This window comes from Peptoniphilus ovalis (assembly GCF_018919265.1).
GTDB classification, from domain to species: domain Bacteria; phylum Bacillota; class Clostridia; order Tissierellales; family Peptoniphilaceae; genus Peptoniphilus_A; species Peptoniphilus_A ovalis.
On sequence record NZ_JAHLQO010000001.1, the window covers coordinates 230,686 to 346,028 of the forward strand.

A 115,343-nucleotide genomic window follows, 5' to 3' on the forward strand; every position below is an offset into this window, starting at 1 on the left:
TTTATATCTTCAAGCATTCTTGAGAATGCTTTTCTACTAGATTTAGTTTTTCCTGATGCAATATCGATATAAATATCTACAAGCTTCCAATTAGAATAATAAGATGTAAGTCTCGTTAATGCTTATATTTATGCAACAAGACTATTCAATTGATCTCTATCAGATGTGCTGACTCGTGCATAGGTTCCAACTCGTTGGATTTGAAGTTGTTTTTTTAGGAAGTATCGCATTTACTTTTTTACTCATATTGAACTCCCTAATTCATCCTATTTATTATATCATTTTATGTATATGATGAGCAGCCTCATGTTGTCCATCTTGTTCACTTTTCCTAAAATATCCATAGTGTCTACACACCCTGTAATAATCTTTAATTGACCTGTTTGCTCATATTGATTTTATAGCAAAAAATGGCTTTTAAGATTTCATTTAAAATCCTAAAAGCCACCCATTTCAACACTTTTATAGCCTGTTATCTCATTTTCTTGACATCAATACTACACACTCAACATGCATCGTCCTAGGAAATTGGTCAAGTCCGCATATTTTATCCACTTCATAACCTGCTTCTATAAATTCCTTTAAATCCTCCGCAAGACTTGCTGGGTTACAAGATATATACAAAAACTCTTCAGGTTTAAATTCCAAAATCTTTCCAATTGCCTTTGGATGGATACCCTCTCTTGGCGGGTCGAGGACAACTACATCTGCTTCAAAATCCAAATCTTCAACTTCTTTTAGCACATCTCCTGCGATAAATTTCACATTATCTATCCCATTTTCTTTGGCATTTTCAATTGCATCATTAACTGCATCTTCTACAATCTCAATTCCAAGTGCTGATTTTGCATTTTGTCCTAAGATTTGAGTTATCGTTCCCGTTCCAGAATACAAATCTAGAATATTTTTCCCCTCAATTTCGCCAAGATAATCTATTGCAATAGAATAAAGTGTTTCTGCTGAATAGGAGTTTGTTTGGAAAAAAGAAAATGGTCCAATTTTAAATTTCAATCCGTGAAGTTCCTCTACACAATAATCTCTACCGTATAAAATTTCCATGCCTTCATTTATAATCGCATCGGAAAGTGAATCGTTGAGAGTGTGCACTATCCCTACGATTTTTGCCTCTAAATCTAGTTCAAGAAGGCCTTTTACAAATCCTTCAAGCTCAAGATTATCTTCACTTACAGTAACAAGATTTATAAGAATTTCTCCATAATTTGTCCTTCTAATCATTAAATGACGAAGCACTCCAGTATGCCTCATCCTGTTGTAAAATTCACAGTCTTTGAAGTATTCTCTAGCAAAATATCTTATTTTATTCATGTCTTCGTGGACAATTCTGCAATGAGTTGTGTTTTCAATCTCGTAAAATCTATTTTTCTTGTGAAGACCTAGAGCAATTTCGGATCCCTTGTACTCATCTCCAAAAGTGTATTCCATCTTATTTCTGTAAGCTGTATAGTGAGAATTTCCAATTAAGTGAAAATCAAAGTCGTATCCATGGTCTTTAAACAACTTTTGAAGTAGTTTTTCTTTGTACTTTACCTCGTCTTCATAAGCCATGGAATCATAGGTGCAGCCGCCACATTCCCTATGAATGCATCCATCTATATTTTCAAGATTAGATTTATTTATAATATTTAAGAGCTTGGCCTTCTCTCTTCTAGTCTTTTTAATTTCAACCTCTTGACCGAGAATTCCGCCTTTTATCTTAAAATTTCCAGATTCAGTTTTAACAATATTTTTGTTTGGAAAATTTGCCTCAACAATTTCTCCCCTAAGTAATTTATTTTTCAATCTATCGCTCCTAACTTCCTTTATTTTAACATATGGAAGGTGTTTTATAGTCGATAATATATTTGTTTTTACTTTAATTTAACAAATTTTCATAAAAATAAATATAAAATATCTCATAATAATTTTGCAAGCTTATATATTATAATTAAATCTAAAAAATTCCATCACATACAAAAAAGCACAATAACATAAAATTGTTTGTGCTTTTAGCCTAAAATTATTTTATATGCAATTTATAGTTTTTGAAAATATCTTTAATATCAAATATTGAGTGTAAAAAATATTTAATTTTTCTTTTCTACACTCATTAAAAGAATTCTATTTAATAATAATTTTAAAATTTATTTTATCAAAATTAAAATTTTTCACCTTACCTCACAAGAAATGAAGTATTTAAGTATTTATGTAAAGAGAAAATACTATAAGTGGACCATTTTTCGATTAAAAATATGGACCATTTTTCAGTTGAAATTTTCAATAGATTTAAACACATCACATGTTGTTGGTCAAGAACATCAGTAGTAATTCCAGAAAGTGTCACTAGTATATTTAAATACATCTTATATTATTGGTCAAGTAGATATATTTTTAATAATGGCACTAAGGCAGAACTATTTAAATACATCTTATGTTATTGGTCAAGTTTAATAAAACAGAAGAATCAAAAAAAGCATCACTAATTTAAATACATCTTATGTTATTGGTCAAGGCTTTATTTTAGTGGAAATCTTAATAAGAAAAACTTATTTAAATACATCTTATGTTATTGGTCAAGAATGTAGCTTTCCTGTTTCTTTTGTCAAGTTTAACTATTTAAATACATCTTATGTTATTGGTCAAGAAAGTCTTCTTCATAATCTTTAATAGCATTTTTAAAATCTTGTTTTAATGCTTCTATGTTTTCCCCATAAATCCCAATTATAGGTTCAACTCCTAAGATTCTGCCGTGATATTCTTCATCTTCTTCAATCCATTCATACCAAGCTAAATAATCATTATATTTAATATACTTTTTCATCAAATCCTCCTTTCAATATAGCATCTCTAATGTCTTCTGCCCTACCTCTTCCCAGATTTAAATACATCTTATGTTATTGGTCAAGAGAATTAACTGATTGGCCTAGAATATTCACAGATGGATTTAAATACATCTTATGTTATTGGTCAAGAAACACTATAAAAGAAGAAACTGGTGTGGAGATAGATTTAAATACATCTTATGTTATTGGTCAAGTTTGTGGTTCATAATTCTCAAGAAAGCACACGTTACGATTTAAATACATCTTATGTTATTGGTCAAGTCTTAAGTTTAATGATGATTGTCTTATGTTTACTGAATTTAAATACATCTTATGTTATTGGTCAAGTTATCAATTCTCTCTAACAGTACTGACAACCTTTTGATTTAAATACATCTTATGTTATTGGTCAAGATGGCAAAATTGAAGGTACTGCGACTTTATTTAAGAATTTAAATACATCTTATGTTATTGGTCAAGTATATGCTTCCCATAAGGATTAGTAAAAATATAATATTTAAATACATCTTATGTTATTGGTCAAGGAACAGGAGCACAAAAGCTATTTAAAAAAATATGGCTATTTAAATACATCTTATGTTATTGGTCAAGTTTGAAGTATATTCCTAGATTTTATGATGGGCAATCATTTAAATACATCTTATGTTATTGGTCAAGTGTGAAATGAAATTTCCTACACTTGGGTGAGGATGATTTAAATACATCTTATGTTATTGGTCAAGTAATAAAATTTTTTTTTACGAGAGAAGGTGAGAAGAATTTAAATACATCTTATGTTATTGGTCAAGGGAGTAACGGCTGATGAAATAAGTGGTCAAGTCCTATTTAAATACATCTTATGTTATTGGTCAAGATAAAGAAAAACAAGAAAAATATAAACATTTTACCGTATTTAAATACATCTTATGTTATTGGTCAAGGTGGAGTACTAGCTTCATATAAATAAAAATATGTCATTTAAATACATCTTATGTTATTGGTCAAGTGTGAAATGAAATTTCCTACACTTGGGTGAGGATGATTTAAATACATCTTATGTTATTGGTCAAGTGTGAAATGAAATTTTTTTTACGAGAGAAGGTGAGAAGAATTTAAATACATCTTATGTTATTGGTCAAGAGAATTTGGTACAGATTTAAAAGATTTTGAAATGATATTTAAATACATCTTATGTTATTGGTCAAGGTTGTCCTTATCTGTCATTTTATTTTTGCAATACCAAATTTAAATACATCTTATGTTATTGGTCAAGAGCAGGGGCAGGAGTAAAACAAATGGAAGATAGCATATTTAAATACATCTTATGTTATTGGTCAAGGCAGTTAAGAGATAACAAACCTGATGCTATCTCCAATTTAAATACATCTTATGTTATTGGTCAAGCCGCAAATGGCACTTGTCGGAGAAGGCGGAGACCAATTTAAATACATCTTATGTTATTGGTCAAGCCCACATTTAGGACATCTTATATTCCATTCCTCTATTTAAATACATCTTATGTTATTGGTCAAGCAACTGCTGCAATGGAAATCTTTAACCCAAATTTATTTAAATACATCTTATGTTATTGGTCAAGAAGTGTTCATCTGTTTCTCTTTCAGCTCCACCAAAATTTAAATACATCTTATGTTATTGGTCAAGTTGGACCGACCAAATATAAAACATTATCTTCTCCAGCATTTAAATACATCTTATGTTATTGGTCAAGTTTTTATTGGATTTTTCTTACACAGACAATGACAAATTTAAATACATCTTATGTTATTGGTCAAGACTCCTTAAATAAATCTAAAATGCTTAGAACCATAAAATTTAAATACATCTTATGTTATTGGTCAAGTGCACAACCTTCTGCAATTGTAACAAACGTCTTATGATTTAAATACATCTTATGTTATTGGTCAAGAAATTGTGATTTCATACTTGAAAAAATAAAATCAGAATTTAAATACATCTTATGTTATTGGTCAAGATATAGGAAAAATTCTTGATACCAACCATTATATTTATTTAAATACATCTTATGTTATTGGTCAAGTGGAAAATTATGAAGGTATAAATAGAGACTACAATAGATTTAAATACATCTTATGTTATTGGTCAAGCAGTAAGGAGGAAATTATGAGCGTAGAATTTAATAAATTTAAATACATCTTATGTTATTGGTCAAGATTGACAAAAAGTATGAAATTGGAGACGACCTAAGGATATTTAAATACATCTTATGTTATTGGTCAAGCGTAGTTATGGATGAGAAAACAAACATAATCTTAGAATTTAAATACATCTTATGTTATTGGTCAAGACAACTCTTCAAGTTGCCCTTGTTGATAAGACAGCATTTAAATACATCTTATGTTATTGGTCAAGATTCTTACAATGCTATTTAGTGCTGGCTCTTTGATTATTTAAATACATCTTATGTTATTGGTCAAGTCTAAATTAAACAATTTAACATTTTCTTCGTTGTGATTTAAATACATCTTATGTTATTGGTCAAGGGAACTCTCTTGTTTACATAAGTTGTGAAGTTCTTTATTTAAATACATCTTATGTTATTGGTCAAGAAGCCACAAGGTAAGCCTACTCTAGTAGAAGAAAGATTTAAATACATCTTATGTTATTGGTCAAGTTTGAGAAATCAGATAAGTTTAAAAACTTCTATGAATTTAAATACATCTTATGTTATTGGTCAAGTAAGTGGTATCTGTGTATTTAGGATTGTTAGGTATATTTAAATACATCTTATGTTATTGGTCAAGACCCCTTCCCAGTTAATACCACGACTTAAGCATTCATTTAAATACATCTTATGTTATTGGTCAAGTTTATGATTTATTTGGTGGTGGAGGAGCTATAACGCTATTTAAATACATCTTATGTTATTGGTCAAGTATATCAGACCAGTTTAAAGAAATGTTTGAAAGTGTATTTAAATACATCTTATGTTATTGGTCAAGAATGTATTTATACAAATATCGCAAGACAGAGATAAATTTAAATACATCTTATGTTATTGGTCAAGTTTGTTCATAATTTAACTCCTTACCAGCTAGCTACTATTTAAATACATCTTATGTTATTGGTCAAGTTTCTTTTCTTCCTTGTTTTTCTTTTTGTTTTTCTCATTTAAATACATCTTATGTTATTGGTCAAGTATTCATAAAGTTCGTTACAAAAAACGAAAAGGTAAATTTAAATACATCTTATGTTATTGGTCAAGTATTAACAAAAATATGACTTATATAGAAGAAACAGAATTTAAATACATCTTATGTTATTGGTCAAGACAACAACAACTATATAGAGACGAGAAAAATTTAAAATTTAAATACATCTTATGTTATTGGTCAAGTGGATTTGGTCTAAATGGAATCCAAAAGGTTAAAGAATTTAAATACATCTTATGTTATTGGTCAAGAAGAAACCAACACAAATAAAAAGGAGATTGAGAAAAATTTAAATACATCTTATGTTATTGGTCAAGTTGCTTTAAAACAACTTGGTGCATTCCAGACTTTAAATTTAAATACATCTTATGTTATTGGTCAAGCCTTTATAATTTCTTTTATAAAAATTACGGCATCATATTTAAATACATCTTATGTTATTGGTCAAGAAGGCATAAAACCAGACGGAGAGGTGCCAAGCTGATTTAAATACATCTTATGTTATTGGTCAAGCTTTATTTAATAGGAATTTACTCAAAGGCACGAAGATTTAAATACATCTTATGTTATTGGTCAAGGAAACTTTATCAGGTGCGGGCATTGCTGGAGAAACATTTAAATACATCTTATGTTATTGGTCAAGAGACAAAACACTTTAGAACTTAAAAGAGCCTTTAAATTTAAATACATCTTATGTTATTGGTCAAGTCCCCTGCACAAGCACGTGCAAGGGACAAATGGAAATTTAAATACATCTTATGTTATTGGTCAAGCTTGGTAAAGTCTTATTTGCTCTTTTTACGCTTGCAAATTTAAATACATCTTATGTTATTGGTCAAGTATATCACAACTAAATTCTACTCATATATCAGCAGAATTTAAATACATCTTATGTTATTGGTCAAGACTGAATCAAATCCAATAAAGTTGTCAAAATCTCCAATTTAAATACATCTTATGTTATTGGTCAAGCTGGTCTTGGTGCTGCAATGGTTGCAATGGGTACATTTAAATACATCTTATGTTATTGGTCAAGATGACAGATTGGAACATGAAATAGAAAGGATTGGCTTAATTTAAATACATCTTATGTTATTGGTCAAGTAACGTAATTTAGCCCTTCTTCAAGTTTTATTTTTATAGATTTCTAGGTATTTTCTTATTTTCAAGGTTTTTTTACCAGCTAATCTCATTTTTTATAAATCTTGTATTTTTAGCTATTTTTGTTATTTTCATGGTACTATATTATGTCATTAATATCAATATCTATCTTGTGTGATCTTCCCATGCTTTCTTCTTCAAAGTTATTTCTGCTATACATTTTTATTATTGTTACAAAATCTTCATTTGGCTCTATTAAATTTTTTATTTCTCTTTTTAACGCCATAATTTTTGATGGTGTTATTTCTCCTCGAAATACTGACATTTGATGATGTGTTAGATATTTTTTGCATATTTTAAATATCTTTCCAACTCTTTTTTCTCCTACGTCATAAAACAGAAATACATAATTATAATTTTTTTCCATTAGTATTTTCTTCCTAAATTAAAAGGTTCAAATTTTTTATCTTCTAATATATATTTGATTAGTTTGTAGCAGTCTAGTTTTATCTGAGTTCTATAACTTACATGTCTTTTTAATTTTTCGTTTCTAATTTTGCTTTCTATTCTATCTTCAAATGCTTGAATAAATATTTTCTTTCCTTCTTCGTTTAATATGCAATAGTTTAATTCTCTTACAAAATGTTTTTCTACTTTTATCTTCTTATTATTGACTAATTCAAATATAGTTTTAAACACTATGATTGGTTTAAAAACTTCGCACATATCTAAAGATAAAGAAAATCTCGATTCGCTTGGTTCATGTAGATATGATATGCTCTGATTTAAATGTGTTTTATATATTGCTGCTATTGTCTTTGTGTAAAGGAGCGAGTTCCCAAATGATATTAATGCATTTATTGGATTGTCAGGCGGTCTTTTAACTCTTTTATTTATTATAAAATCTTCTTCTAAAAAATATCTAAAGTTATAATAAAGGCCTTGCCAAAGCTCTCCTTCATAGCTCAATAGTTCTTTTATATTTGTTGAGTTTTCGATTTTTATAGAGAGTTCATTTTTTATATAGTCAAGGTATGGCTTCACTTCTTTTTTGTCATGTTTATAGTAATGATAGAGTACTTCATGGATGTTTTCTAATATTCCCCTTACTATGGCTCTTGCTATTTCCATTCTTCTATATTTATATGCATCTACTTGTGCTATCAAAAGTCTTCCACTTATATATGCTTCTCTGGGATAATAGGATCCGCTGTAGTTTCCATAGTAATTGAAAAAATGAAGCACTATTTTATGTTGTGATAAAAAGTCCAATAATTTTGTGTTAATACTTGTTTCATTTAATAGATATATTTCATTTATGTTTTCAATTGGGATATAATTATTTTTCCCATCTTTTCTAAAGCAAAGTGAATTATCTTTTCTTTTTAATTCCCCATCTGATAAAATATATTTTGTTTTACCCATGTCTACACCCTACAATATTCATAGTATGCACATTTAGTACATCCCTTAATCTTTTTAAATTTTGGAATTTCATCACCCTCGATTAGTTTTTCTATTTCACTTATTAATTTTTCTAACTCTTGAGTTTTCTCTTCGGTGAGTTCTAATATTTCTATTTTCTTGCCCACATTATTTTCAACAAATTCTAGTTTTCCTCTTTTTTCAATTCCCTTACCTTTTAAAATGTATAAATAATAATATAGTTGCCATGATGCAGCTTCTTTATCTGCATCTGACTTTTTTATTTCTACTAAATAATCTTTTGTAATTTTATCGATTGCAATATTTTCTATTTTTATTTCTGCGTTTTTGCTACCCTCTTCTTTATTTTTATGGATTTCTCTTCCTATTGCCACAAGCTCGCTATTATCTTCAAAATTTAGCTTGTTTGCAAAAAGATAACATTGCCTCTTGCAATGAAAGTAATAATTTATTATTGTCCCATTCATAGTTTCTCTCAAATAAATAAATCATCAAATGTATCATCTTTTGATAATTTAATTCTTCCATTTTTTAAGTATTTTTCGCCATCATCTAAATAATATATATTACCTATAAAGTCATTGTAGTTTTTAATACAATCTTCAAACTTCACTTTGCTTATTTTGTACATAAAATTTGACATTATTACTTTTATTTTGGAAAGTTCTACAATTTTTCTACTATAATCCATTTTATAGTCTTGTAATAATTTTTTATAATCTTTCCAGACTTTTTCTCCTACAACTTCTTTGCCATCTAATTCAATTATTTGATTTGCAAAAATATTTACTTCTTCTATTTTATCAATTAATTTCATATGATTTGATATATCTAAAAACTTGTTTTCTGAAAGTGCTTTTTTATATTTTGAATAATTTAGGCTTTTTTGATCTTCTATAGCTTTTTCAATTTTTAAATTAAAATATTCTTCAAAATCTTTTTCTTCAAGGTTTTTTCTCCTGTTTTTATCTCTTAGTGTGAGTTCATTGTCAATATGTCCATAAATTACTGACTCATCTGCCATGTCGAAGAAATATGCTACAGAATTTGATTTTTTAGCAGATCTATTTATTCTTCCTAAAAACTGTTCTTCATTTTCAAGTTTTGATATGTCTTTATATCCTATGTCCATATCAATATCAACGCCGGCTTCTATTACTTGTGTTGCAATTAAGATTAATTTTTCCTTAGATGTTTTTATCTCTTCCACGACGTCTTTTTTCTTTCTAGAATTATCTGCTCCTGTGAGTATAAATACTTTATAATCCGCAAAAAACTTATCTTCACTTACCATGTCATAGAAATTTTCTGCATCGTCTTTTTTTATAAATTCTAGCAAAATCTTTTTATAATCTTTAATATTATCTTTTAAATGGTCTAAAATATCTACATATTCTACTTTTCCTCTGTCTAAAAGTTCATAATTTAATTTGACTCTATTTTTAAATAGGTCCTCATTAAAAATTTCTCTAGGATTATCAATTAGTTTTGCTACTTTATTTTTATTATTTTCGTCCAAAAGTTTTGACAAATCTGGAAGTGTTGCAGACATTATTATTATTTTCATATTAAGTATTTCTGCATATTCACTCAACATTTCAATTATTTCGTTCCAAATTTTTTCTTTGTATGCTTGTATTTCATCTAGAACTATTACTGAATTTGTAAGTTGATATAGTCCAAATATGCTGGACCTTTTACTTGAAAATATTATTTCAAATAAAGCTACATTTGATGTAAGAATAAATGGAGAATGCAAAAATTGTCTATCCTGTAATACTTTTATATAGTAATTTTTCTGCTCAATAGAACCTTCTTCTTCATTTAAATTATTACCAATCTCTGTTACTGAGTTAAGAACGCTAATTTGTCCTCCAACTTCACTATCTTTATAATATTCTCTTAAAGTCTCTCTATTTTGTTCGACAAGTGTATTAAAGGGATAGGCATAAATTATTTTATTCATATTTTCATCTAGTAGTTTATAGGATAAGTTTATGGCAATATTACTTTTGCCTGAGCCCGTTGGACTTTCTAAGAAATATATATTTTTATCTTTATTTTTTTCAAAATTTTCTTCTACTTCTAAAAATATTTTAGTTCTTAAATCATTTAGTTTTTCTTTTTTCTTATAAGATTTAGTTTCTTCCTGATTTCTAATTGATTTCATAAGATTTGAGTTGTTATAGATATCAATTAAAGATTCTTTATCAATTTCTTCTTTTTGCGATTTGTAAGAGTTCATAAATTCAGTAGTTGCATAGAAGTCAGATGCTACTAATAGTGAGTACATCAGTCTTTGGTAAATAAATAAGGTTTTAGATTTTTCTTTTTTAAATTTTCCGATTTTTGAAGAAGTTAATAAGTTGTAGTTAGTTTTAAAAAAATTTTTTATTTTTCCTTCAAAACCACTTGAAAAATCTTTTGTAAAAATTCCCGTTTCAGATATTATTTTAAAGATTTCTAAATCGTTATTATTAATAGAGAAGTAATCCCAAAAACTTTTACCACTATACTCAAAATTATCTAAATCAGAATGATGTTTAGAAATTATGTATGCATTCAAAAATAAAATGTATTGAATTTTTTGCAAGTCAGCTTTTATTAAACTCAAATTATCTAAATAATCTAAATAATAATATAGATATAAAGCTGCTGAAAGAATTGAGTGTTTACTGCTTATTCCTAAATCTATATCTTCAATTTTATTAAATAGTCTTTCTGATTGAAACTTTGAATTTATCTTGCCCCAATCATGTGCTGAAACCAAGGAGTCTGCAAGCTCTTTAAAAATTTCAAAGTATTCTGGGTTTATTTCAAGTTTTTCAAATATTCTCTTAAATACTTCATCAAGATTTTTCTCTTTTTTTAAATTTTTATAATAATCATCTACAAGTTCTATATGATTATCTAAAAGTTCCATTGTTTTATTTTTTTGATTTATGTGACCATAATATTTCTTATGGTCACATATTATTTCACTAATTTTCATAAATTCCATCCTCATTATAGAAAATTAAATTATCCTCTTCATGAGAAAATACAATATTATTCATATCTTCTTCAAATGTTATGTCGGCATTTGTGAAAATAAAATCTTCATATATATATCTTTCAGTTTCCTTTTCCAATTTAAAAGGTAACTTTTCTCTATATATATAACACATAAAAGATTCCATTTCCGAGATATTATTATTGATGAATAAAGAATTTATTCTAATTTCTCCAATACTTTGTTTATTTTTAAGTTCTACTATTTCTTGATCTTTAATATTTGCCAAATGGTCATTTGATCCTAAATAAGGTATAAATGTAGCTCTGTTATTTAATATTTTATCTGCAATTGATTCTGATATTTCGTCATCAATTATTATATAAATATCCCAAGATACATCTTCTAGCCAAACTTGTTTTACTATAAGATTTCCTCCAGCTTCATTAGATGCATGACCAGTGGAGTTATTAAATTTTTGAAGTTTTCTAGGAAAAGTTCCATCATTTGTTTTCGGCACAATTGAAATCTTAATATTTTTTAATTTTTCATAAAATTCTGGATATTCTTTTCTATTTTTATCTGCATATCCCTTATATCCCATAATTGCTCCAATTAGTCCTAAAAGTGCTACTCGATGTATTTGACCATAGGAGTAATAAAGATATGTGTTTACATCTGGCATTTTAAAGAAGGCTGTTTTCCCAGATAGATTAAATTTTAAAGCCTTCATTATTTTTCTCCTAGTTCTCTACCTGTGTAAATATTAAATAATTTTGCAGATGCAGGGAAATCAACTAATTCTAGGACTGCATCATTATAATAAATTTCAATATCTATAATTTCATCTCTATTTTCTAAAATTCCACTATCTTTAAAAATTATTTTGTGCTTAGAATTATCATCTTCTCTTTTTTCGAATTTAATTAACTCTGCAAGATTTGGAAGATATAAATCTAAATCTGTTTCTACAAAAAGTGAAAATTCATTTTCTGCTCCTTTTTTGGAGTTTGTATCAAATCCTGTGGCTGATTTAATTGCTGCATCTTTAAATTCTTTAAAGTCATCTTCAGTGTAGCCCTCAGTTACGCCAAGTTCTTCATATCCATTGTATGCAAGAGGATTAACTACAAAAGAATAAAAATAATGTGCCTCTTCAGAAACTATTTTAGTTCCAAGTGTTGAACTTTTAGCATCTTCTTCAGTTTTTGATTTTTCCTTTGCCTTAGGATCTCTAAAAGGAGAAAGAATTGGTTGATCATTTGCCACAGGGTCTTCAAACTTATTCATTCCTTGTGAGAATTGAACCGCTCCAGTTATTGCAATATTATTTCCAGCTTCTGCAAAAGTTGCTCCAAAGTTTTTGACATCAATTGCTGAGAATAAATTTTTAAGTACTTTTTCTGATTCGCCAGTCTTTTCATTTTTAAGCTCAGTGTCAAAGATTTGTTCATATCTTTCCTTTAATGTTCTTGGAATTAAATATCCATTATCAGATATGATATAGGATTTTAAATATAAAACTTTTTTGTCTTCTTCATCCCATTTCTTTTTCATTGTGTATTTTAAAGCTTTGTCAGATCCAAATATTTCTCCATTTGACAATGATTTTGGATTTCCTGAAAAGTCAGCGTTCCAATTTGCCATAATTGAAGAAATTCCTATAACTCCATATACTCTTTTATCTAGTTTATTCATTTTCTACTCCTTTAATTTCTTCCTTTTTCTTATTGTAGATATAACATTCATCTAAAAATCCTGCGATAATATATTTATCATCTATTTTATTTTTTTGAAATTCATAAAGTATTATATTAGTTATTAATTGATTTAAGTTAGAAGCTCTATAAGCTTTTATAATATGAGCATATCTCTCAACAATCTTTTCAAAATTTCTCATAAGTATTTTAGGGTTATTTCTTCCTAAATAATTTTTTACAAAGCTTAGATTCTTATCCTTCATATTATTTTGGTCTAGTATATATCTGAGAACTTGTCCAATTCCGAAAAGACATTCTTCATCACTTTCAAAATTATATTTTTCTTCGCTTCTAATTTTTTCTCTCATGTTGTCTTGAAAATTCACAAACTCACCTTCACTTTCCTTGTTTAAAAATTCTTTAATAGATAAATAATAATTAAATTGACCAACTGCTTTATTGAAATATTCTTTTGACAGTGAATATTTAATAGAATCAAGTATTAAATTTTCCATTAGGCTGTTGATATTCACATCGTCTTCGTATAGAAAATATCTCGATAAATTATCCCCATATTTAATTAAAATATTTTTTAAATCTCTGTCTCTAATGTTGAGGTCTTCAAGATTATCTCTATTTTTTAAATAATAATTATAAAAATAAACCCAATTAATATTTTTTAAGACTTCAAATCTATCATTAAGCTTTAAATATTTTGATTTTTGTTTAGTAATTTCTTCTTCACTTAAATCTCTTGATAGATTTTCTCTGATAAATTCCTTAAACTCTATATCAATAGATGGAACTGGTTTTGTATAATGTTTAAAATTTAGTATTGCAGCTTCATTTTTCTCAGGATATAGAAAAAGTTCATATCCAATAAATACATACTTTATATCTTTAAAACTAGTATAAATTTCTTTATTTTCAGTATTAAAATAAACTCTAGAAATTCCCTTTCTGGCTAAAGAATTCAAATAATCAAAGAAATCTTTTTGCTTTAAGGCCTCTTCACTAGTTATCATATATGGTTCTTTTACTTTCCTTACAAGATTAGCAAGATATGGTTTTTTATCATTTAGTCCCATATTGTCATTAGAAAGCCCATAACTTGTATTTCCAATTTTAATATTGTACTTATTTTTATTAAAACTATTGACCATTACATATCTATCTTGCTCTCTCTTATAATTTTTTATGTTTTTATCAAAAATTTCTTTTCGATTTTCACCATCATAAATAAAGAAAAACTTATAATAAACTTTGGAGTTTAAATCATATTCAAAATTATCTAGATTTTTAAGTAACCAATTTTCAATTTTCTCTAATTCTTCAATATTAACTTCTCCAAGTTTTTCCTCAACTTCTTTGTAAAGATTTTTTGATTCCTTGTCCTTATATTTTTTATATGGATCTTTTAAGATTTCAAAATATCTCTTAATTGCATCTCTGTTCATTTTTTCTGGATAATTGCTTTCCTTGAAAAATACAGAGTAGTAGTTGGAGCTTTGTATTATTTTCTTGTTATCCAATGGCTTGTTCATATCAAGCAAGTTAGAATAGTAATCTAAGTTTTTAATTAGATTATAATTTAGAGATTCTTCTCCTTTTAACTTATTATTTTTCTTGTCATATTCTAAAACTAGTGGTTCATCGCAAGTCCATTCTGCTTCATTCATTCTAACTAAGACATACTTTCCATCTTTTGGGACATAATTTTTAATTACAATATTTTGCCCATCTTCAATTTTATTTTCTTCAAAAATTTCAATACATTCTTTTAGCATCTATTCACCTCCTAACCTAAATATTTGTATCCACAGAATCCACTTCCGTAAGATATATTTTCACCTAAGCCAACGCCTAGAATTAAGTATGCAATATCTTGTGATAAATTATCTGGATTAATTTGAAGTTCTAATTTATCCCCTAAAAGAGTAATTCCTTTGCAATAAACTTTAACTGGTTTATTATTTAAGATTTTTAAATTACTATAAAAATCTTCTTCAGCAATTTCTTCTTCGACAAAATATTTATATTTTTTAAAAATATTGTCCTTGATTCTCTTTTCAAATTCATTCAAGCTAATTTCGTTGTTCCAATAACCATTAGCAGTTTTAATTACAACGGGACTTAAAGAGAATATCTTGTCTATTGAATGTTTTGGAATTATTCTTGCTCTTAATGTTAAATTTTTGAAATAGTCATTGCGAGCGTTTTCAAAATTCTTCAAAAAATAATTACACAAGTCCTGGTCTATTGTTCTTATTCTGAAATTATAGATATTTTCTTTTTCATATCCATTGTTAATAGGAAATAAATTATCAAAACAATAAGGTTTATACTTTTTAGACTTATGCAACTCTAAATATTTTTCATCTTTTGCAAGATATTCTGTTATGAACTTTGATAGTTGATATTGAGATTCTTCTACTGTTAGATTCCTTAGCAAATAAGTTTTTATTTGCAATTCATATATTTTCATTTTTCACCTCCAATTTATTAATACTTTAGACTGAATCTGATTTGATGTTAATATAAAAGGTTTAATTTGTCAATAGATAAATTAAACCTTTTTACATCTTATGTTGTTGGTCAAAAAATATTTACATTAATACTATAGACATTTAAATACATCCCATGTTATTTTTTAATAATATCATTTATTATTTCAATATTCAATCAAATAATTTTGTAACAAAAAAGGACTGATATTATCAGTCCCAAATCTATGCTATTAGTCAGCACTATATGGTATAAGTGCAATTTGTCTTGCTCTTTTTATAGCAGTTGTCATAGCTCTTTGATGTTTTGCATTTAGACCTGTGATTCTTCTTGGAAGAATTTTACCACGATCAGAAATGTAGTTCTTTAGCATTTCAACATCTTTATAGTCTATTTTTTTAGTCTTATCTTTTTCAAAAGGATCTACTTTTCTCCTTCTGCCAAATCTTCTTTGCATTTATTTTACCCTCCTTAAAACGGAATATCGTCATTGTCAATAGGGAAAAATCCAGCGTTGTCGTCGTCTGTGTTTGAAAAGTCATTGTCATTGTATGCTGAATTTACAGGTTGAGTATTTGAAAAACCTTGGTTAAATCCACCTTGGTTCATATTATTTCCCATATTTTGGTTAAAACCGCCTTGATTCATGTTTTGGCCAGCTCCTTGATTAGAGCTTGATGAACCTATAAATGTAAGATTGTTTACTATTACATCAGTAGTGTAAATTGTTCTTCCATCTTTTTCATAGCTTCCTGTTTGAATTCTTCCATCAATACCTATTTGGCTTCCCTTTTTATGATAATTGGCAATTAATTCTGCAACTTGATTAAAAGCTGTACAAGAAATAAAATCTGCTGTTGGTTGATTGTTTGCTTCAGCCTCAGCCTTTTTTTGCTTGTTCATTCTTCTATCAACAGCAACTGTAAATCTACAAACTGCCATACCATTTTGAGAATAACGAAGTTCCGGATCTCTTGCAAGTCTTCCTATTAAACTAACACAATTCATAAAATCTCCTTAGTCTTCTAACTTAATTACCATTTGTCTCATAACTGGGTCCATGATTCTTGCTAATCTGTTAACTTCAGCAATAACTTCTGGTTTTGTTTCGAATTCATATAAGATATAGTAAGCTTCCTTTTTGTATTCGATTTCGTAAGCTAACTTTCTCATTCCCCATTCATCAACGTTGTCGATTTTACCATCTTGTTCAATTACGTTTTTAATTCTTTCGAAAGAAGCATTTCTTTTTTCTTCTTCTACTTCAGGATAAAACATAATCACTGCTTCATATTTATTCATTTATTTCACCTCCTGGGCTTCGGCATAGTTTTTCTCTATGCAAGGATTTCAATCTTTGATATTATATATTAAGAAAGAAAATTAGTCAAGAAATTATTTTAGCTCATGCTCGTTAGAAAGGATAATTATGGAAACTAAACAAATCAAAATCCAAAAGAAAAAGACAATTGCACTTGTTGCTCATGACCATAAAAAGAGAGAACTCCTTGAATGGGTTCGTGAAAATGAAAAAAAGCTTTCACATCACGAATTAATAGGAACAGGCACAACTGCAACTCTTATTAGAAATAACACATCTCTTGATGTTAAGCGTCTTGCATCAGGTCCTCTTGGCGGCGACCAACAACTTGGTGCATTGATTTCAAAATCAAAAATAGATATTTTAATATTTTTCTGGGATCCTCTTGAAGCACTGCCACATGATCCAGATGTAAAGGCACTTCTTAGAATCTCAACACTTTACGATGTGGCTATGGCAACTTCAAAAATCACAGCCGATTATTTAATTACTTCAAATTTATTTGACGAAGAATATAATGTCTATGTTCCTAACACTGAAGATAATGTGGAGAATAGAATTTCTGATAATAAATTTTGATTAACTAATTAATATAAATTATAAATAAATACGAGGCTCAAAGACTCTTTTTTGTTTATAAATTTTTATTCCTGGGTAGCAAATAAAAAAGAGGCGATAAAAATGGATATTTTAAGAATAGTTTTGCCCTTTGCTTTATTAGCAATTGGAATCGCATGTTTAATCTTAAATATTTCTAATAAATCAAAAAATAATGAAGATAAATATAAAAAAAGTGAAAATAAAAATTTAGGTCTTGGTATTGGACTTGGATTATGCTTTGGAACAGCTTTTGCAATGATTCTTGGATTTGAAAATATAGGTGTTGGTGCAGGTGTAGGACTTGTAATAGGAATAATTATAGGTACAGTTTTAGATAAGAAGGAGTAAATAATGGATTACAGAAGATTTGGTAATAAAATTGTCGCAAGAATAGACAGAGGAGAAGAAGTTCAAGAAAAGTTAAAAGAGATTGCAGAAAAGGAAAATATAAAGCTTGCAAGCATCTCTGGACTTGGTGCAACTGATGATTTTACAATTGGAGTTTATAAAGTAAATGATAAAAGCTACACAGAAAAGAATTTCAAGGGAATTTATGAAATCTTATCAATTATTGGAAGTATTTCCACAAAAGATGGAGAGTATTATCCGCATCTACACATCTCTGCAGCTGATGATAAGGGAAATGGCTTTGGCGGACATTTAATAAAATCACATATTAGCGTAACTTGTGAGCTTACTATTGATGTAATAGACGGAGTTGTTGAGAGAGAAATAAATGAAGAAACTGGATTAAATGTTTATAAATTTATTTAATTATAATTTTTTAATTTAATTTATCTAATTTATAAATTTTTAAAACTATTTTATTATTTGGAGGGGCATTAGGACGTCTTGTAATGGACCTTTAATTGTAGTGAATCGAGTGACTGGTCACGAGATGAACGGTCTTCACAGTGAATCTGAACTAAGTGAAGATGAACTGATGAAGAACCTTATGCATGCGAATATAAAAAAGCGACTGAATAAAGAGCTTTTTTAGATGAGTCGCGGCCCCTCCAAGCCTCCCCAAAACACCTTGACGCTGCTGAAAGTTCAAAAAAATCGTCCATGCTAAATTTTCAAAACTCACTTCGTTCAAACAAGTTGAAAATTCTTAACGCTTAGACGATTTTTTTGTTAATTATATGCAAAATTGCAAACCTCATTTATTTGAACACTTTAAAATAGTAGATAAATTCTCAGTAAGATTTTAAAGCCTATTCACTAAAATTGATATTAAAAATATTTAATCAATAACAATCATGGCAAGTGCCATTGCTGATATTATAATCAGTGCAAAAATCAATATGCTTCCAGCGATAAAATTCATTTTAAAGTTTTGCAATTTTTCGTTGGAGTCTTCGTAGCTTTCACTTATAAATTTGTAATTTCCCCTGTATTCAAACCAAGCGTATAAAAATGTTGCAATTCCAAGTAGAACTAGCAGTATGCCAATTTTATTGGAGTATTCAAAGTTTTTGGAATTCTTAAGTACTTCTGATATAGTCACTCCTGCACCTGCTATTGCAAATCCAGTTCTTATCCAAGCTGCGAAGGTCCTCTCCGATGCAAGCAGTGATCTGTTTTGTGCAAGTGAAGTTCTTTTTTCTGCCAATTTATCTGAATCTGCTAAAATTTTTGTTTTTTCGCTCATAGTGACCTCACTAATCTAAATCCAATATTACAAGCCGAAGAATTTGCAGTTGTGGAGTTTCTTGAAGCAACTCTGTACCTTTTGCAATAATCTGGCGAGCAAAGAAAGGATCCGCCTCTTAGCGACTTTAGATTTCTCGTATAATTTTGATTTTCTTTTACAAATTCATCTCTATCTTTTTTAGTAAATTCATTAAGAGAAATTCCCCCATCATTTATGCACCATTCATAGACATTTCCACAAACTTGATAGAGACCAAAGTCATTGGGATAATAGGAATCAACTGGAGCAGTTGCAATATATCCATCTTCATCTGTGATGTAGTTTGGGAACTCACCTTGATAAGTATTTGCCATATGCTCTTTATTTTTTACTAGCTCATCTCCCCATGGAAATCTCGTAGTTGTGCCGGCTCTTGCGGCGTACTCCCACTCCGCTTCTGTTGGAAGTCTTAGACCCTTCCAGTTTGCATAGACCATGGCATCATTGTATGAAATATGCACCACAGGATGATTCATCTTATCTTCTATGCTTGAACCATCTCCAGTTGGCTTTCTCCAAGATGCGCCCTGGACTTCAACCCACGCACTTTCTGTGCTAATAGTTTCAATTGATTTCTTAGGGTCTAACAAATAGTGAAAGACAAAGGATGATCCATATCTTTCAGCTTCTGTTACATAGCCCGTCTCTAGGAAAAATTCTAAGAATTCTTCGTTAGTCACAGTGAATTTCATAATTTCAAAGGGCTCAATTTCTACCTCAACGCTGGGTCCTTCCATGTCTTTTTCAAAGCCTTCATTTAAATCGCATCCCATTTTAAATTTCCCACCAGGAAGAGCAATCATTTCATTTTTCATCTTCATGACCTCTGTTTAGCTCATCAACATATTCTTTGTAATTGTCCATCCAAGCAAGTTGTTCCCAGTCTCCAGTTGGCAAATCTCGTTGATTTTCTTGAGATTTTCCAGGAGTTGATCTTCCTCTTAATATATAATCTTTTAACTTTTCTTCAAGTTTTTTAGCAATTTCAGGATATTCATCAATTACATTGTTCTTCTCAGAAATATCTTCTTTTAAATTGTAAAGCTCTGTTGGTTTAAAGACTTCTTTAAAAGATTCTTCATTTCTATCGTAATTCATATCAAGTCCGCCGCCAGTTGTTAGGATTAATTTCCAAAATCCCTCTCTTATGGAAAGTCCACCATTGCCTGATGAATGCACAATGTCTTCTCTCACATCTTTGTCTTCGCCCTTCCAAAGAGATAGGTTTGATATACTGTCTTCTGCTGCATCATCTGAAATATCTGCCCCGAGAAGTTCTGCAATTGTGCTGTATAAATCTGAATGAGAAATCATGTGATTTGACACAGTTCCCTTTCTAATTATTTTTGGATAGGAGATTATCGTCGGCTCTCTGTGACCGCCTTCCCAAATATGCATCTTGTGACCTCTGAACTCCATGCTTGAATCGTGGCCCTTTTCCTTTAATTCATCAAGTCCCACAATTGAAGAAACACCATTATCTGATGTAAAAATAAATAAAGTGTCATCAAAAATTCCAGCTTCATCAAGCTTGTCTATTATCTCGCCCACATAGGAATCAAGCTGCAACACAAAATCTCCATAATCGCCAATTCCAGACTTTCCTCTAAACCTTTTTTGAGGAATTATCGGTCCGTGAACTAGGTGATTTGGATAGTACAAAAAGAATGTATCATCATTTTTTATATAATCATCTAAAATCTCCATCACCTTTTCTTGAAGCTGATCTGGAAGATTGTATGGGCTGTGTTCTGGTGCAGCAACTCCAAGCTCAATTGCCTTAGGGTTTGAGCTGTCAATCCTTGAAATATCGCCATTTCCCATTACATAAATTGGCTCTGAAAGTGGCATGTTATTTTCAACAAGCACATAGGGACCTTGATCTAAAGATGCATTAGTACCCAAGAAATAATCAAATCCATAATCATTAGGTCCGTAATTTATTGGCTTAGTATAGTCGATATCTGTACCTCTTACAAAGGGCTCACCTGTTGTGTTTCCAAAATAAGGTCTTCCCTTTTGATACTCTGGCTCTTTCTTTTCGATATATTCTCTGTCAAGACCGTATTTTTCATAGTCCTTATCATCTTTTAACGCCCAATCCATGCCGAGATGCCACTTGCCAATGGCAGCAGTCTTATATCCATTTTCCTTCAAGAGATGTGCCAAAGTCTTTCTATCCTTTTCTATTAAAGTTTGTGAATCTCCTGGAATTACACTTGATTTTAGTCTGGATCTAAAATTGTATCTTCCAGTTAAAAGCCCATATCTTGATGGAGTGCAAAGTGCAGAAGTTGCGTGAGAATCGGTAAACATCATACCTCTCTTAGCAAGTCTATCTATGTTTTTAGTATTAATTTTCGACCCTTTATTAAAGCAAGAAACATCGCCAATACCTAAGTCGTCGCAAAAAAATAAAATAATATTTGGTTTTCTCAAAATTTTCTCCTTTCTTTAATTAATTAATTTTATATATCCAATCAATAATATCCTTAACTTATAATTAAAGATTAATAAAAAAATGAGCTATAGCTCAATTTTAAAATCTTTTTTCTCTTATTAATGTAATAATGTATCCAATTATTTGAATCGCAAAAACTGCACATAAATGAATTCTAAACAAATTGTAACTTCTATAACCAATAAAGTAGAATATTAAAATTATTAATAACTCTAAAGATAAAAATATCAAATTAAAATTTGTCCAATTAATATAAGACTTTTTGTAAACGTCTTTATTTTCAACAGATTTTTTTGAATAGTATCCTGAAATTTTCCAGCCTTTTTTATAAAATTCTCTTAAATCATCGTAATCTGGAATGTATTTTCTCTTAAAATAATAAGCGATAATAAAATAAATAGAAACAATCACACAAAAATAAATTGCATTGTCATCATTCATTTTAGCTCCAAAGATATAGTCCTGGAATAAAATTAGAAAAATCGCCAAAATTAGTAAAAAAATCACATCAACAAGTATATAGTTTCTCTTTAAATATTTCATATTAAAATTATATCAAAAAAGGACCTCGAAAGGCCCCTCTATAAATTATAAACTAAAATCAATTTCTGGTCCTATTGGCACAATTTGATTTGGATTTATCATATCATGTGACATATAGTAATGAGTCTTGATGTGGTCAAGGTCCACTGTTTCGGCTATTCCATCCATGTTGTAGATTTCTCTTGTGTATCTCCAAATATTTTCATAGCTTGTAAGTGGTCTTAGGTTGCACTTAAAATGTCCAAAATAAACTGCATCAAATCTCACAAGAGTTGTAAAAAGTCTAATGTCAGCTTCTGTAAATCTATCTCCAACAAGATATTTATTCTTTGATAGAATTTCTTCGATTTTATCAAGAGCTTCAAATACATTTTTTGCCTCTTCTTGATAAACTTCTTGTTTTGTAGCAAATCCTGCCTTGTAAACTCCATTGTTTATTCTGTCATAAACATAGTCGTTTATCTCATCTATTTCATCTCGCAAATCTTCTGGATAATAATTTCCTTCCTTTGCTCCTAAATCATCAAAGGCTTCGTTAAAAATTCTAATAATATCAGCAGATTCGTTGTTTACAATTTTTTCTTCTTTCGTATCATATAAAACTGGTACTGTAACCCTTCCTGTGTAATCAGGTTTTACATGAGTGTAAAGTTCGTGAAGATACTTAAATCCGTGTACATTGTCTTTAGTTGCGCCTGGATAATCTTCAAAAGTCCAGCCCTTGTCAAACATTAGAGGACTTACTATTGAGAGACCAACTATATCTTCAAGGCCCTTTAATTTTCTAACCATTAAAGCTCTTGAAGCCCATGGACAAGCAAGTGAAACATATAGGTGATATCTGCCTTTTTCAGCAGGATATGCCTTTTTAGTATCATCATCAATAGTTCCATCTTTCGTTATCCAATCTCTAAAGGAAGAATCCTTTCTCACAAACTTTCCGCCAGTTGATTCAGTATCATACCACTGATCTTGCCATTTACCTTCTACTAATAATCCCATAGTCATCTCCTTTTATTTCTATAATTTTATATTTAAATTCCTATTATATATTCTACCCATTAATTTATAAATTAAAAAAGGACTATCCTAAGATAGCCCACCTTTAAATAATTTAGTTTTCTTCTGCAACATCTGCTTTATCAAAATTTGTATATTTTGAAAGTATTTCCATAAACTGTTTTCCAGTTATTGTTTCTTCTTCTAACAGGAATTCTGCAAGTTCTTTCATTGCGTCTTTATTGTCTCTTATTAGTTTTCTTGCATTTTCTTGGCAAGTTTTAATTGTTTTTACTATTAGGTTGTCGATTTCTTTTTGTGTATCTTCTGAACAATTCATGCTGCCTTGATCTCCCATATATCTTGAGCCAGAGTTTTGGAACTTAACCATTCCAAATTCATCTGCCATTCCATATTGAGTTATCATTGCTCTTGCCATATCTGTTGCTTTTTCTATATCATTTGATGCTCCAGTTGATACTTCGTTAAATATTACCTCTTCTGCAGCTCGTCCACCACATAATGTTGTGATGTGATTTATTAAATCGTCACGAGTGTATAGGTTTTTTTCATCTTCTGGAACTTGCATAGTGTAGCCCAAAGCTCCCGATGTTCTAGGTATTATTGTAATTTTTTCAACTGGTTCTGATCCTGTTTGAAGTGCTGCTACAAGTGCGTGACCAATTTCGTGATAAGATACTCTCTTCTTTTCTTCTGGAGATAGGATATCTTGTTTTCTTTGTGCACCTGCAATTACAACTTCAATGGATTCTTGTATATCTTCTGTTGTTACTACGCTGTGGCCCATTCTAACTGCACGTAGTGCTGCTTCGTTTAATATATTTGCAAGTTGTGCACCACTTGCCCCTGCAGTTGATCTTGCAATCAATGAATAGTCTATATTTTCATCCATTTTATAGCTTCTTGCGTGAACTTTTAATATTTCAATTCTGTCTTTTAATGTTGGAAGTTCAACTCTAATTTGTCTGTCAAATCTTCCAGGTCTTAATAGGGCAGGGTCAAGAGTTTCTGGTCTATTAGTTGCTGCAAGCATTACTATACCAATATTTCCGTCAAATCCGTCCATTTCTGTAAGAAGTTGATTAAGGGTTTGTTCTCTCTCATCATTTCCAGAAATTCCAGCAGAATCTCTCTTCTTACCAATTGTATCGATTTCGTCAATAAATATTATACAAGGTGCGTTTTTCTTTGCTTCGTCAAATAATTCTCTGACTTTAGCCGCTCCACGACCTACAAACATCTCAACGAATTCTGAACCTGCAATTGAATAAAATGGCACATGACTTTCCCCTGCAACTGCTCTTGCAAGAAGTGTCTTACCAGTTCCTGGAGGTCCTACAAGTAATGCTCCCTTAGGACATTTTGCTCCAATTGCTGTATATTTTTCAGGATGCTTTAAATAGTCCACTATTTCTACAAGGGATTCCTCAGCTTCCTCTTGACCTGCAACATCTTCAAAAGTCACAGTTTCTCCAGTTGGCACGTATTTTTCAATTTTTTTGCCACCAAAGATTCCGCTAGCTCCGCCGCTCATATTTCTCATTCTCTTAGTCATTGCTCTTTGTAGCAAGAAGAATAAGAATATTGGAACTCCCCAAGTCATTAGAAATGACAAGAAAATATTTGGTTTTTCAGGTATTTCTGATGCATAATCTACATTTTTTTCTTCAAGGTCGTGAACTATTTCAGGGTCATCCATTTTTCCTGTCTTATAAACCTTGTTTTCTTCACCTTTTAATGTGTATAAAATTTTGTCTTGTTGAAATTTAACTTTGTAGATATTATCGCTGGCAAGGCTTCCTCTAAAATCTGAATATGTAGCATTTTCTACACTATTTTGATTTAGCGTTGGAAGAATAAGCCAGTTTAGTGCAAATACTGCAAGTATTGCAATTAGATAATAACTAAGTAAATTATAACTGGGTCGATTGTTTTTGTTATCTTTATTATCTTCCATTCTTTCCTCCTATTATAAATTTAATAAATTTGTGTGATAGAAAAGAATTTTATTTGCGTTATATTTGTGAATTTATTTAAAAAAATAGCCGAATCATAATAATGACCCGGCTTTTAAAATATAATCAAAGGTCGTCTTCTATCACTGAAGATTTAGCATAGGCTGATGGCCTAGCCTCAAAGAAGTCTGTCTTTATCTTGTTTGGATCAGAGTATTCTGATACCCATTTCATTGATTCTGGTTCCTCAATATTTTCTTCGAATAAATTTCCAAAACCTAAATTTCTAGATCTCAAATTGCCAAGATACTTGATGTAATCTTCAATCATCTTAGAATTAAGACCTCTTATGTCATCTCCTATGACATATTTACCCCAAGATACTTCTTCTTCAACACCTTTTTTAAGCATTCCTTTATAAAATGAAATATCTTCATCTGTAAATACTTCTGGATTTTCCTTTTTAAGTTCAAGGATAATGCTTCTAAATAACCAAAGATGAGTGTTTTCATCTCTATTTATATATCTAATTTCAGAAACTGTACCAGGCATTTTGCCCATTCTTCCGAGGTTATAGAAGAATGAAAATCCTGAGTAGAAGTAAATTCCTTCTAAGATATAGTTGGCAATTAGAGCCTTCATAAAGTTTCTAAGGGTTTCTTCTTCGTAGAAGTCTTGATATTGATCTCCTATAAATTTATTTCTCTTTAATAAGAATTCATCGTCCTTGTATTGGTAAAGTATTTCATCTCTTTCTTCTGGAGAGCAGATTGTATCAAGGATATAGGAATAGGATTGTGAGTGAATGGACTCTTGATATCCCTGAATTGAAAGGCATAAATTTATCTCATTTGCTGTTACATAGGACTGCAGCTTTGGAATTTGTGCAGTTTGTAGTGAATCAAGATAGATTAAGAAAGATAAAATCTTATCATAAGCTGTCTTTTCATACTTATCAAGAAGTCTGTAATCCTTAATATCTTGCGATAAATTAATTTCTTCTGGTATCCAAAAGTTATTCATAGCTTGGCGGTACCAATCTGATGTCCACTTGTACTTTAAATTGTTGAAATCATTTAGATTTGTGGTATTCCCATCGACAACTCTTCTCTTTGAAGTTTCGATATCTCCATTTTCATTAAATAATCCTCTTTTTGAAAGTTTCATAATTCCTCCTACCTCTTATGATGCACAATAATCGCATTCTTCAACTTCAAGCGACTTACTTCTCACATAGTAAACTGATTTAATATTTTCTTTACAAGCTTTAATATATAGATTTAAAATCTGTCTCATTGTATATTCAGTAGTTATATAAAAGTTAATTGACTGAGATTGGTCAATATGTCTTTGACGGATTGATGCCGCTTCTATTACTACATTTTGGTCGATTTCATGGGCATTTTCGTATAGCCAGAATGTCTTTGGAGTTAGGTCTGGCGCTACTCTTGGAAGGATTGAGCCCTTCTTTTCTTCTAAGAAATATCTATTCATTACAGGGTCAACACCTGCTGTTGTTGCAGAAATAATTGAAGTAGATCCAGTTGGTGCAATCGCCATTATATAGCCATTTCTAAGTCCATTTTTGTGAACTTCTTCGCGTAGTTTACTCCATTTTTCGTCATTATAATCTCTTAAATCGAAATACTCTCCACTATCCCAATCTGAACCCTCAAAGAAATCATAGCTTCCCTTTTCCTTTGCAATTTCCATTGAAGCTTTAATTGCGTGGAAATTGATTCTTTCATATAAATCATCTGCCCAAGCTAGGTGCTCTTCAACATCTGTAAAGGCAAATCCTGCTTTTACAATGGCGTGGTGATATCCGCTTGTGCCAAGTCCAATGGAACGGTATTTTCTATTAGTTACCTTGGCATAAGGAATTGGATAGTAGTTTAGATCAATTACATTGTCTAGTGCTCTAACAGTAGTCTTTACAATGTCTTCTAGTTCCTTGTCATCTTCTACATTTATATTTCCAAGGACAAGTGATGCAAGATTACATACTACGAAATCTCCAGGTTTTGTAGTATTTACAATAACTTCATCTCCATCAACTGTTTCGATTTTAGTTTCTAGAGTTTCAATTGCACTCATATTTTGCATGATTTCTGTACATAGGTTTGATGAATAGATAATTCCCTTGTGCTTGTTTGGATTCATCTTATTTACATTGTCTCTATAGAATGCAAATGGAGTTCCAGTTTCTGTAAGTGATTTAATAATAAGTCTTACTAAGTCCTTTACAGAGATTTCACGTCTTGAAATTTCTGAGTCATTTACACATTCGTAGTATTTTTCTTCCCATTCTTTTCCATAGTAATCTTCAAGGGCAAATCCCTTTTTAGTTAAGATTTCATGGGGATCAAACATATACCAAGTTGCGTTTATGTCATTTTCTGCAAGTCTAAAAAATAGATTTGGATAAGAAACCGCAGGGAAGATGTCGTGTGCCTTCATTCTGTCGTCCCCATTATTTGTACGAAGTTGTAAAAATTCTGGAATGTCCTTGTGCCATACATCTAAATAACATGCAACAGAACCTTGGCGAACTCCCAGTTGGTCAACTGCTACAGCAGTGTCATTTGCAAGCTTTATCCATCTAATTACACCACCTGCAACTCCTTTAAATCCACGAATATCAGATCCAGTGGCTCTAACTTTTCCAAAATAAAGCCCCATTCCGCCGCCATGCTTTGAAATTTGTGCAAAGTTGTCTATGGAACGATAAATTCCTTTTAAAGTGTCTGGAACTGTGTCTATAAAGCATGAAGAAAGCTGATTGTATGGCTTTCTTGAATTGGACATAGTTGGAGTTGCGACAGTTACCTTTAAAGTAGAATATATGTCGTAGAATTTCTTTGCCCAGTGAACTCTATCTTTTTCTGGAATGGCAAGGTGCATTGCAATCCCCATAAACATCTCTTGCACAGACTCTACAAATTTGCCATCATGCGAGCGGATTACATATCTCTTAACAAGTAAGTCAAGACCAGAATAATTTAATAATTTATTTCTTTCATTATCAATATAACTTTCAAGTTCTGCTATTTCTTCTTCTGAATAATTTTCTAAAATATAGCTTCCGTATAAATCTTTTTCTGTTAAGAATTTAATCTTTTCATAAAAGTTATTGATATTGTATTCAGCTAAATTTTTTGCAATTTTATTTTCTAAATCATAATTTAAAAATAATGCAGCGATAAATTCCCATCTTGGAGAGTCCTTTGTAGTTAGCTCACTTGCAGCCTTAATTATTTCTGATAAATAAGACTCTTGTGACTGATCCTTTTTAACAAAGGATTCAAACTTTCCATACAAATCCTCAAGGGGATATCTCTCAGCATCGTAATCTTTTCTAATAGATTTTAAAATCTTGATAACATTGTTGTCTGTGATAAACTTTTCGAATTTAGAAATAATTTGTCTTTCTTCAGAATGTCTATTTCTGTAGAGAATATAAGCTTTAACAACTTCAATTTCCTTTTCATCGATTAGCTTTAACTCAACTAAATCTTGAATTTCTTCAACAGTTGGAGGGTTTTTCTCGTCGTAATTTTTCTCCAACTCATTTTGTATATCAATTGCATATGCCTTAGTCTTTTCAGAATCGTATTCTTTTCCCGTAGAATCAAAGGCCTTTTCAATGGCATTTTGAATCTTTGTATGATTGAAATCCACTTCTCTTCTATCTCTTTTTAATATTTTCATAAATCCCCCATATAGTAGATTTTTTAATAATTTTTAATAAATTTATACTATATGTTATCACAACTAATAATAAATAAATAGTCCTTACATCTCAAATTTTATAATTTAAGTATTGTATATATTTAATACAATAATGTAGCTTAAAGTTATTGATATAACATAATTTCAAGATTATAATATTATTAAGATTAATAAATAAAAAATTTTAATTAATCTTAATATTAAAAGAAATGAGGGAGAGAAACGAAAAAGAAGTATAATTTAGTCTTTCTAATATTAATGCTTTTGCTTTTTATAAATATTAACGTATTTGCAGAAGAAAGTAATTCAGGAAATTCAACAGATTCTTCTATAGTTTCATCTCCCACTGAAGTAGAAGGTACTTCAGAAAATGAGGTAGATAAAAATATAGTGGCAGAAACTGAAGAAACTAGCGGTGTTAATGAAACAGAATATGCTGCAGACTCACACCCTGATAACAATGAATCAGATTTACTAAAAGATTATGGCGAAAACCATGATGTCGTAGAAGTTAATTCTGAAAAACCTAAGTCAGAAGAAGTTCCTGCAACTACAGCCGAAGGTGAAGGCACAGAAACTTCAGTAGAAAATCCTGAAAATAAACCAGATGATAAAAATCCTGAGATTAACACTGTTTCAGAGACTGAAAATCCAAAAACTGAAGAAACTAAGAAAAACAAAAATCAAGTTGAAACTTCTGAAGATCTAAAAAAATTAGATGAAAAAATTAAAAATGAATCTGATGCTAATAAAAAGAAAGAACTTCAAAAAGAATATAATGAAAAATATCTATCTGAAGTGGAAGCATCAGGCAAAGAAAAACTTGATGAAAAAATCTTAGAGCGATTTACAGATGAAGAAAGAACAAAACAGTTCTACGAAATTCAAGCTAAGAAAAAAGAATTAGCTGAGAAAAAAGAAAAGGGTAATTTGACTCAAAAAGATATTGATGAGTACAACAAAATGCTTGGTGAGTTTGACCCACCACGTCTTCTAAATGAAAATGAAAAGACAGCTCTTGATAAATTTAATAAGAGTATTTATATTCCAGGTTTAGACAATGCAAGCGACGAATGGAATAAAAAGTTCGAAGCTTATGAAAAAGCTAAAAAAGATTTAGAAAATGCTCTTAATCCTGAAAATAAGTCTTTAGACCCTGAAGAACTTAAAAAATTAGAAGATGATTTTTATAAACTTCAAGATGCAATCCAAAAGGGAATAAAAAATGGCGATGTAAAAGCTAAATTTACTAAAGGAGAACCTGAAGTAAATGTTTTTCCACTGGACTTCATTGGCGGACTTGGAAATAAGATTGAAACAGAAAAAATTTATATTCCTGACAACACTCCTATTAATTTGCTAGTTCAAGTAAATAAGGATGAGGATAATAAAGAGTTTACTTTTACAATCACTCCAGACACTCCAGAAAAAATTGGAACAGAAGTTCCAGAAGCTGATGTTAAAAATTTAGTATTTTTAAACGGAAATCCAGCAAATCTAACTAAAAATAAAGATGGATCCTATTCCTTTACAACTAATGTAGAATTTGGAATCGCTCAACTTAGATTTAATATGCCTGGATTTAAGGGACCTTTCCACAGTGGCTTTAGATTAAAAATGAAAGCCGGCGAAACAGAAGCTTCTAAAGAATTTTTAATAACTAAGAAGGGTTATGAAGATGAAGCTAATATTGCTGGTCCTGGAAGTAAAGAAATCAAAAATGCACCAGAGATTGATGCAGGAAGTACTGAAAATTCTATAGTAAATTCTGACACAGAGAAGGTAATAGATTTCTTTGGTTATCTTAAAAAATCAAATACTTACATTGATAAGGTAACTTTTAATTCAGGTAATGGAGAGTCACTTCCACTATCATCTGTAGAAATTACTTTTACACTTCCAGAATTTAATGGTAATAAAGCTGAATTTATTAACAAATCTGGACTTAATTACTATAAAAACACTGATGGAACTTACACTTTAAAGCTTGATACTAAGACATTAGGTGGAAAGCTTACTAAAGATAAAGATGGAAAATTATTTTTAGATGGCAAAGAGCTTACTAAAGAAAATATCACTGATGTAATTCTTGAAAATGGAAATAAGAAAGTTTACATCGATGAAAAAGGTAATTCTCACAATGTAGAAGTAAATGAAGTTTTAGAAGGTGGAGATTATAAAGTTGAAGGTGGAAAGCTTGATAAAAATGCTAATGGTAACTACTCTGAAGTTGGAGAATTTGGAAAAGAAATTCAAGATGAAAACTTTGGAAAAGTTAGAAAGCTAGAAAAAGATGGCACAACTTATATCTTAAAGGGGAATAAATTAATTTCTTATACAAATGAATACAAGGTATTTGATGGTCATGTATCTAATAAAGATGATAAAGCTGACTCATCAGTTACATCAACAGTAGCAGGTAATCAAGTAACTATTGTTGACGGAGATAAAACTTCCTATGGTGGAACTATAATCGAAGATGGAATATATGACAGTAATAAAAAATATTTCAAAAAAGATGGTTATACTGGATTTGAATCTGCTTTAATTGACAATGGTAAGAGAGTTGATATTAATTACGACGAAAAAGATGTTGTAGTCGATGAAAAAACAAAAACTAAGACAGTTACAATAGATGGTAAAACTTATAAACTTGTTGAAAATGCAGTTTTTGATAAAAATGGATATATTATCTCTAATCTTGAATACAAACCAGGACCTACACTTGTAGATAAGTTTGGAAGACTTCAAAATGATATAACTGTTACAGGAAATGGTGAAACTTACAAATTTACAAAGACTACTAAGTACAAGGATTCTGAAGGTAATGAAAAAGTAGATACTCAAAAACAAACTTCAGGAGAAAACATTAAAGTTGATAGTAAGGCTAGACAAATCTTTGTAAATAATAAAAATTATGTAGTAGATCCTTCAACAGGCTATGAAGCTATTAAGGGTAAATACTATTACAATGGCACAAAATTTGTCCCTGCTGATGAAAAAAATATTAAAAAGGACAAATTCTTTGAAAATCTTAAAGAAACAACTCTTGAAAAAATAATTAAAGAGTTCTACAAAGATGGTGATAAAGAAGTTAACCTAGAAAACAAAACAACTTTAAAGGGCAACAAAGATGATTACTTCGTATCTGATGGCAAGACTTATGTTAAAAAATCAGATGCAAATGGTGAATATTATGTAAATGTAGATGACAATTTAGATGTTTTATCAGAAAAAGAAATTGTAAAAATAGTACAAACTCTTGGCAAAGACAAAAATGCAAAAACATTAATCACTGATGAAACAAGTATCTTTGATGCATTTAGAAATGCCAAGTTTGGTCTTAGATTCCCAGGATTTTTAGCTGGAAAGGACATTGTCTATAATCTAAAGGCAGATGTCAAAGCAAAATATCCTGCGCCAGTATTTAATACAGAAACTAAAAAATGGGAAATAAAAGAAATATCAATTTTTAAAGATGATAAAGGCAAAGCTGCAGAAACTAAAACTGTAAATAAGTACTTTACACTTAAAAATACTAAATCTACAAGTAGTATGTTTTTCAAAAATAAGCCAGAAGAACTTGGAAAAATTCCAGATATAAACTTCTTTAATATTTTCTATCGCGATGGAAGTGATAGAGATAGAGACGCTTATATTTTAAATCTTCTAAAAATAACTGAAGAAGAAAAGGCAAAAGAAGAAAATAAAAAGAAGGTAGAACTTCTTAATTTACTTCAAAAAGAACTTGGTAGACTTTACAATGGAGCTAAGTTTGAATTAAATAAAAATAAAGATGGTTTTGTTATTAAGAGAGATAATAAAACTATTAATATCGATCGTTCACTTCTTTGGGAAATAGGATTTACTAATAATGGTGGCGGAATATTCCCAGAAGATCCTGATTCAACAATTATAATTGAAGATCACAATATGGACAATCGTCTAATATATGATGAAATTATAATTAATGATACTAAGGATAAATGGGAAAAAGCTAAGAAAGAATTTGAAGATAAAGAAGAAAATAAGGATAAGAAATTCGGTAACGATGAGTATTTCTTCTTAGATCAAATTGACAATATTAGATTTGGCGTAAATCCAAATTATTTTGACAATCGCTTTGTACCACTTGGACAAGGTTTTGTCATTACTGTTGAAGATATAAAAACTGCACTTAATGGAAATGGTGAAATTGGAAAAGACGGAGATAAGTTTAAGATTAAGGTTACTCGCGATGCTGAAAAGGGACAAATTAGAATTAAAGTTCTAAATGCTTTTTATAAGAAATTAGAAAATAACAAATTCGAAAGTCCAGTTCAAAAGGCATATCAAGATAAAATTAATGATGCAATTAAAGCAGCTGATAATTTAAATGCTAACTCAAAGCAAGATTTAATAGATAGTTTTGCAACTGTTGTAGATAAAATTCACTCATCTACTACTACAACTTGCTACGGTAAGGTAACAGAAAAGTTTAATGAATTAATTTCTAAAATTAAAGATGATGATAAAGATAAAAGTAAAAAATTAACTTCAATTAAAGATTCTTTAATAAAAGAAATTGCAAAATTAAAACTTGGCTATCTTGACAATTCTAAAAAAGAATACAAAAACGATGATATGCGTTTTAACGCCATTAGAATTGAATTAAAACCAGGCACACAAATTGGTGGAGCAATGGATAATTCAAAGACTAAAAAGCTTGGCATCACTTCTGTATTAAATCCCATGATAGATATTCCATACACTGATGAATTTGGAAATATCCTTACAAATAAGGACAAGTATCTAAATGAAGAAATAGAAAATATTTTAAAGAATGGAATAGGCGAAGGAGAAAATAAAAAGTCTTATACTAAGGCGGACTTAAAAGTAGAAGAAAAATATAGAGAAATCTATGAAGAAGCTTATAAGAGAGTTAATGATAAAATTTCTAATGAAGAAATAGAAATCAAAGACCTTGCAGCAGATTCTAATGATAATTACAGAAAATATCAACCAGTTGCAGGCAGTAGCCTTGATTTTAAAGATTTATCAGTAAATGACAAAGCTATAAAAAATAATGCTGGTAAAGATATAAATGGTTTCTTTGATTCTAAAGGAAATAGTATAGAAAATAAGATTAAGGACAAAGACCTTAAAGAAACAAATGCATATAAAAACCTTTCAAATCAAGAGATTGACCTTTCTGCATATTATATGTCAAAAGATGGCTACAATAGAAAATTCTATGAAAACTTCGCAGCATATAAGCTTGCAAAAGAAGGACAAGGCCCTGGAATCTTTAAGGATGAAAGTAATTGGAAGAAGACTATTTGCTACGAAGGGCTTGGCAAATGTATAGAAATTGCAGGCAAAGATTCAAATGTTGATAAAACACCTGCACAAGATGCTGCTGAAAACAGTGGAGCAGCTAATTCTAAATTTGAATTAACTTATGAACCATCTACTGTTGGTCCAGAAGAAGAAAAACCAAAGGTTGACAAAGATTCTAATAAAAATAAAATTGATTTATCCAAAGAAGATGAAGATAAAAAAGTTGACTTCAAAATTGACATCACTGTAGATAAACTTACAAAGGATCAAAAGCAAATTGCTGAAGCAATGAAATCTGAAAATAATAAAGATAAACAAAAAGATTTATTAGAAGGATATAATGAAAATGGATTCTACGAATACAAAAACGGCTTAATTATTGACTTCTTGCCAGATGTTTTTGAATTAAAGAATGGCGAAACAACAATTACACTTAATGTTGATAAAGTTAAGTTGATGGCAAATGGAGCTAACGCATCTTTTAATGAAGAAGGAAAGTTTGAAGAGTTTGAAAAGAATATTAAATATTTATATGTAGAAGATATTAATGAATATTTAAAAACTCTTCCAAAGGATAAAGCTGAAGTTCTTAAAAAAGCCATTGATCAAGCAATAGCTGAAAAGAGAATTAAAGAAAATTCTAAACAACAAGCAGTACTTGCATGGCTTCCAACTTTTGAAGCACCACATGGATCTTCAAATCAATTTACTTTTAAACTTGAGAATTTAAATGTAAATATTAAAAAGTTTAAGGAATATGCTGATCCACGAAACCTTGGACAAATTTACAAAAACCATGCAGCCTTTGGAAATAGTGCTAGTTTCTTATTTGATGATAAACCAGTTCGAATTACTGATGGACACAAGGGAGATGTAAATAAATATCTACAACTTCTTGACGAAAAGGGTAATGTCCTAAATAAAGAAGAAGCAGATGGATGGTTTAAGGGAAGTGCTGAGATTAAATTTGGAGACAAATTTAATTATAAGATTAGCATAAGACGTGATAGTGGAATTGTCGACACAGGAATTGCTGATACAAGCTACAAAGAATGGTCTTTAGACGACTTATTCCCTTCAAAAAGAAATAATACTTTCAAGGGACTTAAATCTGTTCTTAGAGATTTTGTAATTGCTCCAGATGGATTTGAAGTTGAATATCTAATAAATGGAGAGTACAAAAAACAAAGTGAAATCACAAAAGATGATCTTGTAAAAGTAACAGGCATTAAGATGAAAGCTGGCAAGGCAGGATTTGCTGACAAGACTACTCAAGAATTTATCCTTCCAATGATGATTCCTGAGCTCGATGCTAAAATTGAAAATGGTAAAGTAATCTATATTGGAATTGACGGAGAAAAACACGAACTTGGAAATGCTGATGAATTCTTTAATTTAAAAGATTTAGTGAATAAAGATAAAGAACTATATGCTGAAAACAGCGTTAAAGATTCTAATACTGTTACTATTTATCTTGAAAAGGAAAGATTTATCAAACTTTACAAAGAATTCGTTGAAGCAGACGGAAAAGAAATTAAAAAAGACCGTCCAGAAGTTAAATTTGACATTTATCAAATTATAAAAATAAATGGCAAAGAAGAAAGAATTAAGTTAAAGGAACAATTGACTTTAAACGAAGCAAATAATTTTGTAGATAAAGTTAATCATCTTCCATTATTTAAAAAAGTTACAACTTTTGATGAAAATGGAAAAGCAAAAGTAGAGTTAATTGAATATTCTTATGAAGTTAGTGAAGTTCCAGTTGAAGGATACGAAGGTAAGGTATTTAAGTTTGATTCTAGTGATGAGTTGGGATTTGTATTAAAAGCACAAAATACAAAAAAACCAAATAATCCACCAGACACACCTGAAAACCCACCAGAAGAACCTAACACTCCTCCGGGAAATCCTCCTGAAGAGCCAAATACTCCTCCAGGAAATCCACCGGAAGAACCTAATACACCTCCAGATACTCCAGATGAACCTGGTAAACCAGAAGAACCTGTCACTCCAAATGTGCCAGAAAAACCTGAAAACCCAGATAAACCTGGTATTCCTAATAAACCAGATAATCCAAATGAAGTTCCAAAAACTGGAATAGAGGATAATTTTGGACTAATGTTATTAAGTGGAGCAGTATTAGTTTTACTAATTGCTTACAGAAAAAGATTTGCAAAATAATTTGTGAGAAGAGGTTAAAATGAAAAGACGTAAAATTTTATTAAATTTAATAATTTTTTTGGTGGCGATATTTTTCGCCTACCAAGTCTTTTCGTACATAAATAAGAAGACTGACGAGAAAAAATCTGTAGAAATTTATTCCCAAATTGAAGAAAAATCTACTACAGAAGATGAAAAAATTGATTTTAATTATTTAAAGAGCATAAATCCTGAGATTATCGCATGGATTAAGTCTAGCGAAGGAAGCATTGACTATCCAATAGTTAAATCAAGTAAGGACAATAGTTTTTATCTAAGACATGATGTAAGTGGAAATAAAAATATTTTTGCATCAATTTTTATGGATTACAGAAATAATGGAATTCATGATGATTTTGTGCTAATTTATGGTCACATGACTAAAAATAATTCAATGTTTGGCTCTTTAAATAAATTTAAAGAAAATCCTAACTATAAAGATTTTACTTTCTACACAGAAGATGGTGAGATTAAATCAAGAGCTGTCCTTGCAGGGATTATCCCTGGAGAAAGTTATATAAATCCAAAAGATTATAAAGACTTTAAGAAGAGAAAAGAATTTTATAATCTTGTAAAAGATAATGCTGTTTTCGATTCTTCTTATGAATTAAAAGAAGAAGATGAGATGATAAATTTAATAACATGCACCTATGAGAGAAAAAATTCAAGGCTCGTAGTTGTAACTATAAAAGAAAACCACTGAAGTTTATGGGGTCACCACAAAGTTCAGTGGTTTTTATAATTTATATATACTGCTATCTTTTTTAATATTACTGTAAAAATAAATTGAAAGCATAAATACTATGGCTTCTGATATTATTGCTCCGTAGAATAAATATTTTGTTCCCAAGATTTTCACGCAAAGGTAAAGTGCAAGGAATATGCAAACTGATCCTCTTAGCATATTTATTATTATTGAATATCTTGGTTTTCCTATGGCTGATGCCATAGATGCTATAAATAAATTATGTCCCGCTAAGAAAAACATAAGTGCATAAATTCTCATTGGTCTAATTGATGATTCAATCATTGATTTATTTTCCAAAAACATATTAAATAATGTCTCTGCTCCAAAAAAAGATATTGCATACATTATTAATGAAATTACAAATATTAATGCAAAGGACATATTTACGATTTTTCTACTTTTTTCCACTTCTCTTGATCCATGGTAGAAGGATAAAAGTGGGAGCGTGCCGTGACAAACTCCTTGAAATGTTGAGTTTGCAAATAAGGACATATAGTTTATAACTGCATAGGGTGATATGAAGTTCGAAGAAAGATATCTCATTATAAATGTGTTAAATATAAATACTATTGTAGCTGTGTTAAGCTCTGATATAAATTCTCCAAATCCATATGCTACTACTTTTTCAAGGTATTTTATACTTTCCTTTAGGCTCATCTTTATTTTTTCCACTCTAAGATAACCTTTATGTGATCTAAAGTGAATCCAAAATATTATTACCGACAAAAGCTGAGCAGTTCCTGTTGCGATAGCTGCTCCTCTTACTCCCATTTTAAATTTATCTATAAATATATAGTCTAAGATTATATTTGTGATACAAGCTGACAATGCTCCAATTATTGCAGTTCTTGGATAACCGTCGACTTTTACAAGCACTTCAAAGGCATAGGATATTATAAAAAATGGTGAGAATAAAATTATCACTGACAGATAATCTTTTGATAGATAAAATAAACTGGAGTCAGCTCCTAGAAAATAAATTATCTTATCTATAAAGATTAGTCCCAAAATTGCAAGTGTTGTTGAAAATAATATTATAAAGATGAGTATAAAGGTAAAAACTTTATTTGCCTCGTCTCGATTTTTCTTGCCAAGCTCCATGCCAATTATGGTCTGGGCTCCAACTCCTGTAATTATTGCGATTGCAAATAAAAAATTGACATATGGCACTACTATTGTAATCGCAGAAAGTTCCTTTTCTCCTGCAAAATTTGCAACGAAAAACCCATCTACAATTGTATATATTGAGAAAACCCACATGGCAATTATAGACGGTATTACAAACTTAAAAAATTGTCTTTTAAGACTCATGATACACCTCTATATAAGGATTATATATCAGCTGCAAATTTTTATCAATTGAAGCATACTTCACAGCCTTTAGTGGTATAAATAAATTATAAAACAATAAATAATGGAAGGATGATTATTTGAAGATGCCTACAATTTTCATAGGACATGGATCTCCTATGAATGCTATAGAGAATAATGTTTATACAGAAAAATGGAAAGAAATTGGAGAAAAAATAGAAAAGCCAAAGGCAATACTTTCTATTTCTGCTCATTGGTTTACTAAGGGGTCTTTTACAACAAATGAAGCAAATCCTCGCACAGTTTATGATATGTATGGATTTCCAAAAGAGCTTTACGATATAGTCTATGACGCACCTGGTGCTCCAGAACTTGCTGATGAAATTAGTAAAAAACTCAATATAGATATAGACAATTCATGGGGAATTGATCATGGAACTTGGTCTGTCTTACATCACATGTATCCAAATAGAGATATTCCAGTTTTTCAAATTTCTATTGATGCAACTAAGGATGCAAGATACCACTACGAGCTTGGAGAAAAATTAAAATATTTAAGAGATGAAAAAGTATTAATTCTTGGCAGTGGAAATGTCGTTCACAATTTAAGACTTGTCGATTACAATAAAAAAGGTGGATTTGACTTTGCAATAGAGTTTGATAGAAAAATTAAAGAAGATATATTAAATAAGAATCACGAAAATATTATAAATTATAAAAACTATGGTGAGATAGCTGATCTTTCTGTACCTTATATGGACCATTTTGCCCCTTTGTTGTACGTTTTGGGAGCAAGTAATAAAGATGCTAGCGTTCTATGCGAAGGTTTTGAATTAGGCTCACTTTCTATGACATCTTATATTTTTGATTGATATTTGTGTTTTAAAAAAATAAAATATAAGTATGAAGAAATGGGGGATTTTATGAAACCAATTATCGGTATTAGTCTTAATTCACTTAAAGATATATCGCAAAAAGATGTTGGAGAAATTGGAACAGAAGGACAAGACTGGCAACTGCTTGCAACTGACTACATTAGAGCAGTTGAAAGAAATGGAGCAGTGCCAATTATTATTCCAAACCTTAAAAATATTGAAGACTTGACTCAAATTATAGATAAACTTGACGGAATAATTCTATCAGGTGGTCATGATGTAAACCCGAGAACTTACGGCGAGAGAAATAGTGGAAAGGCTGGAAAGTTCGACAATTTAAGAGATGCTTGCGAGATTTTCATCACTCAATATGCTCTAGAAAAAGATATTCCTATTCTTGGAATTTGCAGAGGATTTCAAATTTTAAATATCACCCTTGGAGGAACTGTTCATCAAGATTTAAAGACTGCAGGTTATCCAGAGCATTCTCTATCAAATTCTAATAGAAACGAAGCATCTCATTCTATAAAAATAATAGAAAATTCTCCTCTATTTGAAATATTTAATAGGGAAGAAGCTTGGGTAAATTCCTATCATCATCAAGGGATAAATACACTTGGAAGAAATTTAAAAGTTGCTGCAACTTCAGAAGAAGGCTTAGTCGAAGCAGTTTTTCTTGAAAATAAAAAGTTTGTGCTTGCAGTTCAGTGGCATCCTGAAATGATGTATGACAACAAAGATATGAATAAGATTTTTGAAAAGTTTATAAATTCATGTAATTAATTATTAATTTGCAATTATTAAAACCCTCCAATAGGAGGGATTTTTACTTATTGTTTGGATTTTGTCTGAAGTCTTTTAAAAGTTTCATTCCGTCCATTATAAACGGTCTTGTTGTATTTTGATTGTACTCGACATCGTATTTTCCCATCAAATAATCTGAGAGTTCTCTTTCGTTCTTTACTACTACTGCTTGATAGGGCTCATTAAAAGAAAGTTTTTCTATAAACATTAATTTATTTTGATATGGCACAAGTATTCCAGTATGGCCTATAAATAAAATATTTCCGTCAATGTCGTTATTGTCGTGAAACCACACATTTATCATTCTCGCCTTGGAATCAGCAAAGGAAATTCCTCTTTCTTTAAAAGTTTCTTCGATTTTCTTTATTTGATCATCTTTATTTGCACTTTCAGCTGCAGGTACTGGTGCAAAAAGTGTCTGAAATTCGCTCTTTTTAGTTTCATCAAAATCATCACTAAACTCACTTTCAATTGAAGCTTTGTCAAAGGCAAGTATGCTTGAATTGTCTTCAAGTTTTCTATTTATTTTTATATTTTCTCTGTCTAGTAAATAGGTATTAATTCTGCAATTTGAGCCAATTCTATTTTCTTTTTTATAAAACTCATCGACTGTGTCATTGTAATCAACTTTAAAGTCTTTTACCTCAGTAAATCCATCTGCAAAGGGAAGTTTATGATTTACAAAAATATTGTAGTCAAAAACATTTTTTAAAAATTCTTCGATTATTTCTTCACTAATACCTGCATCTTTTAGATATAGCTTTACAATATCTCTGTCTTTACTTGTAGCAATATTTGAAATCTTTACTGATTCCAGTGCTTCTGTCCTATCTTTATTACATCCTGCAAATATAAATAAAGAAATTACTAATAAAATTAAAATCTTAAATCTTTTCATAATCTACCTCTTTTTTATATAATAATTATATTGAATTAAATTGACAAATAAAATATTCATTGTCAATTTTAAATTATCTAAAGTGATTTTATAAATTAAAGTGAGGACATTATGGGATTATTATTTAATGACGAAAAAGAAATAAAATATGCAGTACATGAAGAATTTAAAAATACAGACAATTATATGGTAGCTATTAAGCATGATAACATTGGTAAGAATCTCTTGAAATTAATGGTTTCTGACTTGTTTTATACCATTGATTCAACGAGAACTTTTGTCATAAATTTTAATGAAGATGGGATTTATGAAAAGGAAATTTCAAATTCAATGAAAAGAGATTTTCTATTAATGCCATGGAGCGAAGTAGAAGATTTTGAAGTAATTGAGAAAAATAACAAGGTCTTTATAAAATTTAAACATATTGGAAAGGGAACTGGCTATGAAATTCCCTTTAATGGCAAAATATTTAATGATAATAAAGTTAATTTTAAAAATTTAAAAGATAAAAATTTTTTTCAAATAATTTAATGCATTAAAAAACAGCTCTAGGGCTGTTTTTTATTTGCTAAATTTAATTTTTAATTCATTATTAAAGCTCTTAATTTTATAAGCTACATATATTGCAACTATTAACTCTGTTATTACCATTGTAAACCAAATTGAGTTTGGTCCAAATACAGTTGGAAGTATATAGATTAAAATTCCGCTTATAAGCGCGCCCCTTGCAACAGAAACTATAAAGGAAGTTCTCGGCTTCATAATCGCTTGAAAATAATATGTTGAGAAAATATTAAAGGGAAGAAGCAAGAAGGAGATTCCATAGCTTGATAAAATAGCGGGTGCTAATTTTAATATTTCTTCTGTTGGTTTCATAAATATATTTATAAATAAATTTGGGAATAACTCTATTACAAGAGTCCAAGCTATTCCAAAAAATGCCGCCGTTATTAAAGAATATTTTAAAGTTTCTCTTATTCTCTTTTCATTCTCAGCACCAAAATTTGCAGATATTATAGGCTGTGAAGCTTGGCCAATGCTGTATGCGCAACACTGAACAAAGGTTGATATATTTATAATAACTCCATAAATTGAAAGCTCACTTGTTCCAAGATATTTTAAAATCTGTCTGTTGAAAAATATTGTTAAAATTCCCATGGCTATATCTATGAAAAAAGTTGAAAATCCTGTCTCAGTTATTTCTTTTATCATTGTTAATAATTTCTCCGGCTTTTTAATTTCAAGAGAATTCTTTTCACTTCTAAAATGTCTTAACATCATTAAAAAAGAAAGGACTGATCCAATTGCAGTTGCAAGTCCAGCTCCCATTATTCCCATATCAAGTGTAAATACAAAGAAATAGTCTCCTATTACATTGAAAATTCCACCGAATAACACTGCTCTTGTTGCAAGAACAGGGTTTCCATCATTTCTTAAAAATGCTGCCAAAAATTGGTTAAATAAAAAGCATGGAACTACAAATTTTATTGGGAATAGATAACTTTTTGCAAGATGCAAAAGTTCATCATTAGAGCCAAAAAATTTTAAAAGTTCGCTGTCAAAAAATATAATTCCTATCCAAGACAAAATTGACAAAAATAAAACACCTATTAAAGATGCTGTAAAGTACTCATTTGACTTCTTGTGATATTCTTCGGACCTTCCTCTTAAAATGGAAAAGTAAACTGATCCTCCAATTCCCATGAGAAGTCCTAAACTGTAAATTATATTCCACACAGGGCTTACAATTGCAAGAGCAGCTGTACCATCTGGTCCTTGATATCTTCCAACCATTGCCATATCAACGATTCCATAGATTGAAGATATAAGTGCACTGCCAAAGGCAGCATAAAGATATTTTAAATACATTGGTTTAATTTTATCAGTAAGAAAATTCATAAATCCTCCTAAAAATATAAAATAAAATTAAAAAAGCTGGATAAGAAACAGATATCTCAATCTGTTGCCTTATCCAGCTAATTATTTCATAGAATAATTTGCCCTCCGAGCAAGCTTTACTATTATATATTAAATTAAAAATGAAAGTCAAGTTTTGAAAAGTTTATTTCTTTTGATTTTTATCTAAATCCCTATCCTTAGACACTCTTGAAGAGAATTTAAAAAACTCAATTGCCGATAAATGCCCAAGGTATTCAAATTGACATATATTTTTGTTTTCCTTACTTTCGATTTTTCTAAATACAAAATAGTGATCCTTAAAGTCTTTAGAATTTTTCGCATTTAATCTAAAGTACTCGTGATGTGTGGAAACCATGTGTTGAAGTAAATCATCGGCTAAAAATGTAAGTGGAATATTTATATTTGCAAATTTATAAAAATCCTCCTCAAATTTAGCATAATTCCTAGAGAAATAATCAAATTGAACACTATTTTTTTCTAATTCATTCATAGTTCCTCCATAAGTATTATTCTAATAATTTCACTAAATGAAATGTACTTGGGCTCATCTCCACTTAGATAAATATTTGTATCTATAATTTCTTCTATTTTGCCAATAAAGGGCTCTTGTCTAACATTTGTATAAATCATAATTTTAAGTTTGTTGATATAAACCTGAGTTATTAAGATGAGAATTTCTTCATCGCTCATTTGCTCCGATATATCTATTTCATCACCCATATGATTTAGTGCCGTTGTATGCTCTGAAATAAAAAATCCCATCCACTTTGCCATGCCTCTATCTACGTATTCTCTTGCAGATTTGTAGGGAAGATAATCTCTTTTAGCCATTATGTACCATCCATTCCACCGCAATGTCCGCCAATTAACTTACTTCTTTCGATTACACGAGACCCTTCTACAAGTGAAGTTGCCCTTTGAACAGAGGTAAATCCGAATCTATTTCTAATTTCATCAATGGCTCTATCAAGTTTTTCTTCTTTTTCGATTTTTGCAATGTCATCGAAAAAATTAAAGATTGTACGAGATTCGTCAACTAAATTATCATAACTAACACCGAGATTTCTAACAGATCCTCCATCGTATTTTTCGCGAAATAGTTTGATAACTTCGCTGCAAAGTACCTTAGTTGACTGACTTGGGTTAATTGTCCTTCTCGCATTAATTGAATTTTTATTCTCCCCATAGGAAAAGCCAACATAAATCGCCACAACTGATGCCTTTTTCTTAATTCTTCTAATTCTTATGGCAACTTGCTCTGCAATTTCTCTTAGCACAATTTCAATTTCATATTGGCTTTTATAATCTCTTGGAAGTACCTGTGAATTTCCAAGACCTTTAGACTTTGGCTTATATGGAATAGATGGCTTAGATTCATCAACTCCATTGGCATGAAACCAAAGCTGAAGTCCAATTACTCCAAGCTCATTTTTTAAAATATCTGGATTGTAATTTGCAAGGTCCTTTACGCTATAAATATAGAGATTATTTAACCTCTTTTTCATTCTTTTTCCAATTCCCCAAAAATCTGTAAGATCACCAATACTCCAAACCTTGTTTTCAACATCTTCGTAGGACCAATTTGCCCTCATAGTCCTTGTCTTTTTGGCTTCATTGTCAAGGGCAAGCTTTGCAAGAAGTGGATTTGCATTGCTCATTCCAACAGTTGAGTAGACTCCTGTCTTTTTCCAAATTTCGTGTTGAATTCTCTCAGAAATTAAATCAAGCTTTCTCCTTCTATCCATAGATTTATCCCTAATAAAATAATCGAGGCTCTTTGTAAGATCAATAAAGCCTTCATCAATAGAATAGGGATGGATATCTTCATTTGGTGCATAATTTTGAAAAACTTTTTGTATTTTTAAATTTTCTTCGATATATAGAACCATGCGAGGCGGTACAATTAATGTATTTTCTGCCCATTTTTGTACATGTTTTATATATTCCTTTGTGATTTCAATATTTTGACTCCTTGCATTTTCAAAGCTAAACTCTCTAGTGTCTATATCAAAGGGGAGATCTCTTGCTCTTCCAACATTATTTTTGCCAAATACTTTTTTAAAAGTAGGAGAGCTTGCAAGTATTAATCCATTGCTGTGCTCGCTCCTACTCATGACGCAAAGAGAAGTAGTTAGTGGATCTAGATTTCTCTTTACGCATTCAACACTGGCATAAAATGACTTAATATCAACAAAAGCAATATCAGATTTAGGCTCTAAAGAATAATCAATAATACCCATAACTTCCTCCTTAAACAAAAATTTAAAAATATATTTAAACTTAATATTTAAATATGAACAACAGTTTGTTTAACATTATTGTAGGTCAATTTCTATAAAAATGCAATGGAATTAATGAAAAATAAATATATTTTTAAAACTTTGTTCTTATTTCTGATTTATGTTTGATTTAAATTTGTAAAAAACCTTATTTTTTAATGAATGTTTAATATACTTAATATTGGTTATATATTGAATGAAAAGATTAAGGGGGAAGCGAAATGATTAATTTAATTGTAAAAATTATAGTAAGTGCTATTGCAATTCTAATCACATCAGCTTTATCAATTGGCGTGCAAGTCGATGGATTTATGACTGCAGCTTGGGTAGCTATCGTGATCGGAATACTTGATTGGGCGATTAATAAATTTACTGGTATAGATGCATCACCTTTTGGTAGAGGTGCTGTAGGATTTATAGTAGCAGCTATAATTCTTTATATTACAGGACGTTTTGTAGATGGATTTAATGTATCAGTTATTGGTGCAGTTATTGGTGCAGCAATTCTTGGTATTGTTGATTCTTTCTTACCAGCAGATAAAAAAGTTATGTAATGATAAAAGGCTCGAATAAATCGAGCCTTTTTTAATGCCATAAATTACTAAAAGTTATCCACAATTTTTGATATTTATTCACATTTGTGGACTATTTTTGATAATTTATGGCATTTTCATTATAAATATATTAAAATATTTTTGTTTTGTGGATAAATATTAAACTTCACCAACTTTATCCACATTATTTGAGATATGATTTTTGCTTATTTTATAAATTTATAACTAATAATTAGGTTTAATAAATTAAACTCTAGATTAGATACTTATAAAAAAAATTAATAATAAAAAAGGAAGATATTTCTATCTTCCAAAATCTTCTATTATATTTTCAATTATTCTCGAATTTCTTGAACTAATATTGTAATAAATATTATTAACTCTTAGGGTAAGTCCAGTTTTTACAAAGGAAATCTTGTTTCCACTTGTAAAATACACATTTATATAATTTGTAATCTCTGCATTTGTGTCTTTATTTGCCTGTTTTCCCCTCAATTTATTTAAATTTTTAACTATTTTTTCTACACTTCTTTTGTCATTTATTGTCTTCATATTTCCAGTTTTAAAACCAATTATTTCTACATAATCCACATCTTTTGGATTGATATCTACGATTTTATTGCGCGATGAGATTAAATTTACGCCAAGAAATAGAAGCACTATAAAAAATAGAATTATAACAATTCTTGATTTATTACCTCTCTTTTTTCTTCTCATTATAAATAAAGTACTCCATTCATAAATACGTAAGCTCTTCCACCGACTCTAACGAGCTTATCATTATCTTTTATATTTGCCACAACCTTAGATGTCCTACCTATATAATTTCCCTGAGTTGAAAAAATCTCTTTTTCGTCTGTGACATTATTAGAATGTAGATAGTGCATTGTCGCAGCTGTAGATGTTCCGCTTCCAAATTCTTCATCAACTCCAATAATAGGAGAGAAAGTTCTCTGTTTTACATTTTTACCATCACTTGTTGTGAATACATGAAGTGAGATTATATCTTCTTCTTTGCAAAGCTTAAGAGCTTTTTCTCTATTGATATTTATAGAAGACAGAACTTTTTCATTTTTCACAGGTACTAATATATCACAAGTTCCAGTTGAAATTTTTTCAATATTGCAAGTTCCACAAATTTCAAATCCTAAATCTTCTTCTTTTATTCCTAAAATTTCAAGAACTCGATTTTTGTCTTCAAAATCCTCTTTTAATTTGATTTCTAGATTCATATAGATGTTTTGTGTCTTGTGATTTGAATATTCCAATTCTACTGGTATTTTGCCAATATTTGTGTGTTGGATAATTTTTTTAATTCCAGAATCTAGTGGCTTTATATATTCATTTTCTGCAAGTGCATAAAATGTTGCAATAGTTGCATGGCCACATAATTTTATTTCTTCATTAGGTGTGAAAAACCTTGTAGAGTATCTATCTCTGTCAAGCTCTGTCACAAATACTACTACAGATTGATTGATGTCCTTTGCAATATTTTGCATTTCTTCATCAGTTAAATTTGTGTCATCTATAATTACACCAGTGGAGTTTCCCATAAATGCTCTGTCAGAAAAAGCTGAAACTAAATAACATGTATAAAATCTCTTCATCTAATCACTGCCTCTCCAATAATAAGTCTATAATTCTTGAAAGATCTTCTTCACCATAATATTCTATCTCGATTTTTCCAACTTTACCCTTCTTTTTAAAATCTACTTTAGTACCAAATTTACGAGATATTTCAGTCTTTATGTCTTCTAGATAGATATCTTTTACTACACTTCTAGATTTTTTCTTAGTAGATTTCTTTTCATTGTCATTAACTGGAAGGGCGTGTTTTACAATCTTTTGAGCTTCCTTATACTGTTCATCTCCATCTTTAATAGAAAGGAGATTCTTTCCATGTGATGGAGAGATTTGTCCTTCTTCTAATAATTTTAAAACTCTGGGATCGAGCTTTAAAAGCCTAATAGTATTTCCTACATATTGTCTACTTTTTCCAATTTCTGAAGCAAGTTCTTGTTGTGTTAAGTCTTGTGAATCTAATAAATGTCTATAACTCATGGCTTCTTCAACTGGGTTTAAGTCTTTTCTTTGGATATTTTCTATAATTGCAATTCTATCAGATATATCTTCAGATACATCTCTAATTATTGCAGGAACTGTATCAAGCTTTGCAATAATTGCAGCTCTATATCTTCTTTCTCCTGCTATAATTTCGTATTTGTCATCTTTTTTCTTTAAAAGAAGTGGTTGAATAATTCCGTATTTTTCAATAGATTTAGCAAGCTCTTTAATTTCTGCTTCATCAAATCTCTTTCTAGGTTGATTGACATTGGGACTTATTTTATCAATATCAATTTCAAGTAGAGATGAATTATCTGAATCTATAACTTCTTTTAATTTTTCACTTGATGTCAAAAAATTTCCTATTCCTCTTCCAAGTCCTTTACTTCTTGTCATCTAATTCACCTATGATTTCCTTTGCAAGCTTCTTATATGCCCACGCACCCCTTGAGAATTTATCATATTCTAAAATACTTTTGCCAAAACTTGGTGCCTCTGCAAGTCTAACATTTCTTGGTATTTTTGTCTTAAATACTTTATCTTTAAAAAAGTTATTTACCTCATCAACTACAGAATTAGAAAGATTATTTCTAGAGTCAAACATGCAAATTAAAACTCCCAATATATTTAAATTTGGATTAAAGTTTTCTCTAACTAATGTAATTGTGTCGATTAACTGACTTACTCCTTCTAATGCATAGTATTCAGATTGTACTGGTATTAAGATTTTATCACTTGCTACAAGAGACATTATTGAAAGTACTCCAAGAGATGGAGGCGAGTCTATTATAATGATGTCATAATCTTCTTTTACTTCATCTAATACCTTCTTTAATCTAAATTGCCAGTTTTCAAGCTGTGAAAGTTCAAGCTCAACACCAGCAAATTCCCTATTTGAAGGAATTATATTTAAGTTTTTAGTATTAGTTTTATAAATTGTTTCCTTATTTTCATCAATTATAAAATCATAAATCATATTGTCAAATTCATAAAGTCCAAGTCCTGAAGTAGAGTTACCCTGTGGGTCCATGTCTACTACTAGAACTTTTTTGCCTTTTTGAGCAAGGGCAGCTCCTGTATTTACAACGGTTGTAGTCTTTCCAACACCGCCTTTTTGATTAAAAACTGTAATTACAACAGACATATCTTACCTCATTTCTATAAGAAATATAATAACATGTTTAGAAAAACTTTTAAATACAAATAGAGAAAATAAAAAAATTAATGCTCTATGTAGAGCATTTAAGTTAACATAAAAAAATGCTCCACGTGGAGCATTTTACTTTTAAATATTTTGCTCTACGTAGAGCTTTTTATTATAATGGCTGTTTTCTAGGTTTCCCTCCGCCTCTTGGGTATTTCTTTGGAGTTGGTTTAATTTTTTTTATCACTATTAAATAATGGTCTATCTCATCTGGAAGATTGACTTTTATAATATCAGAAATCTCAGCACCCATAGTCTTGATTGCATTCTCTGCTTCTTTTATTTCTTCTTTATATTCTGGACCCTTTTGAGAAATAAAATATCCGCCTACTTTTACAAAGCCCAAAGTATATTCGGATAAAGTTGCTAGGTTTGCAACAGCTCTCGAAAGTGCTATGTCATATTTTTCTCTGTACTTTTCGTTTCTTGCCGCTTCTTCAGCTCTTTCGTGAACTGCAATAATATTATCTAGTTTTAACTTTTCAATTACTCCATTAAGAAAATCAATTCTCTTTCTTAAAGAATCAAGAAGAGTTATCTCTAAATTCTCGTTGTATATCTTAACAGGCATCCCAGGAAATCCAGCTCCAGTTCCTATATCGATTATTTTAAGGCCTTCTTTAATTACTCCTGATTTTAATATTGAAAGTGAATCTAGGAAGTGCTTTACATTAAATTCATCTTCTTCAGTTATTCTTGTGAGATTAGTATGCTCATTGTATTCTAAAATTAATCTTTTATACTCCTCAAATTTATCAATATTTTTCGTATCTAAATCATAATCTTTAAAATAGTCAATTAGCTTCATTTTTTCTCCTCATTTGTTCAAGATATATAAGAAGTACATTTATATCAGCAGGGGAAACTCCAGTAATTCTAGAAGCTTGACCAATTGATTCTGGCCTAATATCAGATAGCTTTTCTCTTGCTTCAATTCTTAGTCCATCAATTGATTTATAATCCAAATCTTGGGATAATTTTTTGTTTTCAAGCTTTTTAAACTGTTTAATTTTTATCTCTTGCTTTTCAATATATCCTTCATATTTTATCTCGATTTCAATATTTCTTATAATATCAGGTCTCACATCAGGTCTTTCTGGGTCAAAAACTCGTAATTTATTGTAATCAAGTTCTGGTCTTTTAATCATTTCATATAGAGTAAAGGAATTTTGAGTTTCCGTTGATCCAAGAGATTTTAAAATTTCATTATTTTCTCTTGTAGGATTAATTTTAATCTTTTTAATTCTTTCAATCTCTTTATTAATTTCTTCTTTTCTATATATATAACCTTCATATCTTTCATCACTTACAAGTCCAATTTCACGACCCTTTTCTGTAAGCCTTAAATCAGCATTGTCTTGTCTTAAGGTTAATCTATATTCAGCTCTTGAAGTCATCATTCTATATGGCTCGCGAGTTCCCTTAGTTACTAAATCATCAATTAAAACTCCAATGTAAGCTTCAGATCTGTCTAATACAAATTCATCTTCGCCCTTAACTTTTCTCGCAGCGTTAATTCCTGCTATAATCCCTTGAGCACCTGCTTCTTCGTATCCACTTGAGCCATTGATTTGTCCTGCAAAGAAAAGTCCTTCAAAGTCCATATGCTCTAAGCTTCTCTTTAGAAGTGTTGCATCAATTGCATCATATTCTATTGCATAGGCAGGTCTTAAAATTTTACAGTTTTCAAGACCTATAATTTCTTTATAAAATTGTTGTTGCACTTCAACTGGTAGGGAAGAAGAAACACCTTGAATATACATTTCATCAGTAGTTAGTCCTTCTGGTTCAATAAAAACTTGATGTGAGTCTCTGTCGGAAAATCTCATTACTTTATCTTCAATAGAAGGACAATATCTAGGTCCTTTTCCTTCAATATCTCCAAGTGCCAATGCAGATCTTTCTATATTATCTCTAATAATTTCATGGCATTTAGGAGTAGTGTATGTTAAGTGACAAAGTTCTTGCTCTTTATCTAAGTTTTTATCAATATTTAAAAATGAAAATGGAATTATTTCTTCATCTCCAGGTTGCTCAACCATTACTGAAAAATCTATTGATTTTCTTAAAACTCTCGCTGGAGTTCCAGTCTTCATTCTCTGAAGTTTCATTCCAAAATCTTCAATTAAGCTTTGAGAAAGATGATTTGCTGGTCCAAATCCACTTGGTCCTGATGAATAATTTACTTCACCCATAAAGATTCTAGCTTTAAGATAAGTTCCAGTACAAACTACAACTGTCTTAGTGTTGTATTTACAGCCATTTCTTGTGAGAACTCCAGTGATTTTATTGCCATCTCTTAAAATTCTAACAGCTTCATCTTCTACAAGGTATAGATTTTCTTCATTTTCTAAGACTCTTTTCATCTCTTCATGATACTTTCTCTTGTCAGCTTGTACTCTAAGTGAGTGAACGGCTGGACCTTTAGAGCTATTTAACATCTTTGATTGAATAAAGGTCTTGTCTATATTTATTGCCATTTCTCCGCCCAATGCATCAATTTCACGAACAAGATGTCCCTTTCCAGTTCCACCTATATTCGGATTACAACTCATTTGGGCGATTGAATCTAAATTTATACATAAAAGTAAGGTTTTTGCTCCAAGCCTTGCACTTGCAAGAGCTGCCTCACTTCCAGCATGGCCGGCTCCAATTACAATAGTGTCGAAGTCTCCAGCTTCAAAATATTTAATATCTGCCATTAATACCTACTTTCCAATACAAAATTCTGAAAATACTCTGTCTAAAATATCCTCTGTAGTTATAGTTCCAGTAATTTCAGAAATATGGCCAATTACATTTTCAATATCAACTTCAATTAAGTCTAAGAATTCCTTTCTGTCAATGCCATTTCTAACCTCAATTAGGTCTTCTTTTGCATCTTTTAGGGCATTTACATGTCTTAGATTAGATAGTGTTGCATCAGAAGAAATGACTATTTCTCCGTCAAAGAATAAATCTATAATTAGCTTTTCGATTTTTTTAATAGACTCATTTTCCATGACAGAAAGTCTCAAATAATCATCTCCAAAATGATTTTTTATTTCTTCATCAGTAATCTTTTGTTCTAAATCATCCTTATTTAGGATAACTATATATTTTTTATTTTCAATTAAGTTTAAAATTTCTTCATCATCTGAATCAAATTCGCGAGATAAGTCAAAAATTGCAATTACAAGATCTGCTTCTTTTAACTTTTCTCTTGCAATATTTACACCAATTTTTTCAACTTGGTCATCAGTTTCTCTAATTCCTGCAGTGTCAGTGATTTTTAAGAGGACTCCATCAAGATTTATATAATCTTCAATTACATCTCTTGTAGTTCCTGCAATATCAGTTACAATGGCTCTGTCGTATTTTAAAAGTCCATTTAAAAGTGAACTTTTTCCAACATTTGGTTTGCCCAATATAACTGTATTTATTCCATCCCTTAAAAGTCTTGAATTTTTAGAATTATCTAAAAGATTATCAATTTTATCTAAAATCTTTTGCGATCTTTCATCTAGACTGTCATAAGTTGCATTTTCAATATCATCTTCAGGGAAGTCAATATTTGCAACGACTAGAGCCTGCATTGAAATAAGCTCATCAATCATATTATTTAAAACTCTACTTAGCTCTCCATTTAACTGATTAAGCCCCATATCAAAGGAAGTTTCAGTCTTGGATTTAATCATATCTATTATACCTTCAGCTTGAGCAAGGTCAATACGACCATTTAAAAAACCTCTCTTGGTGAACTCGCCCCTTTCAGCAAGTCTTGCTCCCTTAGATAATAGAAGATTTAAAATTCTTTTAACTGCTACAACACCGCCGTGGCAGTGAACCTCTACAATATCTTCTGCAGTATAAGAGTGAGGTCCTTTCATCTTTACAACTAAAACCTCATCTATAATTTTATCTCCATCATAAATATGACCATAGGCAAATTTTCTGTTTTCAAATTCTGCCATGCTCTTTTGGCTAACACCTTTAAATACCTTATCTATTATTTCAATTGAATCGTCGCCACTCATTCTCACTATAGCAATTCCTGCTTCTCCAATTGCAGTTGAGATAGCGGCAATAGTATCCTTTAAATTTTCCATTGAATCAGTCCTTTTAATCATAATACTACAATTAGCCTAAATAAAAAAGAAGGCTTTTAATTTATAAAAGCCTTAAAAATTAATATTCTCTTTCTTTTTGAATTACTACTTTTCTAAAAGGATCTCTTCCTTCAGAATGAGTAAGCACACCATCAAAATCTTGAAGTTTAGTGTGAATTATCTTTCTTTCATAAGAATTCATAGGTTCAAGCTTTATAGGTCTTCCAGATTTAACAACTTTTCTAGCCATTTTTTCAGCTAACTCTTCAAGAGTGTGTTTTCTCTTTTCCCTATAACCGCTGGAATCTAAGCTAACTCTTATATATCTTGAAGATTTCTTATTTACTAAAAGATTTAAAATGTATTGAATGGAATCTAATGTAACGCCTCTTTTACCAATTAAAATACCAAGTCTACTTTCGTCTCCATTGATATTTACATTTAAAGTATCAGAAACAAGTTCCATTTCAACAATATTTTCAAGTTCTAAAGTCTCTAGAAGTTTAGAAATAAATTCTCTTGCAGTTTCAAGAATTACTTCATCTTCGTCATAATCTTTTTCACTATCTTCAGATGTAATTTCTTCTGATTTGTAGTTTTCATAATTTTCTTCTGCATCAATTTTATTTACTTCGACAATTTCTTCTGTTTCTAAATTATTAGTAAAATCATCTTCATTATTTATAGAAATATCATTGTTTTCGATTTTAAGTTCATCATTTTGAACTGCTTGTTGGCTCTCCTCTGATTCTATATTTTCACTAAATATTTCGTTTAATATGCTTTCTGTTTCATCTTTAGTAGAAGTAACTTTAACAGTAGCATCTTTAGAACCAATTAGTCCTAAAAATCCTTTTTGACCTTCGTCTAGGATTTCTATTTTAGCATCTTCTCTTGAAATATTTAATTCTTTAAGAGCCTGACTTACTGCTTCATCTACGGACTTTGCCGTTTTTATTACATAACTCATTTTTTATCCATAACCTCTTCAACTTCTTCTTCTACAATCCTGTTTGTTATAAATTGTTGAACAATTGAAAATAAATTTGAAACTGTCCAATAGATAACAAGTCCTGCTGCGTATCTTCTAGCCATTGAAAAAATTAAAATTGGCATAACTATCATCATAGTGCTCATCATTGATTTAGCTTGATCTGCTCCTGCACCTTGAGTAGCAGGGTTTTTCATAGAAATAAAACTTACTAAAAATGTAGTAAATGCAGATACAATTGGCATAATCAATGTAGGATCTGGATTATCTATATTCGGAATATAGAAAAAGTTTTTACTAATAGACTCATATAAGCCTGGTTCTTTAAAAATAAAGGTTTGTGGACTTAAGAAAACTCTATAAAACGCGATTAAAACTACCATAGTGATAATCATTGGAAGGCATCCACCAGCCAAATTATAATCAGCATCTTTATAAAGTTTTTGTTGTTTTGCAGCTAGAGTTTGTGGGTCATTTTTATATTTCTTTTGTAACTTTTGCATCTCCGGTTGAAGTTTTGCCATTTTCTTTTGATTTCTCATTTGAGAAATATTAAGTGGCAAAATTAAAAGTTTAATAATAATTGTAGCAATTATTATTGAAAGAGCAAAAAATGAAATACTAGCTGGTTCACTAGGCATAATATTTGCAAGCATATCATAAATTAACTTTACAAATGAGCCTAAAATTGAACTAATTGCACTCATTAAAATTTTCCCCCAATATTAAATGAGAGGATCGTAACCACCTTCGTGAAAGGGATGGCATTTAAGGATTCTTCTAATAGTTAAATAAGTTCCCTTAAAAAAACCATATTTTTCATAGGCTTCATAACTGTATTGTGAACATGTAGGTGTGAATCTACAGTGTCTGCCAGGTAAAAGATATCTAGAAATGACATTTTGATAAAATCTAATCAAAATCATGCAAACTCTCTTCATCTTTTCACCTTCTTTTGCCTTTTTAAAACAGAGAAAAAAGAATTTTTAAAATCTTTAAAGTCTGCCTCAGGGGCATCTTTTTTCACCACAAATACATAATCCATTCCATTGGATAATTTGTCAGAATTTTCTCTTATAATATGTTTTAATCTTCTCTTCACAAAATTTCTCTTAACAGCATTTCCTATTTTTTTAGTAGTAGTAATACCACATCTAGGATAGTTAAAAGAATTTTTTGCAGTAAAAAGTGTAATATATCTCGATCCAGATATATTTTTCTTGGCATAAACTCTTTGAAATTCACTGTTCTTTTTTAAATAACAATCCTTCATTTTAAACCTTAAGCTGAAAGTCTCTTTCTACCTTTTCTTCTTCTTGCCTTTAGAACTGCTCTTCCTGCTCTAGTTCTCATTCTAGCACGGAAACCATGTTCTCTTTTTCTTTGTTTGTTCTTTGGTTGATAAGTTCTCTTCACATTTCTCACCTCTTTCCATTCTTAATATTTTATTTACAAATGCTTCTAATGTCAAGTAAAATAAGGGTTTTTTCATATTTTTATACAGATAAAATCCTAAAATCTAAAAGTCATATAAAGTTCAAGTTGTTGATAAGTCATCTCCAATTTGTTAAAATGTATGTGGATAAATTTTATATGTATGTAGATAGAAATAAAATTGTTTATAAGTAAAGTTATTCACAATCTGTTAATAACTTGTTGATAATTTTATTTTTATTTTTCTGTTTTTTGTAAAATATGAGATTTTTTTAATAATTTATTCACATTTTCTAAATAAAAGCCTTGTTTATAAGTTAATTATCCACATTTTTATTAACTTTGTAGATAAAATTATACATAAGAATTTATCAACAATTTTTTAATTGTTAATAATATAAATATAAGGAGGAAATATGGATAGAGAACTTTCCATGATGTGGGAATCTTTCTTAAAAGAGCTTGAAAAAAGATCCATGTCCCAAGTTACATACTCAACTTGGTTTTCTAGAATGCTTCCTAAGAAAATCGACTATGACAGTAAAAGTATTGTAATTACAGTTCCTTCACCATTTATAAGAGATTATCTTGCAAATAATAAAAGACATTTTGACCTTGTTTTTGAAGCTTTAAAAGAAATCACAGGGATAGATTTTGACATAAATATTATTTCAGAAGATGAAGCAGATAATGTAGAGCCAACAGGGCTTGCAAATACAAAGTTTTTAAACGCTTCTAGATTAAATCCAAAATATGTATTTGATACATTTGTCGTAGGCAAAAGTAACGAATTTGCTCATGCAGCTGCTCTTGCAGTTTCAGAAAATTACGACAATCCTCAAAATGCTTTCTCAAATCCCTTATTTATCTATGGTGGAGTAGGTCTTGGAAAAACCCACTTAATGCATGCCATTGGTCATTTCGTATTGGATCAAGACCCAACTAAGAAAATTTTATATGTCACTAGTGAACAATTTACTAATGAGCTTATTAATTCCATTCAGACAAATAAAAATGAAGAATTTAGAAATAAGTACAGAAAAGTTGATCTACTCTTAATTGATGATATTCAGTTCATAGCTGATAAAGACAGGACTCAAGAGGAATTTTTCCACACATTTAACGAACTTCACGAGCAAAATAAGCAAATAGTTCTCACATCAGATAAACCTCCAAAGGATATAAAAAGTCTTGAGGAAAGGTTGATTTCAAGATTTGCTTGGGGTCTTGTAGTAGATATTGGACCTCCTGATTTAGAAACAAGAATAGCAATCTTGAGAAATAAGGCTGATTCTGAAGGTTTTGAAATTGATGGAGAAGTGCTTACATTTATTGCAGAAAATATTAGAAGTAATATTAGAGAATTAGAAGGTGCATTATCACGAGTTATGGCCTATTCTAAGCTAACTTCAGGTAAAATTTCAGTTGAATCTGCAGCAATTGTTTTAAGAGATATTTACGAAACTACTAATAAGAAGAAAATCACTGGAGAATATATTAAATCTGAAGTTGCTAAAAAATACGGACTTACAGTAGATGATTTAAATTCAAGGAAGAGAACAAAACAAATAGCCTATCCAAGACAAATTGCAATGTATATAACAAGAGAGCTTACAGATTTAAGCTTGCCTAAGATTGGCGATGTCTTTGGAGGACGCGATCACTCAACTGTAATTCATGCCTATGATAAAATTAGTGCTGACTTAGAAAGTGATCCGATTTTTAAAATAGAAATAACAAACTTAATAAAAGAAATAAAATCATAATGTGGATAAATCTCAATAACCCAGAAAGTTATCCACAAGATATCAATATTTAATTCTTTGAAAGATTATTAATTATAGGGACTTATCCACAAATTCACAGCCCCTACTACTATTACTATTTAATATACTATTTTCTAGGAGGAAAAAATGCTAATAAAGGTTAATAGAAAAGAACTTGCTAAGCATATACAAATAGTGCAGAAAGCAATTTCTCAAAGAACAACTATGCAAATACTTGAAGGCATAAAAATATCAGCAAAAGAAAATACTTTAATATTAACTGCAACTGATACTGAAATAAGCATAGAAACAAGACTTTCTGCAATAGTTGAAAGAGAAGGAGATTTTGTAATTAACTCTAGACTATTTGGAGATATTGTTAGAAAACTTGAAAATGACATTATAGATATAAATATAGAAAATTATAATATGAATTTAAAATGTGGAGATTCAATATTTAACTTATCCACACAAAAGGCCGATGAATATCCAGATCTTCCAAGAGTAGAAGAAAATACTGAGATTAAAATTTCTGCAAAAGATATTAAAAATATAGTAAAGAAAACTACTTTTGCAGTTTCTACAGATGAATCAAGAATTGTATTTACTGGTGTATTTATGGATATAAGAAGAGATTATATTAATTTCGTTGCACTAGATGGATTTAGAATGGCAATTCAAAAATTAGAAAAGCAAACTGGAATTGAAGAATCAATAATTATTCCTGCAAGATCACTTAATGAACTTGTAAAAATTATTGAAGATGATGAAGATATAAGCATAAATATTTCAAGAAATAATATTGTATTTAAGTTTGGAGATACTGTATTTTATTCAACACTTTTAAGTGGAGAATTCTTTAGCTATACTGCTCTTCTTCGAGATGAACACAGCATCTCAACATCTGTATCGAGAAAGGAATTTCAACTTGCAGTTGAAAGAGCATCACTTCTTGCAAGAGAAGATAGAGCAAATCTTATCAAATTAAATGTAGAAAATTCTCACATTGATATTAAGAGTAATTCTGAAATTGGAGATGTATTTGAAAAAGTTAAGTCATCAGAACACGACAACACTTTAGATATTGCATTTAACTCAAGATATATCTTAGATGGAGTTAAGATTTTAGAAGCAGAAGAAATTAATCTAAACTTTACAGATTCTGTAAATCCACTAATTATTACAGAAACTGATGATGCTTCTTATATATATCTAGTGCTACCAGTTAGACTTGCGGGGTAAAAATGGAAATTATAAAAATTGAAAGTGAATTTATAAAACTTGATTCCTTCTTAAAATTAGCGGGAATTTGTCAAACTGGTGGAGAAGCCAAAAACCTTATATTAGATGAATATGTAAGTGTCAATGGAGAAATTGAAACTAGAAGAGGCAAAAAGTTATATCCTGGAGATATTATAAGTTTTGATGGAAATGAATTTAAAATTGGTGAAAGATGAAACTCAAATATCTAAGACTTTTTAATTTTAGAAATTACAAAAGTTTAGATTTCATTCCTTATGATAAAATAAATATACTTCATGGTTTAAATGCTTCAGGAAAGACTAATTTAATTGAATCAATTTATATGTCTGTTAAAGGAAATTCTTTTAGAAATTCAAAAGACAGAGAACTCATAAATGTAGATGAATTTAGCTCGAGTATAATCTCAAAATATGAAAGTGGATCCTATGAAGATGATTACAGAGTTGAGATTTCAAATTTTGACAACAAAAAATTATTCATAAATGATGAAAAGGTAAATGCAAAGGAATATAGAAAATCAAGATTTGCGGTTCTATTTGATCCAAGCGACTTAAATATGATTAAATATTCTCCAAGCAATAGGAGAAGTTTTTTAGATGATTTAATGAGCAATATTGACCTAAATTATGATTTTTACATGAGTAGATATAGGAAGCTTCTATTTGAAAGAAATAAGCTTTTAAAAATCAGTATGGATAAAAATCTCTTAGATGTGTATGACAGAGAGATTGCAAAAACTGGTACTAAGATTATTATCATGAGGCTTAGAGCAATTAAAAAGCTTAATGAATTTGCAAAAATTCATTATAAAAATATGTCAAATGATGAGCTAAACATCACTTATCTTTCAACTGTACCAGTGGTTTTAGATGAAAAGGAACTTATGAATAATTATCTAAATCTCATAAAATCTTCAATTAAAAGGGATATGGAGAAGAGATATACAACAATTGGTCCTCACAGAGATGATTTAGATTTTAAGATAAATAAACTTTCTTCAAAATCTTTTGGATCTCAAGGTGAGCAAAGAAGTGTAGTATTAAGTCTTAAACTTTCTGAAGCTGATATTATAAAAACTAGTTACGGAATAAAGCCTTTGCTTTTATTAGACGATGTTTTTTCAGAAATTGATAGAGCTAGAAGCAAATATTTTTTAGATTCACTAAAGGATTTACAGACATTTATAACAACTACAGAATTAGATGAAAATTTAAAAAAAATTGATGCCAAATTTTATAAGATTAATAAGGGCGAAATCATATTTTAAGAATAGGAGAAAAAATGGCAAATAATGATAGACATTATGACGCATCGGACATACAGGTCTTAGAAGGGCTTGATCCCGTAAGAAAAAGACCTGGGATGTATATTGGTTCCACAGGTCCTAGAGGTCTACATCACTTAGTTTATGAAATTGTAGATAACTCAATTGACGAGGCACTTGCTGGAATTTGCGATCACATAATTATAAGAATAAATAAAGATGGCAGTGTGGAGGTTGAAGATAATGGTTCAGGTATTCCTGTTGACAAGCATCCACAAACTGGCAAATCAACTGTTGAAACAGTACTTACAATACTTCACGCCGGCGGTAAGTTTGATAACTCTGCATACAAGGTATCAGGGGGTCTACACGGTGTAGGTGTATCTGTTGTAAACGCACTTTCCAATAAACTCATAGCAACTATTAAAAGAGATGGAAAAGTTTATAGACAGGAATTTTCTAGAGGAAAAACTGTAACTGAACTTGAAGTTGTTGGAGAGGTTAAAAAAGACGACACTGGTACAACAATTTATTTTGAACCAGATGATACAATTTTTGAAACTGTTGAATTTTCTTTTGAAACTCTTTCAAAGAGATTTAGAGAAATGGCATTTCTTAATAAGGGAATAAAAATTGAATTTATAGATGATAGAGATGATTTAAGAGAAGTTTATCACTATGAAGGTGGAATTAAATCCTTTGTTGAATACATCAATAAAAAGAAAAAGCCAATCCACGATGAAATAATTTATATAGATGAAGTAAAAGAAGAAACAGCAGTAGAAATTGCAATTCAATACACTGATTCATATTCAGAAGTAGTTTTATCTTTTGCAAATAATATAAATACTGAAGAAGGTGGAACTCATTTATCAGGATTTAGATCTGCTCTTACTAGAACTTTAAATGATTATGGTAGAAAAAATAATATTATAAAGGAAAAAGAAGAAAATCTATCTGGTGAAGATGTTAGAGAAGGAATTTCTGCAGTAATTTCTGTAAAACTTCCAGATCCACAATTCGAAGGACAAACTAAGGGAAAACTTGGCAACTCCGAAACAAGAGGAGTTGTGGATTCAGTCCTATCAGAAGATTTAGCAATATTCTTAGAAGAAAATCCAAGAGTTGGAAAACAAATACTAGATAAGGCACTTTCAGCAAGACGTGCAAGAGAAGCAGCTAGAAAAGCTCGTGACTTAACTAGAAAGAAAAACAACTTAGAGACAATGACTCTTCCAGGAAAACTTGCAGATTGTCAAAATGATGAACCTGAGAGAAATGAAATATTCCTAGTCGAAGGTAATTCTGCCGGAGGTTCTGCAAAGGACGGAAGAAATTCAGAATTCCAAGCAATACTTCCACTTAGAGGTAAGATTATGAATGTTGAAAAGGCAAGACTTGATAAAATGCTTAACTCATCTGAAATTAGAGCAATGATTACTGCCTTTGGAACAGGAATTGGAGAAGAATTTGACATATCAAAACTTCGTTATGACAAAATCATAATCATGACCGATGCCGACGTCGATGGTGCTCACATTATGACACTTCTTCTCACATTCTTCTTTAGATATATGAGACCTTTAATTGAAGAAGGCCATGTATATGTAGCTCAAGCTCCACTTTATGGTATTGAAAAGGGAACTAAAATCCTTAGATATTGCCACAATGAAAAGGAACTCAGACTTGCAGTTAAGGAATACGAAAAGGACAATGTTAAATTCAATATTAGAAGATACAAGGGTCTTGGAGAAATGAACTCAGAACAACTTTGGGAAACTACAATGAATCCAGACAACAGACTTCTTCTAAAAGTTAATATTGAAGATTTGTCAGAAGCAGATGATACTTTCTCAATCTTAATGGGAACAGAAGTTGAACCGAGAAGAGAATTTATCACAGAAAATGCAGTTTATGCAGATTATATAGATGCCTAGGAGGAAGAGATGACTGAAAATAATTTTATAGAATCAGGAATTATTGATGTAGATATTGATAAAAAGATGAGATCATCTTATCTTGACTATTCTATGTCAGTAATTGTAGCGAGAGCTCTTCCAGATGTTAGAGATGGATTAAAACCTGTTCACAGAAGAATAATTTACGGAATGCAAGAACTAAATCTTGCATCAAATGGACCATACAGAAAGTCTGCAAGACTTGTTGGGGATGTAATGGGTAAGTTTCACCCTCATGGTGACTCTTCAATTTATGACGCAACAGTTAGACTTGCACAAGATTTTAGTACAAGATATCCACTTGTAGATGGACAAGGAAACTTTGGTAACATCGACGGTGACGGTGCTGCGGCTATGCGTTATACCGAAGTTAAGATGACTAAGCTTGCAGAAGAAATGCTTAGAGACATTAAAAAGGACACAGTTGATTTTGTACCTAACTTTGATGAAAGTGAAACTGAACCAACAATTCTTCCTTCAAGATTTCCAAATTTAATTGTCAATGGATCAAGTGGTATTGCCGTAGGTATGGCTACAAATATGGCTCCACACAATATGAATGAAGCAATTGATGGAGTTATTGCTTATATTGATAACGACAATATTTCAATAGATGAATTAAATGAAATAATTAAAGGACCTGACTTTCCAACTGGTGCTCAAATTATGGGAACAGATGGAATTAAAAAGGCCTACAAAACTGGTAGAGGAAAAATTACTGTAAGGGCAATTGCAGAAATTAAAACTGTAAAGAAAAGAGAACAAATTGTAATTACAGAACTTCCATATCAAGTGAATAAATCAACTCTTGTTATGAAGATTGCAGATCTTGCAAAAAATAAAGAGATTGAAGGAATTTCAAATATTACAGATGCATCTAATAAAAAGGGAATCAACATTATAATTGATTTAAAAAGAGATGCAAATGCAGAAGTTGTATTAAATAAACTTTATAAAAATACACAAATGCAAACAACTTTTGGAATTATAAATCTTGCACTTGTAAATGGAAAACCAGAAATACTTAATCTTAAAGATTTAATAAGACATTATGTAGATCATCAAGTTGAAGTTGTAACTAGAAGAACTGTATTTGACTTAAATAAAGCTGAAGCTAGAGCTCATATTATCGAAGGACTTTTTATCGCTCTTGATAATATTGACAGAATTATAAAAATTGTTAGAGGATCTAAAGACGACAAGGAAGCAAAGGAAAAATTCCACGAAGAATTTAACTTAACTGATGCTCAATCTCAAGCAATTTTAGATATGAGAATTAGAAGACTTACTGGACTTGAAAGAGAAAGACTTCAAGATGAGTACGATAAGCTTCAAGCTGATATTAAATGGTTTAAAGAAATACTTGAAAACAACGAAGTTCTTATGAATTTAATAAAAGAAGAACTTACTGAAATCAAAGAAAAATATGGTGATTTAAGAAGAACTATAATATCACATGATGATACTGATATAGAAATCGAAGACATAATCAAAAAAGAAGATGTTGTAATTACACTTACTCAATTTGGATATATAAAGAGAATGAGTGAGGGAACTTACAAGCCACAAAAAAGAGGTGGCAGAGGTGTATCTTCAGGCAATATGAGAGAAGATGACTTTGTAAAAGAATTATTTGTAACATCAACTCATGATATGATTTTATTCTTTACATCTCTTGGAAATGTCTTTAAACTAAAAGCATACGAAATACCACAAGATTCTAGAACATCAAGGGGAACTGCAATTGTAAATCTTCTTGATCTAGAAGAAGATGAAAAGATAAGCTCAATTATTCCAGTTAAGGAATACGACCCAGAACTTAATTTCTTAATGGTAACTGAAAATGGTATAATTAAGAGAACATCATTTAAAGAATATAAAAATATTAGAAAATCTGGCATAATCGCTATTAAACTTAATGAAGGTGACAAGCTAATCAATGTTCATTTAACTAAAAACGATGAAAATGTAATTTTAGTAACTAAGAAGGGACAATCCATTAGATTTGATGAAGAACAAGTTAGAAAATCTGGAAGAAATTCAATAGGTGTTAAATCAATTGAACTTGCAGAAGGAGACAAAGTTGTATCATCAGATATTGCAGATGACAATAAGTATTTACTTGTAGTTTCTGAAAATGGATATGGAAAACTTACACAATTATCAAATTACAAGGTACAAAACAGAGGCGGTAAGGGAATCTTAACTTATAAGATTACTAATAAGACTGGCGATGTAGCAAGTGCTAGTGTAGTTGATAAAGAAGATGACATCATGATAATAGCAGATTCTGGAATTATTATAAGAATTTTAACAGATGATATTTCTGTACAAGGAAGAAATACATCTGGTGTTAAGCTAATGAATTTAAAAGATGCAAAAGTTGTGGCAGTGGCAAGATATATTGGTGACTAGGAGGACCTTATGGACTTTAAACTAGAAAAAGAATTAACAGACGAATTTCTAATTTTGTACCCAAAGGGAGAACTTGATGTATACAATACAAAAAAGTTCAAGGAAAAATCATTAAAATTTTATGAAAAAGAACCAAAAGATATTTTATATGACTTCAGTGAATTAAAATATCTTGATTCAACAGGACTTGGATCACTTATTTATGTTCTAAAAGAAGTTGAAAAAAACAATCATAAAATAGTTATAGAAAATATTAACAATTCAATACTAAAACTTTTTAAAATAACAAAACTCGATGAAATGTTTGAAATTAGGAGATAATATGGATACTTTAAAATATCAACTACCAAATGATGCTAAGTATTTTTCAACAGTAAGACTAATGCTTACAGCTCTTTTAAATATATTAAATAGAGACATTGAAGAAATTGAAGATTTAAAAATGGCTGTTACAGAAACACTTAACATTGCTCATGATTTAAAAACTAAGGAAATAATAGATTTAGTATTTGAAATAGAAGAAAATAAAATAAAAATTTATGTAAATGAAATCGATCAAGAAAAACTAGATTCCTGTGAAGAACTTTCCCTTGCAAAAACTGTTATAGATTATCTAGTAGATGATTGTGTCTTTAAAGAAAAGACTATGATTTTAACTAAAGAATTTTAGGAAATATTATGAATTTAAAAGAATACAACGAACTTGACAGAAGGCTCACAAAAGAGGAGAGAAAAGAACTTTTCAAAGAATATTATGAAACTAATGATCAAGAAATTAGAGATATATTAATTGAAGAACATCTCTATATAGCTGAAATTCTGTCAAAAAAATACACAGGAAAGGGAATAGATTATGATGACATATTTCAGGTCGCATCTATTGGACTGATATATGCCATTCAAAGATATGACCCTAGCAAGGGATTTGAATTTTCATCATTTGCTACGCCTACAATAATAGGAGAGATAAAAAAATATTTTAGAGATAATGGTTGGACAATTAGAGTTCCAAGAAGAATACAAGAACTTTCTAAGAAGATTACAAATGCAACAGTTACACTTTCTCAAAAATATCAAAAAAATCCAACAATAGATGAAATTGCTGAATTTTTAAACTCAACACCTGAAGAAGTTATGGAAGCTATGGAAGCATCCAAGGTCTACACACCACAATCTTTAGATGTGACTTATAAATCAGGTGATGAAAATGAAATAAATCTTTCGGATTTAATTGGAGTGGATGAAGAATATTTCGATAAGATTGAGTCCAATGACTTTTTCAACAAATCAATGGAAAACTTAGATGAAGTTGAGAGAAAAATATTAATAGACAGATTTTTTAATAAAAAAACTCAAGTAGTAATAGCTAAAGATCTCAATATATCACAAATGACAGTATCTAGAATTGAAAAGAAAGTTCTGGAAAAGATGAGAAAAGAATTAACTAAGACTATGGAGGTATAATGAATAGAAATAAATACCTAGTAAACCTACTAAAGATTGTAAATGCTTTTGAAATAATAGTTTCAATACTTTTAATTATAGGAGTTGTTATTTCAGTACCAGATATTTTAAAATATTACATTAAAATACTCACTAATAATGCAACATTATCCTATGAAATATTTCAACATTTTCTATCACATGTACTTTTATTAGTAATAGCCATAGAATTTGTGGTTCTAATGATTGCACATACTGACACAAATATTATACATCTTATACTTCTTGTAATTTCTAGAAAAATGCTTGTATATTCAGAAACTATGCCAGACTTATTAATTGCAACAATAGCAATAGCAATATTATTTGCAATTAAAAAATACTTAATAACTGGAGTTAACTTTGATGGATTAGATACAGCTGAAAATGAATATTCAGCATCTATTCCTATTACGAGACTTAATTCAAAGTATGGATTTGATATTGAAAAGGGTAAATCTGAAACTCTTGGAGGATATGTTTCACTACTTCTCGAAGAAAATGCAGAGGAGCCTGAAGTTGGTGTAATAGTAAGTGATAAAAAGCACATTTTCCAAATTGTAAAGATGGCATCAGGCGGAGTAATTGAAACAATATCTGTCGAAAATATTGACGAAGTAAAAGAAATAAATGACAATAAAAAGTAAAATTTTAAGATTTTATGATATAATACCTAAGAAGATCTTGAGACCGATTTTTCGGTCTCTTTTATTTTGTAACAAATTATAGGAGAATATATTGAATTTTAAAGAACTAAATTTATCAAGAGAAGTTTTAAATGCACTAGATGATATGGGTTTTAATGAGCCTTCTAAGGTGCAAGAAGAAAGCATTCCATATGCATTAGAGGGTCGTGACATTTTAGTTGAAGCCCAAACTGGTACAGGAAAGACTGCTTCTTTTGGTATTCCAATGATAGAAAAATTAGAAAAAAGTGACCATATAAAGGGACTTGTACTTGTTCCTACAAGAGAACTTGCAAGACAAGTTTCTGATGAATTAAAGAAAATCGCAAAGTACAAAAAGTTTATAAAAATCCTTCCAATTTATGGTGGAGCTGACATGGGCAGACAGTTTAGAGAACTTAGAAATGGAGTAGACATTGTCGTAGGTACTCCTGGAAGAGTAATGGATCACATGAGAAGAAAGACAATTCTTCTTGATAATCTTGAAATTCTTGTCCTTGATGAAGCTGATGAAATGTTTGATATGGGCTTTCGAGATGACATGAAGACAATTATTGAAAAGACAAATCCAAATAGAATAACTTCATTTTATTCAGCAACTTTAGGAAATGATATAAAACAGTTTTCAAAACTTTATCAGAATAATCCTGAAAAAATTGTAATTGAAAAGAAGGAGCTAACTCAAGAGAGAATCAATCAGTATTATTTAGAAATGAATAATAATATGAAAAGTGAGATTTTAAACAGACTAATTATGATTTATAAGCCAAAGAAATCCATAATTTTTTGCAACACTAAGAGAATGGTTGAAAAACTTGAAACAGAGCTTGCAAAAAAGGGCTACAAAGTTGATTCACTTCATGGAGATATGCGTCAAGGCTCAAGAGATAGCGTAATGAAAAAGTTTAGAGAAAACTCCATAGATATTTTAATTGCAACTGATATTGCTGCACGTGGTCTTGATGTTGATGATATAGATGTTGTATTTAATTACGATTTTCCGCAACAAAATGAATACTATGTCCATAGAATTGGAAGAACTGCAAGAGCTGGTAAAAATGGAATTTCCTTTACATTTTTAACAAGTAAAGACTTCCACAAATTAGCTGAAATTGAAAAATATACTAATGCAAATATGGAAAAAATTTCTCTTCCAACTCTTGATGATGTAAAAGATTCTAATGAAGAGCATTTATTTGAAATGATTAAGGAAAATATCTCAAAGGAAAATAGTGAGCAATATGTAAATTTATTAAACAGACTTCTTGCAGAGGGAAATAGCCTATATGATATAGCGGCATCACTTATTGAACTTTTAGACAATGCAAATATTAGCGAAAACTTCTCAGAACTTAAAAACGTTGATTATGGCAAAAAACTTAGCATCAAGAAAAATAATTCTAAAAAAAGAGAAGAAAGACGCGAAAAGAAAAGAGATAAGAAAGAAAAGAAAAGAAATTATCCTGAAATCTTTATAAACAAGGGAAAAAGAGATGGTCTAGATAACAACGAAATCATAAGACTTATTAGAAAGTACACAAATCTTTCTGCAAAGGATATTGGAAAGATTTCTCTAATGCCAAGCTTTACCTTTGTTGAAATTCCAGAAAATAAAATTGTAGATGCAGCTGGAGATCTTGATGGCAGAAAAGTTAAGGGCAAGACTATTAAAGTTGAATTAGCTTCAAAATAAAGAAATCTCCCAGATTAAACTGGGAGATTTTTTTAAATTTGTTCAATTTTTTTGACAATTGGCTCTATATATTTACTAAATTTCTTTACAAAAAATCCAACGAATATGGCAGATATAATTGTTCCTTCTCTTATTCCTTCAATTTTTCCAAGGAAAATCAAAGAAATAATAATTGCAAGACTTACCATAGTTATGTCAAATACCATTTTTATGTCTCCAAAGGTTTTATCTTTAAAATACTTTTTATTAACTGCTTGGATAAACCCTTCAACTGGCATATTTATAAGATTAACTGATAGATAAAAATTAAATCCAATTGCTGTTAATAATACAGACATAAGTATCATTAGAAGACTTCCAAAATAAGTTGGAATTTTAAAATCTCCCACGAAAAATTCTGCATAGTCTATAAAAAATCCAAATAATGTCGAGAATAACAGCTGAGATAGATTATAAATTTTAAATTCATTTTTTAAAATTATAATTTGTAAAATCAACATAATTATAAATAAAACTATGACCATTTTCCCAAGGCTTACATTTATAACTTTACTTACAGTGTATGGAAAGGAATTTATAGGAGTGATTCCAAGCCCTGAATTTAAGGAGATTCTAACTCCAATTGCCATTATAAATAGTCCTAAAATGTATATCAGTGATTTAATAATTATTGTTTTTGCTTTCATCTTTCTTCCCCTAAAATTTTATTTTAAAGATTATACCATATTTTATTAAAAAATTTTACATATATAAAAAAACTCTCTAGAAATTGAGAGTTAATTATTATAGACTTTCTAATTTTTCTTCAAATGGAATTATAATTTTTGAGAATATCTTTACAAAAAATCCTACAAATATAGCACTTAATACTGTTCCTTCTCTTATTCCTTCAAGTCTTCCTAAAAACACAAAGGAAAGAATTATTGCAATTATAACCATTGATACATCGATAACAATTTTAATGTCTCCAAAACTTTTTTGTGGAAGATATTTGTATTTTATAGCTTCTACAAATCCCTCAATGGGCATATTGATAAGTTTTGTTGAAACATAAGTAGTTAGTCCAAGTGCAATTAAAATTATACTTATAAGAAGTAAAATTAAACTTCCAAAGTATGATGGTATTGTAAAATCTCCAATTAAATTTTTTGTAAAATCTGTGAAAAATCCAAATAAATACGAAAAAATAATTTGGCTTAAATTATAAATTTTAAATTCACTTCTTAAAATTAATATTTGCAAAACTAAGATTAAACCAAATATAAAAGTAATCATGTGCCCTAAGTCAAATCCAAAGGAAAGATTTAAAACATAGGGTATGGAATTTATTGGAGAAATACCAAGGCCTGAATTAATTGAAAAACTAACTCCCAAAGCCATTACAAATAAACCCACGATATAAACTATAGATTTAATTAATAATTTCTTTAAATTCAAATAATCATCTCTTTTCTATATATATTATATCACAAAAAATCCCCTGAATTCAGGGGATTAGTTATAATCTATAGGATCTTCGTGTTTCATAAACATGCATCTTATTGCATTTAATGCTGCTATAATCGTTACACCTACATCTGCAAAAATTGCAGCCCACATTGATGCAAATCCTAATGCTCCAAGTATTAACACAATTACTTTAACTCCAATAGAGAAGTAAATATTTTGTTTTACTATTCTAAGACATTTCTTAGAAAGCTTTATTGCAGTTGAAATTTTAAATGGGTCGTCATCCATTAAGATTACATCTGCAGCTTCAATTGCAGCATCAGAACCCATAGCGCCCATGGCAATACCAATATCTGCACGAGTTAGAACTGGTGCATCATTTATTCCGTCTCCAACGAAGGCAACTTTTTTGTTTTCATCATTATTGTTATCAAGAATTTCTTCAAGCTTAGTTACCTTATCTTGAGGAAGAAGTTCTGCATAGTATTTATCTAGACCTAATTCATTTGCCACATCTTCTGCAACTACTTTACTGTCACCAGTAAGCATAATTGTTTCTGAAATTTTATTTTTCTTAAGTGCCTTAATGGCTTGTCTTGAATTTTTCTTTATAGTGTCTGAAATTACAATATGACCTTCGTATTCTCCATTAATTGCAACATGGATAATAGTCCCTGTTTTTTCACAATTGTGCCATTTGATGTCAAATTTCTCCATCATTTTGACATTTCCAACATATACAAGATTTCCATTTACCATGGCAGAAATTCCGTGACCTGCAATTTCTTTTATATCTTCAACTTTGCAATCATCAGCTTCATTTGGGTATGCCTTTCTAAGTGAGTCGGCAATAGGGTGAGTTGAGTATCTCTCAACATGAGCAGCAATGTGAAGAAGTTCTTCAGGAGATTTATCCTCTGGATGAATTGCAGTAACTTCAAATGAACCTTCTGTAAGAGTTCCAGTCTTGTCAAAAATCACCTTGTCAGTTTTTGAAAGAACTTCCATAAAGTTAGAGCCCTTTACAAGGATTCCTTCCTTACTTGCTCCGCCAATTCCAGCAAAAAATGATAAAGGAATTGAAATCACAAGAGCACATGGACATGAAATTATAAGAAAAGTTAATGCTCTATAAATCCATGTAGAAAAATTTGCATCTCCTCTTGTTAAAATTCCAAAAACTGAAGGAAGAATTGCAAGAGCAAGTGCAAGATATACAACTACTGGAGTGTAAATTCTTGCAAATTTCGTAATAAAGTTTTCTGTCTTAGACTTTCTACTTGATGCCTCTTCAATAAGTTCAAGAACCTTTGTAGCAGTTGACTCGCCAAATTCTTTTGTAGTCTTAACTCTAATTACACCTGATAAATTTATTGAACCAGAAAATACTTTACTTCCCACTTCAACATCTCTTGGAAGAGATTCACCAGTTAGGGCTGCAGTATCAAGAGTTGAATGACCTTCAACAACATCACCATCTAGTGGAATTTTTTCACCAGGTTTAATAATTATAATTGATCCAATTTCAACATCATCTGGGTCAACTTCTATTAATTCTCCATTTTCATCTTCAATATTTGCATAATCAGGAGCAATATCCATTAAATCAGAAATTGACTCTCTGCTCTTTCCAACAGCATAGGATTGAAAAAATTCTCCAATTTGATAGAAAAGCATAACGGCAATTGCTTCTACATAGTCGCCGCTTCCGCTATAAATTGCAAGAATTATAGCACCTATTGTGGCAATACTCATAAGTAGTGATTCATCAAAGGGCTGTTTATTTTTTATACCGTGAAGTGCATTTAATAAAATATCATATCCTATTATTAAATATGGAATAAGGTATGCGATAAATCTTGGAAATCCCTCTAAGGGAATAAAGTGAAGAATAACAAGTAGAAGTGCCGAAATAATTATTCTAGTTAAATTTTTCTTTTGCTTCTTATTCATCTTTTTACCTTAAATATAAATTTCACAGTCTCTTTCAACTTTTTTGCAATTCTTTACAACTTCTTGCATAACTTCGTCTTTATCAACGCCATCTTCAAATTCGACTTTCATCTTAAGAAGCATAAAGTTAATATTGCAATCTTTAACTCCTTCTACTTTTTTAGCTTCAAGTTCCATTTTGTCAGCGCAAGCTGCACAATCTACATCAATTTTGTAAGTTTTTTTCATAATATTTTTCTCCTTTTTTATATTTATCAAACGATTAAGCATATATTTAATTGTTTCTAAAATTATAATACACTTTATATTTATAAATGTCAAACGATTAAGCATATATTTAATGAAAAATTTTAAAAAATTTGATAAAATATAAATATAGAGGTGAAGAAAGTGAATTTACCACATAATCATGGCGATAATTTAAATAATTTTAAAAAAATAGAAGATAAAAAAGCAGTTGAGATTTCAGATGCTATGAAACAACTTGGAGACCCGTCAAGACTTCAAATATTTTGGCTACTTTGCCACAGAGAAGAATGCGTAATAAATATAGCAGCCTTTATGGATATGTCATCTCCTGCAGTAAGCCATCATTTGAGAGTATTAAAAATAGCAAATCTTATAGAATCAAGACGTGAAGGAAAAGAAATGTTTTATCACGCAAAGGATAATGAACTTACTCACGCACTTTTAAATGCAACAATAGAATTATCTAAGATTTAAATTTATAAAATAATAATTTTAAATTAAATAATATTTATAGAACTTTTCATTAGAATGAAAAAGTAGCAATTATGTATAAAATAAGCAAAAAAATTGGTCATGCGTAAAAAATTTTCAACTTGTTTGAGCGAGCGAAGCGAGTGAGTTTTGAAAATTTAGCATGACCGATTTTTTTGGACTTACCAGTGCGTCGTGGGGTGTTTTGGGGTGGCTTGGAGGGGCCGCGATTCATGTAAAAAAGCTCTTTATTCAGTCGCTTTTTTACATTCGCATGCATAAGGTTCTTCATCAGTTCATCTTCACTTCGTTCAGATTCACTGTGAAGACCGCTCATCTCGTGACCAGTCACTCGATTCACTACCATTAAAGGTCGATTACAAGACGCCACTAATGCCCCTCCAAATACAATTAATTAACTTATTAAATTTGAAATTTCAAAATTTAAGAAAAATAAAAAATAAAATTTTATTTTAAGCTTTATTATAAAACTTAATAAACAACCCACCTAATACTAACCACACAAAGAAAATAATAAGTGCAGTGTTACCCATATAAGATGGTGCAAATGGTATAAATGTTGATATTACAATAATAGCTGAAATTAATATTGCAAGATAAATTGTAAATTTTCCTCCAGGTGTGACAAAAGATGTATAATAATCCTTGTCTTTTTTTATTATTACAATTAATGATGTACAAGTTAAAAACCAACCAATTACAAAGGCAACAGAGCCAAGATTTGTAAGTGGGTCTATAAATTTAATTCCAACAAAAGGTCCAATTGCTGCAAATATTAAACAAAATAATAGAGCAGTAACTGGAGTGTTATACTCTGCATGTTCGTGTGAAAACATAGAAGGAATCAAATTACTTTTACTCATTGACTGAATTAATTTTGCAGAAGCCATAAACATTCCATTCCATGTGGAGAAAAGTCCTGCAACTGTACCTATTACAATGAGTTTATCTAGTACATATCCAAAAGTTCCACCATAGGCAGCTTCAAGCATTACACCCATTGCAGGCGGTGCTGCAAGTGAATACTCCTTCCAATTTCCAACAGATCCTGTTGAAATAATTACAAGAGAATAAAATATTCCTGCTGCTACAATTGAAAGCACCATGGATATTGCTACGTTTTTAAATTTTTTATTCTCTGCAGTTTCTTCAACAGATTGAGCAATTGTGTCAAATCCTGACATAAAAAATGGTACTACTACAATTATCCCAATCATTCCACCGAAGAATCCGCTGTGAGTTCCCACACCTACATTTTCATAAACTGGCTTTAAGTTTTCAACATCCCCTGCAATAAATGAGAAAATAATTACTAAAACACCAGTTATTATAATAAGTATTGATAAAAATGACTGGAGCTTTGAAGCAAATGTTGAGCCCTTAAAATTAATAAAAAATAAAGCGGCTGCAAGTATAAGTCCCAAAACTATTGATGAAAGTGTGATTGCTTCGCCACCTACATAATATAAAACTCTAGAATCTGATAGTGCTGGAAAAATATCTGTAATTATAGTGTTGATATAAATTGCTTCCCAAGGGAGAATTGTAAGATATGCCAATGCCAAAAACCACGAAGACATAAAAGATAATTTATTTCCAAAGGCTTTTTCAGTGTAGACCATTACTCCTCCACCCTTTGGAAGAGTCGCCAAAAGTTCGCCATGGCATAGTCCAATAGGCACCAGTAAAAGTGTGGCGAGAAGAAAACCAATAAAAGCAGGAATTGGTCCTCCAGCTTGTGCAATCCAGTGATTAGATGACACTGCCCATCCAACTCCAACCATGGAGCCAAAGCCAAGCATGAAAAAATCTAAATATCCCATGTCGCCCTGTTTTCTGTTCTGTCTAATTTTTAGAATGTTTTTAATATTGGGGAAGTTTTTCTTATTCCCTCTTTTTGCTTTTCCCATAGGTTCACCTCATTTGTATGGGTTTTATTATAATTATCTTATACCCAAAATATAAAAATACCCCAAGGTTTTCCCTGGGGTAATAATTATTTTAAAGTTTTTCCAAATTCATCAGCTTTTTTAACAGCTTCAATAAATTTATCTTCAGATAATTTATCTTTAGAAACTTGCCATTCTTGAGTAGCAACTACCTTTGGCATCATAATATCTAAATCTTCAATCTTTAGACCAATATCAGAAAGAGTAACTGGAAGAGAAAGTTTTTTATTAAACTTTGCAAATTTTTCAAGACCTTTAGAGTCCTCATCATATGCTTTTAACACTAGAGTACCAAAGGAAACAACTTGACCGTGAAGATAAGTTCCTTCTCTTTTAACAGAAGTTGAAGCATTGTAGAATGCATGAGCAAGAGAAGAATTGTAATAATAATCTTCTTGATCAGTTAAATTAGAAGTATAACCTGTATTTATGCAAATATCGATTACAATTTCTGTAACAGCTCTAGTAATTTTATTATTTTTAAAATCTTCTAAAGCCTTCTCGCCGTATTCAAAAAATGGATAGTCACAAGACTTTGCAATACTAATTCCCATTTTAGCAATGTAGTCTAGGTCTTCGCCCCTTGAAGAAAATAGCACTTCAGATTGTTTACTAAGACCATCGCCAATACCTGCCCAAAAATATTCATAAGGAGCATTTACAATAGTTTCGATTTCAATAAAGTTGTGAACTGGAGCTTCAACAGTTTCATATCTCTTTAAGCTGCCATCTTCGTTATAAACAACTGCAACAGATGTGGAAGACGAACAGTTTGAACAAATTGTAGGAAAAGAAATGCAAGGCTTATTCAAAAACTTTGCAAGAGCTTTACAAGTATCAATGGATTTTCCACCACCAATGGCAAAAATAACATCGGCATTTTTGATTTCATCTTTTTCCATTAATTTTTCAATATTTTCATCAGTACATTCCTTGCCGTAGATGAATTCACCATTAATATTAATGTCAGAATTTTCTAACTCTTTTCTAATTTTTGAAGAAACAGCATTTAAAGCCCTTTTTCCACCAACAAGAACCACGCTATCATACTTGTAGCCCTTTAAAATTTCGGTAAGACCATCGTATCCACTTTCACTTAAACTGTAATTAGTAAGTTTCATTGTTCTCATAATTATCACTCTTCTTCCCTTAAATAAATTTTTTATCATTATAACACTTTTTTTAAAAAATTTCTTTGGAGACATATAGATTCTTTAAGAATACTAATATTTAAACATTAATATTTCAAAAATGTAATTAAATATGTTAACTTTGCAATTTTGTATAAAATAAGCAAAAATAATTCCCTTGCGTTAAAAATTTTCAACTTGTTTGAGCGAAGCGAGTTTTGAAAATTTAGCAAGGGTATTATTTTTGGACTTTCAGTGCGTGTGGGGTGTTTTGGGGTGGCTTGGAGGGGCCGCGACTCATCTAAAAAAGCTCTTTATTCAGTCGCTTTTTTACATTCGCATGCATAAGGTTCTTCATCAGTTAATCTTCACTTAGTTCAGATTCACTGTGAAGACCGTTCATCTCGAGACCAGTCACTCGATTCACTACCATTAAAGGGGCATTACAAGACGCCCCTAATGCCCCTCCAAATAAAAATAAAATTTCAATTTTTAAAATAATTTTCAATTTAATAAAATTAACTAAATTTACTTTGCCCAATTTTTTGAATATTCTATAGCTTCATGCCATCTCTTCATTTTTTTATTTCTTGTTTCTTCATCCATTTCTGAAATAAAAACTCTATCTACATCTGTTTTTTCTCTAAGTTCTTCTTTATCTTTCCAAAATCCAACAGAAAGTCCTGCCATATAGCATGCACCCAAAGCTGTAAGTTCTACAAGTTTTGGTCTTTTGACCTCAACATCAACTATATCTGATAAAAAAGACATCAAGAAATTATTTTTGCTCACGCCGCCATCTGCTTTTAATGATTTTAATTTTGTGTTTGAATCTTCTTCCATTGCATTGATTACATCTGCTGAAAGATAGGCAAGAGACTCAAGTGCTGCCCTAACTATGTGGTATTTGCTAACAGATGCAGTCAGTCCAATTATTGCTCCTCTTGCGTATTGATCCCAATATGGTGCACCAAGTCCTGTAAATGCTGGTATAAAGTAGACATCTTCAGTATCATTTACCTTGCTTGCCATGTATTCTGAATCATCAGCCTGGTCGATTATTCTGAGATTATCTCTTAGAAAATCTATTGCAGATCCTGCTTCAAATATTGATCCTTCAAGTGCGTAGGTTATCTTTCCGTCAATTGCCCATGCAATTGTAGAAACAAGTCCATTTTTTGATTGCACAAGTTCCTTTCCAGTATTCATCAAAATAAATGCGCCAGTTCCATAAGTTGCCTTTGCAAGTCCTCTCTCAAAGGAAGCAGTTCCAAAAAGTGAAGATTGCTGGTCGCCTATTGCAGATGAAATTGGAATTTCGCATCCCAAATATTTTGATTTACTGTGTCCATAAACTTCACTTGAATTTCTAATTTCAGGAAGCATTGACTTAGGGATTTTAAAAAGTTCTAGGAGTTCATCATCCCATTTATTTTCGTTAATATTAAAAAGCATAGTTCTTGAAGCGTTGGTGTAGTCTGTGATGTGGACTTCGCCATCTGTTAATTTATAAATCAAATAACTTTCAACTGTGCCAAATAATAGCTCACCCTTTTCTGCCTTTTCTCTTGCACCTTCAACATTTTCAAGTATCCATCTGATTTTTGTAGCAGAAAAATATGGGTCGATTACAAGTCCAGTTTTATCTTCAATCATTTTGCCATAGCCTTTATTTTTTAGCTCCTCGCAATAATCAGCAGTTCTCTTACATTGCCAGACAATTGCGTTATAAATCGGGTCCCCTGTATTTTTGTCCCACACAATTGTAGTTTCTCTTTGGTTGGAGATTCCAATTGCAGCAATTTCCTTTGGGTCAATATCTTTTTTAATCATCGCTTCTACTGCAGTACCAATTTGCTTTGACCATAAATCTTCTGGCTCTTCCTCAACATAGCCAGGCTTTGGAAAGTGCTTGATTAAGTCCCTTTGTGCCATAGAGACGATATCTGCGTTTTTATCAAAAATTATAGTTCTAGCAGAAGTAGTTCCTGCATCAAATGCCATTATGTATTTTTTCATATTATCACCATTTCAATTATACCAAATATAAAGATTAAAAAAGCTGACTTCATTATAAAAGTCAGCTAAAGATTATTTTTTCTTTTTTGATTTTTTTGTATTTTTTGCCTTTATTTCTTTTTTCTCTGCATCTTTTTCAGCAGTCACATTTTCATTTTCTTTAAGCATTACAAAAGATCCAAAGAATGCGAAAATATAAACTCCAAAGAATGCAAGTTGTTTCAAAAGACTACTCTTGATTTGTGAAATTTCTGCTGCAGTTGCTCCTGTTATATTTGTGTATCTGTAATAAGAGATTCCTGCAAAGATTATTGCAAATATTATTATTGCAGAGAGCGATAATTTCGTGTCCTTATATCTCTTTTCGCTTACAAATAGTACAACAATAAGTGCAAATAATATTACCATTACAAGAAGTATTGCAGTTGTTTTAAAATTAAATACTTCTACGAAATTTAGCTTATCAAGTCTATAGTATTTTACAATTAAGTATAGCACTGCTAAGGCTGAGGCAGCCAATGTATATAAGAGAAAGGTTTTTCTTTCTTTTGTCATTTTTCCTCCTAATTATCCAGTTCTTGCAAATTATATTTCTCAATTACAGAAATTATCTTGTTGGCATATTTTGGGTCAGTTGCATAGCCTGCTTTCATTATTGAATGGGCTGCTTCTGTGTAGTTTGTTGCTTTTTTTACTTCTTTATATCTATCAGCTTTAGTTAAAAGTTTTGCATAATGCTCGAAGGATTCCTGTTTGGAACTGTATTTTTTAAAGCTTTCAAGGTATCTTCCGCTTTCGCCATCTACATACTCTTCTGTTTCATAAACTACGCCTTCGCCCTTTTTAATTTCCTTTATGCCAAAGTAATTATTGTACTTCTTTGAAAGTTCAGATCTTCCCCAATTGCTTTCAAGCACTGATTGAGCAAGCATCACAGAAGGAAAAAGTCCATATCTCTTGGCAGTTTTTGTTGCAACTTCCTTTGTGCTTTCCAGATATTCTTCTCTGTAATTAAGGTTTTTAAGTCCCTCATTATCCCTTGTTTTTAAAATATTTACAAATATTGATATTGCAAAAAGTGCAATGAAAAATAAAGCAATAATTGAGATACATCCACAGCCTGTTTTAAATGCTTTCATTTTTTAACTTCTTCATATAATTTGCTAATTTTTTTATTTAAAATTGGATGATAGTAAGTTGGAATTAGCTCATTTAGTGATTCTAAGACAAATTCTCTCTCCTCGATAAATGGATGAGGTACTATTAATTCATCGGTGTAAATTATTTCTCTATCAACAAATAATACGTCTAGGTCAATTGTCCTAGGTCCCCACTTTTTAATTCTAACTCTATCAAGATCGATTTCGATTTTTTGTAAGATGTGAAGCACATCAATTGGGTCTTCGAAACTTTCAACTTTTACAACTCTGTTTAAAAAATCTGCTTGGTCTTCAACTCCCCAGGCCTTTGTTTCTATTACGCTAGATTTATCTAAGATTTTAAGACCAGCCTTTTCCATTTCTTCAAGGGCTTTTTCAAGATATTCTTCTCTATTTCCCATATTTGTGCCCATTCCAATATAGAAATGTCTTTTCTTTTTAAATAGTCTAACAGAGGCTGTGTCTAGTGGAAGATTAATTGGAGCCCAAGGTTTTTTAATTTCAACCTCAACTGTCTTAGCAATTTCATAATTGTCAAAAATATGTTTTACAAGTTTATATACAAGTGTCTCAATTAAATCCTCTGTCTTTTCTGTAAAAACTTCCTTTAATTCATGAGATAATTTTCCATAATCAATAGACTTATCTAAATCATGAGAAATTGCACAATCTCTAAAGTTTAATCCAATTTCTGCACTTATTAAAAATTTTTGGCCTAGTTTTTTTTCTTCTTCAAATAGGCCATGATTTGCGTAAACTTCTAAATCTTTTACTTTTATAAAATCCATATTGCTCCCATCAGTATTTAATGAAGTGGTTTTTCTTTTCATAACTCCAGTTGCACTCATCATAGGCAGGGCATCTAAAGCAAGCTCTAGATAATTTGTCCGCCCTATAGAAAATGTTGAAAAATTCATCTTCAGAAGGCTCTTTTGTCCTGTGGTAAGATATACATTCTAAGATTCTATTTTTTTCATCTTCTGTAAAGTCTGTTAGTTCTAAGATTTCTCTTGCAATAGGAACTGAAGCTATGGCGTGATTTATCCCTTCTTTGATTTCTGTAACTCTTCCAAGGTCGTGTAAAAGTCCTGTTGAATAAACCATGTCTTTAGAAACATCCACATCTTCTTCAAGTTTTAAAATATAACAAATTCTTGCAACTGAAATAAAGTGCTCGTAATTATGTCTGCAGAAAAATCTGTCCCTTTCTAGATACTCCAGTTCGTTTAAATATTTATTATAAATTTCACTTAATACAATTTTATTTGTTTCTTTTAAATCAAAATCATTTATCAAAATTCAATCAACCTATATGCTTCGGCTCTTTTATTTTCATCAGTTTCTAGAACTCCTCTGTAAACAGAAGTTACAGTTTTAGAGCCAGGTTTTTTAACTCCACGCATATTCATGCACATATGCTCAGCTTCTACAACAACTAAAACTCCCTTAGCATTAAGATATTTCATCATTGCATCAGCAATTTCAATATTAAGTCTTTCTTGGAGTTGAGGTTTTCTTGCATAAGTTTCAACAGTTCTAGCAAGTTTAGAAAGACCTGCAACTCTATTATTAGGAATATAAGCTATGTGAGCCTTGCCAAAAAATGGTAGGAAGTGGTGTTCGCACATTGAAAAGAATTCAATATCCTTTACAACTACCATATTGTCTTCAACTATTTCAAAGGTCTTTGAAAGATGTTCTTCTGCAGTTTTGCCAAGACCAGAGAAAATTTCTTCATACATTCTGGCAACTCTATCAGGAGTTTCTACAAGGCCTTCTCTTGTTTTGTCTTCGCCGACAGCTTCAATTATCATTTCTACAGCTTTTTTAATTTTTTCTTTATCCATTAAATAAAATCTCCTCATTTTTACATTTTTACATTGTAAAATTATATTCATTATTATAGCATATAAAGCTAACAAAGATAACAATTTCCCCAAATCACATAGGTTTTTAGCATTATATGTTTTTATACCCATAATTTACAATTAAAACATAATTTGATACAATAAATTTCGAGGTGTATAATGAAAAAATTACTCATTTACTTATTTGCGTTAACCTTACTCCTTCCAAACTTTATTTTTGCAGAAGAAGAAAATTCAGATGCAAATGCAGATAATAAGGTAGAGCAAGTATTAGAAGTAGACCCAAATCTAGTAAGAGATAAAGGCATATTGGTGCCAACGGACAAGGGAATACAACAGGCAAATCAAGTAGAGCTAAATAAAATAAATGAACTTTCAAAACTTCCCTTGGAAAGTTTGACAAAGTCCTACCTACTGGGAGATTATAAATCAGGAAAAATTTTAGAAGGATATAATATAGACGAAGTGCGCGCAATGGCCTCAACATCTAAGCTTGTCTCAATATTTGTAGTCTTTGACAAAATTAAAGACGGCACAATAAAGCTTGAAGATGAAGTTACAATTGACCACGAAGTAGCAAGCCTTACAGGATCTTCTTATAAATTAAAAGAAGGCGATAAGACAACTGTAAGAAACCTAATAGAAGCGGCAATGGTAGTATCAGGAAATGATGCAATAACTGCACTTGCAAAGCATGTGGCAGGAACTACAGATAACTTTGTAAAAATGATGAATGATAAGTGCGCTGACTTAGGACTAAAAAATGCTCACATGGTAAATCCAACAGGACTTACAAATTATGAGATAGAAGACTATAACAAGATGACTACAAGAGAAATGTTTGTACTTGCATCAGAACTTTTGAAATTTTATCCAGAAATACTAGAATATACAAAAATTGAAAAAATCGAAGACCCTGCTAGAAATTATATAGACTACAATACCAATCCAATCCTTGGAATAGTGCCAGAGATAGATGGACTTAAAACAGGATATACAAATGCATCGGGAAGATGTGTAATCGCAACTGGAGAAAAAAAAGCAGTAGATGAAAAAACAAAGGACATGAGACTTATTGGAATCACAATGGGATCAAGGGGAAACTTTGAAAGATTTGTGGCATCAAAAAGACTTATGCAAGATGGATTTGAAAACTACTCCTATAGAGCAATTGGAAATACCAATGAGCCACTAAGAACAATAGAAATCAAAAATTCTCAAGATGATGAAATACCTATTTATCAAAAAGAACTTGGATATGCACTTCTAGAAAATGATGAAAAACTAAAAGAAATCGTAGAGATAGATGAAAACTTAGTAGCGCCAATAGAAGCAGGAACATCAATTGGTAAAATTTCCTATTACAAAAATGACAACTTAATTTACAGTTCAGATATAATAGTTAAGGACAAAGTTTTTGAAAAGGGGATAATAAATAAATTTAAAAGAGTATTTGAAGAAATATTTATAAATATAGAAAAAGCAGCTTAAGTAATCAAGCTTAAGCTATATGTCTGCGTAGCTCAGCTGGATAGAGCGTTCGCCTCCTAAGCGAAAGGCCGTGGGTTCGACTCCCGCCGCGGACGCCACACTCACCTAGAAATAGGTGAGTTTTTTTAATTTAAATTAAAAAATAGAGCACAAAGCCCTTTATAAAAACTAAAACAAAAATGTTTTTTTAAATTTTATCTATATTTTTAACTTTAAGGCATGGGTCCCTTGTTTTTAACTAAAAAATTTAAAAAAGGAGGACACGAACCATGAATCTTGATAAGTTAGATGAAAAACAAATAGAATTTTTAAAAATAAAGAAGCTTGAAGGACTTGCAAAAACAACACTAGATGGGTATTACAAGATATTTTTAAATGTAAATACTTTTGCAAGACTTGAATATGAAAAACCATTAAAATTAAAATTTCAGTTACTTGACTATTTTACAAACATAAGCAATAACAAAAACACAACATTTAATGCCAAAAGAAAAGGTTTAAATACATTTTTTAATTATCTAATTACACAAAATGTAGTTAGCACCAATCCAATTAAAGAACTTCAAATTAAGAAGAGAAAAGAAAACACCTACCCACGCCCTTGCTCAAGTGAAGAATTAAAAGAGTTTTTAAAGGTAATTGATATTAACACATACGCAGGTTTAAGGGATTATACATTCACTATTCTAATTGCTGATACTGGCGTAAGACCAGCAGAAGCAACGAGATTGAGAGAAAAACACATAAATATAGCAAATTCTTTGTTAGAGCTAGACGAAAGCATAACAAAGACATCAAAACCACGCATATTGCCTTTGTCAAAACTAGTTTTAGATAATCTATTAAAATTATTAGAACTGAACCAAGATTTTTGGAACAGTGATTCACTTTTCTTAACAAGCGATGGGAGAGAAATGACAACAGTAAATTTTCAGCGAAGATTTGTAAAACATAGTAAGGCATCTGGGGTTAAAATAACACCCTATCAACTTCGTCATTTCTTTGGAACAGAGTACCTTAAAAATCCTAGTGGTAATCTAATATATTTGCAAAACCTAATGGGTCATTCTGATATTAGTATGACTAAAAAATACATCGGAATAGATAAAAAAGCTTTAGAAAACAATCACAAAATAGCAACACCCTTAAATCTGATACTTGAGAGAAACACAAGAGTAAGAAAATTATTTAAAAATAAGTAAAAATAATTACAAATAATACTAACAAATAACCCTCACATTTTTAAAAATAAAATATCTTTATGCAGAGAGCATTTTAACTCAAAAAATATATAAACTAGTATAAAAATATGCAAAAGTTAGGAATAATATTTTTAATTAACCCTCACAATTTAATAAAAAATTAGAAAGTTAGTATTAATATTTTTTCCTATCCCTAACAATTTAAAAAAGTTAGGATTAAAAAAATTAAATAACACTAACTTTTAAAAATAAGGATTAAAAATATTCATTAACCCTAACAAAAATTAACTTCCAAAAAGGTAGATGCTAAGAGTAAAAAGAAAACTAAAGGGTTTAAAACATAAATGTAAAGCAAAAATATTAAACAAACAAAAATTTTAAAAATTTTTTTACTAGATATAATCTACATTTACACAAAAATCGGCTAAAAAAAACATCAAAAAAGAAGGACATTTTTAAAAAAGAGGTAGTATAGTTAGGTGATAAAATTATATAAATTTAAACAAAGATAAAAATAAAAGAATTGGCAGACATAGACAGGGATAAAGTGCGTAATAAATAAAGAAATAATATAAAGATTAAATAGAGAAAAATAGAGACTGCATAAAGAATTAAGAGACAAAAATAAAAAATAAAAACGAGCCACATAACTCACCTTATAAAAATATTAAACAAATTCTAACTAAAACATACTTTTGCAAGATTTCCCTAATGTTCAGCTGTTTTACTTAATCTTCAGTAGGATTTTAAATAAATTTAAGATATAATCAAAATATACATAATTTATAAAAGAAAGGAAAATAAAAATGAATAAAAAAATATTAACAAGTATAGTTCTTGCATCTGCTCTACTTGCACCACAAACAATACTAGCAAAAGGATTTAAAGACGTGCCAAAAAACGCTTGGTACCACAACACAATAACAGAACTCTCTGACAAAGGCATAATAACAGGTTACGAAGATAACACATTCAAACCAAACAAAAAAGTAACATACGCAGAATTTCTAACACTCTTAAACAACAAAATAGGACAAAAACAAGCCCAAAACACAGACCCGAACAAACTATGGTACAAAGACACATTTGACTATTTAAAACAAAATGGAGTAATAGAAAAAATAGAAAACCCAAATGCAGAAATACCAAGAAAAGAAATGGCAAAATACCTAGCGAAAGGGTTAGAAAAGTTGCAAAACGAAAAACAAAACACAAAAGCCCCAGAAAAAATAAAAGACTTCAATACAATCGAAGAAGCATACAAACCATACGTAGCAACAGGGGTAAACCTAGGAATCCTAACAGGAGATGAAAACGGAAACTTCCACGCAGAAGACTCATTAACAAGAGCAGAAGCAGCAACAATAATAAAGAACCTAGACAAATACAAAGCACAAAAACAAGAACCACAAAAACCACAACCACAAACAAATGACGGAACATATGGAGGAATAGCAATAAAAGGGGTAGACACATTCTTTGGAAAACCATACGAAATCCCAAAATGGATAATGGATAAATACCCACAAAACAGACAAATAGTCCATGACCCACAAGTAAACCTAACAGAAGAAGATTACAAAGATGAAAAAGAATGGAAAATAATCGACAAGGAACTTCTACAAAAATATGGAATGAGTTATATAGAAGAAGTAGAAAAGAAAATAAACAATCCAGAATCAGATGGTGGAAATAGTTATGAAAGATTTTCAGGAAGAGTAGTAAATGATGCAATAGCAACACATTTAGATAATATGGAAACAACAAAAAAATTCCTAGAAGAAAACCCAGGTTACAGTACGTTCGACTAATCAAACGAGCCACACGAACACAAAATTAATCATAATTATTCACAATTAATCACACTTAACTCAAAAACACTCTAAAAGCATCTATGAGTACCAGTTTTAGAAGTATGTTATTTAGAAAAAAAGCACAAATAATCATTTAATTATTTGTGCTTTTTAAATGCTCATAATACAAAACGATACACACGAAACCAACATAACTCAAAACAATAAAAATAAATAAAATAATATACAAAAAAGTATACAATCTGATATAATAAAAACAAAAGGAGGTATGAAAAATGCAAACATATAGTTACAGAGATGTATCAGATTGGTTTTTATCAAAAGAGTCAATGTCACCAAAAAAACTACAAAAACTCACATATTATAGTGAAGCATGGTCAAATGCATTATTCAAAGAATCATTAATAAACGATACAAGCTTCGAAGCATGGGTACATGGACCAGTATCTCCAGAATTATACAAAGATTACAAAGAATATGGTTGGAATGAAATACCACAAAAACCAGATAACAGTAAAAGATTTATAGATAAAGTAATCGAATTATTAGAATCAGTATGGGAAACATATGGGGATAAATCAGCGAACGAATTAGAAGCACTAACACATCAGGAATACCCATGGATAAAAGCAAGAGAAGGTTATAAAGAACTTGAAAACTCAAATGCAAAAATAGAACCAGAAGTAATGGGAGAATACTATAGAAGCATATATATAGGTGGCTAATGCGTAGACTTACAAATAAAAACAAAACAGATAAAAAAGGAACACAATTAACCAATAGAAAAACTAAACCATTTAGAATAGCAATATGTGGTAGCCTAGAAAATAAGTTTGATTTTAAAGAATTAGATAATAGAGCAATAAAGCAATTTCATAAATTCATAGAAGAAACGATAGGAAAAAATCTAACAATAACCGAAGTAGATAAACAATATTTAAGAACAAAAGGTACTATAAAAGAAGAAAAATTTGTACATGGCGAAAAAAGAGACATAATGCATTATGGAAAAGATGAGAAGCCTTTTAGAATATTTGGTTACTATAATACAGATAGCTATTTCACAATAACAAGGTTAGACTCAAAACACAAAACACATAAAGAATAAACGAGCCACACGATACAAAATGAACCAAAACCCAAAGCACAAATAATTATTTAATTATTTGTGCTTTTTAAATGCTCATTATCCAAAACGATACACACGAAACCAAACCCACATAAAAACAAACTAAACCAAAAATAGAAATAAAAACCAAAATAAACTATAATAAAAAATAAGCTAAGAAATTAACATAAAAATAAAAGAGGAGGAATTTAATTGGAAGGAAAAAGTAGAAAAACAAGAATACTCACATTCCTACTAGCAGTCTTAATGCTAATAACAAGTATGCCTTTATACCTATTAGCAGCAGAAGACTCATCAGGTGTGGGTGGATATAGCAGTCCAGGTTTTAAACCAACAGTACAAAAACCTTGGATAAAAATAAGTGAAAATGATTCATACAGATTAACACTATATAGAGCAGATACCAAAAAAGATATGAATAAAGGTAAAGCAACAAAAATAGGTAAATCAGTATTATACCCAGCAAAAGGAAAAACAGTACCAACAGATGCAGCAACAAGTGGAAAAAGTGTGTTCGAGTATCATGGTGGAGAAAAACAACCTACAAAATTACTAAAAATAAAAAACAACTTAGCATATAGAATACCACTAGACGCAGAAACAAAAGCACAAGAATTATTTATGCAAGGTTTCAAAGACGAAGAAGGTAAAAGTGAGTACATAAAATCAAAAATGCTAACATTTGAAAATGCAACAGGATGGACAGATGAATACATAGCAGGAATATTTGGAGAAAAAGCAAAATATAAAGGTTTAATTGAACTAGCAGGAGATGCAGGAAACGCATCAGCAGTAGTAAATGAAGATGGAACAATAAAAAAAGGATTCTTCAAAGTATATATAGAACCAGTAATGGCATTTAAAGACGGAACAATATCAACATACAAAGACTTAACATCAAAACAAGAATTTGATGCTTGGAAAGGTAATAAGAAACTCGCAATGTCAATGAAAGACTTAATCTATTGGCAAGCTTCCCTATATTCAGCATATAACGATTTAAACGCAGCAACAGTACCAGGGTTATTATCTTGGGCAGTATCAGGAACAGCAAACGCAATACACTTATCAAAACCACAAAAAGAAATAAACATGGTAGCTCATACAGGTGGTTTAATAAGCAATACAGACCCATTAAAAATAAAACAACTAATGCAACCATATTCCAAAGGTGCAAAAATACCAGCATCAGAAAGAGCATTTGACTCAATGGGTGTAGGTATATATGAAATAAAACAAGATGAAGGAAAACCAATAGAAGACAGACCAAACCAATTCGACATATACTATTACGAAGAAAAACTAGAAAAAGACAAAAAGAATCAATGTGATGGTGGTTGGGATAAAGAAAAACAAATATGGAACATATGTGAACCAGAAGATGAAGGTTATACATACGTAGAATATTGTGTAACAGAATCAGACAACCCATTAGGAAAATCACCACAAGACTTAAAAACACCACATCCAGACTGTAAAACAGTACCAAGAAAAGATAGACCACCGGTACCATTAAAACCAAATGAAAATATAATAGTGAAATGGAAAAAAGACAAACCAAAAAAAGAAGAACAAGAAACAAGAAACTACAAATTCACAGTGCCTGAATGGAGATTAAATAGGTATGTTAAGGATATGGATATAGCTTAATAGCTTTTATTTTTTTGTCTAAAAATAGTTAAAGTTTTTGATGGATTAAATTGGTTTGGACCAATCTGTCGCCTTCAAAATTACCCCAAATTTAAGTTTTAAATATTTTGCTATGGAATTATACCTCTTTGTATTTAAAAAGGTTTAAAATTGATTCAAGAGAAATTGCTGAAAACCTCATAAATTAGCGGTTTTTGATGATTTATCGAATGTAGTGGAGATGCTAAAAGAGAAATTTAATGTTTTTATATTAGAAAAGGGTTAATCAATGTGGCTCGTTTGGGTTTTGATATATTTTAACTAGTTTTAATTAAAATTTATCTTGAAACTACAAATCTTGCAAAATTACATTTAATTAGCATCAATTAAAGCATTTTTTAAAATAAAAGTCGCTCAATCTCCTTATATTATCTACATAAATTAAGATTATTGAATTTTAAAAATCCTACTTTTCTTAATTCTTATCTGCTTTATCTCCTAATTTTTATTTAAAAAATGGTTGAAATAACAATAAAGATAAATAAACTAAGCTATTTTTAAAATTTAAAATAGAGTTTTTAGTAGACTATATTTAGAATTTAAAATGCTTTTTAATAAAATAATTAGATTTTTATTAGATTATAATTAATAAATTAAGCGTTTTAAATAAAATTAATCAGAAAATACAATTCTTACAAAATTCTTAATCTACTAGCATTAATTAAAGTGGTTTTTTATATAAAAACTTGCTCAATCCTCTTTTATTATCTATTTAATTTAGCATTTTTATATTTTAAAAATCCTATTTTTATAAATTCTTATCTGCTTTATTCTCTACTTTTTATTTAAAAAATAGCAAAAATAACAATAAACATAAACAAATAAAGCTATTTTAAAAAATTTAAAATAGCAATTTTAGTAGATTATATTTAACTTTTAAATGGGTTTTTAATAAAATAATTAGGTTTTTATTAGATTATTATTAATAAATTAAGCGTTTTAAATAAAAATAATTTAGAATAACAAATCTTGCGAAATTCTTAATCTACTAGCAATAATTAAAGTGTTTTTAATTTTAAAAGTTGCTCTATTATCTTTTGTCATCTACTTATTTTAGTGTTTTTTGAAATAATTATCTTTGTATTTATAGTCTACAATTTATTATTTTAGGCTTTTTTAAATTAGAAAAGGGTTAAAATCGTGTGGCTCGTTTAGTTTTATTAGATTTTAACTAAAATAAATAAAACTACAAATCTTGCAAAAACAAATCCACAACAAACTTTATCAGCAATTTTTTAAAATAAAACCATAAATTTCCTTTTTATAATCAAACTTTTAATAGTTGTAACGGTTTTTGTAACAAATTTAAAAATACCTAATTTCCTATTTCCCATTTGCTTTTTCCCTTGGTTTTTAACTATGTTTGTAATGCTTTGTATCGTTTTTGTAACGCCTTTTAATCTCTGTAAGCATTGTAAATACTAGATGTAACATTTTTTGTAAGAAATTTAATAAAGATAGAAATTTTAATTAATTGATATTTTTTATTTAAATCATACAAAATTTAATTAATAGACTTTTTAATTAAAAAACGTTACAAAATTAAGAAAAAGCAGATGAGAAAAGAGAAAAGACGCATTTAAAAAGAATTACAAAATGTTACAAAAAGCGTTACAAGTTAGAAAAGTAAGATAATATAAGGATTTAGAAGAATCAAAAAACGTTACAAAATATTACAAAAACCACCAATTTTAAAAAATGGTGGTTAATTTTGGTTTAATGTAGATTTTGCAAGATTTGTAAATATTAATTAAGTTATAAGCTATAAAGAAAATGTAGAAATTGTTGAATCTATTATATCATCTGTAATTCCAATGTATTTGAGCGTTATTGATGGAGCACTGTGATTGAAAATCTGCTGTAAAACAGCAACATCTTTAAAAGTCTGGTAGTGATGATAACCAAAGGTTTTTCTAAGGGTATGTGTTCCAATATTTTGTATTCCAAGTTCATTTCCAACAGATTTAAGAATATTATATGCTTGAATCCTGCTAATTGCCTTTTTATTCCCATTACTATCTTTCTTGTTACTAGTAATTAAAAAATCATCTTCTGTTAATTTTTCTTTGCTAATATATGTTTTTAACTCATTTTTTAGGTTGGTATTAATCAAAAATCTTTTGTACTTCCCAGTTTTCTGTTCTTTAATGCTTATATGTGTATCTATTACATCTAAAACTTTAAGCTTTAGTATATCCCCTATTCGCAACCCTGTATTCAGTCCAATCACGCACATTATGTAGTATTTATCCCCTCTTTCCTTTAATTTATTTTTAAAATCTTCCAGTAGTCTCTTATTTCTAATCGGCTGCACTATATTCATAAAATTTCTCCCCCTTTTCACTACAGGTATACCATCATAAAAATTTAATTTCTACTTTGTTATGTAAAATTTTTGAGCATATTTTAACAACACAAATCAAATAAAAATCAAAATTTTAATTCTAGTAAGCATTTACAAGGGTTACAGAAGCTAACACTTTGTATATTTTGTTAAATTTTCAAATGATTTAATGAAAAATATATTTTTTATCACAAAATTATCACAAATTCTTAGAAGTAGTTTAGCAAATACTGCAATTCTCATACGTAGAGCGGAAATTCACTATTAAAATATATATTTTTTAAAAAAAATTTTTTAAATAGCCTCAATTTCCTTTCTACAAAAGAGATTTGATTAACTTTAGTCAAACATTGCAAAACTATAATATATAGTGTCAATTCCCGCACTACAAAAGGGAATTGGAGGTATTTCAAAACGCTATTTTCCCTTGAAATTTCAATGTTTAAACGGATTGATTAGTGGAAATAAATTTGGTAACATTATGATACAAAAAGTTAAAGAAATATAAAAGCGGTGAAAAAGGAAATTAAAAAAATAATTACTATTTGTAAATTGAGGTGGTAAATATGTAGATTTAAAAATAATAAGAAAAGAAATAATGCTAAAAATTAAGAAAGGAGAAAAAACATTATGCAAGAACAAAACAAAAAAGATTTTTTAGAAATAAAAGATATAGAAAGAATTTATAGACTTAAGAGGAGAGCAATAAATAAGATTTTAAAAACAGAAGATATAAGAATAATTACAGGCGGAAAAGGTATGAAATATAGGATAAATAAAAAGGATTTTGAAGATTTTATGGAGGGGAAATTACGAAATGAATAAGAGAAATTTGAAAGGTATAGACGAGATATTAATTTATGATGTTGAAGTATTTAAATTCAATACAATAATTGTATTTAAGCAGTATAACAAACCAGGATATTGTGTTTTTGAAGATGATTTTAGAGATTTGAAAGATTTGATAAAAAATAAAGTTCTAGTTGGTTTTAATAATTACAGATACGATGACTATATTTTATCTGCAATATTAGAAGGTAAAACGCAAGAATATATAAAGCAACTAAATGATTATATTATTTCTGGTGGAGATATGAGAGACTTAGAGGTTGGAAACACATTCTATAAATTAAACACACTGGACACGATGCAAGAATTAAACAATAGAATATCTCTTAAAGAATTTCAAGCAAACAAAGGGCTTAGTATAGAGGAAAGCCCGATTGATTTTAATTTAAATAGACCTTTGAACGATAGAGAGAAAGAACTAGTAAAAAGTTATTGTATACACGATGTTTATTCTACAGAAATTTTATTTGAAGAAAGAATAGATTCATATTTTAGACCGAAACTAGAATTAGTTAAAATGACAAATAAAAGTTGTAATAAATGGAATACTACAACTATTGCCGCAGAAATTTTAACTAACGGACATAAATTATTTAATTGGGAATATCTAAGAGTTGATAAAAAATATTTGGAACTTGTACCAGAAGAAGTTTTAGATTATTGGATAAACAATGCTAAATATGTTGTAAATAATAATAAAGTTGAAAGTTTTAAATATTTAGAAGATGGTTATGAACTTGTATTTGGTTTTGGTGGATTACACTTTGGGAATAAAACAATAGCACAAAATGTGGTTTTACTTGATGTAAGCAGTATGTATCCGAACATAATAATTAATAACGATTTCTTAGGTTTTGAAACATTAGCGTATAGAAAAATATTAGCAGAAAGAATGATAGCAAAAAATGAAAATGATTTAAATCGAAGTAATGCTTTAAAACTAATTTTAAATAGTGTTTATGGTAATTTTAAAAACAAATATAGTAATTTATATAATCCGCACGCGGGTGTAAGTACTTGTATAACTGGACAAATAGCAATTTATGATTTATTCAGAAGATTAAAGAAATATGGGGAAATAATAAATATAAATACTGATGGTATTGCATTTGTCCCAAAAAACAATTTATGGAAGAAAGCATCTATGGACTGGACGCTATATTGGCATTTAGAATTAATAGAAAAGCACTACTCAAAATGGATACAGAAAGACGTTAATAATTATATTGCACAAGAAGTTAATGGAAAAATTGTAACAAAAGGAACAGATGTAAATAATTTTGAATACAATCCTTTGGGAAAAGTTAAACACAATATAGTAGATTTATGCTTAGTAAATTATTTTTTGCAAGATATAACCATTGCAGAAACAATAAAAAATAACTTAAATGACCCTAAATTATTCCAAATAATTTTAAAAACTTCTAACAAATTTGCTGCAACGGTAGATGAGAACAAAGTTATAAGAAATAAAGTAAATAGAGTTTTTGCTTCTAAAATTGGAACACATTGTTTAAAAAGATTAAGAAATGATGGAAATTTTTCTAAATTTCCAGATGCTCCAAATAAGATGTTAGTTTTTAATGATTCTTTAGACAATTTAGATATAAATAAATTTAAAGAAATCTTAGATACAGAATATTATTTAGAATTAGCAAATAAAAAGTTAAAAAATTGGCCAGTTAAAAATGTTATAAAGCTTAAAGATAATACTTCAAAACTAAGAGAAATAGAAAGGATGATTATATAAAAATGAAAACTTTTAGTATCAATGAACCTGTTAAATTAGAAGATTTAAATAATCTAGAAAATAATAGATATGTAGAATATTTTAAAGGAAAAAAATATGGAGAATATGGACTGCCTAGACTAGATGAAGAAGGTTTAAAATTTGTATCAGATGCTGGATATATTTTAAAATATGATGAAGTTGTGATAGATATAGATTGCTTAAATTATAATCAGTTAAAAGCATTGTTAGATAATTTCCCAGAAGAATTAAACACAGAAATGAGAAGAACAGATAGAGGAATACACATTTATTATAAAAAACCAAATAATTGGCATAAAAATTGGCCTAAAAATAGTGTATGTAGCCTTGGATTTCCAATTGAGTATTTATCTTGTAAAACAAATCCAAACGGGGTTGTGATAAAAAGATTTGGGAAAGAAAGAAAAGTTATGAATAAAGGAAAAAGAAAGGTACTTCCCTATATTTTCGATTTATGCAGTAGAGGAACATACAGAAATTGTCTAGGCTTTGTGGAAGGCGATGGTAGAAATAATAACCTGTTTATGATGAGGCAAAGATTAGCCAATTATCCAAACTACAAAAAGAATTTAGAATTTATAAACACTTATATTTTCACAGAGCCATTAGACAAAAAAGAATTAAGTGTTTTACTAGAAAGACCCATTTATTAATTAATTAGAGGTTAGGAAAATGGAAGTATTAAAAAGAGATTTCAAAGAAAAAACAGAAGAATCTGAGGATTTTGGTTTGGTAGATTTAATAGCATATCCTACAAAAGAAATGACAGATGATGTAATAGAAAGTATTTTAGATATAAAAAAAATTGAGTTCACTCCACAAGCCAATGAAGAAAACTCAAACACAAATAATTTAATAGCATTATACCAAGACACAAAATTAATTGCAACAACTAGAAAGCAATTGACAGATTTATTAATTATCAAGAGAGAACAATTAGAAGAAAAGAAAGTGATTAAAAACGTAACAGAAGGACAATTCGCGATGGCACTTTGTAATTATTTAAATATAGTAAATTTTCAGGGCAAATTATATGGATTAACAGGGAATTGGGAAGAACTTGAAACTTCCCACTCTGGTAATTTGATTAAATATTTATTAAATCTAGCTGGAGATAGAAAAACAAGTTATATAAAAGAAGTTATTTCCCAGATATATATTTTTGCAAGAAATTGTAGATATTATGATAACTTACCAATTCTTCTAAAAAATGGATATTTGGAAGATGGAGAATTTAATGTATACGATGAAACGAAAATTAAACCATTTTCACCATATCAGCTTAATATAACTTATCATCCAAAATGTAAAAAAGTGGAAATAATCGATGAATATTTAAATAATTTTAGCACGGGCGAAAAAGAATTTAGAAATATTCTTGAAGAAATTTTAGGATACACCTTAATGACAAACTTTGAAAGAAAAGGCTCTCTAGCTAAGTTTTTCTTTATTGTTGGAGATGGTGGTAATGGAAAAGGGACTTTTCTAAAAGTTATATCCAATTTTTTAGGTATAGAAAATTGTTCCTTAGTATCATCTGAGCAAATTGCAGATGAGCGTTATAACAACAATTTAAAAGGAAAATTAGCAAATCTTGGAGATGATGTTCCAAATAAACCATTAAAAGACAATACAATAAAGATTCTCAAAAACATTTCGTCCTGCGATGAAATATCTTTGAGAAATTTGTTTAATGATGCACATAATTACAGATTAACAGCTACTCTAATATTTACAAGTAACCACATTTTAAAAAGCTGGGAAAAAGATTATGCCTTTAAAAGACGTATTATTTGGATTCCTATGTACTTTAAGCCAGAAAAAGTGGACCCTAATTTTTTAAGCAAATTAACCACTAAAGAAGCTTTGGAATATTGGTTATTTTTAGCAATAGAAGGTTATAAAAGATTATATAAGAATTGCAAATTTACAGATTCCAATATAATCGCAGAATTTAATAAAAAGTATCACCAAGAAAATAACAACGTAGAAATGTATCTAGAATATAAAACAAAAGATGATTTTGTAGATAGAAAGCCACTAGATGTTTATGTCGAATATGAAAACTGGTGTGAAGATGAAGGTTTAGAACCACTTGCTAAGAACACCTTAAAGAATACTATTTGTGCAACTTATAATTTAGTAGTTGGAAGTAAAAGAATACTAATTTCCGATGATTTATTTAACACAAACACACAACTAAAGCAAAAGGTACAAAGAGTTTACAAGAAAATAAATGACACAAATTGCCCGCAATAGAGCCGCAAAATCACCGCAAAATTAAAATATAATCTAACCAAACAAAAAACAAGGACACCAACCTTAAAAACTAATTTTTAAGAGCAGCACCCATTAAAATTAAAAAAGAATAGATAAAATTAAATCCTTTTGCAAGATTTGGTGAGATTATTAAGTTCTGAAGAATATTTTATAGTGATGAAAAAGGCTAATTCAAAGCATTTGCTAATGATTCAAAAAACTATATTAAATTTTATATATATTTAGTTTTTTGATGCGTTATATTCCTATATATTAGGCAATATTTTCGACTCCCGCCGCGGACGCCACACTCACCTAGAAATAGGTGAGTTTTTTTAATTTAAATTAAAAAATAGATCACAAAGCCCTATTTTTCAAAAATTAATGTATCAATTATTTCAGGATTATTGATAAATATATTAAGTAAACGCTGCGAACTACCGCTAGGTTTATTAGTTCCTCTTTCCCAGGATTCAACAGTTTTATTAGAAACATTCATAAGATTTGCGAAACTTTTTTGCGTTAATTTTAGACTGTTTCTTAAATTTTTTATCTCATCTGCTTCCAAAGGTTTTGCATCTTGAATTTCTATTTCCTTTACCTTTGCTTTTGATTTATTCCCTTTATGATAATCAATGGCCTCATTTAATCCTTTTCTTAAATCTTCATAGAAAGACATAATTAAACCTCCTTATAAAAACTTTTTAATTCAGCAACTAATTTTGAGATTTCTTGCTCTTCACTTTTGCTTAAGTTTTCTTTTTTATTTTTTGCATAAACTAAAATAAAAATACTCGTGTCGTTTAAAGGTATGTCAAGATAACATACTCTTACTCCTCCACTTTTTCCTTTATTATTTGCAGAAAATCTCATTTTTCTTAGTCCATTTGTGTTGGGAATGACATTTCATCTATCAGGTTTATCAATAATTAAATTTTCTAATTCTCTTAAATTTTCATCATTTAAACCCAGATTTTTCCATTCCTTCAAGAAAAAATCTACTGCTATAAAAGTTCTTTTCATTTATTACCTCTAAGAAAATAATACCCTATTTAATAGGGTGCTTAAACATTAAAGACGAAGTAAATTTACTTAGTCTTTACTTTTCCATAACTTCTAAAAACTTCTCAGGTTTTTGAAATATAAAGTTCACATGCGTGCAACCTGTAATTTTTAAAATTTTAGAGTTTGGATAATTTTTCTTTATTCTATTTATATTTTTAAGGTTTGGATCTCTTTCTCCAAATATAAATTTTATGTCTTCTTCATTTGGCACTGGTGGCATTATAAAGTTAAGAGATTCATTTACTATATTTTCTATAGATTTATCATCTAAGTTCCCTATTATATCTTTAAATATTTCATACATTCCAGGAAATCTGTCGTAGATTTTTTCTATATTGACATTGCCTTTTAAAAAGTCTTTTCTATAGGATTTTAATTTAACTGAAAGGGCCTTTCTTATTAATTTGTTGAATTTAAATGTTATAAGCCCATCAAGTGTTATATTTTTAAATTTAATCTTTTTAAAAGATATTAAGTTTAAGAAAATATTTGATCCGTAGGAAAATCCTATTCCATATTCGATTTCATTTATTCCCATTGATAAAAGATAATCCTGTATTTTTATTGCATCTAATTTAAAGGATTTAAATTTCCTATCTCTATTTACAAAGTCGGGCATTATTATATAATAATCAGAAAATAATTCTATTATGTCTTTAAAGTTTTCATCATTTGAAAATATTGGTGACAAAACCAGAAGTTTTTTATTTTTTTTATTTCCGTAAAAATTAAAGTTCATCTTTCACCTACTTTTATAGCTTTAATGATATAATAAAATTTGGAGGGATACAACTTGAAATTAAGTAAAAACACTATAGGGCTAATTATAGCCGCAATTATACCCCTTGGACTTGAATTTATTTTTGGGAAAAATCTTTTGGGAGAAAGCTCAATTATGTATTCAATTCTTTGGTTGCTTGTAAATTATTTATTCTTAATGACTTCTTATGAGTTTATTAAAGGCTTTATAAAGATCAATAGTCTAGAAAATGTTAAGCTAAGTAAATCTCCTTATATTTTAAATATTATTATTTATGTGGGATTTTTAGTTTTTGTAAATATTTATTTCTTACAACAGATGTATGTAAGAGATGTTGAAATTATTAATTTTCTAGCTAATCCACTTTTTATAGTGATATTATTTGTTTTATTCTTATTTAATTTACAAAATGGAAAGTTTCCAAATGTCGATGACAAAGAGACTACAATTTATTCTATTGCAAAAAATAGCGGATTTAGAGATGGTAAAGACAGATTTAATACTGTAATTGGATCTTATGAAGATGGTCTTATTGCAGGTAATCAATACTTCCCATTTGAGAATATGAAATCAGTTTCAAAGACAAAGGAAAATGAAATTGTTGTTAAAGGCAAAGAAGAAGACAAAAATTATATTTTAAATATTGGCTCTGAAAATTCAGTTAAAGCAGCAAGAGAAGTATTTTTAAATGCAGCTAATGATAACAAAATTGAAAAGGGAAAAGTCAATATAAAATAATCTTAGGAAAACATTTGACAAAATTAAATGATTGTATTATACTATAGTTAAGCTAGCGAAGATGAAAATAATTGAATTGGTTTTTACATAAGAAAAGGTGATTCCAATGACAAGTTTTATTTTACCCGAAGGGGTTGAGGTAGCAAAGTATCTAGTATAGAGTAGCGCAAGTGCTAAAGGTTTAATGCTTAATTTAAAGGATACTTAAGGCTATAGTTACATAACAATTTAAGATTTAATTAAAAGACCTAAATTTATAGGTCTTTTTTTATTGACATACATCATTAACGTATATATAATGTATATACAGAGAGAAAATATATTTGATAAATAGAATTTACGAAAATGTAATGTTTTTGTAATTGCAATGGATTTCTTGATGTAGTATTATGAAATTACAATACATAAGGAGGTAATTATGAAAAAGAAAATTTACGCAATTGTAATGCTTCTAGTTGCAGCTATTACTCTTGGTGCTTGTAGTGCTAATATGACTTCATATATGGATGCTACAACTAAGATGGCAAGCTGGAAGGGTGCAAAGGTTTCTGGAAATCTTGAGTACAATATTGAAGTTAAGGATCCTCAAACTGAAGAACAAGTTAAGATTAATTTCCCTATTAAAGTTACTGGTGAGCAAATGGGTCAAGACAAAGCTCATATTGTAATGAATATGGACCTAAAGTCTATTAAAGATTTATTAAAGACTGAAGAAGAAAAAGAAGAAGCTAAAAAACTACCTGAAACTATGGATATTGAAATGTTCGTAAATGAAGGTGAAGTTATATTTGCTAAAAACTTCTTCGAACTTGCTGGTGGAGAAAAAGTTAAAGACATTAAAGAAGATTATATTTCTATAGCTACAGATGAAGGAGCAAATGGTCTTTCTGCAAAAGCTATGAAATATCTATCATCAGAAGAATTTAAATCTGATATATTAAAACTTTACGAAAATTCATTAAAAGATGTTAAACCAAGTGTAGATTACAAAGTAGAAGGAAACACTTATACACTTAATGCAAGTGTAGATGAAATTGTTGATGATTTCATTAAGGGTTCAGACAGCGTTATGAAAAACTGGAAAGATGTTTCTGAAGGTATCTTAAAGATAGCTGACAAAATGGAACTTCCTATTGATAACGAAGACAAAAAAGAATTCAAAGAACTTGACAAAAAAATCAAATCTGAAGATTTAAAACAAGCAGCTTCTGGAATTAAAGAAATGCTTAAAGGATCAAAAATCTCAGAAAAGACAACTTTTGAAGATGATAAATGCACACAAGAACTTGATGTAACAGTAAATGTTGCAGGTTTTGTAAAAGTACAAGTTAAAGGTAATGTAGAAACAGTTAAAGATGAAACTGTAAAAATTAACTTCCCAACATCTGTAAAGAAAATTTCTTATGAAGAATATATTAAACTTATTATGCCAGAAATGAATGGCAACTTCTTAACAGTAAGACTTAATGCAGAAGATATCACATTTGATGATTTCGAAGCACTTCCTAAGATTATAAATGACAGAACAATGATTTCAGCATCAAACTTCTATGAAAAGATTGGCGCTAAAGTTGAATGGAATGAAGAAGATAAAACAGCTACAATTACTAAGGGAGAAGACAAAGTTGTTCTTACAATTGGTAAAGATGTAGCTACAGTTAATGGAAAAGAAGTAAAACTTGATTCTCCAGCAACTATAATAAATGACAAGACTTATATTCCTGCAAGATTTGTATCTGAAGCCTTTGGATTTAAAGTTAAATACGATGCAAATGATGGAATGCCAATAGTTGATATTTACAATATTTCTGATGAAGAACTTGCAAAAAAAGTTGAAGAATTAGTAAAAGAAGAAAACTATAGAATCATCGCATCTATGAAATCTGAAATGAAAGACGAAGAAATTGAAAAAACTTTAAAGACAGTTTATGAAGGAAAAGACCTTGAAAAACTTCTTGAAGCTAAAAAGGAATTAGACAAAAATCCTGAACTTCTTAAAAAGTATCAAGATGAATTAGAATCAATTTCTGACAAAGCACTAGATGCTAAAGAAGAAGTTGTAGAAGAAAAAGTTGAAGCAGCAGAAGAAAAGGCTGAATCAAAAGAAGAAAAAGACATTAAAGAAAAAGTTGAACAAAAAGTTGGAACAGAAGCAGCAAAAACTGCTAAAATCCTTTCATCAGTTCTAATTAAATAAAAATAAAAATCCCCTCTTGTCAGGGGATTTTTTAATGCATAAATTTATTTTGCAACTTCAATGATTATGCCTTCTCTCAACTTTTTGTCCATTTCTTTGTATAATTTAGTCTTTTTAGGATTATTAAAATCATATGTTACATCTCTTGGTCCTTGAATTGCTGTTACAATGTTTCCATTTTTTTGATAAATTTTGTCTACAAAATCATATACATCAAAATCTGCAAAATCTTTTTCGTTGTACTGAATTACGCTTAATACCCAACCTTCAAGATTATTATCTTTGTGGTTTGATGCTTCATAGAACTCTATTCTATCAGGAAAATTTTTTATAATAAGATTATTTACGATTTCATTTGGAACCTTTACATTTACCTTTGGATTTCCAAAAGTATATATATTGTAATCACCTTGAGTTTTCACATTCTTATTTTTTGTGTTAGCAACCTTATTTTCTTTAAATTTATCTAGCGAAAATTCTTTAAAATGATTTTCAGATGGAACTATAATAAAGTCTTTAAAAGCATCTCTTGCTTTTGTATATTTAACTAATTCATTACCTTTGTATGATACAAGTGATGAACTATGGTCCATTAAGATCAAATTTTTTCCATTTTCATAATAAATATTTACATCTTTAGTATCTGTTGATGGTTTATTAAAAAGGTATACTGTAGATATTATTCCACTTCCGTTTTTTTGGTGAAGTGACTTTTCGAAGAAATCAATGCCACCAGGTATTATACTTTCAAAACTTGCTTCGATTAATTGGTCGTATTTTTCATCAACGTATAAATAAAATCCATATTTCGAAAAATCAAGTTTTTTATATTTTGATAAATCTTGGTTTTTATAATTTATTCCTTTTCCAATATGGCAAGTTTTATTTGCACTATCCCATTTTACTTCTCGATTAAAAGCTTCTCCAATATATCTAACAGGCACATAAGTTCTGTCATTGTAAAGAATTGGATTAACATCCATTGATTTTTTACTACCGTTTACTGTAAAATCCTTGCTATTTACGTTCATCTTGACATTGGTACTAATTCCATCAGATATATTAATATCTTTGGAGCTAGGGTCATAATTAACATCACATTTTAAAGATTCACCAATAAGCCTAAGGGGAACAAAAGTCCTATCACTACTAATAAAACCAACATCTCTTGAAAAGTTAACTTGGCCATTTTCTTCTCCCATTAAAAGAACTTTTCCATCAGCAACAACATGAACATCAAAGGTATGAGCAAATGTAGTCGTGCTTAAGATTATAAAGAAAATTAAAACAGCAAATAATTTTTTGAAATTTTTCATAATAACCTCCTATTAATTAACCATATATTACCACAGTAAAACAAAAAAGTTTAGATGTTTTCTATTAACTATTATTCTAGAAAATAATCGATTATTGTTTTTTGTGTTATGCCAGTCTTTTCATGGTATTCAATGCCTTCGCAGTGTGGCCAATTCTTTTTACCTACTTGTGATTTTGATCTTTCATAATCTTCTTTTTTTACTACATCAATTGTATCTTCTCTATTTCTATGACCTCCTCTTAGATAGATTACATTATCTTCATATCCTGGAATATCTTCAAGTTTGTGTGTAAAGTTTTTAAGTCCCTTATCTTCTGCTGCTTTCTTTAAAGTTTCCATCATTTTGTCATTCATGCTAGTATCGACAGTTGCAAGAGATAAAGAATCTGCTAAATTCTCATCTCCTCTAGCCATCTTTAGAATTGATGGAAAATAATTTTCGCCATCTTGTGCCTGGATAATTTCCATTAATTCATATTTTCCATCTCTTTCAATATAATCAAGCTCCATAGGGATAACATAGCCTGATTCATTATTAAATATACCATCTTTAAATGAATATTCCATAAATGCAACTTCTGCCAAGATTATTGTCTTTCTATCTTCTTCAAATTCTTTTAAATGATCAATGGTATAAATCATAAAATTTTCAGGACTTCTAGGATATATCTTGTCGTATTCTCTAATATCTTCTATAATCCTCTCTTCATTTAATTCACCGATACTTTTATTTTCTGTATCATCTGAACTTTTAGCACAAGATGTAAGTAGAGCTAAGATTAAAATTATTAATATGTATTTAAGATTTCTCATCACATCACCTCGTTAAATTAATTTTACTACTTAATAATATTTACTTCAACTTAGTTATTAGAGCTAATTTTATAGCCCTAATTATGGTATAATAAATTTAATTTTGCAAAAGGGGGCTAATATGAAAGCTGTAATTACTGTAATTGGTAGCGATAAAATAGGTATCGTATATGAAGTTGTTAAAAAAATGGTGGAGTTTGACCTTAATATTGTAGACATCACTCAAACTATCTTAGATGACACTTTTACAATGATTGTAATTGTTGATTTAGAAAAGATGAATGTTGAATTTTCTGAAGTTGTTAAAGCCTATGAAGAACTTGGCGAAAAGCTAAATCTATCTATTAGAGTTCAACATAGAGGAATTTTTGACAAGATGCACAGCATTTAAGGAGGCACTCGTGGATAAAAATCAAATTTTAGAAACAGTTAGAATGCTAGATTCTGAAAATCTAGACATTAGAACTGTAACTTTAGGCATTTCACTTCTCGATTGTATTGATGAAGATGGCGAAAAATCTAGAGAAAAAATTTACAACAAAATAATTAAATATGGAAAAAATCTAGTTGAATATGCAAATGAGATAGGAAGAAAATATGGAGTTGAAATTGTAAACAAAAGAATTTCAGTAACTCCTATTGCACTTATTGCAGGCGCGACAGATGAAAAAGATTACTTAGAATTTGCAAAGACTCTTGACAGAGCTGCAAAGGAAATTGGTGTAGACTTTATTGGCGGATTCTCAGCACTTGTGCATGGCGACATGACTCCAGCTGATGAAAAATTAATCCGTTCAATCCCAGAAGTTTTAAAAAAGACAGAAAAAGTCTGCTCATCAATAAATGTTGGAACTACAAAAAATGGACTTAATATGGATGCAGTTAAGCTACTTGGTGAAGTTATTGTAAAAACTGCAGAAAATACAAAGGACCAAGACTCCATAGGATGTGCAAAACTTGTAGTATTTGCAAATGCCGTTGAAGACAATCCATTTATGGCGGGGGCATTTCACGGAGTTGGAATGGGCGATGTAGTGCTTCATGTTGGAGTATCTGGTCCCGGAGTAGTTAAATACGCACTAGAAAAAGTTCGTGGCGAAAGCTTTAACATAGTTTCTGAAACAATTAAGAAAACTGCATTTAAGATTACAAGACTTGGAGAATTAATTGGTAAAGAAGTTGCTGATAAAATTGGCGTACCTTTTGGCACAATTGATTTATCCCTTGCACCAACTCCTGCAATTGGAGATTCTGTTGCAAGAATTTTAGAAGAAATTGGTATCGAATTTGCAGGTGGACATGGAACAACTGCTGCTCTTGCAATGCTTAATGATGCCGTTAAAAAGGGTGGAATCATGGCAAGTGATCATGTAGGTGGACTTAGTGGAGCATTTATTCCTGTATCTGAAGATGAAGGGATGATTGCAGCTGCAAGAGATGGACACATTGGACTTGACAAACTTGAAGCCATGACTTGCGTGTGTTCAGTAGGTCTTGATATGATTGCAATTCCAGGAGATACAAGGCCTTCAACAATTTCTGCAATAATTGCAGATGAGGCAATGATTGGTATAATAAATCAAAAGACAACTGCAGTAAGACTTATACCAGTAATTGGAAAGGGAGTTGGCGAAGAAGCAGTCTTTGGAGGACTTTTAGGTTCTGCACCGATTATACCAGTGCATCAAGGATCATGTGAAGACTTTGCAAATAGAGGTGGCTATATACCAGCACCTGTACACAGTTTTAAAAATTAGTTAAAGAAGGTTTTATGCCTTCTTTTTTTATAGGAGGAATAATGAGTTTTGAATTAAAGGGAATTGAAAATTTAGATAATCTTGGAAGACTTAAGTATATGCTTGATTTTTCTAAGGCTACAATAGATACTGAAAATGATTTTATTGCAATGATGGCAAATATTTCTTCAATAATCATGGCGACTGTAGAGGATTTAAACTGGGCGGGATTTTATATCGTAAGGGGAGATGAGCTAGTTCTTGGACCTTTTCAAGGACTTCCAGCTTGCACAAGACTTAAAGATGAAGGAGTTTGCGTGGCTTCGTGGAAGAGCAAAAAGCCTGTGAGAGTTGAAAATGTGCATGAATTTGATGGACATGTGGCATGCGATTCTGCTTCTAATTCTGAGCTTGTTCTGCCTCTTCTTTTAAACAATGAAGTGGTGGCAGTTTTGGATTTAGATTCTCCATTAATTGGACGATTTTCTGAAGTTGAAGAGGAGTATTTTGTGGAGCTTGTCAAGGAAATGGAAAAGGATCTTTCTAAAAATTTATAAATTTATTTAGAGGATTGTACCTTTGAATTAAAAAAAGCACGCGAATAAAAAATAATATGTGTTTTTTAGTTGGGACAGTCCCCATTTAAACCTGCCAGGGACAGTCCCATAAACAAAAGGCAGTCATGGGACTAGACCTTTTAACGCAATAGAGCTGAAAGGCAGCCGGCTAACACTATTTACGAAAGTCCCATAAATATGAAAAAAAGGCAGCACAGCCGCCTTAATCTTACTTGTTCTTTGAAAATTCTTCTGCTTTTGCGATAAATGATTTATATAAATTTAACGCATTTTCATCATTATCAGCTACAATTTGATCTTCTGGATGGTATTGAACTCCCAAGAAATAAGTCTTGTCAGTTCTTTCAATTGCCTCAATTGTTCCATCATCAGCCTTTGCAATAACCTTTAGATTATCGCCAAGATCTTTAATTGTTTGGTGATGCCAAGAGTTTACTTCAATTACACCATCTTTACCTATTGCATCTGCAAGTAAATTATCTTTATCTACAGTTATATTGTGTTTTACATATACTTCAAGATTTGGATCTCTGTGCACTATATCAGTTGGGTTTTGAACAATTATATCTTGATATAATGTTCCACCAGATAAAATATTTGTAAGTTGCATTCCTCTACAAGTTGCAATTGTCGGTTTGTCTTCTTCTAAAAGTGCCTGAACTAAGAAAAGGTCTGAACTGTCTCTTCTTTCATCAATTTCTTCTAGAGTTTCAATTGGCTCTTCATTGTAAAGTGCAGGGTTTAAGTCTGCTCCACCAGTTACAATTACACCACTTACATTTGAGATTTCTTTCTTAGCTTGCTCAAGAGATTTAATTTCATTTAAGAAAACAACCTCAGCACCTGCTTTTCTAAGTGCGTCTGCAAAAACTTGAGTATCTTCGTCTACCTTGTCTTTTGAATCCTCGTGTGCATCGTCTGTAGACCAAGAAAGTCCGATTTTAGGGGCTTCAGTTTTTTGAGAGCAACCTGTCAATACTAAAATTGCAAGAATTAAAATAGCTAGTACTTTTAAATTTCTTTTCATTTTTTTCTCCTTATAATAAAATTAACCTTTTTAATTATAAATGGTGTAAGATAAAAATACTAGCTTTTTTTATTAAATTTAACAAAAACTTTAAAATATTAAATTATTCTATGATTTTAAAAATTGCATCTGAAGATTTTCTCTTCTTTTCTCGAAGTTTGTCGTTTTTTGCATAGCCAATTGCTATTACAAGTCTTACTCTTGATTTAATGCCAAGTAAATCTTGAAGCTTCTTTTCGTCAAACCAACCTAATATGCAAGTTGAAAGCCCAAGAGTTGTCGCCTGTGCAGTAAAATATGCGACAGAAATTCCAATATCAACTGATTTAAAATCTTGATCCTTTACAGATGAGCCAATTTTTGCAGTTAAGTTGTAATTTTCTTCAGTTATAACGGCAAAGGTGTTTACATCTTTTGCAAAGGAGTTCATTGCTCCAAGAGTTAAATATTTTGAAAGAGATTTTGCCTTATCTCCCTTGACTATGTGATAAAAATATGGCTGTGCATTGCAAGCTGATGGTGATAATTTCATAGATTCAAGGCATGATAAAATCTTATCGTCTTCTACTTCTCTATCCTTATCATAATCTCTAACAGATTGCCTGATTTTTGCAATTTCAATAAATTCATTAAATTCCATAAAATCATCCCTTTAAAAATTCATCTAAACTTCCATCAAAAAAGAAATAATCATCATCTCTTTTAAGAACTGGAACTCCAACTTTATTTTCTTCTACAATTTCATCAAATTCTTCAGAGAAATCTCTTTCTTTTAGAAATCTCTTTAAATTAGCCATGGACTCAGTAATATCCACAATCTCTACATTTAGATTTTTATCATTAATCTCTTTAATAGCTGGTGGACAGTCTGGGCAAAGGCTTGAAACAAAAAGTGTCATCATATTTATCTCCTCCAAAAATTCATTAAGTACTTTATAAAAATTCATATCATCTTCTTTTTTTCTCTTAGAGATATGAGTGTAAATTTTTTGCTCTCTCAACTTTCTATTTATATGTCTTTTGCTAAGCTCACTTAAAATATTGTCATCATCAATAAACTTACCCTGAAAGTCTAAGATAATTGCGGACTTAGAAAGAGCAAGAGAAGAAAGTCCTCTGTCATTTGTTATAACAAGGTCTCCTTTATTTGCATGATTTGCAATATATAGATCAGCCTCTTCCTTGTTTACATCCACATCTATAATCTTACCATAACTCGTCTCAAAGACTTGGGTGAAATTTTTGACCAAAAGAAGCTTCGCACCGTATTTCTTTGAAAGATTAATTACAATATCTCTAATAGGAGCTCCGTCAGCATCTAGTAAAATTTTCATAGACCCTCCTTTGTAATTTTTTACCCATTTTGTGAAATTTTATCCTTATAGAGTATTAATAAAAGCAAAAACTATTGAAAATTAGATGAATTTTTAATAGACTAAGATAAGGAGGATTTCCGATGAAATATATTTACAGAATTTTTATATTCTTGACAGTTGTCCTGCTCCTAGGGGCACTTGGGCTTACATTTATGTTTATGCCAAGGGGCGAAAAGTTATCAGAAAATGAAAATACAAAACGAGAAGAAACTATAGATGAACCTAGAAAAGCTAGCGTATTTAATGAAGATAAGGACATTGTCAATATTCTCTTAATTGGAATCGACTCAAGTGAAGTTACATACGAAGTTGACGAGGACTCAAAAAGAGCAGACACAATAATGGTTTTATCAATTGATCCAAAAATCAATAAAGTTAGACTATTATCAGTGCCAAGAGACACGAGATATAAAATAAAGGGCTATGACAATTATAGAATAAATGCAGCATATTCCCGTGGAGGAATTGAACTTCAAGTATCATCAGTTGAAGATTTGCTTGGAATAGATATTAATCATTATATAACTGTGAATTATGAAGCAGTTAAAGAGCTTGTAGATGCAATAGGTGGAGTTGAAGTTTATACACCAGAGTATAAATACACTGACCCTTCAACAATACCTCCACTTGTAATAGATTTTGAAGAAGGTTTACATTTATTAGATGGAGAAGAATCTGTTAAATACCTAAGAATTAGAAAGCTATATGAAAACCAAGACCTTGACAGAATCAAAGCTCAACAAGGTTTTATTATGGCGTTATTTGACAAGATGAAAAATCCTAAGATGATTTTAAAACTTCCAAAACTAATATCAATTGCAAATAGACATATTGAGACAGACTTAAGTTATGCAGAATTATCTTATCTTGCATATTATGGACTAAGCCTTGAAAAAGATGACATCAATATGGAACTACTTGAAGGCGAAATGAGAAAGGGTTCACCACTTTATTATGTGGATTATGACAATGCAAAATATCAAGCGAGAAGTTTTGCAAAACTCAGAGACAATACAGAAGAGATAAGTGATGAAAACTTGACAGAAGAAGAAAGAGAAGAAAAATTAAAAAATGAAGAACTTAGAAATAGAATAGATAGAGAATCTGGTGGAGTTTCAAGTTCAAATGAAGAGGATGTGTGAAGCATCCTTTTTTTAATGGTACTGAGACGAGCGACTGGTCGTGAGTCGGAGATGTCAAAATAATACTGAGACAAGAGAATTTTATGAAGTTTTTGCATAAATTTAACCACTTAACTTAAATTTTCTACCACTTACACAAAATCTAGTGAATTATAATTTTATTATTTTATAATTAAAGCATAAGGAGGTCAAAAGTGAATGTAAAGATTATTATTGATGAAGTTTATAAGGAGACAATTGTAAAAATTTTTACCAATAAGTATTCTAAGGAAATTGAAAATATAAAAGAGAGTCTTGAAGGAAGTTCTAGTGATAAGATAACTGCCTTTAAAGATGACGAAATTAAGTTAATCGACTACAAATATATTTCTAGGTTTTTTGCAGAAAATAATAAAATCTATCTTGAAAGTGGAAAGGATACATTTACAACAAGACTTAGAATATATGAACTAGAGGATAGGCTTCCAAAGAATAAATTTATAAAAATTTCTCGCTCTGAAATTGTAAATTTAGATTACATCAATAGGCTTGACCTTTCTTTTACTGGCACAATTGCTCTTGAAATGAAAGATGGCAATGTTACTTATGTTTCTAGAAGAAATCTTAAGAATTTTAAAAAGGCCCTTGGTCTTTAGGGGGAATTATGAAAAATTTATCGAAATTTACAGTATCTTTTTTAGTTGGCGTTGGTATTGGAGCTATTATTGAAATGATTATGACATTGATTTTCAAAGAATTTATTGTAGGAACTCCAGATTTTGTAGCTATACACTCTCCCGAATTTGTAAAAGTTTCGCAGACATTAATTTATGGTGGTTTTGGAATAGTTTCTGTTTTGGCGTCTAAAATTTATGAAAAGAAGCTATCGCTTTTTGTGCAAGCTACAACTCACATGGCTTCTATGCTTTTATATTTTTTATTTGCAGGTTATTTCTTAAAATGGTTTGATAATATCACGGGATTAGTTATGTCAATTATCTCATTCTTTATAATTTATTTAATTATTTGGAGCGTGTTTTATTTTATAAATAAGAGAGAAATTGAAGAGATTAATAAAAAATTATCTTGATTAAAAGATTTCCTATTATGGGGAATCTTTTTTTATTGACAAGTGTTACATACTGTTATATAGTGTTATATATAAAGGAGCTCCAAATGAAGATAATTTTAATTAACAATTCCTCTGTTCCTCTTTACGAGCAGATTAAGGAATCGATAAAAGAAAATATTTTAAAAGACAAAATAAAATCTGGCGAGAAACTTCCTTCTGTTAGAAATCTTTCTAAGGAGTTAGGCGTAAGCATTTTAACTGTTAAAAAGGCCTATGACGAGCTTGAATCAGAAGGCTTCATCGAGTCTAGGCAAGGTCTTGGGACTTTTGTTGCAGAAGAAGATCCTAATTTAAGAAGGGAAGAAAAGCAAAAGATTTTAGAGGAGAATTTATCAAAGGCAATTGAAATCTCTAAGGAAATTAAGCTTTCAAAGGAAACTTTCCTAGAACTTTTTGAATATTTATATGGAGGAGAAGAAAATGGATAATAAGATTGAAGTTAAAAACCTTCACAAAAAGTTTGATCATTTTACACTTGGCGAAAATTCTTTTTCTATACCAAAGGGTTACATCACAGGATTTATAGGCAAAAATGGAATGGGAAAAACATCTACTATTAAGGCGATTTTATCTCTTATTAATTACGAAGGAAAAATTTATGTAGATGGAGATGATGTAAAATCACTTGATTATCTGCAAGATGTGGGAATTATAATGGATGATTCCCTTCTCTCAAAGGACTGGACTCTTAATAGTGTAAATGATGCAATGAATATTGGATACAATAATTGGCAGGAAGATGTATTTTTTGATTATTTAAATAGATTTGGGTTAGATAAGAACTCTAAGGTTAAAGACCTATCTAGAGGAATGAATATAAAGCTAATGCTTTCAATTGCACTTTCTCACAAAGCAAATTTACTAATACTTGATGAACCGACATCAGGTCTTGACCCAAGTATGAGAGATGAACTTTCAGATATATTACAAGAATTTGTAGCAGATGAAGATAATACAGTTTTGTTTTCAACTCATATAACTCAAGACCTTGATAGAATTGCTGATTTTATAATATTTATTGACCATGGTAAAATAATTTTTTCTGATACTAAGGAAGCTTTCCAAGAAAAATACATTGTAGTAAAGGGCGGAATAGAAGATTTTGATTTACTAAAAGATGTTAAAATTCTTGGTGGCAAGAAGTTAGCTCATAATTTTGAAGCTTTAGTTGAAAGGGATAAATTTAATGTGGATTCAGATGAACTTGTAATTGAAGAGCCTAATATCGATAGGGTTATGGTACTTTATGGAAGGAGCAGAATATGAGTGAAATTAAAAAGATTTTAAAATTAGACTGGGTAACAACAAGACCATATTTTACAATCAAAAATTTGTTGGTAATGATTTTTCTATGTGCAATTCTTTTCTTCTCAACTAAAAATCCACTCACTACAGTTTCAATGCCTCTTATTTTTGCGATACTCTACTCATCTTATCCATTCTTAGTGGGAGAAGATGCAGGAATAGATGCTCTTTATAGAATCTTTGGCATAAAGTCAAAGAATGTAGTACTAGGAAGATATATATTTTCTGTATTTTTATATATTGGATTTGCCTTGTTTGGACTTTTGGTGGCTTTAGTATTATTTTTACTTGGAAACAAAATTAATGCATCTGAAGTCCTAGGCTCTTACGGAATTTATACAATTATCTATCTTTTAATAGTAAATTTCCAATATCCATTTTTCTTTAAGCTTGGATATCAAAAAGCAAGACTTGTAGCAATGGTGGGAATTTTCTTATTTGGTGGTATAGCAGGAGCCTTATTTGCAGGTTTTTCTGAGCTAATATTAAGTCTTTCACAAAATCCAACAGTTTTAATAATTGCAGGTTTAGTTATGATAGCTATAATCTTTGCAATTTCAATTAATTTCTCAATAAGATTTTATAGAAAAAAAGACTTTTAAAAAAGGATGCATCTTGGCATCCTTTATTTTTTACAATTTTCTATTTTCACGAGATTTTTCTAGTGGGAATTTTTCCCTCTCTCTTTTTACTTTTTCCGCTTTTATTTCTACGACTTCAACACTTGGTTCAGTTCCCATATCTATTACAACTTCGCCACTTGGCTCAATTACAAGTGAGTGAGCATAGGCATTTCTTGAAAGATCATCATCTCTTGCAATTGTTGGAGAAATCATATAGCATTGTGAATCAATTGCCCTTGCTTGATTTAGTAATTGGAAGTGTTTTTCTCCAGTTTTAACTAAGAAAGTTGATGGAGCAAAGATTACTTCGGCACCAAATTCTCTAAATCTTTGGAACATTTCTGGAAATCTTAGGTCAAAACAAATTGCAAGTCCAAAAATTCCAAACTCAGTTTCAAAAACTCCAAGGGATTTGCCACCGGATAATGTATCAGATTCTTTAAAGCCTTCAATATCAAATAAATTTACCTTGGAATATCTGTAGATTTCTTCGCCATCTCTGTTAAAAACATAGGAGCGGTTATAAATTTTATCGCCAATCTTAACTGGAATTGATCCACCTACAAGATAAATTTTGTTTTTCTTTGCAACTTCACTCATCTTTTTGTAAGAGATGTCGTATTCCTTTTCTGCGAACTTTAAAAAATAGGAATTTTGATAAGGGCAGTTCCACATTTCTGGAAGACAGACTACATCTGCACCCATTTCACTTGCCTTATTTACATATTCTTCCATCTTTTCTAAATTATGATTTTTATCTCCCTTTGCAGGAAGCTGAACTATACCAACTTTAAAATCTTTCATAACTCACCTCAAATAATATTTGCCATACTTAGTCCTAGTACAACTATACCCAGAACTATACGATAGCATCCAAATGGGATGAAATCATGCTTTCTAATGTAACCAAGAAATTTTTTAATTACTATTAATGCAACAATGTATGAAATAACTCCGCCAAGTAAGATTAAAAACCATTGCCATGCACTAAAGGATAGTCCGATTTTAAATACCTTTAGAGCAGTTGCACCAAGCATTGTCGGAACTGCAAGGTAGAATGAAAACTTAGCAGCAGAAGTTCTTGAACAGCCAAGAATCATTGCACCGATTATTGTTGCAGCAGAACGTGATGTGCCTGGAATCATTGCAAGACATTGAAAAAATCCAATAGTAAAAGCAGTCTTAAGAGTTATATCATCAAGAGTTTCGTATTTAAAATCATCACCCTTATTTGTCTTTTCAATAAAAATAATGACAATACCAAAGAAAATAAGAGCAATGGAAACTGTGATGTGATTAAAAAGATGAGCATCGATAAAATCATCTAATAAAAATCCAAAAACTGCAGCCGGAAGAAATCCAACGATTATCTTCGCAATAAGACGCATAGTTTCTAAATCTCTATTTAAAAACTTTTCCTTTAAGCTCATGTTTTCAAAAGTTTCTTCTCCAACAACTGGAGCAAGCTTTCCCTTGGCTATGGGATTTATGTCGTAAAAATATAAGTACACAACTGCCAAGATTGCACCAAGTTGAATAATAACACTAAAGGCGTTGGAAAAAGCCTTTGGATCAAGTTTAATAAAGGAATCGGCTATGATTAAGTGACCAGTAGAAGAAACTGGTAAGAATTCAGTTAAACCTTCGATAATTCCTAGAATTATTACTTTTATAATATCAATAAACATAAGTACCTCCATATCTTAAACATTATACCACGATGGGGATTAGATTTAAAACCTAAGGTTTTATCCTAAATTCAATGGGTGAGATTATCTATTTATTGGATTTAGGAATAGTTAGGGGTGTCCTATTTTAAAATTTTTATATTAACTTTTATATAAGTTAATTATAAAATTAAATTTTATTCTTTTCTTGGGAAGGGGCGGCTAGGCCTTTCGAATTGGCCTCGCCCCTTCCCAAACCCATCCCCACGCACCTCAACGACCTGGCAGGGGCCCGACCCGTTAATACGCAAAAAGGTCTACGACTAAATTTTCAAAACTCACTCCGTTCAAACAAGTTGAAAATTTTTAACGTCTTCGACCTTTTTGCTCACAAATCGACAAGTTGGTTATTTATTGGCCAACTCTATTTAAATTAATAAACTTTAAGAGGAATAATGTTCTTAGTAGGTTTTTACTTTTTAGAATATTTATAGTTGAAAGATTTTTATAATAAAATACGGACTTTCCTAAAGGATTGTCCGTATAATAAAAATTTTCTTTATTTAAAAAAAAAAACCCACCTTATTCTGTTCTTTGAAGATTTAAAAACTTAGTAAATTCCTTCTTAAACATAAGCTCTACAGTTCCAGTCGGTCCATTTCTATGTTTTGCGATTATTACTTCTCCTATATTTGGCTTTTCTGATTCTTCTTTTGTGTAATAATCATCTCTGTATAAAAACAATACTATGTCAGCATCTTGCTCTATTGCCCCAGATTCTCTAAGGTCTGATAAGATTGGTCTGTGATCAGTTCTTAGTTCAGGCGCACGAGAAAGTTGTGACAGTGCAACTACTGGCACTTCAAGTTCTTTAGCAATAGCCTTTAAATTTCTAGAGATTGCAGAAATTTCTTGTTGTCTTGATTCTACTCTCGAGCTCATCTGCATAAGTTGTAAGTAGTCAATTACTATTAAATCAAGATTTTTCTCAGTTTTCATTCTTCTGCACTTTGCCTTTAGTTCAAGTGGAGAGATACCAGCTGTGTCATCAATTTCAATATTTAAATTTGAAATTATTGGCATTGCATTAATTATCTTTGTCCAGTCTTCTTCTGAAAGATTTCCAGAAATTACTTTTTGAAGATCCACATGAGAGGTTGAAGAAATAATTCTTTGAAGCAGCTGATTCTTACTCATTTCTAGAGAAAACATGGCAACAGATGCTCCACCTTTCATGGCAGCATTTGTGGCAATATTTACCATAAGCGCAGTTTTACCCATGGATGGTCTTGCTGCTAGAAGTATTAAATCGGATTTTTGTAGTCCAGAAATTTTTCTGTCTAAATCTGCAAATCCAGTTGTAACCCCAGTAAGGGCATTTGGATTTAGCGCCTTTTTCTCCATTTCAGAAAAGGATTCAAGTGCAACTGTTCTTATGTTTTCTAGTCCATTTCTTGTAGAGTCCTTAGCTATCTCAAAGATATTTGTCTCTGCAAGTTCCTTAACAGCCTCAGCAGTTGCTTCAGGTGAATATGCAGCTGAAATTACTTCATCTGATGCCTTGATTAATTCTCTAAGTACTCCCTTTTCTTTTATAATTTCGCAGTAAGTTTTTATATTTGAAACTGCTGTTACATTAGAAGAAAGGTCTGCAAGATAAGTTATGCCGCCCACTTCTTCAAGTGATTCAGTTCTTTTTAATTCTTCTGCAATAGTTATTACATCAACGGGCTCATTTCTATTGTAAATTGTAAGTATTGCTTCGTAGATTTTTCTATGTGCATCTTGATAGAAATCTCTAGGTTTAATAATTTCTATAGAACTAGTTATAGCCTCCTTGGAAAGAAGCATGGAACCAATGGCTGATTCCTCTGCTTCCTTATTGTGAGGAGGCAATTTCATATTCTCTGGATTTAAATTGAATTCATTTTGAGCCATCTCAGGACTCCGGTCTAATGTTAACCTTTAATGTTGCAACTACATCTGGATATAATTTGATGTCGATATTTTTTATTCCTGACTCTTTTATATTTTCAGAAAGGTCGATTTTCTTTTTATCAACTTCAATTTTGTGTTCGCTCTTTAAGTTCTTTGCTATATCAGCTGATGTGATTGCTCCAAAAAGTCTTCCGCCTTCTCCAGCTTTTGCCTTAATTGTAAGAGTTATCTCTTCAATTTTCTTTTTAACTTCATTTGCCTTTGCTCGGTTTTCTTTTTCTAGCTTTTCTTCTTCAGCTTTGTTTTTCTTCCATTCTTCTAAATTTTCTGGAGTTGCTTCAACTGCAACTTTTCTTGGAATTAAGAAGTTTCTAGCATAGCCAGTTTTAGCTTCAACTATTTCTCCTTTTTTTCCTAAATTTTTATCGTCTTTTAAAAGTATTACTTTCATTTTTCCTCCTCGATTTTATTTTCTTCTAAATAATCTTCAATTGCTCCAATTAAAGTCTTTTTAGCCGCCTCTAAATCAGTTGTATCAAGTTGAGCACCAGCCATGTTAAGGTGGCCACCTCCACCGATTTTTTCAAGTATTAGCTGAACAGAGACAACTTCTCCTCTACTTCTTCCAGATATATGAGTTCTGCCTTCGTTAATTGTAAGAACAAAGGATGCATCAATTCCATTGATATCAAGAAGAGCATCAGCTGCTTGTGCTGCAACTAGTACTGAATTTTTTGCCTTTTTCTCAAATGTAGAAACTGCAATATTGTCGTGAATAATATCTGTGTTGTGAATAACTTCTGCCTTGTAAAGAAGTGTATCTAAATCATCTTGG

The 115,343-nt window shown here is 30.0% G+C and carries 107 protein-coding genes, 1 tRNA gene and 2 CRISPR repeat arrays (2 of these 110 only partly in view); of the genes, 43 read left to right on the top strand and 65 right to left on the bottom strand.

What is annotated here, in order from left to right:
- The 13 genes from KQI68_RS10525 to rpsF form a co-directional block, all read right to left on the bottom strand.
- Positions 1 to 74: the 5' portion of a recombinase family protein gene (locus tag KQI68_RS10525; RefSeq protein WP_216548513.1), read on the bottom strand. The gene continues 43 nt to the left of window position 1, outside the view; 74 of the gene's 117 nt are visible here — the first part of the coding sequence; its start codon is at positions 72 to 74; its stop codon lies off the left edge, out of view.
- 403 nt (positions 75 to 477) lie between these two features.
- Positions 478 to 1,800 carry a 23S rRNA (uracil(1939)-C(5))-methyltransferase RlmD gene (rlmD, locus tag KQI68_RS01075; protein ID WP_216548163.1) on the bottom strand — a complete coding sequence of 441 codons (1,323 nt, stop codon included), beginning with the start codon at positions 1,798 to 1,800 and terminating at the stop codon, positions 478 to 480.
- 481 nt (positions 1,801 to 2,281) lie between these two features.
- Positions 2,282 to 2,642: direct repeats of the CRISPR family, unit length 30 nt; unit sequence ATTTAAATACATCTTATGTTATTGGTCAAG.
- A 231-nt stretch (positions 2,643 to 2,873) separates the two neighbouring features.
- Positions 2,874 to 7,114: a CRISPR direct-repeat array (repeat unit 30 nt; unit sequence ATTTAAATACATCTTATGTTATTGGTCAAG).
- 136 nt (positions 7,115 to 7,250) lie between these two features.
- Positions 7,251 to 7,538: a CRISPR-associated endonuclease Cas2 gene (gene cas2, locus KQI68_RS01080; protein WP_216548165.1), complete on the bottom strand. Its 288-nt coding sequence runs from the start codon at positions 7,536 to 7,538 to the stop codon at positions 7,251 to 7,253.
- Complete coding sequence (cas1b, locus tag KQI68_RS01085) at positions 7,538 to 8,536, bottom strand: type I-B CRISPR-associated endonuclease Cas1b (RefSeq protein ID WP_216548166.1); 999 nt, start codon at positions 8,534 to 8,536, stop codon at positions 7,538 to 7,540. The genes cas2 and cas1b overlap by 1 nt, the downstream gene beginning before the upstream one ends.
- 2 nt (positions 8,537 to 8,538) lie before the next feature.
- Positions 8,539 to 9,024: a CRISPR-associated protein Cas4 gene (cas4, locus tag KQI68_RS01090; protein ID WP_216548167.1), complete on the bottom strand. Its 486-nt coding sequence runs from the start codon at positions 9,022 to 9,024 to the stop codon at positions 8,539 to 8,541.
- Positions 9,025 to 9,032: 8 nt separating this feature from the next.
- Complete coding sequence (gene cas3 / locus KQI68_RS01095; protein WP_216548168.1) at positions 9,033 to 11,549, bottom strand: CRISPR-associated helicase Cas3'; 2,517 nt, start codon at positions 11,547 to 11,549, stop codon at positions 9,033 to 9,035.
- Positions 11,539 to 12,282: a type I-B CRISPR-associated protein Cas5b gene (gene cas5b, locus KQI68_RS01100; protein WP_216548169.1), complete on the bottom strand. Its 744-nt coding sequence runs from the start codon at positions 12,280 to 12,282 to the stop codon at positions 11,539 to 11,541. The genes cas3 and cas5b overlap by 11 nt, the downstream gene beginning before the upstream one ends.
- The gene (locus KQI68_RS01105) at positions 12,282 to 13,247 is read right to left on the bottom strand and encodes a type I CRISPR-associated protein Cas7 (RefSeq protein ID WP_216548170.1); all 966 of its coding nucleotides are present in this window, start codon (positions 13,245 to 13,247) and stop codon (positions 12,282 to 12,284) included. The genes cas5b and KQI68_RS01105 overlap by 1 nt, the downstream gene beginning before the upstream one ends.
- The gene (locus KQI68_RS01110; protein ID WP_216548171.1) at positions 13,240 to 15,036 is read right to left on the bottom strand and encodes a hypothetical protein; all 1,797 of its coding nucleotides are present in this window, start codon (positions 15,034 to 15,036) and stop codon (positions 13,240 to 13,242) included. The genes KQI68_RS01105 and KQI68_RS01110 overlap by 8 nt, the downstream gene beginning before the upstream one ends.
- 11 nt (positions 15,037 to 15,047) lie before the next feature.
- Positions 15,048 to 15,734: a CRISPR-associated endoribonuclease Cas6 gene (gene cas6, locus KQI68_RS01115; protein ID WP_216548172.1), complete on the bottom strand. Its 687-nt coding sequence runs from the start codon at positions 15,732 to 15,734 to the stop codon at positions 15,048 to 15,050.
- A 252-nt stretch (positions 15,735 to 15,986) separates the two neighbouring features.
- Positions 15,987 to 16,211: a 30S ribosomal protein S18 gene (rpsR, locus tag KQI68_RS01120; RefSeq protein WP_216548173.1), complete on the bottom strand. Its 225-nt coding sequence runs from the start codon at positions 16,209 to 16,211 to the stop codon at positions 15,987 to 15,989.
- A 14-nt stretch (positions 16,212 to 16,225) separates the two neighbouring features.
- The gene (locus tag KQI68_RS01125) at positions 16,226 to 16,762 is read right to left on the bottom strand and encodes a single-stranded DNA-binding protein (protein ID WP_216548174.1); all 537 of its coding nucleotides are present in this window, start codon (positions 16,760 to 16,762) and stop codon (positions 16,226 to 16,228) included.
- A gap of 9 nt (positions 16,763 to 16,771) precedes the next feature.
- Positions 16,772 to 17,056, bottom strand: a complete 285-nt coding sequence (gene rpsF, locus KQI68_RS01130; RefSeq protein WP_216548175.1) for a 30S ribosomal protein S6 — start codon at positions 17,054 to 17,056, stop codon at positions 16,772 to 16,774.
- 127 nt (positions 17,057 to 17,183) lie between these two features.
- On the opposite strand from rpsF, the gene KQI68_RS01135 reads away from it, so the two are divergent.
- The 3 genes from KQI68_RS01135 (at position 17,184) to KQI68_RS01145 (ending at position 18,449) form a co-directional block, all read left to right on the top strand.
- Entirely contained in the window at positions 17,184 to 17,654 is a 471-nt protein-coding gene (locus KQI68_RS01135; RefSeq protein WP_216548177.1) for a methylglyoxal synthase, read from the top strand.
- A 102-nt stretch (positions 17,655 to 17,756) separates the two neighbouring features.
- A complete protein-coding gene (locus KQI68_RS01140; protein ID WP_216548179.1) occupies positions 17,757 to 18,023 on the top strand; it encodes a glycine zipper domain-containing protein in 267 nt (88 codons plus the stop codon).
- A gap of 3 nt (positions 18,024 to 18,026) precedes the next feature.
- Complete coding sequence (locus tag KQI68_RS01145; protein ID WP_216548180.1) at positions 18,027 to 18,449, top strand: PPC domain-containing DNA-binding protein; 423 nt, start codon at positions 18,027 to 18,029, stop codon at positions 18,447 to 18,449.
- Between the two features lie 472 nt (positions 18,450 to 18,921).
- Here the strand turns inward: KQI68_RS01145 and KQI68_RS01150 are convergent, their stop codons facing one another.
- The 8 genes from KQI68_RS01150 to KQI68_RS01185 all read right to left on the bottom strand — a co-directional run bounded on the left by KQI68_RS01150 (position 18,922) and on the right by KQI68_RS01185 (position 29,061).
- Complete coding sequence (locus KQI68_RS01150; protein WP_216548181.1) at positions 18,922 to 19,329, bottom strand: YidH family protein; 408 nt, start codon at positions 19,327 to 19,329, stop codon at positions 18,922 to 18,924.
- Positions 19,326 to 20,186: a formylglycine-generating enzyme family protein gene (locus KQI68_RS01155; RefSeq protein WP_216548182.1), complete on the bottom strand. Its 861-nt coding sequence runs from the start codon at positions 20,184 to 20,186 to the stop codon at positions 19,326 to 19,328. Before KQI68_RS01155 ends, KQI68_RS01150 begins: the two co-directional genes overlap by 4 nt.
- Positions 20,176 to 21,810, bottom strand: a complete 1,635-nt coding sequence (locus tag KQI68_RS01160; protein WP_216548183.1) for a sulfatase family protein — start codon at positions 21,808 to 21,810, stop codon at positions 20,176 to 20,178. Before KQI68_RS01160 ends, KQI68_RS01155 begins: the two co-directional genes overlap by 11 nt.
- 100 nt (positions 21,811 to 21,910) lie before the next feature.
- Positions 21,911 to 22,375: a hypothetical protein gene (locus tag KQI68_RS01165; RefSeq protein WP_216548184.1), complete on the bottom strand. Its 465-nt coding sequence runs from the start codon at positions 22,373 to 22,375 to the stop codon at positions 21,911 to 21,913.
- Between the two features lie 45 nt (positions 22,376 to 22,420).
- Positions 22,421 to 23,377 carry a glutathione S-transferase family protein gene (locus KQI68_RS01170; protein WP_216548186.1) on the bottom strand — a complete coding sequence of 319 codons (957 nt, stop codon included), beginning with the start codon at positions 23,375 to 23,377 and terminating at the stop codon, positions 22,421 to 22,423.
- A gap of 112 nt (positions 23,378 to 23,489) precedes the next feature.
- Entirely contained in the window at positions 23,490 to 25,352 is a 1,863-nt protein-coding gene (ftsH, locus tag KQI68_RS01175; protein WP_216548188.1) for an ATP-dependent zinc metalloprotease FtsH, read from the bottom strand.
- Positions 25,353 to 25,476: 124 nt separating this feature from the next.
- On the bottom strand, positions 25,477 to 26,517 hold the full coding sequence (locus KQI68_RS01180) for a ribonucleotide-diphosphate reductase subunit beta (protein ID WP_216548190.1): 1,041 nt from the start codon (positions 26,515 to 26,517) through the stop codon (positions 25,477 to 25,479).
- Between the two features lie 15 nt (positions 26,518 to 26,532).
- Positions 26,533 to 29,061, bottom strand: coding sequence for a ribonucleoside-diphosphate reductase subunit alpha (locus KQI68_RS01185; protein WP_216548192.1), 2,529 nt, complete (start codon positions 29,059 to 29,061; stop codon positions 26,533 to 26,535).
- Positions 29,062 to 29,340: 279 nt separating this feature from the next.
- Between KQI68_RS01185 and KQI68_RS01190 the strand changes: the two genes are divergently transcribed.
- Together KQI68_RS01190 and KQI68_RS01195 are read left to right on the top strand one after the other, a co-directional pair.
- Positions 29,341 to 36,582 (top strand): hypothetical protein, encoded by a 7,242-nt coding sequence (locus tag KQI68_RS01190; RefSeq protein WP_216548194.1) that lies wholly within the window; start codon positions 29,341 to 29,343, stop codon positions 36,580 to 36,582.
- A 19-nt stretch (positions 36,583 to 36,601) separates the two neighbouring features.
- A complete protein-coding gene (locus KQI68_RS01195) occupies positions 36,602 to 37,303 on the top strand; it encodes a class B sortase (protein ID WP_216548196.1) in 702 nt (233 codons plus the stop codon).
- 33 nt (positions 37,304 to 37,336) lie between these two features.
- Here the strand turns inward: KQI68_RS01195 and KQI68_RS01200 are convergent, their stop codons facing one another.
- Entirely contained in the window at positions 37,337 to 38,659 is a 1,323-nt protein-coding gene (locus KQI68_RS01200) for an MATE family efflux transporter (protein ID WP_216548198.1), read from the bottom strand.
- 125 nt (positions 38,660 to 38,784) lie between these two features.
- Here KQI68_RS01200 and ygiD point away from each other — a divergent pair, with 125 nt between their 5' ends.
- Together ygiD and KQI68_RS01210 are read left to right on the top strand one after the other, a co-directional pair.
- A complete protein-coding gene (gene ygiD / locus KQI68_RS01205) occupies positions 38,785 to 39,531 on the top strand; it encodes a 4,5-DOPA-extradiol-dioxygenase (RefSeq protein ID WP_246541215.1) in 747 nt (248 codons plus the stop codon).
- Positions 39,532 to 39,582: 51 nt separating this feature from the next.
- Positions 39,583 to 40,317 (top strand): gamma-glutamyl-gamma-aminobutyrate hydrolase family protein, encoded by a 735-nt coding sequence (locus tag KQI68_RS01210; protein WP_216548202.1) that lies wholly within the window; start codon positions 39,583 to 39,585, stop codon positions 40,315 to 40,317.
- A 43-nt stretch (positions 40,318 to 40,360) separates the two neighbouring features.
- Here the strand turns inward: KQI68_RS01210 and KQI68_RS01215 are convergent, their stop codons facing one another.
- Entirely contained in the window at positions 40,361 to 41,236 is an 876-nt protein-coding gene (locus KQI68_RS01215) for a DUF4300 family protein (RefSeq protein ID WP_216548204.1), read from the bottom strand.
- Positions 41,237 to 41,347: 111 nt separating this feature from the next.
- Here KQI68_RS01215 and KQI68_RS01220 point away from each other — a divergent pair, with 111 nt between their 5' ends.
- Entirely contained in the window at positions 41,348 to 41,767 is a 420-nt protein-coding gene (locus KQI68_RS01220; RefSeq protein ID WP_216548206.1) for a histidine kinase, read from the top strand.
- Between the two features lie 30 nt (positions 41,768 to 41,797).
- Here KQI68_RS01220 and KQI68_RS01225 read toward each other — a convergent pair whose 3' ends face one another.
- The 4 genes from KQI68_RS01225 to KQI68_RS10475 all read right to left on the bottom strand — a co-directional run bounded on the left by KQI68_RS01225 (position 41,798) and on the right by KQI68_RS10475 (position 45,396).
- A complete protein-coding gene (locus KQI68_RS01225) occupies positions 41,798 to 43,135 on the bottom strand; it encodes an MATE family efflux transporter (protein ID WP_216548208.1) in 1,338 nt (445 codons plus the stop codon).
- Positions 43,136 to 43,298: 163 nt separating this feature from the next.
- Positions 43,299 to 43,646 carry a DUF5960 family protein gene (locus tag KQI68_RS01230; protein WP_216548210.1) on the bottom strand — a complete coding sequence of 116 codons (348 nt, stop codon included), beginning with the start codon at positions 43,644 to 43,646 and terminating at the stop codon, positions 43,299 to 43,301.
- Positions 43,643 to 43,987: a hypothetical protein gene (locus tag KQI68_RS01235; RefSeq protein ID WP_216548212.1), complete on the bottom strand. Its 345-nt coding sequence runs from the start codon at positions 43,985 to 43,987 to the stop codon at positions 43,643 to 43,645. The genes KQI68_RS01230 and KQI68_RS01235 overlap by 4 nt, the downstream gene beginning before the upstream one ends.
- Positions 43,987 to 45,396, bottom strand: a complete 1,410-nt coding sequence (locus KQI68_RS10475) for a Y-family DNA polymerase (RefSeq protein ID WP_216548214.1) — start codon at positions 45,394 to 45,396, stop codon at positions 43,987 to 43,989. Before KQI68_RS10475 ends, KQI68_RS01235 begins: the two co-directional genes overlap by 1 nt.
- Positions 45,397 to 45,656: 260 nt before the next feature.
- Here KQI68_RS10475 and KQI68_RS01245 point away from each other — a divergent pair, with 260 nt between their 5' ends.
- Entirely contained in the window at positions 45,657 to 45,989 is a 333-nt protein-coding gene (locus KQI68_RS01245; RefSeq protein ID WP_216548215.1) for a phage holin family protein, read from the top strand.
- Positions 45,990 to 46,292: 303 nt separating this feature from the next.
- On the opposite strand, the gene KQI68_RS01250 is transcribed toward KQI68_RS01245, so the two are convergent.
- The 12 genes from KQI68_RS01250 to rpmH all read right to left on the bottom strand — a co-directional run bounded on the left by KQI68_RS01250 (position 46,293) and on the right by rpmH (position 55,752).
- Positions 46,293 to 46,706 (bottom strand): hypothetical protein, encoded by a 414-nt coding sequence (locus KQI68_RS01250; protein WP_246541201.1) that lies wholly within the window; start codon positions 46,704 to 46,706, stop codon positions 46,293 to 46,295.
- The gene (locus KQI68_RS01255) at positions 46,706 to 47,596 is read right to left on the bottom strand and encodes a PhzF family phenazine biosynthesis protein (RefSeq protein ID WP_216548217.1); all 891 of its coding nucleotides are present in this window, start codon (positions 47,594 to 47,596) and stop codon (positions 46,706 to 46,708) included. Before KQI68_RS01255 ends, KQI68_RS01250 begins: the two co-directional genes overlap by 1 nt.
- 4 nt (positions 47,597 to 47,600) lie before the next feature.
- Positions 47,601 to 48,449, bottom strand: a complete 849-nt coding sequence (locus tag KQI68_RS01260) for a ParB/RepB/Spo0J family partition protein (protein ID WP_216548219.1) — start codon at positions 48,447 to 48,449, stop codon at positions 47,601 to 47,603.
- Positions 48,436 to 49,197 (bottom strand): ParA family protein, encoded by a 762-nt coding sequence (locus KQI68_RS01265; RefSeq protein WP_216548220.1) that lies wholly within the window; start codon positions 49,195 to 49,197, stop codon positions 48,436 to 48,438. The genes KQI68_RS01260 and KQI68_RS01265 overlap by 14 nt, the downstream gene beginning before the upstream one ends.
- A gap of 172 nt (positions 49,198 to 49,369) precedes the next feature.
- The gene (gene rsmG / locus KQI68_RS01270) at positions 49,370 to 50,065 is read right to left on the bottom strand and encodes a 16S rRNA (guanine(527)-N(7))-methyltransferase RsmG (RefSeq protein ID WP_216548221.1); all 696 of its coding nucleotides are present in this window, start codon (positions 50,063 to 50,065) and stop codon (positions 49,370 to 49,372) included.
- Entirely contained in the window at positions 50,052 to 51,959 is a 1,908-nt protein-coding gene (mnmG, locus tag KQI68_RS01275; protein WP_216548222.1) for a tRNA uridine-5-carboxymethylaminomethyl(34) synthesis enzyme MnmG, read from the bottom strand. Before mnmG ends, rsmG begins: the two co-directional genes overlap by 14 nt.
- Before the next feature lie 6 nt (positions 51,960 to 51,965).
- Positions 51,966 to 53,345, bottom strand: a complete 1,380-nt coding sequence (gene mnmE / locus KQI68_RS01280) for a tRNA uridine-5-carboxymethylaminomethyl(34) synthesis GTPase MnmE (RefSeq protein ID WP_216548223.1) — start codon at positions 53,343 to 53,345, stop codon at positions 51,966 to 51,968.
- 79 nt (positions 53,346 to 53,424) lie between these two features.
- On the bottom strand, positions 53,425 to 54,315 hold the full coding sequence (gene jag, locus KQI68_RS01285) for an RNA-binding cell elongation regulator Jag/EloR (RefSeq protein WP_216548224.1): 891 nt from the start codon (positions 54,313 to 54,315) through the stop codon (positions 53,425 to 53,427).
- Positions 54,312 to 55,043 carry a YidC/Oxa1 family membrane protein insertase gene (locus KQI68_RS01290; protein WP_216548225.1) on the bottom strand — a complete coding sequence of 244 codons (732 nt, stop codon included), beginning with the start codon at positions 55,041 to 55,043 and terminating at the stop codon, positions 54,312 to 54,314. Before KQI68_RS01290 ends, jag begins: the two co-directional genes overlap by 4 nt.
- Positions 55,044 to 55,061: 18 nt before the next feature.
- A complete protein-coding gene (gene yidD / locus KQI68_RS01295) occupies positions 55,062 to 55,277 on the bottom strand; it encodes a membrane protein insertion efficiency factor YidD (protein ID WP_216548226.1) in 216 nt (71 codons plus the stop codon).
- On the bottom strand, positions 55,274 to 55,609 hold the full coding sequence (rnpA, locus tag KQI68_RS01300) for a ribonuclease P protein component (RefSeq protein ID WP_216548228.1): 336 nt from the start codon (positions 55,607 to 55,609) through the stop codon (positions 55,274 to 55,276). Before rnpA ends, yidD begins: the two co-directional genes overlap by 4 nt.
- Positions 55,610 to 55,617: 8 nt before the next feature.
- Positions 55,618 to 55,752, bottom strand: a complete 135-nt coding sequence (gene rpmH, locus KQI68_RS01305; RefSeq protein ID WP_216548230.1) for a 50S ribosomal protein L34 — start codon at positions 55,750 to 55,752, stop codon at positions 55,618 to 55,620.
- A 434-nt stretch (positions 55,753 to 56,186) separates the two neighbouring features.
- Between rpmH and dnaA the strand changes: the two genes are divergently transcribed.
- The 11 genes from dnaA to KQI68_RS01360 all read left to right on the top strand — a co-directional run bounded on the left by dnaA (position 56,187) and on the right by KQI68_RS01360 (position 68,297).
- Complete coding sequence (gene dnaA / locus KQI68_RS01310) at positions 56,187 to 57,536, top strand: chromosomal replication initiator protein DnaA (RefSeq protein WP_216548232.1); 1,350 nt, start codon at positions 56,187 to 56,189, stop codon at positions 57,534 to 57,536.
- Between the two features lie 147 nt (positions 57,537 to 57,683).
- Positions 57,684 to 58,778, top strand: coding sequence for a DNA polymerase III subunit beta (dnaN, locus tag KQI68_RS01315; protein ID WP_216548234.1), 1,095 nt, complete (start codon positions 57,684 to 57,686; stop codon positions 58,776 to 58,778).
- Positions 58,779 to 58,780: 2 nt separating this feature from the next.
- Positions 58,781 to 58,993 (top strand): S4 domain-containing protein YaaA, encoded by a 213-nt coding sequence (yaaA, locus tag KQI68_RS01320; protein WP_216548236.1) that lies wholly within the window; start codon positions 58,781 to 58,783, stop codon positions 58,991 to 58,993.
- Positions 58,990 to 60,066, top strand: a complete 1,077-nt coding sequence (gene recF / locus KQI68_RS01325; protein WP_216548237.1) for a DNA replication/repair protein RecF — start codon at positions 58,990 to 58,992, stop codon at positions 60,064 to 60,066. The genes yaaA and recF overlap by 4 nt, the downstream gene beginning before the upstream one ends.
- Before the next feature lie 14 nt (positions 60,067 to 60,080).
- Entirely contained in the window at positions 60,081 to 62,000 is a 1,920-nt protein-coding gene (gyrB, locus tag KQI68_RS01330) for a DNA topoisomerase (ATP-hydrolyzing) subunit B (protein ID WP_216548238.1), read from the top strand.
- A 9-nt stretch (positions 62,001 to 62,009) separates the two neighbouring features.
- Positions 62,010 to 64,436, top strand: coding sequence for a DNA gyrase subunit A (gene gyrA / locus KQI68_RS01335; RefSeq protein WP_216548239.1), 2,427 nt, complete (start codon positions 62,010 to 62,012; stop codon positions 64,434 to 64,436).
- Positions 64,437 to 64,445: 9 nt separating this feature from the next.
- A complete protein-coding gene (locus KQI68_RS01340; protein ID WP_216548240.1) occupies positions 64,446 to 64,757 on the top strand; it encodes an STAS domain-containing protein in 312 nt (103 codons plus the stop codon).
- Position 64,758: 1 nt separating this feature from the next.
- Complete coding sequence (locus tag KQI68_RS01345; protein ID WP_216548241.1) at positions 64,759 to 65,106, top strand: ATP-binding protein; 348 nt, start codon at positions 64,759 to 64,761, stop codon at positions 65,104 to 65,106.
- 8 nt (positions 65,107 to 65,114) lie between these two features.
- Positions 65,115 to 65,900 (top strand): SigB/SigF/SigG family RNA polymerase sigma factor, encoded by a 786-nt coding sequence (locus KQI68_RS01350; protein WP_216548242.1) that lies wholly within the window; start codon positions 65,115 to 65,117, stop codon positions 65,898 to 65,900.
- Complete coding sequence (locus KQI68_RS01355) at positions 65,900 to 66,565, top strand: transporter associated domain-containing protein (protein WP_216548244.1); 666 nt, start codon at positions 65,900 to 65,902, stop codon at positions 66,563 to 66,565. Before KQI68_RS01350 ends, KQI68_RS01355 begins: the two co-directional genes overlap by 1 nt.
- Before the next feature lie 91 nt (positions 66,566 to 66,656).
- Entirely contained in the window at positions 66,657 to 68,297 is a 1,641-nt protein-coding gene (locus KQI68_RS01360; RefSeq protein WP_216548246.1) for a DEAD/DEAH box helicase, read from the top strand.
- Between the two features lie 32 nt (positions 68,298 to 68,329).
- Here KQI68_RS01360 and KQI68_RS01365 read toward each other — a convergent pair whose 3' ends face one another.
- The 4 genes from KQI68_RS01365 to KQI68_RS01380 all read right to left on the bottom strand — a co-directional run bounded on the left by KQI68_RS01365 (position 68,330) and on the right by KQI68_RS01380 (position 71,927).
- Positions 68,330 to 68,983, bottom strand: a complete 654-nt coding sequence (locus KQI68_RS01365; protein ID WP_216548248.1) for a YczE/YyaS/YitT family protein — start codon at positions 68,981 to 68,983, stop codon at positions 68,330 to 68,332.
- A 97-nt stretch (positions 68,984 to 69,080) separates the two neighbouring features.
- Positions 69,081 to 69,734, bottom strand: coding sequence for a YczE/YyaS/YitT family protein (locus tag KQI68_RS01370; protein ID WP_216548250.1), 654 nt, complete (start codon positions 69,732 to 69,734; stop codon positions 69,081 to 69,083).
- 57 nt (positions 69,735 to 69,791) lie between these two features.
- Positions 69,792 to 71,699: a heavy metal translocating P-type ATPase gene (locus tag KQI68_RS01375; RefSeq protein ID WP_216548252.1), complete on the bottom strand. Its 1,908-nt coding sequence runs from the start codon at positions 71,697 to 71,699 to the stop codon at positions 69,792 to 69,794.
- A gap of 9 nt (positions 71,700 to 71,708) precedes the next feature.
- A complete protein-coding gene (locus tag KQI68_RS01380) occupies positions 71,709 to 71,927 on the bottom strand; it encodes a heavy-metal-associated domain-containing protein (protein WP_216548254.1) in 219 nt (72 codons plus the stop codon).
- A 162-nt stretch (positions 71,928 to 72,089) separates the two neighbouring features.
- On the opposite strand from KQI68_RS01380, the gene KQI68_RS01385 reads away from it, so the two are divergent.
- Positions 72,090 to 72,422, top strand: a complete 333-nt coding sequence (locus tag KQI68_RS01385) for an ArsR/SmtB family transcription factor (RefSeq protein WP_216548256.1) — start codon at positions 72,090 to 72,092, stop codon at positions 72,420 to 72,422.
- Between the two features lie 470 nt (positions 72,423 to 72,892).
- Here the strand turns inward: KQI68_RS01385 and KQI68_RS01390 are convergent, their stop codons facing one another.
- From KQI68_RS01390 to folE, 8 genes are all read right to left on the bottom strand, one after another.
- Positions 72,893 to 74,350: an APC family permease gene (locus KQI68_RS01390; RefSeq protein ID WP_216548257.1), complete on the bottom strand. Its 1,458-nt coding sequence runs from the start codon at positions 74,348 to 74,350 to the stop codon at positions 72,893 to 72,895.
- Between the two features lie 86 nt (positions 74,351 to 74,436).
- Positions 74,437 to 75,558, bottom strand: a complete 1,122-nt coding sequence (locus KQI68_RS01395; protein WP_246541202.1) for an iron-containing alcohol dehydrogenase family protein — start codon at positions 75,556 to 75,558, stop codon at positions 74,437 to 74,439.
- Between the two features lie 489 nt (positions 75,559 to 76,047).
- Entirely contained in the window at positions 76,048 to 77,538 is a 1,491-nt protein-coding gene (gene glpK / locus KQI68_RS01400; RefSeq protein ID WP_216548258.1) for a glycerol kinase GlpK, read from the bottom strand.
- 72 nt (positions 77,539 to 77,610) lie between these two features.
- On the bottom strand, positions 77,611 to 78,093 hold the full coding sequence (locus KQI68_RS01405; RefSeq protein ID WP_216548259.1) for a hypothetical protein: 483 nt from the start codon (positions 78,091 to 78,093) through the stop codon (positions 77,611 to 77,613).
- 8 nt (positions 78,094 to 78,101) lie between these two features.
- Positions 78,102 to 78,677: a glycoside hydrolase family 73 protein gene (locus tag KQI68_RS01410; RefSeq protein WP_216548260.1), complete on the bottom strand. Its 576-nt coding sequence runs from the start codon at positions 78,675 to 78,677 to the stop codon at positions 78,102 to 78,104.
- The gene (gene folK, locus KQI68_RS01415) at positions 78,674 to 79,528 is read right to left on the bottom strand and encodes a 2-amino-4-hydroxy-6-hydroxymethyldihydropteridine diphosphokinase (protein ID WP_343221635.1); all 855 of its coding nucleotides are present in this window, start codon (positions 79,526 to 79,528) and stop codon (positions 78,674 to 78,676) included. Before folK ends, KQI68_RS01410 begins: the two co-directional genes overlap by 4 nt.
- Positions 79,497 to 79,994, bottom strand: coding sequence for an HD domain-containing protein (locus KQI68_RS01420; protein ID WP_246541203.1), 498 nt, complete (start codon positions 79,992 to 79,994; stop codon positions 79,497 to 79,499). Before KQI68_RS01420 ends, folK begins: the two co-directional genes overlap by 32 nt.
- Complete coding sequence (gene folE, locus KQI68_RS01425) at positions 79,991 to 80,545, bottom strand: GTP cyclohydrolase I FolE (protein ID WP_216548261.1); 555 nt, start codon at positions 80,543 to 80,545, stop codon at positions 79,991 to 79,993. Before folE ends, KQI68_RS01420 begins: the two co-directional genes overlap by 4 nt.
- Before the next feature lie 180 nt (positions 80,546 to 80,725).
- Here folE and KQI68_RS01430 point away from each other — a divergent pair, with 180 nt between their 5' ends.
- From KQI68_RS01430 to KQI68_RS01460, 7 genes are all read left to right on the top strand, one after another.
- Entirely contained in the window at positions 80,726 to 82,057 is a 1,332-nt protein-coding gene (locus tag KQI68_RS01430; RefSeq protein WP_216548263.1) for a D-alanyl-D-alanine carboxypeptidase family protein, read from the top strand.
- Between the two features lie 21 nt (positions 82,058 to 82,078).
- Positions 82,079 to 82,155: transfer RNA gene (locus KQI68_RS01435), tRNA-Arg, on the top strand.
- Between the two features lie 171 nt (positions 82,156 to 82,326).
- On the top strand, positions 82,327 to 83,259 hold the full coding sequence (locus KQI68_RS01440; protein ID WP_216548265.1) for a tyrosine-type recombinase/integrase: 933 nt from the start codon (positions 82,327 to 82,329) through the stop codon (positions 83,257 to 83,259).
- Between the two features lie 806 nt (positions 83,260 to 84,065).
- Positions 84,066 to 85,070: an S-layer homology domain-containing protein gene (locus KQI68_RS01445; protein ID WP_216548267.1), complete on the top strand. Its 1,005-nt coding sequence runs from the start codon at positions 84,066 to 84,068 to the stop codon at positions 85,068 to 85,070.
- Between the two features lie 278 nt (positions 85,071 to 85,348).
- A complete protein-coding gene (locus KQI68_RS01450; RefSeq protein WP_216548269.1) occupies positions 85,349 to 85,798 on the top strand; it encodes a Panacea domain-containing protein in 450 nt (149 codons plus the stop codon).
- A complete protein-coding gene (locus tag KQI68_RS01455) occupies positions 85,798 to 86,181 on the top strand; it encodes an MAG6450 family protein (RefSeq protein ID WP_216548271.1) in 384 nt (127 codons plus the stop codon). The genes KQI68_RS01450 and KQI68_RS01455 overlap by 1 nt, the downstream gene beginning before the upstream one ends.
- 267 nt (positions 86,182 to 86,448) lie before the next feature.
- Complete coding sequence (locus KQI68_RS01460) at positions 86,449 to 87,852, top strand: hypothetical protein (protein WP_216548273.1); 1,404 nt, start codon at positions 86,449 to 86,451, stop codon at positions 87,850 to 87,852.
- 1,801 nt (positions 87,853 to 89,653) lie between these two features.
- On the opposite strand, the gene KQI68_RS01465 is transcribed toward KQI68_RS01460, so the two are convergent.
- The gene (locus tag KQI68_RS01465) at positions 89,654 to 90,214 is read right to left on the bottom strand and encodes a site-specific integrase (RefSeq protein WP_216548275.1); all 561 of its coding nucleotides are present in this window, start codon (positions 90,212 to 90,214) and stop codon (positions 89,654 to 89,656) included.
- Between the two features lie 651 nt (positions 90,215 to 90,865).
- Between KQI68_RS01465 and KQI68_RS01470 the strand changes: the two genes are divergently transcribed.
- The 4 genes from KQI68_RS01470 to KQI68_RS01485 are packed head-to-tail and all read left to right on the top strand — an operon-like array spanning position 90,866 to position 95,114.
- On the top strand, positions 90,866 to 91,060 hold the full coding sequence (locus KQI68_RS01470; RefSeq protein ID WP_216548277.1) for a helix-turn-helix domain-containing protein: 195 nt from the start codon (positions 90,866 to 90,868) through the stop codon (positions 91,058 to 91,060).
- Entirely contained in the window at positions 91,053 to 92,834 is a 1,782-nt protein-coding gene (locus KQI68_RS01475; protein WP_216548278.1) for a hypothetical protein, read from the top strand. Before KQI68_RS01470 ends, KQI68_RS01475 begins: the two co-directional genes overlap by 8 nt.
- Positions 92,835 to 92,836: 2 nt before the next feature.
- Positions 92,837 to 93,508 carry a hypothetical protein gene (locus KQI68_RS01480; protein WP_216548279.1) on the top strand — a complete coding sequence of 224 codons (672 nt, stop codon included), beginning with the start codon at positions 92,837 to 92,839 and terminating at the stop codon, positions 93,506 to 93,508.
- Positions 93,509 to 93,527: 19 nt separating this feature from the next.
- Positions 93,528 to 95,114 (top strand): DNA primase family protein, encoded by a 1,587-nt coding sequence (locus KQI68_RS01485; RefSeq protein WP_216548280.1) that lies wholly within the window; start codon positions 93,528 to 93,530, stop codon positions 95,112 to 95,114.
- Positions 95,115 to 95,481: 367 nt separating this feature from the next.
- Here KQI68_RS01485 and nadS read toward each other — a convergent pair whose 3' ends face one another.
- The 3 genes from nadS to KQI68_RS01500 form a co-directional block, all read right to left on the bottom strand.
- Complete coding sequence (nadS, locus tag KQI68_RS01490) at positions 95,482 to 95,793, bottom strand: NadS family protein (protein WP_216548281.1); 312 nt, start codon at positions 95,791 to 95,793, stop codon at positions 95,482 to 95,484.
- Between the two features lie 2 nt (positions 95,794 to 95,795).
- Positions 95,796 to 95,987: a type II toxin-antitoxin system RelE/ParE family toxin gene (locus tag KQI68_RS01495; protein ID WP_216548282.1), complete on the bottom strand. Its 192-nt coding sequence runs from the start codon at positions 95,985 to 95,987 to the stop codon at positions 95,796 to 95,798.
- A gap of 226 nt (positions 95,988 to 96,213) precedes the next feature.
- Positions 96,214 to 96,918 (bottom strand): hypothetical protein, encoded by a 705-nt coding sequence (locus KQI68_RS01500; RefSeq protein WP_216548284.1) that lies wholly within the window; start codon positions 96,916 to 96,918, stop codon positions 96,214 to 96,216.
- Positions 96,919 to 96,972: 54 nt separating this feature from the next.
- Here KQI68_RS01500 and KQI68_RS01505 point away from each other — a divergent pair, with 54 nt between their 5' ends.
- Positions 96,973 to 97,677: a hypothetical protein gene (locus KQI68_RS01505; protein WP_216548285.1), complete on the top strand. Its 705-nt coding sequence runs from the start codon at positions 96,973 to 96,975 to the stop codon at positions 97,675 to 97,677.
- A 418-nt stretch (positions 97,678 to 98,095) separates the two neighbouring features.
- On the top strand, positions 98,096 to 99,874 hold the full coding sequence (locus KQI68_RS01510) for a copper amine oxidase N-terminal domain-containing protein (RefSeq protein ID WP_216548286.1): 1,779 nt from the start codon (positions 98,096 to 98,098) through the stop codon (positions 99,872 to 99,874).
- Positions 99,875 to 99,918: 44 nt separating this feature from the next.
- Here KQI68_RS01510 and KQI68_RS01515 read toward each other — a convergent pair whose 3' ends face one another.
- Complete coding sequence (locus KQI68_RS01515) at positions 99,919 to 101,190, bottom strand: copper amine oxidase N-terminal domain-containing protein (RefSeq protein ID WP_216548287.1); 1,272 nt, start codon at positions 101,188 to 101,190, stop codon at positions 99,919 to 99,921.
- Positions 101,191 to 101,261: 71 nt separating this feature from the next.
- Entirely contained in the window at positions 101,262 to 102,005 is a 744-nt protein-coding gene (locus KQI68_RS01520) for a hypothetical protein (protein ID WP_216548288.1), read from the bottom strand.
- A 121-nt stretch (positions 102,006 to 102,126) separates the two neighbouring features.
- Between KQI68_RS01520 and KQI68_RS01525 the strand changes: the two genes are divergently transcribed.
- The 3 genes from KQI68_RS01525 to KQI68_RS01535 are packed head-to-tail and all read left to right on the top strand — an operon-like array spanning position 102,127 to position 104,298.
- Positions 102,127 to 102,396, top strand: a complete 270-nt coding sequence (locus KQI68_RS01525; RefSeq protein WP_216548290.1) for an ACT domain-containing protein — start codon at positions 102,127 to 102,129, stop codon at positions 102,394 to 102,396.
- A gap of 10 nt (positions 102,397 to 102,406) precedes the next feature.
- Positions 102,407 to 103,762: a PFL family protein gene (locus KQI68_RS01530; RefSeq protein WP_216548291.1), complete on the top strand. Its 1,356-nt coding sequence runs from the start codon at positions 102,407 to 102,409 to the stop codon at positions 103,760 to 103,762.
- A 41-nt stretch (positions 103,763 to 103,803) separates the two neighbouring features.
- Entirely contained in the window at positions 103,804 to 104,298 is a 495-nt protein-coding gene (locus KQI68_RS01535) for a GAF domain-containing protein (RefSeq protein WP_216548293.1), read from the top strand.
- 229 nt (positions 104,299 to 104,527) lie between these two features.
- On the opposite strand, the gene KQI68_RS01540 is transcribed toward KQI68_RS01535, so the two are convergent.
- The 3 genes from KQI68_RS01540 to KQI68_RS01550 all read right to left on the bottom strand — a co-directional run bounded on the left by KQI68_RS01540 (position 104,528) and on the right by KQI68_RS01550 (position 106,680).
- Positions 104,528 to 105,346: a gamma-glutamyl-gamma-aminobutyrate hydrolase family protein gene (locus KQI68_RS01540; RefSeq protein WP_216548294.1), complete on the bottom strand. Its 819-nt coding sequence runs from the start codon at positions 105,344 to 105,346 to the stop codon at positions 104,528 to 104,530.
- A gap of 103 nt (positions 105,347 to 105,449) precedes the next feature.
- Entirely contained in the window at positions 105,450 to 105,986 is a 537-nt protein-coding gene (locus KQI68_RS01545) for a nitroreductase family protein (protein ID WP_216548295.1), read from the bottom strand.
- Positions 105,987 to 105,990: 4 nt separating this feature from the next.
- Positions 105,991 to 106,680, bottom strand: coding sequence for a DUF188 domain-containing protein (locus KQI68_RS01550; protein ID WP_216548296.1), 690 nt, complete (start codon positions 106,678 to 106,680; stop codon positions 105,991 to 105,993).
- A gap of 122 nt (positions 106,681 to 106,802) precedes the next feature.
- Between KQI68_RS01550 and KQI68_RS01555 the strand changes: the two genes are divergently transcribed.
- From KQI68_RS01555 to KQI68_RS01580, 6 genes are all read left to right on the top strand, one after another.
- Positions 106,803 to 107,864 carry an LCP family protein gene (locus KQI68_RS01555; RefSeq protein ID WP_216548297.1) on the top strand — a complete coding sequence of 354 codons (1,062 nt, stop codon included), beginning with the start codon at positions 106,803 to 106,805 and terminating at the stop codon, positions 107,862 to 107,864.
- 194 nt (positions 107,865 to 108,058) lie between these two features.
- On the top strand, positions 108,059 to 108,499 hold the full coding sequence (locus KQI68_RS01560; protein WP_216548298.1) for a LytTR family DNA-binding domain-containing protein: 441 nt from the start codon (positions 108,059 to 108,061) through the stop codon (positions 108,497 to 108,499).
- An 8-nt stretch (positions 108,500 to 108,507) separates the two neighbouring features.
- Positions 108,508 to 108,933 carry a DUF3021 domain-containing protein gene (locus KQI68_RS01565; protein WP_216548299.1) on the top strand — a complete coding sequence of 142 codons (426 nt, stop codon included), beginning with the start codon at positions 108,508 to 108,510 and terminating at the stop codon, positions 108,931 to 108,933.
- Between the two features lie 86 nt (positions 108,934 to 109,019).
- Positions 109,020 to 109,403 (top strand): GntR family transcriptional regulator, encoded by a 384-nt coding sequence (locus KQI68_RS01570; RefSeq protein ID WP_216548300.1) that lies wholly within the window; start codon positions 109,020 to 109,022, stop codon positions 109,401 to 109,403.
- The gene (locus tag KQI68_RS01575; RefSeq protein WP_216548301.1) at positions 109,396 to 110,241 is read left to right on the top strand and encodes an ABC transporter ATP-binding protein; all 846 of its coding nucleotides are present in this window, start codon (positions 109,396 to 109,398) and stop codon (positions 110,239 to 110,241) included. The genes KQI68_RS01570 and KQI68_RS01575 overlap by 8 nt, the downstream gene beginning before the upstream one ends.
- Positions 110,238 to 110,882: an ABC-2 transporter permease gene (locus KQI68_RS01580; protein WP_216548303.1), complete on the top strand. Its 645-nt coding sequence runs from the start codon at positions 110,238 to 110,240 to the stop codon at positions 110,880 to 110,882. Before KQI68_RS01575 ends, KQI68_RS01580 begins: the two co-directional genes overlap by 4 nt.
- A 30-nt stretch (positions 110,883 to 110,912) precedes the next feature.
- Here KQI68_RS01580 and KQI68_RS01585 read toward each other — a convergent pair whose 3' ends face one another.
- From KQI68_RS01585 to KQI68_RS01605, 5 genes are all read right to left on the bottom strand, one after another.
- Positions 110,913 to 111,707, bottom strand: a complete 795-nt coding sequence (locus KQI68_RS01585; RefSeq protein ID WP_216548305.1) for a carbon-nitrogen hydrolase family protein — start codon at positions 111,705 to 111,707, stop codon at positions 110,913 to 110,915.
- A gap of 8 nt (positions 111,708 to 111,715) precedes the next feature.
- Positions 111,716 to 112,591 (bottom strand): undecaprenyl-diphosphate phosphatase, encoded by an 876-nt coding sequence (locus KQI68_RS01590; protein ID WP_216548307.1) that lies wholly within the window; start codon positions 112,589 to 112,591, stop codon positions 111,716 to 111,718.
- Positions 112,592 to 113,152: 561 nt separating this feature from the next.
- The gene (gene dnaB, locus KQI68_RS01595; protein WP_216548309.1) at positions 113,153 to 114,508 is read right to left on the bottom strand and encodes a replicative DNA helicase; all 1,356 of its coding nucleotides are present in this window, start codon (positions 114,506 to 114,508) and stop codon (positions 113,153 to 113,155) included.
- 1 nt (position 114,509) lies between these two features.
- On the bottom strand, positions 114,510 to 114,959 hold the full coding sequence (gene rplI / locus KQI68_RS01600; protein WP_216548311.1) for a 50S ribosomal protein L9: 450 nt from the start codon (positions 114,957 to 114,959) through the stop codon (positions 114,510 to 114,512).
- Positions 114,956 to 115,343: the end of a DHH family phosphoesterase gene (locus KQI68_RS01605; RefSeq protein WP_216548312.1), read on the bottom strand. The gene runs 1,613 nt beyond the window's last position; only the last 388 of its 2,001 coding nucleotides appear in the window; its start codon lies beyond the right edge, outside the window — the gene reads right to left on this strand; the stop codon is at positions 114,956 to 114,958. The genes rplI and KQI68_RS01605 overlap by 4 nt, the downstream gene beginning before the upstream one ends.

What these genes read in the sequence shown, in the direction of transcription:
- KQI68_RS01550 (WP_216548296.1), bottom strand. Translation starts at nt 106,680, where the DNA reads ATGAAAATTTTACTAGATGCTGACGGAGCTCCTATTAGAGATATTGTA.
- KQI68_RS01350 (WP_216548242.1), top strand. Translation starts at nt 65,115, where the DNA reads ATGAATTTAAAAGAATACAACGAACTTGACAGAAGGCTCACAAAAGAG.
- KQI68_RS01580 (WP_216548303.1), top strand. Translation starts at nt 110,238, where the DNA reads ATGAGTGAAATTAAAAAGATTTTAAAATTAGACTGGGTAACAACAAGA.
- mnmE (WP_216548223.1), bottom strand. Translation starts at nt 53,345, where the DNA reads ATGGAAAATTTAAAGGATACTATTGCCGCTATCTCAACTGCAATTGGA.
- KQI68_RS01515 (WP_216548287.1), bottom strand. Translation starts at nt 101,190, where the DNA reads ATGAAAAATTTCAAAAAATTATTTGCTGTTTTAATTTTCTTTATAATC.
- KQI68_RS01520 (WP_216548288.1), bottom strand. Translation starts at nt 102,005, where the DNA reads ATGAGAAATCTTAAATACATATTAATAATTTTAATCTTAGCTCTACTT.
- nadS (WP_216548281.1), bottom strand. Translation starts at nt 95,793, where the DNA reads ATGTCTTTCTATGAAGATTTAAGAAAAGGATTAAATGAGGCCATTGAT.
- KQI68_RS01480 (WP_216548279.1), top strand. Translation starts at nt 92,837, where the DNA reads ATGAAAACTTTTAGTATCAATGAACCTGTTAAATTAGAAGATTTAAAT.
- KQI68_RS01170 (WP_216548186.1), bottom strand. Translation starts at nt 23,377, where the DNA reads ATGGGATTATTAGTAGAAGGTAAATGGCAAGATCAGTGGTATGATACT.
- KQI68_RS01150 (WP_216548181.1), bottom strand. Translation starts at nt 19,329, where the DNA reads ATGAGCGAAAAAACAAAAATTTTAGCAGATTCAGATAAATTGGCAGAA.
- KQI68_RS01410 (WP_216548260.1), bottom strand. Translation starts at nt 78,677, where the DNA reads ATGAAAGCATTTAAAACAGGCTGTGGATGTATCTCAATTATTGCTTTA.
- rpsF (WP_216548175.1), bottom strand. Translation starts at nt 17,056, where the DNA reads ATGAATAAATATGAAGCAGTGATTATGTTTTATCCTGAAGTAGAAGAA.
- KQI68_RS01535 (WP_216548293.1), top strand. Translation starts at nt 103,804, where the DNA reads ATGAGTTTTGAATTAAAGGGAATTGAAAATTTAGATAATCTTGGAAGA.
- KQI68_RS01565 (WP_216548299.1), top strand. Translation starts at nt 108,508, where the DNA reads ATGAAAAATTTATCGAAATTTACAGTATCTTTTTTAGTTGGCGTTGGT.
- KQI68_RS01260 (WP_216548219.1), bottom strand. Translation starts at nt 48,449, where the DNA reads ATGACAAGAAGTAAAGGACTTGGAAGAGGAATAGGAAATTTTTTGACA.
- KQI68_RS01575 (WP_216548301.1), top strand. Translation starts at nt 109,396, where the DNA reads ATGGATAATAAGATTGAAGTTAAAAACCTTCACAAAAAGTTTGATCAT.
- KQI68_RS01165 (WP_216548184.1), bottom strand. Translation starts at nt 22,375, where the DNA reads ATGAAATATTTAAAGAGAAACTATATACTTGTTGATGTGATTTTTTTA.
- KQI68_RS01470 (WP_216548277.1), top strand. Translation starts at nt 90,866, where the DNA reads ATGCAAGAACAAAACAAAAAAGATTTTTTAGAAATAAAAGATATAGAA.
- KQI68_RS01185 (WP_216548192.1), bottom strand. Translation starts at nt 29,061, where the DNA reads ATGAAAATATTAAAAAGAGATAGAAGAGAAGTGGATTTCAATCATACA.
- KQI68_RS01380 (WP_216548254.1), bottom strand. Translation starts at nt 71,927, where the DNA reads ATGAAAAAAACTTACAAAATTGATGTAGATTGTGCAGCTTGCGCTGAC.
- KQI68_RS01290 (WP_216548225.1), bottom strand. Translation starts at nt 55,043, where the DNA reads ATGAGTGCAATTAGTTCAATTTTAGGCTCATTTGTAAAGTTAATTTAT.
- KQI68_RS01200 (WP_216548198.1), bottom strand. Translation starts at nt 38,659, where the DNA reads ATGAGTCTTAAAAGACAATTTTTTAAGTTTGTAATACCGTCTATAATT.
- KQI68_RS01135 (WP_216548177.1), top strand. Translation starts at nt 17,184, where the DNA reads ATGGAAACTAAACAAATCAAAATCCAAAAGAAAAAGACAATTGCACTT.
- KQI68_RS01465 (WP_216548275.1), bottom strand. Translation starts at nt 90,214, where the DNA reads ATGAATATAGTGCAGCCGATTAGAAATAAGAGACTACTGGAAGATTTT.
- cas6 (WP_216548172.1), bottom strand. Translation starts at nt 15,734, where the DNA reads ATGAAAATATATGAATTGCAAATAAAAACTTATTTGCTAAGGAATCTA.
- ygiD (WP_246541215.1), top strand. Translation starts at nt 38,785, where the DNA reads ATGCCTACAATTTTCATAGGACATGGATCTCCTATGAATGCTATAGAG.
- KQI68_RS01235 (WP_216548212.1), bottom strand. Translation starts at nt 43,987, where the DNA reads ATGGCTAAAAGAGATTATCTTCCCTACAAATCTGCAAGAGAATACGTA.
- KQI68_RS01180 (WP_216548190.1), bottom strand. Translation starts at nt 26,517, where the DNA reads ATGAAACTTTCAAAAAGAGGATTATTTAATGAAAATGGAGATATCGAA.
- KQI68_RS01355 (WP_216548244.1), top strand. Translation starts at nt 65,900, where the DNA reads ATGAATAGAAATAAATACCTAGTAAACCTACTAAAGATTGTAAATGCT.
- KQI68_RS01555 (WP_216548297.1), top strand. Translation starts at nt 106,803, where the DNA reads ATGAAATATATTTACAGAATTTTTATATTCTTGACAGTTGTCCTGCTC.
- KQI68_RS01510 (WP_216548286.1), top strand. Translation starts at nt 98,096, where the DNA reads ATGAAAAAGAAAATTTACGCAATTGTAATGCTTCTAGTTGCAGCTATT.
- KQI68_RS01485 (WP_216548280.1), top strand. Translation starts at nt 93,528, where the DNA reads ATGGAAGTATTAAAAAGAGATTTCAAAGAAAAAACAGAAGAATCTGAG.
- yidD (WP_216548226.1), bottom strand. Translation starts at nt 55,277, where the DNA reads ATGAAGAGAGTTTGCATGATTTTGATTAGATTTTATCAAAATGTCATT.
- dnaN (WP_216548234.1), top strand. Translation starts at nt 57,684, where the DNA reads ATGCTAATAAAGGTTAATAGAAAAGAACTTGCTAAGCATATACAAATA.
- KQI68_RS01195 (WP_216548196.1), top strand. Translation starts at nt 36,602, where the DNA reads ATGAAAAGACGTAAAATTTTATTAAATTTAATAATTTTTTTGGTGGCG.
- KQI68_RS01210 (WP_216548202.1), top strand. Translation starts at nt 39,583, where the DNA reads ATGAAACCAATTATCGGTATTAGTCTTAATTCACTTAAAGATATATCG.
- KQI68_RS01450 (WP_216548269.1), top strand. Translation starts at nt 85,349, where the DNA reads ATGCAAACATATAGTTACAGAGATGTATCAGATTGGTTTTTATCAAAA.
- mnmG (WP_216548222.1), bottom strand. Translation starts at nt 51,959, where the DNA reads ATGGCAGATATTAAATATTTTGAAGCTGGAGACTTCGACACTATTGTA.
- dnaB (WP_216548309.1), bottom strand. Translation starts at nt 114,508, where the DNA reads ATGGCTCAAAATGAATTCAATTTAAATCCAGAGAATATGAAATTGCCT.
- rsmG (WP_216548221.1), bottom strand. Translation starts at nt 50,065, where the DNA reads ATGAAGCTAATTGACTATTTTAAAGATTATGATTTAGATACGAAAAAT.
- cas3 (WP_216548168.1), bottom strand. Translation starts at nt 11,549, where the DNA reads ATGAAAATTAGTGAAATAATATGTGACCATAAGAAATATTATGGTCAC.
- jag (WP_216548224.1), bottom strand. Translation starts at nt 54,315, where the DNA reads ATGAGTTATGTAATAAAAACGGCAAAGTCCGTAGATGAAGCAGTAAGT.
- KQI68_RS01430 (WP_216548263.1), top strand. Translation starts at nt 80,726, where the DNA reads ATGAAAAAATTACTCATTTACTTATTTGCGTTAACCTTACTCCTTCCA.
- KQI68_RS01590 (WP_216548307.1), bottom strand. Translation starts at nt 112,591, where the DNA reads ATGTTTATTGATATTATAAAAGTAATAATTCTAGGAATTATCGAAGGT.
- folE (WP_216548261.1), bottom strand. Translation starts at nt 80,545, where the DNA reads ATGGATAAAGAAAAAATTAAAAAAGCTGTAGAAATGATAATTGAAGCT.
- KQI68_RS01125 (WP_216548174.1), bottom strand. Translation starts at nt 16,762, where the DNA reads ATGAATTGTGTTAGTTTAATAGGAAGACTTGCAAGAGATCCGGAACTT.
- cas2 (WP_216548165.1), bottom strand. Translation starts at nt 7,538, where the DNA reads ATGGAAAAAAATTATAATTATGTATTTCTGTTTTATGACGTAGGAGAA.
- KQI68_RS01145 (WP_216548180.1), top strand. Translation starts at nt 18,027, where the DNA reads ATGGATTACAGAAGATTTGGTAATAAAATTGTCGCAAGAATAGACAGA.
- KQI68_RS01190 (WP_216548194.1), top strand. Translation starts at nt 29,341, where the DNA reads ATGCTTTTGCTTTTTATAAATATTAACGTATTTGCAGAAGAAAGTAAT.
- folK (WP_343221635.1), bottom strand. Translation starts at nt 79,528, where the DNA reads ATGAAAAGAAAAACCACTTCATTAAATACTGATGGGAGCAATATGGAT.
- cas4 (WP_216548167.1), bottom strand. Translation starts at nt 9,024, where the DNA reads ATGAATGGGACAATAATAAATTATTACTTTCATTGCAAGAGGCAATGT.
- recF (WP_216548237.1), top strand. Translation starts at nt 58,990, where the DNA reads ATGAAACTCAAATATCTAAGACTTTTTAATTTTAGAAATTACAAAAGT.
- KQI68_RS01585 (WP_216548305.1), bottom strand. Translation starts at nt 111,707, where the DNA reads ATGAAAGATTTTAAAGTTGGTATAGTTCAGCTTCCTGCAAAGGGAGAT.
- cas1b (WP_216548166.1), bottom strand. Translation starts at nt 8,536, where the DNA reads ATGGGTAAAACAAAATATATTTTATCAGATGGGGAATTAAAAAGAAAA.
- KQI68_RS01500 (WP_216548284.1), bottom strand. Translation starts at nt 96,918, where the DNA reads ATGAACTTTAATTTTTACGGAAATAAAAAAAATAAAAAACTTCTGGTT.
- KQI68_RS01475 (WP_216548278.1), top strand. Translation starts at nt 91,053, where the DNA reads ATGAATAAGAGAAATTTGAAAGGTATAGACGAGATATTAATTTATGAT.
- rnpA (WP_216548228.1), bottom strand. Translation starts at nt 55,609, where the DNA reads ATGAAGGATTGTTATTTAAAAAAGAACAGTGAATTTCAAAGAGTTTAT.
- KQI68_RS01525 (WP_216548290.1), top strand. Translation starts at nt 102,127, where the DNA reads ATGAAAGCTGTAATTACTGTAATTGGTAGCGATAAAATAGGTATCGTA.
- KQI68_RS01155 (WP_216548182.1), bottom strand. Translation starts at nt 20,186, where the DNA reads ATGAAAAATGAAATGATTGCTCTTCCTGGTGGGAAATTTAAAATGGGA.
- KQI68_RS01455 (WP_216548271.1), top strand. Translation starts at nt 85,798, where the DNA reads ATGCGTAGACTTACAAATAAAAACAAAACAGATAAAAAAGGAACACAA.
- dnaA (WP_216548232.1), top strand. Translation starts at nt 56,187, where the DNA reads ATGGATAGAGAACTTTCCATGATGTGGGAATCTTTCTTAAAAGAGCTT.
- cas5b (WP_216548169.1), bottom strand. Translation starts at nt 12,282, where the DNA reads ATGAAGGCTTTAAAATTTAATCTATCTGGGAAAACAGCCTTCTTTAAA.
- KQI68_RS01570 (WP_216548300.1), top strand. Translation starts at nt 109,020, where the DNA reads ATGAAGATAATTTTAATTAACAATTCCTCTGTTCCTCTTTACGAGCAG.
- KQI68_RS01255 (WP_216548217.1), bottom strand. Translation starts at nt 47,596, where the DNA reads ATGAAGAGATTTTATACATGTTATTTAGTTTCAGCTTTTTCTGACAGA.
- KQI68_RS01340 (WP_216548240.1), top strand. Translation starts at nt 64,446, where the DNA reads ATGGACTTTAAACTAGAAAAAGAATTAACAGACGAATTTCTAATTTTG.
- rplI (WP_216548311.1), bottom strand. Translation starts at nt 114,959, where the DNA reads ATGAAAGTAATACTTTTAAAAGACGATAAAAATTTAGGAAAAAAAGGA.
- KQI68_RS01375 (WP_216548252.1), bottom strand. Translation starts at nt 71,699, where the DNA reads ATGAATAAGAAGCAAAAGAAAAATTTAACTAGAATAATTATTTCGGCA.
- KQI68_RS01245 (WP_216548215.1), top strand. Translation starts at nt 45,657, where the DNA reads ATGATTAATTTAATTGTAAAAATTATAGTAAGTGCTATTGCAATTCTA.
- KQI68_RS01250 (WP_246541201.1), bottom strand. Translation starts at nt 46,706, where the DNA reads ATGAGAAGAAAAAAGAGAGGTAATAAATCAAGAATTGTTATAATTCTA.
- KQI68_RS01225 (WP_216548208.1), bottom strand. Translation starts at nt 43,135, where the DNA reads ATGAATTTTCTTACTGATAAAATTAAACCAATGTATTTAAAATATCTT.
- KQI68_RS01140 (WP_216548179.1), top strand. Translation starts at nt 17,757, where the DNA reads ATGGATATTTTAAGAATAGTTTTGCCCTTTGCTTTATTAGCAATTGGA.
- gyrB (WP_216548238.1), top strand. Translation starts at nt 60,081, where the DNA reads ATGGCAAATAATGATAGACATTATGACGCATCGGACATACAGGTCTTA.
- KQI68_RS01540 (WP_216548294.1), bottom strand. Translation starts at nt 105,346, where the DNA reads ATGAAAAGAAATTTAAAAGTACTAGCTATTTTAATTCTTGCAATTTTA.
- rpsR (WP_216548173.1), bottom strand. Translation starts at nt 16,211, where the DNA reads ATGCAAAGAAGATTTGGCAGAAGGAGAAAAGTAGATCCTTTTGAAAAA.
- gyrA (WP_216548239.1), top strand. Translation starts at nt 62,010, where the DNA reads ATGACTGAAAATAATTTTATAGAATCAGGAATTATTGATGTAGATATT.
- KQI68_RS01110 (WP_216548171.1), bottom strand. Translation starts at nt 15,036, where the DNA reads ATGCTAAAAGAATGTATTGAAATTTTTGAAGAAAATAAAATTGAAGAT.
- KQI68_RS01545 (WP_216548295.1), bottom strand. Translation starts at nt 105,986, where the DNA reads ATGGAATTTAATGAATTTATTGAAATTGCAAAAATCAGGCAATCTGTT.
- KQI68_RS01390 (WP_216548257.1), bottom strand. Translation starts at nt 74,350, where the DNA reads ATGGGAAAAGCAAAAAGAGGGAATAAGAAAAACTTCCCCAATATTAAA.
- yaaA (WP_216548236.1), top strand. Translation starts at nt 58,781, where the DNA reads ATGGAAATTATAAAAATTGAAAGTGAATTTATAAAACTTGATTCCTTC.
- KQI68_RS01105 (WP_216548170.1), bottom strand. Translation starts at nt 13,247, where the DNA reads ATGAATAAACTAGATAAAAGAGTATATGGAGTTATAGGAATTTCTTCA.
- KQI68_RS10475 (WP_216548214.1), bottom strand. Translation starts at nt 45,396, where the DNA reads ATGGGTATTATTGATTATTCTTTAGAGCCTAAATCTGATATTGCTTTT.
- ftsH (WP_216548188.1), bottom strand. Translation starts at nt 25,352, where the DNA reads ATGGAAGATAATAAAGATAACAAAAACAATCGACCCAGTTATAATTTA.
- KQI68_RS01215 (WP_216548204.1), bottom strand. Translation starts at nt 41,236, where the DNA reads ATGAAAAGATTTAAGATTTTAATTTTATTAGTAATTTCTTTATTTATA.
- KQI68_RS01345 (WP_216548241.1), top strand. Translation starts at nt 64,759, where the DNA reads ATGGATACTTTAAAATATCAACTACCAAATGATGCTAAGTATTTTTCA.
- KQI68_RS01495 (WP_216548282.1), bottom strand. Translation starts at nt 95,987, where the DNA reads ATGAGATTTTCTGCAAATAATAAAGGAAAAAGTGGAGGAGTAAGAGTA.
- KQI68_RS01440 (WP_216548265.1), top strand. Translation starts at nt 82,327, where the DNA reads ATGAATCTTGATAAGTTAGATGAAAAACAAATAGAATTTTTAAAAATA.
- KQI68_RS01265 (WP_216548220.1), bottom strand. Translation starts at nt 49,197, where the DNA reads ATGTCTGTTGTAATTACAGTTTTTAATCAAAAAGGCGGTGTTGGAAAG.
- glpK (WP_216548258.1), bottom strand. Translation starts at nt 77,538, where the DNA reads ATGAAAAAATACATAATGGCATTTGATGCAGGAACTACTTCTGCTAGA.
- KQI68_RS01230 (WP_216548210.1), bottom strand. Translation starts at nt 43,646, where the DNA reads ATGAATGAATTAGAAAAAAATAGTGTTCAATTTGATTATTTCTCTAGG.
- KQI68_RS01395 (WP_246541202.1), bottom strand. Translation starts at nt 75,558, where the DNA reads ATGATAAAAAATTTATTTAAGGGAAGAAGAGTGATAATTATGAGAACA.
- KQI68_RS01220 (WP_216548206.1), top strand. Translation starts at nt 41,348, where the DNA reads ATGGGATTATTATTTAATGACGAAAAAGAAATAAAATATGCAGTACAT.
- KQI68_RS01445 (WP_216548267.1), top strand. Translation starts at nt 84,066, where the DNA reads ATGAATAAAAAAATATTAACAAGTATAGTTCTTGCATCTGCTCTACTT.
- KQI68_RS01365 (WP_216548248.1), bottom strand. Translation starts at nt 68,983, where the DNA reads ATGAAAGCAAAAACAATAATTATTAAATCACTGATATACATTTTAGGA.
- KQI68_RS01405 (WP_216548259.1), bottom strand. Translation starts at nt 78,093, where the DNA reads ATGACAAAAGAAAGAAAAACCTTTCTCTTATATACATTGGCTGCCTCA.
- KQI68_RS01460 (WP_216548273.1), top strand. Translation starts at nt 86,449, where the DNA reads ATGCTAATAACAAGTATGCCTTTATACCTATTAGCAGCAGAAGACTCA.